We start from the raw sequence: 83,015 nt of genomic DNA on the forward strand, positions 1-83,015 counted from the left end.
AGAGCCCGTCGATCTGGCGCTTCATGCCGGTGAGCGTGTCGCGCGCCGATTGCGGCAGGCGGTCGAGCAATGCCTGGGGCGCCGCGCCGATCGCGTCGGAGATCTTGCTGAGCGCCGGCCGGACTGCCTGGGCGAAGGCGCTGTCGGTCTTGGCCAGCTCGACTGCCTTCATCACCGTCTCGCCCCATTTGCCGAGCTTGCCCAGCTTGGCCGCGTCGCCGAGATAGGGGATCATGCTGACCGCCGAGATGCCGGCACCGAGCCAGTCGCCGCGCAGCAGCGAGATGACGCCGTTCGCGCCGTCCGAGATCGGCGTCGGATCGAACAGCCCGGCAACGTCGAGCCCCATCTGAGTGAGGTCGAGCCCCAGCTCCTTCTGGGCATCGGTAAGGCCGGTGGGCGCGGCGTTGGCCGCGCGCTGCCGGGTCGAGATCGCATCGGGCAGCAGCCGGTCGAACTCGCCCTGCTGAACGGGCGTGAGATCCTTGCGGGCTGCCTCGATCGCATTCGCCGCGCCCTTGGGGTCGCGCAGCGACAGCTCCGCGAGGTCGCGGGTGAGCCCGCCGACATCGACGCCGCGCGACGTGCGGTTGGCGACGACCAGCGCCTCGCCCAGGCCGCCGGCATTGCTCAGGGTCCTTGCCGCGTCCGTGACGCCGTTCACACCGCCAACCATGATCGTCTCCTGCCGCTCGGGGGATCAGGCCAGCAGGAGCTGGCGCAGCACCCGGGTCGATTCGAGATTGCCGAACGACGCGCGCACTGAGGCGTCGAGACCGACCGAGGCACCGAACAGGCTGCCGAAGAACAGGAAGCTGCCGATCGCGGTGCCGGCTTCGGCCAGGCTCATCGCGTCGCTGCCCGGGCCGTAGAGCGCGCCCGGTTTGGTGATGTCGGCTTCGGCCTGAGTCACGGTCTGGCCCATTTCGGTCTGCCAGCCGCCGGCCTGCTCCAGCACGGTGAAGCCGTCGCGATGCGCCGCGTCGATCGCATAGCCGTTGTTCGACACGCTGACCGAGAGATCGCCGATCCGGTTCTGGCTTATGCCGTCGATCACCACTGCGTTGCTGCCCTTGGTCACCACCACCTGGCTGGCGAGATAGGCATTGGGGTTGGCGGCATAGGGTTCGGTGTTGATGGTGATCTTGGTGCCGTTGGCCAGTTCGAAGGTCGTCGTGCCGTAGAAATCGAACTGGTGATTGCCGTTCACATCGACATGCGGATCGCCCCAGATGCGGGTGCTTTCGCCGGTCGTCTCGTTGAAGATGGTCATCTCGCTGTTGCGCTCGTCGATCTCGAGCCGATAGCCGTCGCCGAGATCGACCCTCGCGGTGCTCTGGCCGGTGACCTGCGCGGTGAAGCCGGCGCGCTGCTGGAGCTGGCTCGGTGCCTCGCCTTGCGCCAAGGTGCCGAGGCGGATCGCGAACGCGGCGGGCAGCGTGCCAAAGGCGAGGGGGCCGGCACCGAGCGGGCGGAAGGAACCGGCGAGGATGCCCGCCGCCATCATCAGCGCGCTGCCCCGCACCGCCAGATCGGCGTTGGCGGCGAATTGGGCGGACTGGCCCGAAGCGATCGTCGTCATGCTTTTCCTCCATCGCACTGGCCCGGATCGGCCATCATGGGAGGAAGAGGTGCCATGCCGCTGGCGCGGCATCACTCAACGGATCGCTTAGAAGGCCTAAACGATTCGTCTAGCGACAGGTGGCACGGCGAATGGCACCACGCCTTCTGCATTTGCCCGCGACGAGGGACGCATGGACGCCGCCAACAGCCTTGCCCTGCGCACGCCGAGCCTCGCCCCATCGGGCGCGGTCGCCTCGAGGCTCCGTGAGGCAGCGAACAGCGAATTCCAGTCGCACCTCATCCCCGTCCGCGAGGCGCTGGTGTGGCAACAGCCCCAGCCGCCGATCCAGTTCGCCGCGCCGGCCGCCACCGCGCCGGCCGGGATCGCCGCTGCGGGCGGCCCGACGACGCGCGAACTCGCCCAGCTAGCGGGCGACGTCTATAACGATATCACCGCGCCGCCCCCGGGATACCGGGTGGCGAGCGACGCCGACCTGGCGCAGCTCGGGCTGAGCCGGCAAGACCTGACCTCGCCGCAGAGCGCCTTCCGGGCGCGGGTCTATGCGAGCGGCGAGGGCGCGAGCACGCGCTATGTCGTGAGCTTCCGCGGCACGACCGACGGCAGCGACTGGAAAGCCAATGCGCAACAGGCAGTGGGCCTGCCGTCCGATCAATATGCCCATGCGCTGCTGGTCGCGAAGGCATTGGCGCGCAACCCCGATGCGAACGTGACGCTGACCGGCCATTCGCTCGGCGGCGGGCTCGCCTCGGCGGCGGCGCTGGCGAGCGGGCGCGACGCGGCGACCTTCAACGCCGCCGGGCTGAGCGACGCGACGATCCGCCAGGCCGACGGCATACGCAATGGTGCGGGCATCGGCCGCGCGGCCGAGATCACCGCATTCTATGTCCGCGGCGAGATCCTGTCGGCGGTGCAGGATGGCGGCGACCGCGTGCTCGGCGCGATCTTCGGCGGCATACCGGGCGCCGTGTTTGCCGATGCGCCCGAAGCCTATGGCACGCGCGTGCCGCTCGATGCCGTGCGGCCCGAGGGGCAGCATTGGTACCAGGACAATCCGGTCGCGCGCCACGGCATGGACTGGGTGCTGAGCAGCATGCCGGCGCAGTGATCCGCGATTGCCGGTTCACGCCGCACTGGCCGGGCTCTAGGAACCGGTCGTGACCCGCCATCGTTTCTTCGGCATCGCGGTGATGCTGGCGATCGCGCCGACCGGGGGATGCAGCATGGCGGCCGACAAGGCCTGTTTCAGCAAGCGCAGCTCGGTCGTGCTGCCGGATCGCACGCGCGTGCTGGCCAATGTCACCAATGGCGCTTCGGGGCGGACCCTGGCCGAGGCAGTGCTCGACGGGCGGACCGGTGAGGCGCGCGCGATGCTGGCGCGCGATCCGCGGCTGATCGGCACGGTGGTAACTCACGATCCGCGGATGAGCTCGGCGCCCGACGGCCAATATGGCGACCTGCTGACCCTGGCGGTGTCGCGCTGCGACCCGGACGGCATCGCGATGCTGCTCGCGGCCGGCATGCCCGCTAATGGCGTGAGGCCCGGCAATGCGCTGACCTTGGCCCTTCTTGCCGACTCGCCCGATCTCGCCGAGGCGTTGCTGCGCGCTGGCGCCTCGCCCGATCCGCAGCGCCTGCCCGATGGCGAGGATGCGATGAAATCGGCGATCGCCTTCTCGCATGTCGGTGGTGTGATGACCCTGTTGCGGCATGGCGCCGATCCGCGCTGGGCCGACAGTTTCGGGATCGACCGGGTGCGGATGGCGCTCGATGCGGAGCAGGCCGATATCGCGGAATTGCTGGTCCAGAAGGGCGGAACATTGTGGAGCGTCGCCGGGGACGGCAGCATGGCCGTGCATGAACTGGTCGCGGAACCCGTCGCCTTTACCGGGCCGGAGATGAAGGCAGCGCGGGCGCGGCTGGTCGAGCGGGCCAAAGCGAGCGGCATCGGCTGGCCCCCGCCCGATCGCGCGACCGTGCGGCAGATGGTGGCATCGGGCGCGTGGCCGACACCGGCGATGGCCAAGGCAGGCATGACCGTTTCGGCCGAAGCGCTGGCGCAGATTCGCGCGAGGAACTAGCCCGCCGGGCCTACTGCGCTCGACCACAAGGCATCGAAGGTCAGGTCGTCGACCGGCACGCGTCGCATCGTGCCGAAGGGCGCAGCGCCCGCGCATTGCACGATGCGGACTGAATCCACCGCACTCGCCTGTTCCGGCGCGATCGACGCAATGTCGCCCAGCGTCAGGATCGCCGGCACGCCCGGGCGCGCGCCGCGGCGGCCGGGCGGCAGGACGATCAGGCTGTTGTTCGGCCCGGCCGCCAGCCCCTGGCTGGACAGCGTACAGCTATGGCCGTCTTCCGAATCCGACCGCCCGCGTGCCTGGGCCTGGCGGCCGGGGCTGGCCGAGATCATCAGCCAGGAAGGCGCGAGTTGCAGCAGCACGCGCACCACGCTCGGCCATTGCGGGTCGCTCGCCGCGGCCGGGGCGATCGTCAGGCTGTCGCTGAGGAACAGATGCTTGCCCGTCAGGCGTGCCGGTTTGCCCGGAGCGCTCACGGCCTCGGTAGCGCTCGTCGTCAGGGCGCGGGCGATCGCGGCGGCGACCGGGCCGGTGACGGAATAGTGCTTCTTCCCCTGTCGAAGGACCAGGGTGGCGGGCAGTGTCGCGCCCTCGATCTGGGTGAGGTCCTGCAGCCCCATCTCGGCACCCTCGAACCGCGCATTGTCGAGCGCTGAGCCCCAGAAGGAAAAGCCGTGGAACGACGCGCCCGAGAAATCGGCGCCTTTCGCGCTGATCCCCTGCCGATCGAACGGGCAGCCATCGGCTTCGGTCACGCCGCACTGGAAGCGGAAGCCGGAGAAATTGGCGCCGTCGATCTTCCAGCCGGCAAGGCTTGCCTTCCAGCCGCCATCGAGCTGACCGCCGCGGAAATCGGCGCCGGTCGCATCGGCGCCGGCGAGCGTCGCCGTGCGCAACAGCACGCCGGGCAGAACCGCACCAGTCAGTTGCGCTTCGCTGAGGTCGGTATCGATGAACCCGAGGCCGGGCGCGGTGACGCCGCTCCAGTTGCTCTTCGAAAGGTCGCTGCCGCGAAAGCAGATCGAGGCGAGGTCGGCCTTGCGGAAATCCTGACCGCTGAAGTCGCCGCCCTCGATCAGGATGACGCCCCCGTCCTTCGCCTTCCTGCGCAGCCTGCCGATCGCCCCGGCATTTTTGAGCGTGGCGCCGTCGACCGCTACGGGCAGGCTTGCTCCGCTTCCGTCGATCGCCCCCGCCTGCGCCGCGCAACCGATCGGGGCCGGGACGGGCGCGGCCGGGGTGGATTGAGCCAGCAGCAATGCGACAAGGATCATCTATTCTCCTCCCTTCCGTTCGTCGCACGGCGCGCCGAGCCGCGCCCTAAACGATTCGTTGAGAGACACCCGACGCCCGACATGGGATTCCGGTTGCCCAATCGATGGAGGCGAAGATGGTCGAATCGGTGACGGCGGCGCGCTCGCAGACGCTGAATGTCGATGTGGACATGCGCTACAGCGTGAAGCCCGGCGACACGCTGTCCGGCATCGCCGCGGCAAAGGGCGTCTCGCTGAGCGCTCTGATCGCGGCGAACCCGCAGATATCGAATCCCAATCTGATCCGCCCGAACGAGAGTCTGACGATTCCGAGCGGAAGCGCCGCGACGGGTGGAACCTATAGTGTGAAACCCGGCGAAACCCTGTCGGGCATCGCCGCGCGCTTCGGGCTCGACTGGCACAGCCTCGCGCTCGACAACGGGATCGTCAATCCGAACCTGATCCGGCCAAACCAGGTGCTGCAGCTCGGCGGTTCGGGCTCGCGCGGCGCCGATGCCGCGGGCGGGGCCACTGGCCCCTCGGGAAGCGGTAATGGCCGCAATCCGGCGGACATCGCGAAACACTATCTCGGGCGCAACGCGTCGGAATTGCGCGGCGACCGCAGCGACGATCTGCCGATGAACGCCAATGTGCCGGCCAATGTCTGCTGCGCGAATTTCGTGTCGGCAGTGCTGACCGAGGCCGGGCAGCTTCCCGGCAATCTTCACACGGATTCGGTAGCCCAACTCAACAGCACGCTCCGGTCGCGCGGCTGGACCGAGGTGAGCGCGGCGCAGGCGCGGCCCGGCGATGTGGTCATCATCCAGGGCGGCGGCGTGTCGCATACTGTGCTCTATGCCGGGAACGGCCAGACGATCGGATCGAACAACCGCAACGCCGATGGCACCCAGCAGGTCAGCTACGGCAGCCTGTCCTGGGCGCTGTCGCATGGCGGCAAGATCCTCCGCGCGCCGGCGAGCGCACAGGGCAGCACGCTCGCAGCGGCCAACGACACCGGGCCGGCCACCCCGGCCACGACCCGCCAGGGCCGGATCGACCAGGCCATGACCTATTTCCAGGCGCAGGGCTGGACGCGCGCGCAGGCCGCGGGGATCGTCGCCAATCTCGATGCCGAGAGCGGGATGGAGGCGTCGATCCGCCAGATCGGCGGCGGGCCGGGCTATGGCCTCGGCCAATGGGAAGGGCCGCGCCAGGCCGATTTCGCGGCCTGGGCCGGGCACGACATCCGCAGCTCGACCTTCCAGGAGCAGCTCGAATTCGTCCAGCACGAGCTGAGCACGACCGAACGGGGCGCGGCCAACCGGCTGCGCCAGGCGAGCAATGCCGGCGACGCGGCGGCGATCGTCTGCCGCTATTATGAGCGGCCGGCCGATATCGTCGGGGATTCGGCGCACCGCGCGCAGCTCGCCAACGGAATCTTCCAGCGATGATGCTCGGCCTGATGCTGGCGGGCCTGGCGGCGTCCGCCGAGCCAGCCACCTGCAGCTTCGACGATGCGGCGCCTGAGTCGTGCGAGATCAGCTTCAGCGTCGGCGCTGGCGGCGCGACCACCTTGCGCGCCAAAGGACGGAGCGGCCGACAACTGGTGTTCGTCGGGAAGCGCTCGTCCGGCTGGTGGGCCGGTACGCTCGACGGCGCACCGGCCATGGGCCACGAACTGAACCGCGGCAATGTCGTCTTCGCCACGCGGGCGCTCAATCACAGCTTCCAATATTGGACCCGCGGGAATGAGCACGGGACTTATTGACGCCCTTTATCGAAACAACCCCGCCGGCGCCCCATAGCGTGCCGCCCAGCCTTCCCACGCGACATCGGTCGGGCCCACCGCCTGGTCGACCACGCGCCAGCGCCCGCCGGACCGCTGCAGCAGTGCGACATAGTCCTTCGAGATCATCCCCTCCGCTTCGGCCGAAGCGAGCGGGGTGCCGGCATAGCTGATCGGCCGGCCCTGGGCATCCTGCATGGTCGCGACGAGGAAAGCCCAGTCGCCGTCGCGGTTAAGGGTGCGCACGAGGAACTTCACCGGCTTGCCCAATTGCCGGACGACGGGCCGGCGCGCGGTGTCGAGCATTGCGACGCGCTCGGCACTGGAAACGGGCGCAGTACTGGCGAGAATCCCCGCGACGACGGTGCCGATCATGCTGCTCTCCCGGAAGCCGCTTCTTTCCGTATTCTTCCCTAAGCGAATCGTTGAGCGCGCGAGAGGCCGGGACACGCTATTTACGACGGCATGTTCCAACCGTCCGACGAGTATTGACCGATGATCAATCCTATCAGCACGGGACGCACCGAGCGGGTCTCGCTCGGGGGAATCGATGGCGGCAATGGCGGCCCCGGCACGCTTGCCGCCGCGGCGATGACCACCCTGTCCAGCCGCGTCGCGACGACGCTGACGGGCCAGCTCGGGCTGGTCGATCCCGATGCGCGCGGCGGCCATCCCGGTGGATCGGCCAATGATGCGTACGGTGTCGGGCAGGTCGCGGCCGAGCTGTCGGCGTCGCTCGGCGGCGGCCCGGCCGATACCGGGCGGCTTACCCGCGCGCTGCACGAATTCACCAGCGAGGTCGCCGCCTTGATCGCGGCCAAACCGCACAGCAGCGTGCTTGGCATGGTCGCCGGGCTGCACTTCAATCTGGTCGACCATGACGGCCGGCCAGGCTCGACCGATGCGGACTATGCCTTCGCCGCCATCCAGGCAGGGATCTTCCGCCTGCGCGAGGATGCGCCCTGGTGACCGATCCGGTCGCCTCGTCGGCCATCGACAGCATCAGCATCACGCTCTCCGACGACGCGACCCCGATGGTCGCGAGCGTCGTGCTGCTCGATCCGATCGCCGCCCCCGCCGATGCCGCCGCGATGCTGCCCGAGACGGCCGATATCGCGCTCTATGTCGCGCCGGCCGAGGGCCTGCCCGCCATGTCCGGCCCGCCAGCGTTCGAGGTAAAGGCGGTGTCGATCGGCGGGATCATGTTCGAGCTTGGCGACGGCTATACCTTGACGATCGATGAGGCGACCTCGTCGATCTACGTCACCAATGCCGAAACCGGGGAGTCGCTGCTGGTCTGGGGTGCGGCGGAGATCGCGCTCGACGGCGCCGATGCCGCGCGCTTCTGGGGCACGACCAGCGTCGAGCTGGGCAACGGCACGAAGATCACGATGGAGACCGCGGTCGATGCCGCGATCGCCGACCTGTACCGCCTCGACAAGCTGACCGTCACTCGCGACGACCGGGCGATGGTGATCACCGGCGTGTCGGAGGAGACCCTGGGCGACCTGACGGTCGAGCAGAGCTTCGACGGCGAAGCGATCGACGCGGCGACGCGCGACGGGCTGACCATCGTCACCGACATCACCGGCCGGTGGAGCGACGAATATGGCAATGCCGTCACGCAGGCCGTGTTGAAGCAAACCGCGCCCGGCCGCCGCTACGGCCCGGGCCGGACCACGCTCAGCTTGGGCGAGATCTCCAAAGCGATCTCGAGCTTCGTTACCTATAACCAGATCGACTCGCTGATGCTGACGATCGGCCGCAACCGGGTCGACGAGCCGGGAGGGCGCGACCGGAGCGCCGAAGTCCACCGCGCCATCGCGCTTTATGCCGGGGGGAACGCCCGTCTCGATGGCGCCTGAACGCCGACGCGGCCGACGCGAATCTCGCGTCGCAACAGGCGTTCGTTCAGCTGCTCGCTCCACTGCACCGCCATCGCCGGCGGCACGGCGGTGGCGGGGATCAGCAGCACGTTGATCTGCCCGGCGAGATTGCGGCCGAGCACGGCGCCCTCGATGCGATAGGCGCCGAGCGGCAGCGAGAGCTGGACCTGCGGCTCAGCGCCGCCCTTTGTCACTTCGGCAATGGCAGCGGCGATGCGGTCGAGATGCGCGTGGAGCATCGCATCGACATCGCCTGCCGTCGCCGGCGCCTCCGCCATCGGGGCCGCGGCGAGATCGCGCGGCATGGCGAGCGCGGCGAAGACATTGTCGTCGGCAGTCTGCTTCTTCGTCTTGCCCGCATTGCGGGTCAGCGCATCGGCAAAGGCACGCTTCTGCGCGGGCTGGGGCTCGGGCTGTGGGTTATGGGCCGGGCGGGGCGACGGCGTGTAGCTCGGCCGGGGCGGTGGGGCGGCGTTCATGACATATGGCTCCGGACGGTCATCGGCATATCGGCTTCGAGCCGGTCCTCGACGCGGCGCTGCTCGACCCGGATCGCGGCGCGGCGATGGTCGGCGATGGTGTCGCTGCGCAGCTGGTGGCGGCCGACCGCGCGGAATGCCTCGCCATGGGCGTCGCGGGCGAGGTCGAGCCGCATATGCCGCTCGGCGACATAAGCTGCCGCGCCGGCCTCCAGCGCGATGCTATGGTCGAGCCATAGCCGCGCCTGGCTGCACGCCGGCGTGCGGGTGAAGGCCTGGCGCGCTTCGGCCCGGGCGGCGATTGCAGCGGCATGGTCGGCGCGGGCGCGGTCGAGCGCGGCGGCAGCCTCTTCGGCGGCGGCCAGCGCATCGGCGGCAGCGCGCGACAGGCGCAGCCCACGGACGCGGGCGATCTGCGCGAGCCTCGGCCCGCCCGGATCAACGGCCATGATCGATCTCCTCGAAAGGGCGCAGCCGCGCCACGCATTCGGCGAGCGTCGCCGATTCGTGGCGGGTCTGGCGCAGGAAAGCATTGATCGCGCCGCGTTCAGCCAGGGCGCGGTCGGCGAGCCGGTCGCGACCGGGCTCATATTCGCCCATCTGGACGAGCAGGTCGATTTCGTCGAGCTTGGCCAGCATCGCGCGCAAGCCGGTCGCCGCGCGCTGCTGCGCCGCCGGGGCAAGACGCGGGAACAGGCGCGACAGGCTGCCGAGAATGTCGATCGCCGGATAATGGCCGCGCGCGGCGAGCTTGCGCGACAGGACGATATGGCCGTCGAGCAGCGAGCGCACTTCCTCGCCCACCGGGTCGCCATCTTCGTCCTCGAGCAGCACGGTGTAGAGCGCCGTGATCGCGCCCGCCGCCGAGGTGCCGGTCCGCTCGAACAGCCGCGGCAGCTCCGCGAAGACGGAAGGAGGGAAGCCGCGGCGCACCGCCGGCTCGCCGGCCGCCAGCCCGATCTCGCGCAGAGCGCGGGCGAAGCGCGTGACACTGTCCATCAGCAGCAGCACGTGCCGGCCTTCCTCGCGCAGCCCCTCGGCGATGGCCGTGGCGACATGCGCCGCGCGCACGCGCTCCATCGCCGGCCGGTCCGAGGTCGCGACCACCACGACTGATCGCGCAAGTCCTTCCGGCCCCAGCGTCTCCTCGATGAACTCGCGTACTTCGCGCCCGCGCTCGCCGATCATCGCAATGACGATCGCGTCGCACCGCGCCTGGCGCGCGAGATTGGCGAGCAGCATGCTCTTGCCCACGCCGGCGCTGGCGAAGATACCGACGCGCTGGCCGATGCCGATGGTCAGCAGTCCGTCGATCGCGCGGATGCCGGTCTCCATCGCCGCATCGATCGGGCGGCGGTCCATCGGATTAGGCGAGGCCGCATGGATCGCGCGGTCACTGCCGCGGCGGACCGGGCCGAGCCCGTCGAGCGGCTGGAGCCGCGCATCGAGCACCCGGCCGAACATGTCGCTGCCGCACGGCGTGCGATCGTCGCCGCTGCGCAGGATCACGTCGCTGTCGAGCGACAGCCCGCGCAGATCGCCGAGCGGCGTCAGGATTGCGCCGCCATCGGCGAGGCCGATCACTTCGGCCCAGAGGGTGAAGCCGGTCTCGGGATCGACGATCTCGCAGCTTTCGCCGATGCGCGCGCGCACCCCGCTGACGCGCAGTGTCGTGCCGAGCGCGCCGACGATGCGGCCATGCTGCTCGAACATCGGCGCGGCGTCGAGCGCGCGGACCAGTGAAAGCGTGTCGGGCCGGCTGCTCACGCCTCGATTCCCCAGCGCCGGGCGAGCGCGTCGAGCTGGACCGACAGGCTGGCGATCACCTGGCCTGCGCTGGTGCGCAGCTGGCAGTCGGTGGAATAGAGTGTGGAATCCGCGATGATCGTGACATGCGTGAAGTCGGCAAGGCGCGGGGCGAGCCGGTCGGCCATGTCGGGCGCGACGGAGATGGTCACCGGGCCCTCGCCGGGCAGCCGGGCAAGCGTGCGCTCGACCATCAGCGGGACGAGCGTCTCGTCATCGATCTCACCCACGATCGCGCGAACCGCGGCATGGGCCGCCTCGGCAACCGCAGCGCGGCGGGCCTCTTCATGCCGTTCGATCGCGGCGGCGAAATCGGCGAGCTGTTCGGCGATATGCTCGCCGGCCGCTGCCGTCGCCTCGGCCAGGCCCTCGGCGCGGCCGGCGGCGCGCGCGTTCTCGGCGTCGCTGGAGGCCCGATCGCGGATCGCTGCGCTCGCCTGAAGTAGCGCGACGGCGTCGGTGAAATCCACCCGCTGGGCACGCTTGATCACGGCCGTGCCGCTGGCGAGCAACGCGCGATCGTCGGCATGGATCAGATGGAAGGTCATGCCAGCGCAGCCACGATCCTGCTGGCGCGTGCGGCGAGGTCTCGCGCCTGGGGATCATCGAGTGCGTCGGGGAAGCGCTGTGCGAAGGGCAGCGGCAGCGCGGCATGAAGCAGCGCACGGCCCTCGGCATGGAGGCGCTCCGGTTGTGGGAGCGGCAGGTTGTTGACCCGGTCGGGGGCCGGTGCTTCGCAGGCCGCGTCCAGCAGGTCCTCGCCGACAGCGGCCGCCAGCGCGGCCAGCCGGGCGCCCGACAATTCGGCATCGATCGCGCGGCGGTAGCGCAGCAACGCGGCAAGAATCGCGATGCGATGCTGCTCGCCCGGTTCGGCCGACAGCCAGTCGGGGACCTTGGCGATATCGGCGAAACGCGGGCCGGGCTTGCCCGCGCGCCGTCGCGCGAAGCGCGCACCACGCCCGTCGCCGGCTGCTTCGACAAGGATCGCGTAGCGCCGGCGCCGGGTCGCCCCTCTCACGAGCGCACCCTATCCGGCACGCCGCCCCGGACGCGTCGCATGCGCCAGAGCGCGCGGCCGGCAAAGGCGAGCAGCAATGCCGCGACGATCGCCGCGAGGGTGCGCACCAGCGTCGATACCGAGACCATGCCCTGGCTTTCCGGCACCACCGGCAGGCTCTGCGCCGGCACCATCACTACGGAGACCCGGTCATAGGTCAGTCCGTCGATCGCGTTGGTGACGAGTGACTTGATCGCGCCGGTCTGGCTGCGCAGGTCGAATCCGGTGCGGTATTTGACGAACACCGATGCCGCCGACGGCTTGGCCTCGCGCGACAGCGGGTCGGCCTCGGGCATGGTGAGATGGACGCGCGCCTGGACCACGCCGTCGATCTCGCTGATCGTCCGGCTCAGCTCCTGCGACAGGCCGTAGATCAGCCGGGCGCGTTCCTCGAGCGGGGTGGAGGTGAAGCCCTCCTTCTTGAATACCGATCCAAGCGAATCGTAATTCTCGCGCGGCAGGCCATGCGCGCGCAGCGTCTCGACCGCGCGGGCGAATTCGCCCTGGTCGACCGTGATGCTCCAATTGTCCTTCTCGCCCGCGACCTTGTGCGCCGGGATGCCGGCCTGGTTCAATACCGCCAGCATTTCGTTGGCGGCCGGCTCGGTCAGCTTGCCATAGACTTCCTGCCGGCTGCAGCCGGCCAGGGTGAGCGCGGCGAGCAGCAGCAGGGGCGCGGCGAGGCGCCCCCGCCACGACGATCCGAAGGACCCAGCCGCGCTCATTGCTGCTTGAACAATTGCTGGACGCCGTCCGAGCTGCGGTTGGCGATGTTCGAGGTGAGCTGCGCCTGGAACATGAATTCCGAGCATTTCATGGTGAGCTGGACCATCTCGCCCGGGGTCAGCTGCCCGCCGCTCGCTTCGGCATTGGCGGCGTAGCGCGAGACGGCGCGGGCCTGGATGTTGACCTGGTCGAGCGCGTTGAACATGCCCTTGAGCGCCGGGGGGATCGGGCCGGCCTGAACCGTGCCCTGGACCTCGCCCAGCTTTTCCAGCGCATGGTGGAAACGCCCTTCGACCGTCGGGCTCACGCCCGAGACGCCGGCGCTGCCGCCGCCCGGCGGGAGCAGGTCGAAGGCCCGGCCGGCGGTGGCGGAGGAGCCGCCCGCACCGGCGGCTGACGCGGCGAGCGCGCCGATCGCGTCGATGCTCATGGTCAGTTCTTTCGTGCCATGGTTTCGAGCGCCTTGGACACGCTGTCGATCGAGCTGTGCGAGCTGTTCGCCATGAAACTCATGCGCATCGATTCTGCGGTCAGCTGCGTGATGTCGGACGGTTTGTCGCCGCCTTGCGAGACCACGTCGGACTGAGCGGTGATGACATCGGCCTGGGTGTCCAACGCCTTGCCCCAGGCATTGGCAAAGGCCTCGAACCAGTTGCTCTTGCCGTCGCGGATGTCGTTGTCGCCCATGCCGCCCATCGCGGCGAGCGTGCCGAGCGAGGCACTGTTGATCGGGTTGGTCATGACTGCGCTCCTTCATTGGATCGGACGCCGGTTGCGTTGGTCTCGGTCCGGGCCGGCGGCGTTTCCGGACCCAGGATGAGTTCTTCGACCTGGCCGTCGCGCTCGAAGCTGACGCGGCCATTGCCGATGGTGATGATCTTGTGCCCGGTCGGCACCAGCGCGCCGGCGAACCAGCGCGTGCCGTCGACCGTGGTGATGTAACCGGGGTTGCCGTCGACAAAGGTCGCGAGGCCGTATTCGGAGCCCGAGAAGAAATATTGCAGGTCGCGGTCGCCGCGGCCGGCATCGGGGGCGAAGGCGACCTGAGTCACGCCCGGCACGTCGCGCTTGATCAACCCTTCGAGTTCCTTCTGGCGGTCGGCAGGCAGGAACTCGGCGGTGACGAGCAGGCTATGACCGCGCCGCGGCTTGGCCTCGCCGTCGACCCCCTGGGCGCGGAGCAAGTCGGTGGCCGAGGCAGCGAGCGCCTGCATCGTATCGACATCGACGATCGCCGATCCGATCCGATCCGAGACGAGCAGGCGCAGCCGGGCGAGTTCGGTATCGTCCTTGACGATGCCGTGGATCACCGTGCCGGACGATCCCTCGGTCAGTGCCAGGTCGCCGAACCCGGCGGCGGCAAGGACGGCGCGGTCGCTGGCGCTGCTGTGCAGCTGCTGGCCGATCCAGCGCGTCGCCGGGCCGGTCAGCGCGACGACCAGCAACAGCATCGCCGCGAGCAGGGTGTAGATCGGCCAGCGCCGGTCGAGCGACAGCGCGTCGCGCATCGGGTAGAAGCGGGTTGCGACACGCTCGCTCAGCGCGGCGCGCTCGTTGCAGGCTTCGCCCGGGACGGCGAGCATCGAGGAGAGGCGCTGAGTCTCTTCCCAGCGCTCCGAGGTCGGTTCGCCCACCGCGACGGCGAACCCGCCGAGCATCATCGGGATGAAGGCGGGTAGTGCGGTTTCCTCCCCAGGGCCGACCGGGCGGCCGAACAGCTGCGCCTCGCCCGCGACCACTCGCACCGTCGCGACGTCGTCGCCGAGATGAAGCTCGATCGACAGGCCGCGAGTCGAGGGATCGCGCAGCACGATATCGTGATCGAAGCCATGCCCGACCCGGACGAACTTGCCGCCGTGCAACCGATGCTCGGCACCCTTCAGCCGGCCGCTCAACACGCGCAGCACGGCGCCGCCGGCCATGGCGGGGGCGAAGGGGGCATTCACCGCTTGCGCTTCCCGGACTTGCCGGCATCGGCGAGCGCCTGGAGTGTTTCGAGCGGGATCGGCGTGGTGGCGGAGGCCGGCTGGAGCCCCGCCGCCGAATTTTGCGACAGGATGCGCGGGGTGATCAGGAAGATTCGCTCGACATGCTGCGCGCCCTTGCTGCGCTTGCGGAACGCCTGGCCGAGGATCGGGATGTCGCCGACGCCGGGGACCTTCGACTTGTAGTCATATTGAGTCTCGACGGTCATGCCGCCGATCAGCAGGCTCTCGCCCTGGCGGACCACCGCGCTGGTGTTGATGCTCGATTGCTTGACCGCAGGAATGCCGTCGACGATCAGCCCGGTGGGCGATCCGTCGAGGATTTCGATCGCGAGCCGTGTGCGCAGCTCGCCGCCGTCGAACAGCACCGAGGGGTTGACCCGCATCACCATGCCGGCGGTCACCGGGAACAGGTCGACCTGGCGGTCCCCGGCGACGCGCACATAATATTGCACCTGGTTGTTGAACACCGCGGGGATGTTGTTGAGCGTGCTCAACCGCGGGCGCGACACGACATGGAGCACGCCATTCTTCTCGAGCGCGGTGATGCGCAGCGAGAATCCGTTGAGCGAGCCGGTGAGATAGGTTGCCGCGAGGTTCGCCCCCGAGAAATTGCTGGTCGGATTGGACTGGGTGCCGCCGAACAAGGCCGCGAAGCCACCGTCGCGGAAGCCGAAATCGATGCCCAGGTCTTTGAGCTTGCTCGTGTCGAGCTCGAGAATCGTCGCCTCGATCTCGACCCCGCGCGGCTCGACATCGAGCGCCTTCACAATGTCCTCATAGACCGACATGGCCTCGGGGCGATCGCGGATCAGCACGGCATTGTTGGTCGGATCGACCTCGACGCGCGGGCCGTTGATGTCACGCGGCGCGGCCTCGCGTACCACGGTGGTGTCGAGCCCCGGCGTGCCCTGCTGGTCGAAGCTGCGCTGTGCCTCGTCGGGCGGCACGGCGTTCAGCCCGCGCCCGCCGAGCCGGGGCATCGACTGGCGCTCTAGGTCGAAATTGCCACTGGTCGATACGGTGTTGGACGGCCGGCCATCGCCCATCATGCCGCGCAGGATCGAGGCAACGCCCGGGATCACCACGGTACGGTCGAAGCTCTTCTGGATCGTGTCGTCGGCGCGGGCGTAGCGCATGTAGAAGATGCGCACTTCATAGGGCGATCGCGACGTCGCCGAGCTGAGCAGGCGGGATCGGACCGGCACGCTGCTCACCATTTCCATCGCCGCCGGGCCGAGCAGGGGCGAGATGATCGCTGCGTTGGACGGCGTGGTCGATGCCTGGACGATCGCCGGGTTGGCACGGGTGCTGCCGGCAAGCTGCGAGATACGGTCGAGGAAGGCGGGCACGCCGGTCGCGCTCACGGCGTTGGCCGACGCGGCGACGGTGTTGGCGCTGTCGATGATGCGCATCTTCTGCGCATCCTGCACGATGCCCGCGGGGTCCGCGGCGGCGAAGCTGCGCGACTGGATCTCGGCCCCGGTGTACACCCGGACGACGGCGCCGTCATAATAAGCGACCAGGTTGAAGGCGCGGGCGAATTGAGTCCAGATCGACTTGGGCGTGCCGACGAACACGCCGTTGATCTTGCCGTTGATCGCTGAACTCGTCTTCACCTTCAGCCCCGCCTGGCCGAACAGATCGGCGATCGCGGCGTCGACGCGCTGGTTGCGCGCGGTGACGGTGACCGTCTTGTCGGTGAACGGCGGCGCCTCGGCCGGCGCCATGGCCGGCGCAGCGATCGCGCAGGCCAGGAACAACAGGGGATGCAACGAACCTCGCGTCATTCGGCAAACTCGCGTTGCGCCTGGCTCGCCAGGCTCTCGGGGGCGGAATTGAGCTCGCCGACGATGTCCAGCGGGACGGCGGGGTTGAGCTCGTTGAAGGAAATCACCGGCACGTCGAACAGGTCGCCGGCGATGAGCAGGCGGAGCGGACGGCGCAGGTCCTGCGCGGTGAGGATCGCTCGGGCGCCGCTCGCCGCGACCTGTTCGGCCAGCAGCGTGTTGAGCGCGCGCATCTGGTGCGGGTTGATCGCAAGGCGCATCTGGCCGTCGACGGGGGTCAGCGTGTGGCGGATGATCTCTTCGAGAGTGTTGCCGACGATCAGCACGCGCAGCCGGCCCGCATCGCAGATCGGTGCGATCAGATGGCGGCGCATCGCGATGCGCACCCGCTCCGCCATCGGAACCGCTTCGCGCTCATACTGGCCGACATCGCCGATCGCTTCGATCGCGTCGCGGAAGTTGCGCAACGGCACCTTCTCCTCCGCGAGCAGGCGCAGCACTTCGCCGATGCGGCCGGTCGGCACCGCGCGCACGGCTTCCTTGACCACTTCGGGATGGCTTTCGCCGAGGCGGTTGAGCTGGTCGGTGATCTCCTGCAGCCCGAGGAACAGCACGAGATTGCGTTCGAGCAGCCGCTCGACATGCAGGCCGACGCGCATGGCAAGCTCGCTCGCCTCGACGCCGCCGCCGAGCGGCGCGTCATGTGCCGAGAGCGCCCAGCCATTGCCAGGGACGGTGCCCGCTGTGTCGGCAACGATGCGCAGGTCTGGGATGGCGACGCCGCTGCGTTCCTGAAGCGCAGCGATGCCGGTCCGGACCCGGCTCGCCAGGGCGGCGAATTCGGGCTGTTCGGCGGGCACGCCGACGGTGAGGCGCAGCGCGTCGAGCCGCGGCATTGCCTGGGCCACGATCGTCGTCTCGCCGGCCGGCACGCCATTGTCGGCGACCGCGAAGCCGAGTCGTTCGCGGATCATGCGGCCCGAGGTTGGGTGCGCCAGAGCACCGCCGCTGAGCAATGCCGCGGCAAGCGCGAAGAAGACGAGGGTCGGGAAGCCGGGGATCAGCCCAAGCAACAGGGTCAGCCCGCCCGCGATCAGCAGGACATGCGGCTTGCCCAGCAGTTGGCGCGAGATGGCGGGGCCGAGATCGCGGTCGCGATCCTCATCGGTGGTGCGGGTAACGAGCAGGCCCGCCGCCATCGCCGAGAACAGGGCGGGCACCTGCGCCACCAGCCCGTCGCCGATCGTCAGGATCGAAAAGGTGGTCGCCGCCGCGCTGGCCGACATGCCGTGATAGAGCATGCCGATCGCCAGGCCGCCGATCAGGTTGACCAGCACGATGATGATCGAGGCGATCGCATCGCCCTTCACGAACTTCATTGCACCGTCGAGGCTGCCATGGAGCTTGCTCTCCATCTCCAGCGTGCGGCGCTTCTCGCGCGCTTCGTCCTTGCTCAGGATGCCCGATCGCAGGTCGCTGTCGATCGACAGCTGCTTGCCGGGCATCGCATCCAGGCTGAACCGCGCCGCCACTTCGGCGACGCGCTCGGCGCCCTTCGAGATGACGATGAACTGGACGATGGTGATGATCAGGAACACCACCAGCCCGACGACCAGATTGCCGCCAGCGACCATCTCGCCGAATTGCTGGATGATCGCGCCGCCATCCATCTCGGTCAGGATCATGCGCGTTGTCGAGATGCTGATCGCCAGCCGGAACAGCGTCGACAGCAGCAGCACCGTCGGGAAGGTCGAGAAATCGAGCGGCTTCACGACGTACATCGCGCTCAGCAGCAACAGGATGCCGATCGTCATGTTGGTCGCGATCAGCACATCGAGCGCCAGCGGCGGCATCGGCACGATCATCAGCATGACGACCGCGACGACGACCCCGACCAGCAGGACATCGGCTGCGCGGATCGGCAGCGCCCGAAGGCGCGGGAAAGGAAGCGTCCGCGCCACGATCAGCGCCCCGCTACGGCCTGCTCGGCGACCAGCCGCTGGTAATTGGCGGTCACCTGGCGGACGTAATTCTGCGTCTCGGCATAGGGCGGGACCTGGTTGCCATATTTGCGCACCGCGCCTTCGCCGGCATTATAGGCAGCCAGAGTCAGCGAGAAATCGTTGAACCGGCCATAGAGGTGCCGGAGCAACCGCGCGCCGCCGTCGACATTGGCCTCGGCATTGGCGATCGACCCGCCCGGCACGTTGAGCATGCGCGCGGTGCCCGGCATCAGCTGCATCAGCCCGCGCGCGCCGGCCGAACTGGTCGCGTTGACCCGGTAGCGCGATTCCTGGGTGATGACGGCGTGGAGCAGCAGCGGATCGATCCGGTGGCGTGCCGCCACCCGGCCGATCACGGCGTCATAGGGGGTGGTGTAGGATGTCGGCTGCATGCCGAGGATCCGTTCGGCATCGATCGGCCCGGCCAGCGCCGCGAGCTCGACCGGCTCCTGCTTCTTCGGCGCGATCGCCGCGATACGGATAGGCGAAGGTTTGTCGTTGTCGCGGTCGGCAACCGTCATCGTCCCGGCCGCAGTGTGGTGCACCGTCGGTGCCTCGGGCGTTATCGTCCGATTGGCGGGCGCTTCATAGTCGGCGGGCGATGCGGGCGCGATGACGATGTTGGCGCATTGTGACAGCGTCTGAATGCCGGTGAGCGAGCCGGCGCCGGCGATGCGCAATGTCTCGCCGAGCGGGCAGGGCGGGGGTGGCGGCGCGCGATCCTTGGCGGCTGCTGGCTGAGTGACGCATGCCGCGCCGGCAATGAGCAAAAGGCCGGCATCGCGCGGCCAGCGGACGAGGTTTGCCATGTCGCATCGTTCTCCCGGCCATCGACCGCGAACGGCCCATGGGTTTCAGTACGATGCCCCACTGTTGCCGGGAGCCTGCTCAGTTTCCCGGCGCGATCAATAGCCTGCGAGCTAAATCTTTCATTTTCAAGTCACCTGGAAACATTTTGTTTGATTTGCATCAAGTACGACGAATCGCGCCAGTTGTGCGGCGAGTTGATGCATAGCGATGGAACTTTTTCGACGTAACGGCATCGAAACGGTAAGTGTTGATTTTCAGTTCGACGTATTACTTGCACGATTCACCGCCGTATCACTCTATACGCCCAGTACATAAGGCCGGAGTAACTGTAAAATCCTCGATTCGAATCATTGACCTGTAGCATAATATTGCTGAACGTAAGGCAACGCGGTTTTGCCCCACGAGCTGCGTGACTTTAGGCCTGCTCGGCTGACGAATGGGAATGGTCCGGCGCAATGTTGCGCCGGACGTTCCATTGTCTTGGGAGGCAGGCACTCGCATGGCCCAGAAAAATGATGGTGCCGACAAAAGTGAACTGCCGACGCCCAAGCGGTTGCGCGATGCGCGCAAGAAGGGCGATGTCGCCAAGTCCAGGGATCTCGGCGCCGGGCTGCTGACGCTTGCCTGGCTGGTCTTGTTCCTTGCCGCCTCAGGTTATGTCGGCGGGGAGCTTGCCCGTCTCGCCACTGACATCATCGCCGGCGCGACGACCGTGCCGTTCGACCAGGCCGCCTCCGCGGCCGGCTGGGATGCGGTCTCCACGCTGGTGCGCATTTCGTTCGTCACCTTGGTGCCGGTCGCGCTGATCGCGACTTTTGCCGAGTTTCTCCAGGTCGGGCCGATCCTGACCACCGAAAAGCTGAAATTCGGGCTCGAGAAGATGAACCCGATCGAGGGCCTGAAACGCATGTTCGGCAAGGACGGATTGTTCGAGCTGGCCAAGACCCTGGTCAAGGTCGCGCTGATCTGCCTGATCGCCTGGATCGTGCTGCGGAACGCCCTGTCGAGCTCGACCCAATTGATCGCGCTCGCCGGAAGCTCGCCGATCGATTCGAGCGGCCCCGCGGCGGCGATGGCATCGCTCAGCCAGACCTGGTCGCTGACCCTGCAGATGTTCGCGATGGTGGTCTGCGTCTTCCTGTTCGTCGCGGTCGCCGACCGGCTCTACGCCAAGGCGAGCTTCATCAAGAAGATGAAGATGAGCCGGCGCGACATCAAGCAGGAGCACCGGGAGGATGAGGGCGACCCGCAGGTCAAATCGATGCGGCGCGAGATGCACCAGGAATGGGCCAACCAGAATGCGATCGGCGCGACGCGCGGGTCTGCGGCGTTGCTGGTCAATCCGACGCATATCTCGATCGCGCTCGACTACGATCTGGAGAGCTGCCCGGTCCCCGTGATCGCCGCCAAGGGGGCGGGTCCGCTCGCCGCGGCGATGCGCGCCGAGGCCGAGAGCGCGGGCGTGCCGATCATCCGTAACGTGCGTACCGCGCGCAGCCTGTGGGCGCGGGGCGAGATCGGCGAGATCGTGCCCGAGGACATGTTCGACGCGATCGCCGCGGTCATCCTGTGGGCGAGCAAGGCGCGGAGCGGCGAGGCGCCGATGTGGCAGGACATGGATGGGGCGGTGCGTCGCCCCGCGCTCGCCGCGGCCGAGTGAAACAGGAAGAATCGGGAGGACCATGGGTATCGGAGCCGTCTTGTCGTCGATCGTCGCGGTCGTGGTCGCGCTGGCCATCGTGCTGGGTATGGCCTGGGGCGCGATCTGGCTGCTGAAGAAGCTGCAGGATCGCCAACTCGGCGTCGCATCGAATGGCGAGGGTGAGCCGCCGATCCGTTTCCTGCGCTCGATGCCGCTTGGCCAGCGCGAGCGCGTGGTGCTGATCGAGGCGCGGGGCGAGACGATGCTGGTCGGCGTGACGACTGCCTCGATCACTCTGCTCGCGCGCTGGCCCGACGGCACCGTGCCGCCGCCCGGCCGGCCGCTGCCGGGGACCCTCAACTGATGGCGACGGCGCTGGCGCTCGACGGCCTGACCGATCTGCCGCGGCTTGATCCTGCGCACGCCGCGCTGGGCGCCGCGCTCTGCGCGGTGATCGGCGATGCCGGGTTCGACACCGCGATCCTGTGCAACGCCCAGCCGGCTGCAGCGTGGTTCGGTTGCGCCGATGGCGTGCGCTTCCGATTCCTGCGCTGCGACGGCCGCGCCGCGCTGCTCGATCCGGCGCGGACGGGCGATGCGGTGGCCTTGCTCGACCGGGCGGATCCAGTGCTGACGCGGCTGGAGCAGGCGCTCGAGCTGATGCTAGAGCCCGAGGCGCTCGACGAGGAGCGGGTGGGCAATGCCGTCATCGTCTCGTTCCGCGATGGCGGGGCCGCAGGCCTGATCGCGGTTCCGCTCGACCATACCGGGCGCGCCGGCTGGGAGGAACGCGCCCGGGCACTCGATCCGGTGACCGCGACCTTGCCGATGGTCGTGCGGCTGCTGGTCGAGGGGCCCCGGCTTGCCATTGCCGAGGCGGGCGATCTCGCGCCGGGCGATCTCGTGCTGCTCGCCCCGCGCCCCGGCGCGACGCTCGAGGCCGATGCCGGCCCCGTGCTCGCCGGACAATGCGATCTTTCGTCCGGAAGCTTCACCCCGCACCCCCAGGGAGGCCCGATGGCCGCTGACTCATCCGCCGCGCCGCGCGACTTCGCGGTGCCGCTCACCTTGCGCCTGCCCGACCGCATGACCAGCGCCGCGAGCCTGGCCGCGCTCAGGCCGGGCATGGCGCTGCCGCTCGGCCCGCTGACTGAGGGCATGCCGGTCGAGCTGCTCGTCGCTGGGCGTCCGCTTGCCCGGGGCGAGCTGATCCAGCTCGGCGACCGGTTCGCGGTGCTGATCGAGGAGCGCGCGCCGATCGACGACGGCATCGCCGAGCCGATCGAGATCGACCCCGAGGCAGCGGAAGCGCAGGCGTGAACCTGTCGGACTTCACGCCCGGCTCGGCGCTGATCACGGTCGTCCTGATCGCGCTCGCCCCCTTCTTCGCCGTGATGGTGACCAGCTTCACCAAGATCGCGGTGGTGCTCAGCCTGGTCCGCAACGCGCTCGGGCTGCAGCAGGTGCCGCCCAATATCGTGCTCAATGGCCTCGCCCTGATCCTGTCGGTGTTCGTGATGTATCCGACCCTGCAGAAGATGCAGGAGGCCGCGGCGATCGAGCGGCCCGCCGCGCCGACCATGCCGGGCGAGCCGCAACAAGCGGACAACCCGATCGAGAGCACCGGCGACATCTTCGCCACCGCCGACCGCGCCAAGGAGCCGCTGCGCGAATTCCTGGTCAAGCACAGCGACCCGCGCGAGCGGGCCTTCTTCCTGCGCACGCAGCAGCGCATCGGCGATCCGGCCAAGGTCCAGGCGTTGAAGGACAGCGACTTCGTGATCGTGATCCCGGCCTTTGTCGTGAAGGAGCTGAAGATCGCCTTCCAGATCGGCTTCCTGATCTTCCTGCCGTTCCTGGTGATCGACATGGTGATATCGAACATCCTGCTGGCGATGGGCATGATGATGCTGTCGCCGGTGACGATATCGCTGCCGTTCAAGATCCTGCTGTTCGTGCTGGTCGATGGATGGGTGAAACTCAGCCACGGGCTGGTGCTGTCCTATGCCTGAGCGCCGGGCATGAGCGACGATGTCGTCACGCTGACCACCCAGGCGCTGTGGCTGGTGCTGTTGCTGTCGGCGCCGCCGATCATCGCTGCGTCGGTGGTCGGGCTGCTCGTCGCGATCGTCCAGGCGGCGACTCAGCTGCAGGAACAGACGCTACAATATACGCTGAAGTTCTTCGCCATCGTGGTCAGCATCTTCGTCACCGCCAGCCTGATGGCGGGCACCCTGTTCAGCTATGCCGACGGGATCTTCTCCGGGCTGGCGGGCGTCGGGCGGTGATCGAGGCAGCGCCCCATAGCATCGGCGTGCCGCTGTTCGCGGCGATACCGTGGCTCGACCAGTTGCTGACCGTGGGCATCGCGTCGACGCGCTTCGCCTTCGCGTTCGTGTTCGTGCCCGTCTTCTCGCGCGAGGTGATGCCGACGACGGTGCGCAACAGCATCATCGTCACCTTCGGCCTCGTCGCGCTCGCGCTCCAGCCGCATTTCGCGCCGGCCAGCCTGAGTGCGATGGACTGGGCGAAGATGCTGCTGAAGGAAGCCGCTGCCGGGGGCATCATCGGGCTGTTCTTCGGCACGATATTATGGGCGCTCGCCGCGGCCGGGGAGATCATCGATACCAAGGTGGGCGCGACGATCGGCCAGCTGGTCGATCCGCTGAGCGGCACCACCACTTCGCTGACCGGCATATTGCTCGGCCGCTTCGCCGAAGTCGTGTTCGTCACCGCCGGCGGGCTGACGCTGCTCGTCGGCACGGTGATGGGCAGTTATGTGCTGTGGCCGCTCGGGCCGGGCGGGCTGCTGCTCGACATGCGCGCGGTGCAATATTTCGAAGGCGAGTTCGGGCGGCTGTTCGCGCTCGCCTTCCTGTTCGCGGCGCCGGTGCTCACCGTGCTGTACGTGATCGACGCGGGACTGGGTTTTCTCAACCGCTTCGCGCAGCAGTTCAACGTCTTCGCCCTGTCGATGCCGATCAAGGCGGCGGCGGCGACCTTCGTCCTGATCCTGACCCTGCCGCTGCTCGCTCAGGCCGTGCTCGCCGATCTCGGCACGCGCGAGCGGATCGCGGACGGCGTGCTCCAGCGCGTGGCGCAGCCGCAATGAACGCCTTGCAGCCCCATGCGCGGCCGACGCCGGCGCTGGCCGGAGACGGCGTCACCGATGCCGAGGAACTGGCCCGGCTGGTCGAGCGGCTGCGCGAGGCGGAAGCGAAGCGCGAGGCGCATGCCCGCGACATCGTGATCGGCGAGTTCAGCGTCACCGGCGCGCGGGTACCGCTGCTCCATATCGCCGGGCTGCAGACCTTGACCCGCAACGAGTCCGCGGTGCTGCGCTTCCTCGGCTGGGGGCGCGCCAATGGCGATATCGCGACCCTGCTCAACATGACCGAGAACACGGTCCGCACCCATATGAACAACGCGATCCGCAAGCTGGAACTGGACGGGGTCCGCGAGCTCAACAGCCTCGCGGGCCTGCTGTTCATGCCGCTCGAATGACGGAAACTGCGGAAAAACTAAGCGAATCGTTTAGGCCACCTAAACGAATCGTCGAGCGCGCGAGGCCGCGATCCGGGGCAATTTTCTCCCCGTCGCGGCGGACAGCCGCAACCGGCCAGCTCCCCGCAGGAGCGCGACATTCTGGAAGGAACGGTCATGAGCTTCTTGAGCGGTATCGCAGGTTCGCTAATCAATCCGGTCAGCCTCGCGCAGCTGGCCATGGGCCCGGCGGGCTGGGCCTCGCTGGCGGTGCGCACGATCGGCACGGCGATCGCCAAGGAAGTGATCGGTCAGCTAGGCCAGCAGCTGGGCCTGCCGCAGGGCGTGATCAACATGGCGCAGAACGCCTTCTCGGCGGCGACCGGCACGACCGGCGGCCCGGCGACGATCGCCGAGGCAGTGCAGGATCTGGCGCAGCAGTTCGGCCTGTCGCCGGCCCAGCAGGGCGAGCTGCAGCGCTCGGCCCAGCAGGACTCGCGCGACATGTACACGCAGCTGGCGGATGCCTTCAAGAGCGGCAAGGACATGGCCGAAGCGCGCAAGTCGCGTGGCAGCAAGGGCAGCGGCAGCTGGCTGCAGGCGATCGCCGATGCGATGGCCCAGGCGCTCGACAAGAAGGTCCAGGACATGGACAAGATGGCGCAGGCGCTCGACAAGCAGGGCAGCAACAAGTCGGTCAAGGCATCGACCGACCTGCAGGTCGCCGGCCAGGAATTCTCCTATCTGATGAATGCCAGCAGCACCGTCATCAAGACGATCGGCGAAGGTCTCAGCGGTATGTCGCGCAAGCAATAAGCTTCGCGGTTTTTAGTCGGGGGAGGGCGGGGTATCACCCGCCCTCCCTTTCCGTGTTTGTGTAAAGGAGGGTCCGATGAAACGCGCACTTGCTCTGGTCCTTGGTATCGCTGTCTTATCGCCGATGGCGGCGACGGCTCAGGACATGGCGTGGGGGACGATCATTCCCTCGGTGGCGGGGACCGACCAGCTCGGCATCGTGCTGCGCGAGCAGGTGCGCCGTCCTCCGCCGGGCCGCGTGGCGCGCCCGCGGATCGAGCCGCGCGACATGGGTGACGCGGTCGCGCCGAACCCGGCCGCGCTGCGCTACAGTCCCTCCAAGGCGCGCCGCACAGCGAACCTGGCGCGCTTCGTCGAGAAGACCCGCAAGGCCGACCCAGCCGGGGCGAAGGATCTCGCAACTCTGTTCGCGTCGGGCGATTTCATCGAGAAGGTCGCGCGGGCGATCGCGCCCTATGACCTGCATGTCGATAATGTCGCCGATGCCTATACCATCTGGTGGATCAACGCGTGGCAGGCGACGCGTGGGCGCAACGACACGCCGGGCCCGGTGGTGAAGGACGCCGTGCGGGTGCAGGCGGCGCGCGCGCTCACCGCATCGCCCGAATTCGCTGGATCGGGCGATGCGGCGAAGCAGGAGCTGGCCGAATCGCTGCTGGTCCAGGCAGCGCTGATCGACACCGCGGTCGAGCAGGCAAAGGGCGATCGGCGGCGGCTCGATGCCGTGGGTGCCGCGGTCGCCCAAGGCGCGCAGGGCATGGGGCTCGACCTGTCGACGATGGAGCTGACCGATCAGGGCTTCGTGCCGGCGCAGCGCGGGGCGGCCGAGCCCGCCGGGGACGGCACGCCCAGGGCGCTTACCGGCACCGCGCCGGGCAGTGCCGGATCGCCTCCCTATGGTCTGCTCGCCGCTGCCGGCGGCGCGGGCATTGGCGGATGGCTGGTGCTGCGGGCAATGGGTAAGAGGAACGGCTGAAGCCGGCTTCAGCGCTGCTCCGCCAGGGAGAAGATGCGCGTGGCGAGCGTCCATTTGGCGCCGTCGCGCGCCCAGGGCAGGGGGCGCTGGACCTGGTCCATCTGCGCTTCCCAGGCCTGGACGGCTGCATCGGCGGCATCCGCCGCTGCCTTCCCGGCGGGGTCGAAATCCGCGCTGGTCTCCATCACCATGACCAGGCGATTGCCGGTGCGGTAGATCTCCATGGCGGTGATGCCCGCGCGCCTGATGCTGTCGCCGATCGCCGGCGGCACGGCGCCCGCGGCGTGCCATGCCTCGTACCGCGCGATCGCTGCCGCCTCGTCGACAAGGTCGATCAGCAGGATGTGGCGCATCTAGTTGATCCAGCCGCCGTCGATGACATGCACCGCACCGGTGGTGAAGCTCGCCTCGTCGCTGGCGAGGTAGAGCGCCAGCGCGGCAATCTCCTCGGCGCGGCCGAGCCGGCCCATCGGCTGGCGCCCGATGAACGCGCGGTGCGCTGCTTCATAATCGCCGGTGTCGCGCAGCCGCTGCTGGAGCGAGGGCGTGTCGACCGTGCCGGGGCAGATCGCGTTGCAGCGGATGCCCCGGCCGACGAAATCGGCGGCGACCGCCTTGGTCAGGCCGATCACGCCGGCCTTGGTCGCGCCGTACGCGAAGCGATCGGGGATGCCCTTCACCGAGCTGGCGATCGACGACATGTTGACGATCGCGCCGCCGCCCTTGTCGAGCATGTCCGGCAGGAAGGCACGGATGGTGCGGTACATCGCGGTCATGTTGAGATCGATCGAAAAGGCCCAGGCGGCTTCGTCGCAGTCGAGGATGGTGCCGCCCTGCACCACGCCGGCGACGTTGAAGAGGATGTCGACCGGCCCGATCGTTTCACGAAGCGCCAGGATCGCGCCGGGATCGGTCACGTCGAGCGCGCGGCAATCGATACCGTCCAGCCCGGCCAGGGTGGCGGGGTCGCGATCGGTCGCGATCACGGTCGCGCCTTCCGCGGCGAACAACAGCGCCGAGGCGCGCCCGATGCCCTGTCCGGCGGCGGTGATGAGGGCGGTCTTTCCGGCTAGTCGCTGAGTCATGACGCCTCTTGTCGAAGGGGAGTGTCTGTCCGGTCGAGCGCCGTCCACAGCGCCTCGGGGATCGGCGTGGCCAGCCGTGCCAGCGTGTCACGCAATTGGGGGACGCCGACAATACCCGGGATCACCGTCGCTACCTGTGGATGGCGAAGCGGGAATTGCAACGCGGCGGCGGGAAGCGGCACGCCGTGCGCCGCGCAGGCTGCGGACAGCCGTCGTGCGCGCCCCAGAATATCGGGCGAAGGCGGGGCATAATCATAGTGCAACGCCCCGATGTCATCGAGATCGTCCTGCGCCAGAATGCCGCTATTGTACGGGCCGCCGATGATGACCCGGACACCGCGTTCGGCGCAGAGCTCGAACAGCGCCTCGGCACCGCGATCGAGCAGCGAATAGCGGCCGGCGAGCAGGATCACGTCCAGCTCGATGCGCGGCAGCAGGTCGAGGCAGATCGCGACTTCGTTGACGCCGATGCCGATCGCATCGACCGCGCCGGCATCGCGCAATGTGCGCATCGCGGCGTAGCCGCTGTCGAGAAAGGCGCGTCGGTGGTGCTCGTGCCGGTCGCCGTGAGTCACCGCGCCGAGGTCATGCGCGAGCAAAATCTCGATCCGGTCGCGGCGCAGGCGTTTCAGGCTCGCCTCATGCGATCGCCGGATGCCATCGGCACTATAGTCGAACACTGGCTCGAACGGATCGGCATCGACGAAGCCGTGCCGCGTGCCGCGTAAGGTGGTCGGCTCGAGCAGACGCCCGACCTTGGTCGAGACGATCGCCTCATGCCCGGCGAGCGCCGCTCCCAGCCGGCGCTCGGCCAGGCCGAAGCCGTAATGCGGCGCGGTGTCGAAATAGCCGATGCCGGCATCGAGCGCTGCAGTGACGGTCGCCTGCGCCTCCTCATCGGAGACGGCGCGATAGAGATTGCCGATCGCGGCAGTGCCCATGCCGAGGCGGGGGAGGGCGATGCTCATGCCCGCATCCGGGGATAGAAGGCGCGCGCGCTGCGGCCGAACACGGCATCGTGATCATGGACAGGGATCGCGTCCCGGGCGAGCGCCAGCCAGCCGGCATAGTCGCCGCGCAGGTTGAGCACCGGCCAGTCGCTGCCCCAGATCAGCCGGTCGCTGCCGAACAGCGCATGGACCGCGCGGATATAGTCCAGCACGGCCTCGGGCGGCTGCTCAGGCGCCGTCTCGGTCAGCAGCCCGGAAAGCTTGCAGGCGATCAGGGGATGCCGTGCCAGCGGCGCGATCGCCTCATGCCAGCGGTCGTAGGCGCCGGCCCCGATTTCGGGCTTGGCGGCGTGATCGATGACGATGCGCAGGCGCGGATGGCGCTCCGCGAGGCGGACGAGTGCGGCGAGGTGGCGCGGCCGGATCAGGGCGTCCAAGGTCAGGTCCCGGTCGGCCAGTGCCGTCAGCCCGGGATCCATCGCCGGGTCGTCGACGGCGTCGGCAGGCAAATCCTGCACCATCGCCCGAACCCCGACCAGCGGCCCCGCCGCGATCAGCGCGTCGAGCCCGGCTTCGATGTCAGTCGAGGCAAGATCGGCCCAGCCGACGACGCCCGCGACGAACGGCGAGGCAGCCACCTGATCCACCAGCCAGTCGGTATCGCGGTCGCTCTCCTGGCTCTGGACCAGGATTGCCGCAGTGATGCCGAGCGGCACCGCCAGCTGCTCGATCTCCACCAGTTCGTGATCTCGGTGGATCGCAGCGAGGTCGGCGGTCGGCCAGGTGCAGTCGTTGCGGCCGAGGCGCCAGATATGAACGTGCGCGTCGATCAAACCCGGTCGCCCAGATGGCTCCGCGCGAACAGCGCCACCACGGCGAAGCACAGCGCCGGCACCGCCATCGCGGCGCGGATCGTGCCGGCCTGGTCCGAAGCGACGCCCATCAGCGCCGTGATCACCGCGCCGCCGATGATCGCCATCACCACCAGCGATGCGCCGGGCTTGGTCAGCGGTCCCAGATCGCGCAGCGCCAGCACGAAGATCGTGGGATACATGACCGACATGAAGAAGCTGGTGGCGACCAACGCGGCGACGCCGACAGGCCCGCCGATCATGGTCGCGAGCAGGCAGAGCAGGGCATTGATCGCCGCGAAGCCGAGCATCAGCCGCGCTCCGCTGATCCGTGCAAGCAGCGCGCTGCTGACGAAACGGCCTAGCATGAACAGGGCGAGCGACGCGGTCAGCAACCACGCGGCATTGCGCTGGCCGAAGCCGGGCAGGGCCGCGTCAACATAGCGGATCAGGTAACTCCACACCCCGACCTGCGCGCCGACATAGAAGAATTGTGCGGCCACCCCGAAGAGATAGTGCGGCCGGCCGAGCAGGGCGCGATAGCCGGCAAGGCTGCCGGGCGCCGTCTCGCGCGGGCGCAGCGCCCTTGCCGGGAAACGGGTGATCGCCAGCAAAGCCGCCCAGCCGAGCACGACTGCGGCGATAAGCATATAAGGCAGCCGCACCGCCTGGGCGTCCGCGATGGCGGATTGAGCGCTGTCGCCGGCGGGCAGGATCAGCAACGCGCCGAGCGTCACCCCAGTGATCGAGCCGAGCGGGTTGAACGCCTGGGCGAAAGTCAGCCGCCGTTCGGCGCTCTCTGGCGGTCCAAGCTCCGCCACCATCGGGTTCGCCGCAGTCTCGAGAAAGGCAAGACCGCTTGCGATCACGAACAAAGCGAGCAGGAAAAAACTATAGCTGAGCGCGGTCGAGGCCGGCCAGAACAGTAGCGCCCCCAGCCCGAACAGGCCGAGACCGAAGATCACCGCCGCCTTATAGCCGAAGCGCTGCATGAACAGGGCGGCCGGGATCGCGAAGCAGAAATAGCCGAGGTAAAAGGCCGACTGCACCAGCCCCGACTGGAAGTCGCCGAGCGAGAAGACATGGCGGAAATGCGCGATGAGAATGTCATTGAGGTTGTTCGCAACGCCCCAGAGGAAGAACAGCCCGATCACCAGGATCAGTGCGCGGCGGCTGGTGGTATCGGCGGGGTCCGAGGGGGCGGTGATCGGCGCGGCCGTTCCGTCGATGGTGGCGCCTGACAAGGGCATGCTCGTTCCTCCCCATGCCCGCTCGCCGGTCGCGGCGGCGGGCTTTGAGTCGTGATAGCCGATCGTGCCGTCATTGTGAAATGTGAAACTCGTTTTCACCAGTGATTAAATACATTGCGGAGCACAGCGCGCCTGCCCTATCAAATGCGACGCTGATCGCGCATCCAGGCGCGGCGAAGGGAGAGATGGGGATGGCCGAAATATCCCGCCGCGCCGTGCTGCAAGGCGGAGCGACACTCGCGCTGCTGCCGGGCGCCGCCGTGGGCCAGCCCTTTGCCAGGGAGGAGACAGTACCTTTGTGGCCCGGCGTGATTCCGGGCGATCGCGGCACCGTGATCCGGCCGAAGAATGACGACCAGTCCAAGGATCCGGCGCATCCCGATCGCTGGCTGACTGGAGTCGACCGCCCGGTGCTGGTGGTGTGCCGACCGGCCCGGCCCAATGGCGCGGCAGTGCTGGTCGTGCCGGGCGGGAGCTACCGCTTCCTTGCCTATGACAATGAGGGCACCTCGCAGGCGCGCTGGCTCAACGAGCGCGGCGTGACGGCCTTCATCCTGCGCTACCGCCTGCCAGTCGAGGGGTGGAATGGCCGCAGCGAGGTGCCGCTCCAGGATGCCCAGCGCGCAATGCGGATCATTCGCGCCGGGTCGCAACGCTTCGGGATCGATCCCGCACGGGTTGCGGTGCTGGGATTCTCCGCGGGCGGACACCTCGCCGGGTCGCTCGCAACGCGGCATGCCGAACCGCTCTACAAACCAGTGGATGAGGCCGACCGGCTGCCGGCGCGCCCCGATCTTGCCGCGCTGATCTATCCGGTGCTGTCGATGGCCGCTCCCTTCACGCATATCGAATCGCGTGACGATCTGCTGGGCGAGGGCGCATCGGTCGCCGAGCGGGAGCGCCATTCGATCGAGATGCGGGTCGACGCGCAGACGCCGCTCACCTTCCTCGTCCATGCATCGGACGATGGGCTGGTCCCGGTCCAGAACAGCCTGGCACTGTATTCAGCCTTGCTCGCCGTAGGGCGGCCGGCGGAGCTGCATGTGTTCGATGAAGGCGGGCATGGCTTCGGCGTGCGCGTGCCCCAGAGCTTGCCCGTGATGAGCTGGCCGCGGCTTCTTGCTACCTATGCGACGCGCAAGGGCGTGTTCCCGGCATGAAGGCGCTGGCCTGGCTGGTAGCCGCGCTGGCGATCGCGGCGCCGGTGTCGGCGCAGGACCATTATCAAAGCTCGCCCCAACGGCGGATGGTTGTGGAGAAGGACTGGGGCCCCTGGCTCGGCCCGTTTCGCGCGAAGCTCGTGCCGAGCCTGATGCAGGATTTCGGCGAGCGCTATCTCTATGCCACGGCGAACCGGGCGCTGCCGCCGCCCCGGTCGGGCGAGCATCGTGTGGTGTTCCTCGGGGATTCGATCACGGATCTTTGGGACCTGTCCAAGGCCTTTCCCGGCAAGCCCTATGTGAATCGCGGTATCGGAAGCCAGGTCACCGCGCAGATGCTGTTGCGCTTCCATCAGGACGTGATCGGGCTGCATCCGTCGGCGGTGGTAATCCTCGCCGGGGTCAACGACCTGAACGGCGTGCTGCAGCGGGAAACCGAGCAGCAGATCGAGGCCAATTACGAGGCGATGGCCGACCTCGCCGACCGGCACGGCATCGCGGTCGTGTTCGGATCGGTCATGCCGGTGAACAACTATACGGACAATGCGCGCGACATGCTGAAGGAGCGCGATCCGGCCATGATCCGCGCGCTCAACGCCTGGCTGAAGGCGTTCTGCCGGACGCGCGGCTATGGGTTCGCCGATTATCATGCCGCAATGACCGACGAGCGGGGGTTGCTGCAGCGCGAGTTGACGCGCGATGGCCTTCATCCGCTGGCGAACGGCTATGCCCGCATGGTGCCGATCGCGCAGGCGGCGATCGATCGCACCCTTGCCCGCAAGCGCCGCTGAACGGCGTCACGGCTTCCCCGCCAGCGAGCGGGCGAGGTGGCTGGTCAGGTCGCGGCGCTGCTCCGGGGTGAGCGTGCCGAACACGCCGCGCACATGCTCGGGCAGATGGCCGGCGGGATCGCCGTTCGCGTGGAAGACGAGATGATCGAACATGCCTTTCCAGATCGCGCGGCGGCCCTCGGGCAGATCGCTCATCGCGAGGATCCCGTGGAGCAGCGTGTTCAACGGTGACGTCGCTTCGCGGATGTCATTCCACCAGTAATTGATCAGCACGCTCAGCGGATCGAGCGAGCGCACCGCGTGCCACCAGAAATAAGGGATGTAGATCGCATCGCCGGGTGCGAGCTCCGCCGTCTCCGCTGCCTCAAGCGCCTGGGCAAAACGCGGATAGCGATCGAGATCGGGCGCCTCGACATCGACCATGCTGACCGGCGCGCCCGCCGGCGTCATCTCGAGCGGGCCGACATAGAGGTTGGCGATCTGATCGGGCGGGAACAGCGTGAAGCGCCGGCGCCCGCCGACGACGCAGGCGATATTGTCGTTGGAATCATAATGGGTCGCGACCTGGATGGCGTTGCCGATCCAGATCCTCGGGCGCACGTCGGGCAGAAGCGGCATCGGATTGGCGTCGGCAAAGGCAGGGAGCACCTCATCGGTCGGCGCCGACTGCATCGCGATGGCGAGCGGTTCCGCGGTGGCCGCCTGGTGAAGCAACTGACCGACGATATCGGTCACTCGGGCGTCGTGGCGCCCGAAATTGAACCCGGTCATGTCGTCGCGGTAGAAGAAGCGGGCGCCGATCGCGGGCGCCCCGACCACGCATCCCGCCGTCCTGCCGCTGTCCATCGCCGAGAGATAGCGAGCGAGCTCTGCTGCGCCGCGCCGCCCTTCGGCGACGGCTGGCCAGTCGGCGACCAGCCCGCGCAGGACGACGGGTCGCGCGTCGGCGATCACTGATTGAAACAGGGCCCGGTCGACCGGGCCGACGTCGCGGATTGCCCTGATGATCCTGCTCCCCTGCTCCGGGGGTCGCCCCGAGTCCCGTGATGCGCGATCATAGCGCCTTCACGTTGCGTTCGGCCAGAAAAGTGCACGATTTCGTAAAAAAGATACGCACATGTAAAAATAATCGCATTGTCGATCATGTTGCAGGCGCGAGCATATCGAAGGGTTGGACGCAGCGGTCCGACGATAGACACCGGTGTCCTTGCTTGTTTTCCGGCATCAGCATCGCTGCGTTGCAGCGGCCAACTCGTGTTGCGGTGCAATATGACAACGTACGTCTCATGCTTGAAAATCGTTTTTACCAGTGCTAGACAATGAGGACAGAACGAGCGCTCAAGCGCCGCATATTTGGGAGGATCGAAGGCTCAATCGAATTGCTGCTGCCAGATGCGCCGGACGGGTTCCGGCTGAAGGCGGTGCGTCGATCGCAGCGATCCAGCCGATGAGACCAATGCATGACGGGCGTCGCGAACGGCGCCGACTTGACGGGGAGGGGACCCTTTTGATGGTATTCGAGAAAATCGCTTTTGGGCCGGCGCGGTCGATGGCTGCCATCCGGCGCCGGCATCTCGGGGCGTCCTCGCTGGTGATTGCGGCGATGATGCTGCCGGTGCCGGCTTTGGCGCAGACCGCTGTGGCGGATGCCGCCGGCCAGACCGGCGCGGGCGGCGGCGCGGGCCAGGCCCCCGACACGCAGGCGTCCGAACAGGAATCGGCGCTCTCGACCGATACCAAGGGCGATATCGTCGTCACCGGCATCCGCGCGTCGTTGCAGACCGCGCAGGCGCGCAAGCAGAATGCCGAACAGATCGTCGACTCCATCACGGCGCAGGATATCGGCGCCTTGCCGGATCGCTCCGTATCCGAGGCGTTGCAGCGCATCGCCGGCATCACGCTTCAGCGCACCAACGAGAATCGCGACCCGGCCCGCCTGTCGTCCGAAGGCGGTGGCGTATTCATCCGCGGCCTTTCCTGGGTGCGCTCCGAACTCAACGGCCGCGACGTCTTCTCGGCCAACAATGGCCGCGGGTTGAGCTTCGAGGACGTTTCGTCCGACCTGCTCGCCGGCGTCGACGTCTACAAGAACCCGTCGGCCGAACTGGTCGAAGGCGGCATCGGCGGCATCGTCAATCTGCGCACGCGCAAGCCGTTCGATTCCACCGGCCTCGTCATCGCCGCGTCGGGCGATTACAATTATGCCGATCTGCGCAAGAAGGGCTTCTGGTCGGGCAACATCCTGGCCAGCAATCGCTGGTCGACGCCGCTCGGCGAGATCGGCGTGCTGCTGTCGTACAGCATCGGCAATGTCGGCAACCGCACCGACAGCATCTCGGCTGGCCGATATGATCGGGCCACTCTGACCACGGCGCAGGACGGCGTGGCCGCCGGAACGAACGTCTATATCCCGAACGGTATGGGCTTCCGCCAGATCGACTGGGAGCAGAAGCGGACGGCCTTTGTCGGATCGGTGCAGTGGAAACCGAGCGATACGCTGCTGCTGACCGGCGAGGCACTGGTCGGCCAGGCGGATCCGCACGACATCGAGCATGCTGTAGGCGATTATAGCGCGCCGGGCGCGGACAACACGACTTTCACCTTCGGCCCCAATCGAGAGCTCACTTCGGGTACGATCACCAACCGGCAGATTAACCCCGATACGCGGTTCGGGTCGCAGCACAAGAAGACGCAGGATTATTCGCTCAACCTGCGCTGGACACCCGATGAGCATTGGGCGTTCAGTGCCGATGTCCAATATGTGAAGTCGACGGCCCAGGTGGTAAGCATGACCGCCTTCACCCAGACCAACACGCTCGGCACCTTCAAGTTCGATTTCCGCGGCGACGACCCCTCGATGACGGTCACGCCCACCGCCGGGCCAGGCGCCAGCTTCGGCACCTGGACCAACCAGAGCAGCTACTGGTGGGCCGCGGCGATGGACCATATCGAGGACAATGAGGCGCATGAATGGGCCGGGCGCGCCGATGTGGAATACAGCTTCATCGACAACCCGTTCCTGAAGTCGTTCCGGCTGGGCGCGCGCGGGACCGATCGTACCGCGATCACCCGGCAGACCGGTTACAACTGGGCCCTGCTCAGCGAGCAATATTGGGGCGCGACCGGCAACCCGGTCTATCTCAACCAGACGGGCTATGCCGGCGGGCCGCAGAATCCCGGGCTTCCGGCGCAGTCGGAGCTGTTCACCTACAACAACTTCTTCCGCGGCGGGGTGCCTGCCATCGGCAGTAGTTTCTGGTTCCCGAGCAATGCGCTCGTCAGCAACGGCACCGCTAACGCCTATAATTATCTGAAGAGCACTGAATCGGGCGGCTGGGGCTGGACCCCGCTCAGCAGCGATTATTCGCAGGCCGCGCCCGGCGCCGACAATGTCAGCGGCGGCATCAACAACCAGAGCGAGAAGACCAAGGCAGGTTACGCCCTGCTTCGCTTCGGATCCGAAGGCGGCCTTCATTTCGACGGCAATATCGGCGTGCGTGTGGTCAACACCGACACCGGCGCGACCGGATCGGCGATCCGTGTGGCGGCACCCACGGCCGGCTGCACGGTGGGAACGCCGATCACATCGGGGCCGAGGGCGGGGCAGACGGTCACCCAGGCCGATTGCAACCTGCTCGCCAGCGCCTTTGCCTTTGCCGGTGGCAATATCGGCGGGCTCACTCAGGCGCATAGCGGCTCCTACACCGATGTGCTGCCCAGTTTGAATCTGCGCTTTTTCCTCCAGGACAATCTGCAACTGCGCTTGGCGGCGGCCAAGGCGATCATCCGTCCCACGTTCGCGCAGCTCAATCCCTTCACCACGCTCGGCTTTGCCTTCGACTCCGCCACTGGCATCGCCAACGGTACCGGTGTCGGGGGGCGTGTCACTGCCTTTACCGGCACTGCGGGAAATCCCGACCTGAAGCCGACACGGTCGAACCAGTTCGATGTCAGCCTTGAATGGTATTTCTCGAAATCGAACAGCCTGACGCTGGCCGCCTTCTACAAGGACATCAGCAACTATATCTTCGCCGGCGTCGCCTCGCAGACCTATACGAGCGGCGGGCAGACACACACGTTCGACGTGACTCAGCAGACCAACGGCTCGCACGGTACGATCAAGGGCTTCGAGCTGGCCTATACCCAGTTCTTCGACATGTTGCCCGGGCCACTCAGCGGCCTCGGCTTCCAGGGCAACTTCACTTATGTCGACAGCACGGGCGGAAAGAACACTGCGGTCAATGTGTTCGATTCGAACCAGACGACCAATGCGGTCAGGCCGAATCTGCCGCTCGAGGGCCTGTCGAAATACTCGTTCAACGTCGCGGGCATCTACGAGAAATACGGCATCTCTGCGCGGCTCGCCTATAACTGGCGGTCGGGATATCTGCTGACGACCTCGGCGGCGAACATCAACTTCCCGGTCTGGTCGGAGAAATACGGCCAGCTCGACGGGTCGATCCTCTATTCGATCGACAAGCATTTCAAGATTGGTGTGCAGGGCACGAACCTGCTGAACTCGCGAACTTTCCTTGATGTCGGCGATCCCGATCTCAAGCCGCGGTACAGCTGGACGGACACCGATAGACGGTTCGCATTCCTTGTGCGTGGCGTTTTCTAGCCCCTCCTGTAACCTTGCGCCCCCGGAGCGATCCGGGGGCGTTTTTTGGCTATTCTCGCCCTCCTGATTGCGTAGACCGTTTCCATGACTCAGGCGCCCGTCCGCAGGATCGTGATCGCCGGTGGCGGCACCGCGGGCTGGATGGCGGCCGCGTTGCTCGCGCGCCTGATGCCGCCGCCCTTTGTCGAGATCATACTGGTCGAATCCGACGAGATCGGCACTGTCGGCGTCGGCGAGGCGACGGTGCCGCTGATCACGCAGTTCAATGGCCTGCTTGGCATCGATGAACCCGACTTCGTCGCCCGGACCAACGGCACCTTCAAGCTGGGTATCGAGTTTCGCGACTGGGGCGAGGCGGGGAACGTCCATTTCCACGGCTTTGGCGACTATGGCGATGCCATCCAGGGCGTGGCGCCGCATCACCATTGGCTGAAGCTGCACGAGGCGGGCGAGACGGCGCCGATCGAGGATTGGTCGATGCCCTATGCCGCGGCGCGGCGCGACCGCTTCGCCCCGCCCGAGGCGATGAAGGGCGAAGCGGCGTTCTTTAAATATGCCTATCATTTCGATGCAGGGCTCTATGCACGCTATCTGCGCGGCTATGCTGAGGCGCGGGGCGTGCGGCGGCGCGAGGGGCGGATTGCCGATGTCGAGCTCGATCCGGAAAGCGGCAATGTTGCCAGCCTGACGATGCAGGATGGGGGCGAGGTCATCGCCGGGGGCTTCTTTATCGACTGCAGCGGCTTTGTCGGGCTGCTGATCTCGCGCGCACTCGGGGTTGGTTATGTCGATTGGTCGCATCTGCTGCCGTGCGACCGGGCGGTCGCGGTCGGGTGTGAACGGCGCGGGCGGATGACCCCCTTCACCCGGTCGACTGCGCGCGCTGCCGGGTGGCAGTGGCGCATCCCGCTGCAGCACCGGATCGGCAACGGGCATGTCTATGCCAGCGCCTTTATCTCCGACGACGAGGCGGTGGCGACCTTGCTCGACAATCTCGATGGCGCGCCGCTCGGCGAGCCGCGGCTGCTGCGCTTCACCACGGGGCATCGCGAGAAGTTCTGGCACCGCAACGTGGTCGCGATCGGGCTTGCCGCGGGGTTCATGGAGCCGCTCGAATCCTCGAGCATCCAGCTGATCCAGACCGGGCTTGCGCGGCTCGTGGAGATGCTGCCGGATATGACCTTCGATCCGGTGCTGATCGACGAGTATAACCGCGTCACCACGAACGAGTATGAGCGCATCCGCGATTTCCTGATCCTGCATTATTGCCGCAGCCGCCGGCCCGAGGCGATGTGGGCGCAGTGCCGCGCGGCGGAGATCCCGGAGCCGCTCGCGCGCAAGATCGCGGTGTGGGAAGCGGGCGGGCGGGTGCCGCTTTATAGCGAGGAATCCTATCAGGAGCCGAGCTGGGTTTCGATCTTCCTCGGCAATGGGATACTGCCGCGGCGCTATGACCCGATCGTCGACCAGTTGCCGATCGAGCATCTGCGCGGCGGGATGGCGCAGCGGCGCGGCGCCATCGCGCGGGCGGCGGAGACGATGCCGGATCACGCGACCTTCCTTGCCCGGTGCTGCCCGGCGCCGCTGGCCGCATGACCGAAAGCAACGCCATTCGCTCGATCGTCGTCGCGGGCGGGGGCAGTGCGGGCTGGATGGCGGCGGCGGCGCTCTCGGCCGCGCTGGTCGGGACTGGATGCCGCATCACCGTGGTTGAGTCCGAGGAGATCGGCACCGTGGGCGTGGGCGAGGCGACGATCCCGCCGATCCAGGCGTTCAACCGCATCCTCGGCATCGACGAGGCGGCGTTTGTCCGGGCGACGCAGGGGACATTCAAACTCGGGATCGAGTTCGCTGACTGGCTGCGGCCGGGACATCGCTATTTCCACCCGTTCGGGCGCTATGGCGACGATTTCGGGATGACGCCGTTCCACCAGCAATGGCTTCGCGCGAGCGCGCAGGGGGACACGACGCCGCTCTCGGCCTATTCTTTGACTGAGGCGGCGGCCTATCTCAACCGCTTCGACCGGCCGCCCGACGATCCGCGCTCGGTCTTCTCGACCTTCTCCTATGCCTATCACTTCGACGCCGGGCTCTATGCTGCGTTCCTGCGAGCCTATGCCGAGGCGCGGGGGGTGACGCGGGTCGAGGGCAAGATCGCCGAGGTGGCGCTGAAGCCGGAGAACGGGTTCGTCGAGGCGCTGGTGCTCGAGGATGGGCGGCGGCTCGAGGCGGAGCTGTTCGTCGATTGCACCGGCTTTCGCGCGCTGCTGATAGGCGGGGCACTGGGGGTCGGCTATGACGACTGGAGCCAATGGCTGCCGTGCGACCGGGCGATTGCAGTACCGAGCGCGCGCATGCCCGAGCTGCCGCCCTATACACGGTCGACCGCGCGGCCGGCGGGGTGGCAATGGCGCATCCCGCTGCAGCATCGCACCGGCAACGGCCATGTCTATTGCAGCCGTCATATGGACGATGACGAGGCCGAGCGCATCCTGCTCGCCAGCCTCGACACACCCGCGACCGGCGATCCGCGGCGGCTGCGCTTCACCACCGGGCAGCGCAAGGTCGCCTGGGAGCGCAATGTCGTCACGCTCGGGCTCGCCTCGGGGTTCCTCGAGCCGCTCGAATCGACCAGCCTTCACCTCGTCCAGAGCGGCATCACCAAATTGCTCGCCTGGTTCCCCGACCGCGATTTCGATCCGCGACTCAGGGCGGAGTATAATCGCCTGGTTGCGCGAGAATTTGAATCAGTGCGCGATTTCCTGGTGCTGCATTACCAGGCGACCGAGCGCGAGGGCCCCTTCTGGCAAGCATGCCGCACCATGGACGTGCCCGACACGCTCGCTGCCAAGATCGAGATGTTCCGCCATAGCGGCCGGCTGATCGAGCGCGACAAGGACCTGTTCCACGAAGCGAGTTGGCTTGCCGTGTTGCTCGGCCAAGGGATCAGCCCCGAACGCTATGACACGCTGGCCGAGGTCGTGCCGCTGAACGAGGCGCGCGCGGTGCTGGGCGGCATGCGCAAGGTGATCGCGACCACGGCGGCGGGCATGCCGGGGCATGCGCAGTTCATCGACCGCCATTGCCGCGCCGGATGAGGAGAGAGACATGAGACAGGCTGGATGGGCGATCGCCGTGGCGCTGGGGTGCGCCGCGCCGGTGATGGCGCAGGACGCCGCCCCCGCGGTGGTGACCGGGGACGCGACCGCCGGGCTCGTATCGAAGCAGGCGATCGGCGAAGTGCATGTGGTGGCCGATCCCGCGCTGGCGAACGGGCGGCTGGTGCTGCGCATCGTCGTGCTGAACCGCGGCAAGGCGCCGGTCGAGTTCGGGCCAGCCAGCGTCTCGGTCGCGTCGCGCGACGGTGTGGCGGTGCCGCTGGTGCCGCGCAACGCGCTGCTGGACGAGCAGGGCGGGGTGGCACCGGGCACCGTAACTGAGGATACCAGCCAGAGCCATGCCGGTGCCGCGATGCTGGTCACACCCAATGGGCAGACCGATGTGTCGGGCTTCACCGGCGGTTCGGGCACGACCTATGGCGGCGTGCCGCAAAGCACGATGGACCGGTCGCAACGACGGACCGACCCGAAGACCGCAGCGGCGGTCGCGGCGCTCGACGCGGTGCTGCTCAAGCCGATGACCCTGAAGCCGGGCGCGGCGGATGGCGGGCAGGTTGTCACGACCAGGCTGAAGCGGGGCAAGATCGTATCGCTGATCGTCAGCATCGCCTTCGCCGGCGAGACCCACCGCTTCGATGTCGCGGTGCCGAAGCGCTGAGCGACCCCGCATGACGAAACGGTTGCCGCCCGACCATCGACGGTCCTATCTGATCGTATCCCCCGATCGAGCAGTGAGGCGCGGCGTGTCATCAGACGAGACGAACATCGACGACGACGACCGCCGCTACAAGGCGCCCGCGCTGGAGAAGGGGCTCGACATCCTCGAGCTGCTGGCGACGGCGCGCGGACCGATGACCCTGACCGCGATCGTCAACGAGCTGGGGCGCTCGCATGGCGAGCTGTTCCGCATGGTCCAGGTGCTCGAGTTTCGCGGCTATATCGAGCAGGATACCGCGGCCGAGGGGTATCTGCTGACGGACCGGCTCTTCTCGCTGGGGATGCAGCAGCCGCGGATGTACAGTCTGGTCGAGCTCGCGCTGCCGGTGATGCGCCAGCTGTCGCTCGATCTCGGCCAGTCGTGCCACCTCGCGGTGCATACCCTGGGCGAGATGGTGGTGGTGGCGCGGATGGAGTCGAGCGAGCAGCTCGGCTTCTCGGTGCGCGTCGGATACCGGCGGCCACTGCACCAGGCGGCGTCGGGCGCGGTGCTCTATGCCTTCCAACCCGAGGACGTGCGCCGGCGCTGGGAGAAGCTGCTGAGTCCGCCGCTGGGCGCCGAGGAGCTGGCGAGCTTTCGCGCGCATGCCGATGAAGTGCGCAAGCGGCGCGTCGAGCTGACGCCGAGCAAGTTCGTCGCGGGCGTGACCGACATTTCCGCGCCGGTGATGCGCGGCGGGGTGGCCGCGGCGGCGCTGACCGTGCCGTTCCTGAAGAAGCTCGGGCCGCATTTGCCAAGGGCCGATGCCGGGGCGTTTGTGCGGGCGGCCGCCGACCGGATTTCGGATCAGCTGGTCGAGGGTGATAGCCGGATCTGATTTTGGGCCGGTCTGGCCGGCGCTGACGCTAGCCACATCCACTATCGTCACCCCGGACCTGTTCCGGGGTCCACCGTGCCGCACATTCCGCGGCGTGGGGCGGCACGGTGATGCCGGAATAGGTCCGGCATGACGGGTGGGGGTGTCGGCCCTCTCCAATCGACGCATTCCCACATCCCAAAACGCCGCTCTCGCCACTGCGCGCTTGCGCTCCCAGCTATTCCCACCTATGAAAATGCTCATCACCCGCGAACGAAATGGCGGGTTGGACAGGGGCGGGTACGCAGTGCCGGGGAGGGGTCGAGTGAGGTGCTGTAGTGACCGCCGTCCCGCGTATCGGGCCCGCGCATGACAACCATTACCGGCGTGCGGATCGTCGACCTGCGCTTTCCCACCGCGCTGATGCTCGACGGGTCGGACGCGATGAATCCCGACCCCGATTATTCGGCCGCTTACTGCATCCTCGACACCGACGAGCCGGGGCTGGCGGGGCATGGGCTGACCTTCACCATCGGGCGCGGCAACGAGATTTGCTGCGCGGCGATCAAGGCGCTGGCGCCGCTCGTGGTCGGGCTCGACCTCGACTGGATCCGCGAGGATGGCGCGCGCTTCTGGCGGCATGTGACGAGCGACAGCCAGTTGCGCTGGATCGGGCCGGAAAAGGGCGTGATCCATCTCGCGACCGGCGCGATCGTCAATGCGGTGTGGGACCTGCTCGCCAAACAATCGGGCAAGCCGTTGTGGCAGTTGATAAGCGATATGAGCCCGGCCGAGATCGTCGGGCTGATCGACTTCCGCTATATCTCGGACTTCATCACGCCTGAGGAAGCGGTAGCGCTGCTCGAGGAACGGTCGGCCGGCAAGGCGGCGCGGGTGGAGACGCTGAAGGCACGGGGCTACCCCTGCTACACCACCTCGGCGGGGTGGCTCGGCTATTCGGACGAGAAGCTGCGACGGCTCTGCGCCAAGGCGGTGAGCGACGGCTTCGGCCATATCAAGCTGAAGGTCGGCGCCAACCCCGAGGACGATCGCCGCCGCGTGACGATCGCGCGCGAGGTGATCGGCCCCGACGTCAAGCTGATGATCGACGCCAACCAGATCTGGGACGTCGACGAGGCGATCGAGCAAGTCAACGCGCTGGCCTTTGCGGACCCCTGGTTCATCGAGGAGCCGACCAGCCCGGACGATATCGAGGGGCACCGCCGCATCCGCGAGGCCATCGCGCCGATCGAGGTGGCGAGCGGCGAGATGTGCCAGAACCGGGTGATGTTCAAACAGTTCATCAGCCGCGGCGCGATCGACGTGGTGCAGATCGACGCGTGCCGGCTGGGCGGGGTGAACGAAGTGCTCGCGGTGCTGCTGATGGCGGCGAAGCAAGGCCTGGCGGTCTGCCCGCATGCCGGCGGCGTGGGGCTGTGCGAATATGTCCAGCATCTGTCGATGATCGACTATCTCTGCTTTTCCGGCACCACCGAAGGGCGGGTGGCGGAATATGTCGATCATCTTCACGAGCATTTCGTGACGCCCTGCGTGGTGAAGGGCGCGGCGTATATGCCGCCGACCGCGCCGGGATTTTCGATCGAGATGAAGCCGGCGACCCTGGCCGGCTTCGCGTTCAGGCCGGTCGGCACCGCTTCCGCGGCATGACCCGGGCTGGCGCCGTCCGGCGGATGCTGGCCGTGCTGGTTGCCGGGCTGTTGTCCGGCACCGCGACGGCGCAGCAGCAGGACGGCAGCGCTGCCGCGTACGAATGGCGCAACGTGAAGGTCGGCGGCGGCGGCTTCGCGCCCGGCATTGTGTTCAGTCCGGCCGAGCGGGGCCTTGCCTATCTGCGCACCGACATGGGCGGCGCCTATCGCTGGGACGAGGCGGCCGCCCGTTGGGTGCCGCTGCAGGACGGCATGACGGAGAGCAGCTATATGGGCGTCGAGAGCATCGCGCCCGATCCGGTCGATCCGGCAATCGTCTATCTCGCCGCAGGGATGGATGCCGGGTCGCCGGCCGCGATCCTGCGCTCGGCCGATCGCGGGTGGCACTGGACGATCGTGCCGGTGCTGTTCCGGATGGGCGGCAACGAGGATGGCCGGGGCCTGGGCGAGAGGCTGACGATCGACCCCAACCGGACCTCGACCCTGTTCTTCGGATCGCGCCATGACGGGCTGTGGCGCAGCGACGATTCGGGCGGGCATTGGGCGAAGGTCGCCGGTTTTCCGATGCCGGGGCTTGGCGCCCCCGCGCCGAAGCGTACGCATGGCGGGGTGAGCTTCGTGCTGGTCGATCCGTCGAGCGGCGTGGCGGGACAGGGCACAGCGGGACGGGGATCGCGCATCCTCTATGCCGGGGTGGCCGATCCCGGCGCGCAGCATCTGTTCCGCTCGACCGATGGCGGCGTCACCTGGCAGGCGGACGAGGGCGCGGCGGCGCGGTTGCTGCCGGCCAAGGCGGCGATCGATGCGCGCGGCACCCTGTTCGTCACCTATGACGACGCGATCGGCCCGAACGGCATCACCGATGGCGCCTTGTGGCGGCGCGACGGGGCGACCGGGCGGTGGAGCGACGTGTCGCCGCCCGACCGGACCAGCGGCGGTTTCATGGGGATCGGCATCGCCAAATCGGCGCCCGGCACGATCGCGGTGAGCAGCATCGATCGCTGGAACCCGGGCGACACCGTCTGGCGATCGACCGACGATGGCGCGCATTGGAGCAACCTGCGCGACCGCAGCACGCGCGACATCAGCGCGACGCCGTTCCTGCTGCACGAAGGCAAGGGCGCCGATTTCGGCCATTGGATCGCCGGGCTGGCGATCGACCCGTTCGATGCCGCGCATGCCGCCTATACGACCGGGGCGACACTCTATGCGACCAAGGGCTTCGGTGCGGAGGGGGCGCTGCGCTGGGCGCCCTGGACCGAGGGGATCGAGCAGACCGCGATCATCACCCTGGCGAGCCCGACCGGCGGCGCGAACCTCATCTCGGGCCTTGGCGACCTGGCCGGCTTCGTCCATGCGGACCTCAGCAAATCGCCGCAGCCGAGCTTCACTGACCCCTATCTCTCCAACACCAACAATCTCGATTATGCCGGGCAGGCGCCGTCGATCCTGGTGCGCAGCGGTAGCCTCTATTCGGATCATCCGCGCGACGCGACGCTCGGCTGGTCGGGCGATGGCGGGATGAGCTGGCAGCCGGTTCGTACCCCCGCGATCCGCCCGGCCGACGACAAGCCCGGGCAGCGGTACGACCTGACCGGCGATGCCGCGATCATCGTCTCGGCGGACGGCGCGACCTTCATCGTCTGCACGCCCGTCCCGCTCGTCACGCGCGACCGCGGCAGGAGCTGGGGGCTGGCACAGGGGCTGCACCTCCATGCGCGGCCGGTCGCCGACAAGGTCGATGCGCAGCGTTTCTATTCAGTCGATTTCGATGCCAACCGGCTGCTCGCCAGCAATGACGGCGCGCGGAGCTTCGTGGCCGTGGCGGGCAAGGGGCTGCCCGCCGAGCTCTGGCCGGGCAAGACCTATTGGCGCGAGCAGCAATATCGCCTGGTCGCCAGCCCCTATGGCGCGGGCGACCTGTGGTTCCATATCGGCGAGGCGCTGTGGCACAGCGACGATGGCGGGCGATCGTTCGACCAGGCGAGCGGCCGGCTGAAGGTCGAGCTGTTCGGGCTGGGCAAGCCGGCGCCCGGCGGCAAGATCGCGACGATCTATGCGATCGGCACGCTGGGCAAGCTGCGCGGCGTCTATCGCTCGCTCGACGGCGGCAAGGGCTGGGCACGGATCAACGACGACGCGCACCAATGGGGGCTGCGTTTCCGGGTGATCGGCGGCGACCCGCGTATCTTCGGCCGGGTCTATGTCGGGACCGATGGGCGCGGCGTGATGTATGGGGATCCGGTGGGGCAGTAGGAGGAGACGGCATGATGGACAGGATCGATCGCCGCGGCTTCATCGCCGGCGCGGCCGGGCTGGCGGGAGCCTCGCTTGCCGCGACCGCGCAGGCGAAGCAGGTCGAGGCCAACTGGTCCTCGATCATCCGGGAGTACGAGACGCCGCAATGGTTCGCCGATGCCAAGTTCGGCATCTGGGCACATTGGAGCGCGCAGTGCGTGCCCGAATATGGCGACTGGTACGGCCGGCTGATGTACGTGCAGGGCAACCCGTTCTACGAGCATCACCTGAAGAATTACGGCCACCCGGCCGACACCGGCTTCATCGAGATCGAGAACCGCTGGAAGGCGGCGCATTGGGACCCCGAGGCGCTGGTCGCGCTCTACAAGAAAGCCGGCGCGAAATATTTCATGGCGCTGGCGAACCACCACGACAATCTCGACAATTTCGACAGCAGCCACCATGCCTGGAACACGCTGCGGGTCGGGCCGAAGCGCGACATTATCGGGACGTGGGAGAAGATCGTCCGCCGCGAGGGGCTGCGCTTCGGGGTGAGCAACCATAGTTCGCATGCCTGGCACTGGTGGCAGACGGCCTATGGGTACGACGCGGTCGGCCCGCGCGCCGGGCAGCGTTACGACGCGTTCAAACTGCGCAAGGCCCAGGGCAAGGGCCAATGGTGGGACGGGCTCGACCCGCAGGAGCTTTATGTGGGCCCGAGCTTCGTGCCGCCCGACGGCATCCGATCGATCGCGGCGATGGATGCCTGGCACGAGGTGCATGACGGGCGCTGGATGGAAGGATCGCCGCCCGCACCGCCGGCCTTTGCCGACAGTTGGCTGCTCCGGCAGAAGGAGCTGGTCGAGAAATACCGGCCCGACATGGTCTATTTCGACGATACCGGCCTGCCCTTCGGATCGACCGGGGTCGAGGCGCTGGCGCATTATTACGCTCAGTCGCAGCGGCTGCACGGCAACATCGACGTGGTCGCGACGGGCAAATTGCTCACCCCCTATCAGCGTCGCGCGATGGTGGAGGATGTGGAGCGCGGCTTCAGCGACCGGCTGCGCCCCGAGCCGTGGCAGACCTGCACCTGCATCGGCGACTGGCATTATAATCGTGCCCGCTTCGACAACAAGTCCTACGTGCCCGCCGAGCAGGTGATCCAGCGGTTGTGCGACGTGGTGTCGAAGAACGGCAACCTCCTGCTCTCCATCCCCATGCGCGGCGATGGGACGATCGACAGCGAGGAAGAAAAGGTCGTCGCCGGCATCACTCGCTGGATGGCGCGCAATGGCGAAGCGGCGATCTACGGATCGCGGCCCTGGCGCATCTATGGCGAGGGGCCGACCCAGCTCAGCGCGGGCCATATGAACGAGGGCAAGGCCGGCGCGTTCACCGCGCAGGATGTGCGCTTCACGGTGAAGAACGGCACGCTGTTCGCCGCACTGCTGCGCTGGCCCGAGGGCCCGGTGATGCTCTCCTCGCTCGCGTCGCGCGCGATGCCGGGCGCGAGGATCGAACGGGCGACCCTGGTCGGCGGCGGGCCGGTTGCGTTCGAGCGGGATGGCTCGGGGCTGAAGCTGACCCTGCCGCGCGCGGGGGCGGGGGAGGTCGTGCCGGTCGTGGCGCTGGAAGGTGCGGGGCTGGTTTGACGCGCGGCCGGAGCGTTTCTCCAACAGGATGCGCCTTTTTCGCCGTTTTCAGCGGTACCTTTTTTTTGGGCCCGTTTTTCCGCTGTTATGTTGGATTTTCGACGCGGATCCGTGGTGCGATATCAGTGGGTTGAGTGCCACTTTCCCTGTTAACCCCATAACAGCGGTAAAAACGGCTGAAATGCAGCGGAAATACCGCTGTTCGCGCGCGCTTTGCGATGGTTTCGACGATGAGAAAGATCCAACAGGAATCGCGTGGTGCGATTCGTGTTGGCGGGCGCGACGGTATCGGGATGTGCCGAGAGTTGAATCGACAGTTGCCGGTAATAGGAGCGTCGCGCTTCGGGCAACGCGCGCCTCAACAGCTGAAGCTATAGGCCTTCGGGTCGCTTTTCTCACAACGCTTCAACGGTTTTCCGCGACCCAATGGACCGACGAGGATCTCGCTCAGCGCATTGGCCGCGATGTAGAAGCTGTCGCTTGTCGTGCCGACGCGCTCCCGGCCGCGGAAGATGGGGACGGCACCACCGCGCGACGCAACCGACAGTTTGACGAGGCTCGTCGTGGATTGGCCGAAGATCGGATCGTGATCCATCCCGCCGGCAAAATCCGGCGTGTCGAGTGTGCGTTCGAAGGCGCCAAGCTTCGCGGTATCGCGCTTGTTGGTAAACAGGGCGCCGAGCATCCCGATGCCCATGAGCGCGCCGATGATGTCTCCCGGGTGCTTCCCGTATGCAGTCGACGACAGGAAGGGTGAGATCGCGACTTCGAGCGGCGCTTCGTCGAACAGGGGGTTCTGATCGACGCATATGAGCCGGGGCGCGGCATCGGGAAGGCGGACGACGGCCGGATAATCGATCGGTTCGGCCCCTTCGCTCCGTACCCTCATTCGCACGGGCACGCCCGGAAATGGCGCGCCTGCGCCGACGACGAACCGGCGGGTTGGAACGGCCTTGCCGATGCAGCTTCCTTCGCCGATGCCGTCGACCACCACGGCCTCGGTTGCAGGGCAGGCATTCGGGGCCTTCCGGCCGCAATCGGCCAGGCTCACCAGGCCGGTCTTCTCCCTGGCAAAGGCCTCGATACGGAGCCGGCCGCGTTTCGCTCTCGACGTGACGGGCAGCAGAGGTTGCGCCGGCGATGCGGTGCTCGTTTCCGCGGGCGGCGGCTTGACCGTCTCCGCCTCCTGACCCTGCGCCGGGAAGGCCAAGGTCAGGCCGATCAGGAGGCCGGATGACAGACGCGGGCGCCTCATTTCTCCCGCCCTCCCGCGAAGCGGCCGTCACGCCACAGATAATGGAGCGCCGCGGCGAGGCACAGTATCGAAACCTGCCCGAGCATCGCATAGCCCTGCCAGTAGAGACGGTTGCCGACCCGGTCGAAATCGAACTGGATGACGCGCAACTGCATCGCCAGATCGAACATGAAGCGCAGCCCCGAGAAAATCGACACGAAGGCGAGCGCCATCGAGACACACAGCACGATCGCGGCGCTATGGCCGAGCGACGGCTTCAGCGGCTGGCGGTAGAACCAAGCGGAGGCAAGGCCGAGCCCGACCGACATGGAGATCATGAGCTGGGCGAGGCTCCCCAACTGAGTCGCCGCCTCCGGCGACGGATGAATCTCCCGCAGGATATCGGGGAAGACGAGATTGGAAAAAGGCCCGGCGGACAGGGCGATGGCGATCACGGGCGGTAGCGTGACCGACAAGAAGCAAATCAGGACTGCGGCCCACCGACTGACGCCATTGATCATGCCTGTACCCCCCGAGGGCGTCTTTAGCATCCGGTGCGCCGTGCGGGAATGGAATCTGTCGGATCATCGCTGGGGTCAGTGGGCAGGGTGGCTGATCGGCGATCCTCTGGGGATCCTGTCATGACAGTCGCTGGCGATGAGAAAAGGGGTTGTTGCACGTCTCACCGCAATACGGACAGGCGGATGGTGATCTGGATCGCGTGGTGAGCTGCAGTTGCGCATCGCCGAAACCGCCGGGCGCTTCGAGCACCCAGACGCTCACGCCCTGCGCCATCGCCAGCCTGGCTCGCCCTATCGCCATGTGCGCGTTCTCGGCGCGGGTGGGCGGGAAGGGAAGGCGAAACGCGCCGGTTTTCGGCGGCGCGCAATATGGGGGATAGGTGCAATAACCCCACAATACGCGCTTCTGACCGCGCGAGAAAAGGGGTTGTTGCACGTGTCACCGTAACGAGCTGGATTGATGGCATCCCGTAGCCCGTGGCAGTGCAATTATTTCGAGAGAATCGGGCCGTCATTTGCCTAATAAAATGCACTGTCAGCGATATTTCCGTAATTCTGTCACGGTAATTCGGAAACGCAGCATGTCGTAGGGGGTTGCGCTTGATACGTTACCTCGGTCAGAGTGCGAACACAGGAGAAGATCTATGAGCGCGCTTCATTCTTGGGACGGTCAATATCGTGGCTTCATTCACAATGACCGAATCTTCGATGCAGCAGGTAGCTACGTCGGATGGCTGGAGGGCGGGACTGCGTGGAGATCCGACGGTAGGTATATGGGTGAATTGACAGATGGAGCCTATATTCTTCGTAACTCAATGAAGATTGAACCTATCCCTCGCATCCCGAAAATACCGCCTATTCCACCGATCCCTAAGATACCTGCCATTCCCAAAATCGCAAAAATCCCAAAGATCGGACACTCGGACGCGCTTGCTTAATCGCATGTCATAACCGTGAGCGCGAAGGCACTGCTTTACAATTGCGAGGCAGTATAAGCTGCGCGAGTTTCGTTATCTGCGGTTCCTAAAGCCCCGGTTCTCACGCGGATGTCGGCATCCGGTGCGGCCGTTTCCGAAGCCGGATTACGGTCGTTCGTCGGCTTGATTCAACTCTTCGCCGACGGGCCGCATACCCCAGCTGCGGCCCGTTCAGTGGACGAGCCTTCGGCCAGGGGATGCGAGGACGGCGCAACCCCGTCGGGCCGCTCCAGGACGCGCTCCACATTGTCCGCTGGTAATGTGCGAAGCGGCACGATAGCGAGTGGAGACAAAGGTATGGGAGGCGTTGGATTAGGCATGGAAGGTCGGCGCGAATATACCGCACCACCGATCACGGACGCGATCATCGAGATACGCTTCGCCGAAGAGCTATCCGCTGGCAATCAACGTAAGCTGCGGAAGCGTCTCGCTCGAAATTATGAGACGGCCCTTGATCAGAAAGAGGTCAATGTGCACGTTAATTTTCAAGCCGCCCAAGCGGATTTCTCTGACTCGAAGAGCCTCGTACAGCTTGCCAGTCTCGACCAAGCGGACCGCCTAGTACTAAGAACGCAAGGCTTGGCTTGGCAGAGGCTCGCACCCTATGAAGGCTGGGACACGTTTTTTGCGCGCGTGCAGGCGGACTTCGAAGCTCATCATGAGACGGTGGGACTCCGAAAGATTGAGCGCTTGGGGGTGCGCTACGTCAATCGGCTCGATATTCCTAGCAGCGATGGCGAGGTCACCAGATATGAGGATTACTTGACGATCAACGTCGAGGTCCCGTGGCCAACAATCGAGAACTACCAGTGGCGCGTAGAAAAACTGTTTCCGGAATCGGATCTTCTAGCTGTCTTGCAATCTTACATCGTCGCGCCGGAAGTTCCCGGCACGGGCGCGTTTATTCTCGACATCGACGTCATAAAGCAGCAGAACTTGCCTGTGAAAATGGACGATCTGTGGGCCGACCTCCACGCGATGCGCGAATTGAAAAATAACATTTTCGAGCTATGTATCACCGATCGAGCTCGCGGGATGTTTCATAAATGATCGGCACTGAGTCCACGTTCGTGATCGATTCTGATCGCCGCAAACCGTCGAGCGCCCTTCTTAGGGGCTCTTCCGCGCTCGATCTGGTCGATACGGCCTCGACGCAAAGCCGGTTTTTCAGCAATCGCGCCACTGAGCAGGCGGGTATCGCGTCTGCCGCGGTAGGCCCAAAGAAAACGCTTGAAGAGCGTTTATTTGACGCGCTCGCCGAGGCGAAGGTCTGGACATCGAGGGTGGCGATGCACCTCGATCGGACGTCGCGTAATCGCTATTTCACGCAGCTGGACCGGCTACATGATGCTGACGAGTGGTTTGGTGACGACACTCCCTTGAGGTTGGGGTCGTACAAAGGCTTCATTCGCTTCATGCTGATGATCGGGGGCTGCTCGAGGCCATCGATGGCGCTCAGCCCATCTGGCTATTTGCTTGCTGTGTGGGAGGTTGACGGCGCCCGGCTCAGCGTCGAATTTCGCGATGAGACCGAGGTGATGTGGATGATGAGTCACGTCGTAAACGGTAAACCAGAGAGAACGGGCGGTACGACGGTTTCCGAGCGCCTCCTGCTGAATTTGCGACCGTACGCACCGGAAAAATGGTTTAACATTGGCAACGGTTAAGGTTGCGGATGCCGACCATCTCATGCGCTACGTGCCATATGGTCGTCAGATTAGAGATCCTGACACCGATCAGTTTCAAGGCATTTCGCTAACAGCTTTCGAATTGCGGGACGACGATAAGGGCGGGATGTCCGTGACATGGGTCGAGCACTACGGACCCAAGCAAGGCACCACATATGACGCAGCGGCTGCGTGTTTCCGTGATAGCCTCGATAAGAAGAAGCTGGCTCCCAAGGCGGCATTCGCAATCGGGAATGCCGGGGCGACGCGCGCGGTCGCGAAAGAGCACAAAAAGCAAATCCGCTTGGTTCATGCGCCGGACGGTACGAACACCGGGCACGTAGAAATTAGAAAATTCTCCGATGAAGATTATGCTTTGTTGGAGGCCTTGGCCCGCGACGTGTTCACCGAGCATGTGCTCGTCGCGAAGATGGCGCCACCAGCGATTTCGACACCGCCTATACCAGTGAAGGTCAAAAAGGGCGGCTGAAGTAACCCCCTGCGGCCATAGCTCCGCGCCTTAACCGCTCGGACACGATGGCATCCAATAGCTCCTCTAATGGCGATCCCAACGCACTGCGGCGCCGGTGTCAATAATTGCGCACGACAGGCCTCGGCTATCGGCGAACCGGCAACGGGCGACGACCCGGGCATAGCTGCGATCGACAGCCTGACAGGTCAGCGCCCGTCGCGTCACCATGCGGCGACGATCGCGCGCGATCGATCGGCAAGGCGATCCGCTGCAGACATAGCCTACGCGCCGTCTCCGGCAGGCCCCGGTACTCGCGAGCTTCCCCAACTGGACCCCGGCCTTCGCCGGGAAGGGGTTATAAAATCACCGCTCCCGAACAGTAACCGCCTTCCCCTCATACACCACGCCCGTAGCCCCATTCTCCGCAAAGTCCGGCGCCACCGCCTTGCCCGGCCCGTAGAACCGCACCGACACCGCGCGCTTCGCCGGCATGCCCGCATACCCGCCCTCGCGCGCGCCGATGGTCAGCGTGCGCGTCGCCTGGTTCCAGGTGATCGGCACGCGGGCGTACTTGCCCTGGAGATAGGCCGGGCTCACCCCGTCGTCCTCGTAGAGCGAGAAGCTGGCATCGGCGCCGGTGAAGACATGGAGGACGAGCGGGCCGTCGGGCTGGTCCTTGGTGCTCTGCACTTCTGGGCCGGTGGGCAGGATGCTGCCGGCGCGGACGAAGAGGGGCATGCGCTCGTATGGGGCCGCCGCGGTGATATTGCGGCCGCCCGGGTGATATGCGCCGGTGTTGAAGTCGTACCAGTTGGCGCCGGCGGGCAGATAGACCTGGCGGGTGCGGGCCTTGAACTGGGTGACGGGGGCGACGAGCAGGCTGGGGCCGAACAGATATTCGTCGTCGATGCTCCACGTTTTCTTGTCGGCGGCGAAATCCATCACCAGGCCGCGCATGATCGAGCCGTCTTTCAGGTTCGTGTCGGCGCCGAGCGTGTAGATATAGGGCATCAGCCGGTAGCGGAGCTGATCGTACCAGATCATCGAGCGCTGCATTGCCGGGTCGTCGGCGGAGATCTCGTAGATCTCGCGCTTCGGCGTCTCGCCATGGCTGCGGAACAGCGGGCTGAACGCGCCGAACTGGAACCAGCGCAAATTGAGCTCGCGCCATTCGGCCCGGGCCTCGGGCAGCTGGTTGGTGTAGCGATCCTCCACCGCGAAGCCGCCGATATCGTGCGTCCAGTTGGGCAGGCCCGACATCGACGCGTTGACGCCGGCCGAGATCTGGTCGCGCAGATCGTCCCATCGCGCGGCGATGTCGCCCGACCATACCGCCGAGCTGGTGCGCTGCAGCCCGCCGAACCCCGAGCGGGTGAGGATGAAGGGGCGCACGTCCGGCCGCGCCTCGCGCAGGCCATCCGCCACGCCCTGGGCGTGGACCAGCGGGAAGCTGTTGAACAGGGCGGCGCCGGGGCCCCTGGCGGTCGGGCCCATCGCGTCGATGCGTTCCTCGATCGACAGGTTGGAGTGGATGTCGGGCTCGGTCGCATCGAGCCACCAGGCGTCGAAGCCGAGCGTCACCAGCCGTTCGCGGACCTGGCGGAAATAGATTGTCCGCGCTTCGGCCGCATAGGGGTCGTAATCGGTGTTGAGATAGCCGGGGCCGACCCAGTCCTTGCGCTTCGCGTCGAGATTGCCGTGGTAGAGGAAGCCCTTGGCGTCGAGCTCCTTCGCGTTCGCCGTGTTCGGGTAGAATTTCGGCCAGACCGAGATCATCACATTGGCGTCGAGCGCATGCACCTCGTCGACCATGGCCTTGGGGTCGGGGAAGCGCTTCTTGTCGAACTCGTGGCTGCCCCATTGGTCCTCGGGCCAGTAGAACCAGTCCTGCACGATGTTGTCGAGCGGGATGCGGCGCTTGCGATATTCGCGCACGACGCCGAGCAATTGCTCCTGCGTCTCGTAGCGCTGGCGGCTCTGCCAGAAGCCGTACGCCCATTTGGGCAGCATCGCCGCCTTGCCGGTGAGGGTGCGGTAGCCGGCGACGACAGTGTCCATGCTGGTGCCGCCGACATAATAATAGTCGGTCGCCTTGCCGACATCCGACGACATCCACAGCGAGTGGCGATCGGGGGCGGGCAGGGGATCGTTGTGGTAGAAGGCGATGTAGCCCGCGTTGGGTTCCCATTCGATGCGGATGTCGACCGGCTTGCCCTTGACCATGGGCAAAGTGAAATTGTGGAACCAGGGGTTCCAGTTCTGGCGCCAGCGCTCCAGCACCAGCTTGCCGTCGGCAAAGACCTTCACATAGCTGGAGGAATAGAGCCGGAATTTATGCTCGCCGGTTGAATCCGGGGTGACGGCGCCGGTCCACACCACATGCTGGGTCTGCACGGTCTTGCCCGCAGTGTTCTGGCCGCTGTCGGCTGAGGCGACGGTCTGCGCCTTGGCGGCGGCGGGCCATTTGTCCTGGTCGCGGATGTACTCGTAATTGATCACCGGCTCCTGCTGAGTCACCGCGAGTTTGGTGCCGAGATAATATTCAGCCTTCCAGCCGGGGGTGCCGCCGCTCGTCACCTTCAGCTTCGTGCCGACAAAGGCATAGGGCGTGGGGTTGCCGAAGCGGGTGATCGAATTGTTGTCCCACAGCAGCCCGTAATTGCGGGTGGAGACGAGGAACGGGACGGCGATGTCCATATTGTGCTGGGCGAGCTCGACGTCCTCGCCATTGTAATTCATCTGGCGGTTCTGGTGCTGGCCGAGGCCGTAGAAACCTTCGTCGGTGCCGCGGTTGAACTGTTGCTGCGTGGCGAGCCAGGGCTTGCCGTCGAGCGTGACGGGGTTGAACGCGCCGCGGGCGGCTTCGTCCAGGGTGAGCTTGCCGGTGGCGTCGCGGAAGGCGATGTGGCCGTCGCTGAGGCGGATTTCGGCGGTGGCTTTGGCGGTCTTTAGGGTGACGAGGCCGTTGGCTTCGGTGATGGCGAGATCGCCGTGCGGTTTCGCGGTGACCATCAGGCTGTCGGGCAGGTCGAGCGACGTGCCGGGGACGGCGGTGACGCGGAAGCTGTCCTCGCCATAGACGAGCACGCGGACACGCTTCGCCGGGCCGCTGTCCGGGGTGACGACCACGCCGTGATCGACGCGCTGGACATCGGCGGCGAGCGCGGTGGTGGAGGTGGTGGCGAGCAGGATTGCTGCGGCGAAGAGGGCGGGGCCTTTGGGGCGAGTGAAACTGCTTCTCTCCCTCTCCCACCGGGAGAGGGAAGGGGCCCGCCGCGAAGCGGTGGGAAGGGTGAGGGTGACGGGCACGAGCGTCTCGTACTCAACCTCACCCCGCGCCGCTGCGCAGCTTGCCCCTCTCCTGAGAGGAGAGGGGAAGAAGTCGCGATTCTTGCTCGTGCGATTCTGACTCACGTCGTCTCTCCTATTGCCAGGTCGCAAGCTTCACGCGGAGCAGTTGCGGCTCCGCGGTGAAGTTGAGGCCGTAATCGGTCTGGTCGCCGTTCCACAGGCGATCGAACACCCAGGCGCCATCGACATAATGGCCTTCCTCGACGCGTTCGAGCATCAGGTGGCGCTTGCCGGGGTCGGTCAGGGCGAAGTCCACGCGGGCATGGAAGCCGGTGACGAGATATTCGGACGGGCCCAGCCGCGCGATGGCGACGCCGCCCGAGGGAGTCTCGTTGCCGGTCGGGGCGGGCGTGCCGAATTGCGGGATGCCGAAGCTGATGGTCGCCTTGTGGACGCCGAGATCGAGCGATTGCGCGTGCTTCGCGGCCGGATCGGTCGGCTCGGCGGCGCCCCAGACCTGGCCTTCATAGGCGAGCTTCGCCCAGACGCGTTCGAGCGGGCGGAACAGGCGGTAATTGCGGGCAAAGGCTTCGATCGTTTCCGGATCGAGTGCCTTGGCGCCGAGCGGGAAGTTGGAATATTTCGTGGCGTCCATGCCGAACGGCGCCCAGCCGATCGCGCCGCGGCCGATCGCGGGGAAGAAATAGCGGGCATAGGGACGGGCATTGCCGGTCTCTGGCACGAACAGCGGATTGTCCGGCCGGGCATAGCGATCGAGATAGCCGAGATACTGCGCGTGATCGGGATTGTAGATGTCGGGGCCGACCACATCGAGATGCGGGGCGGCGGCCTTGTAGACGTCGATCACCGGATGCGAGGGGCCGCCCGAGGCGAAGGTGTTCGGGTCCTGCCAGACGAACGGATTGCTGGTGAGCGCGGCATTCGAATACATGGGGAGCGGCTTCACTGCCTTGCCGGCGGCGGCGATCGCATCGATGTAACTGGCGACGTACCAGCTGTGGAAGAACAACTCGGCGTCGCGGCCGTAGAGCTGGGACCAGCTGCCGGGTTTCTTGCCGGTCTGTTTCACCAGAGCGGCGGGGACGGGGCCGGCGAACAGGCGGTTGGCCTCGGGCGAATGATCGCGGGCGCTGCCATAGCTGCCGGGTTCGTTCTCGACCTGCACCATGATGACGGTGTTGGCCTGATCCTTGTCCTTCAGGTGGCGCATCAGCGCGACGAAGGCCTTTTTGTCCGCTTCGAGGGTGGTCGCGCCGTGCGGGGTGAGCGCGTAATGCGTTGCGCCCTTGCCGTCGATCATGCGGGGGAAGCGCTTGTTGTCGAGCTTGACCCAGGACGGGGCGTAATTGGGGCCGGTGTTTTTCCAGGTGCCGAACCAGAGCAGCACGAGGCGGACCTTATGCTCGCGCGCTTCGTCGAGCAGGGTGTCGAGGAAGGAGAAGTCGAACTTCCCCTCTAGCGGCTCGATCTGTTCCCAGGCGATCGGCACCTCGACCGTGTTGGCGTGGAGCTGGTCGATCACCGGCCAGATTTTGGGCAGCATGGCGGGCCAGGCGCTGCTGTTGTTGACCTGCGCACCGAGCATCAGGAACGGGCTGCCGTCGACGATCAGCGCGTGGCGGCCGTCGCGGCTTTCGATGCGGGGCAGCGGGCCGGGGGCGGCGAGCGCGGTGCTGGCGAGCGCAACCGAAGCCATTGCCCAGCATAAGAGGCCCTTGAGCGCCATTTTCCCCCTCTCCATTGTCCGATTCCGGCTGGGCGTACTATCTCAGTGAAAACGTACTTTGCCAATGAAAATCGTTGGCGGGTCAGGCGGAGCGTAGCGCTTTCGCGTGCGGGCGCCTGCGCGGTGCGGCGTCGGACTGGCGGCGGACCAGGGTGAAGTCGAGCTGGAGGTGGCGCGGCGGCTCGCGGTGGCCGTCGCGGCGGCTGTGGATTTCCTTGACCAGCAGCTCGACCGCGGCGAGCGCCATGTCAGTGATCGGCTGGTGGATCGTGGTCAGCTCGGGCCAGATGGTGGTGGCGAGCGCGGTGTCGTCGAAGCCGCACACCGCAAGATCGTTGGGCACGTCGAGCCCGTGGCGGTGCGCGACGGCGACGGTGGCGGCGGCCATGTCGTCGTTGCTGGCGAAGATCGCGGTGGGCGGGCTGGCGGTGCCGAGGAGTTGCTCGGCGGCGTCGAGGCCGGAGCGGTAGGTGAAGAGGCCCTGGACGACGAGGGTCTCATCACAAGCCAGGCCGACCGCTTCCAGCGCATCGCGGTAGCCGGCGAGGCGACGTTCGCTTGCGGTCTGGTCGGGGTTGCCGATGATGAAACCGATGCGCTGATGGCCGAGCGCGGCGATGTGGCGCGTCATCTCGAACGCGGCGCGGTGATCGTCGATGCTGACGGCGGAGAAACCCGGCGCGGGATCGCCGCTGGCGACAGTGACCGCCAGGCCGTCCGCCTGGCGCAATATCTCGAGCAATGGCTGGGAATCGCACAGGGGCGGGGGCAGCACGATGCCCTCGATGCCGCCGCTCAGCAGCCGGGTGGCGGCTTCCCTGGCCTGTTCGAGGCCGTCGCATTTCTCGACGATGATCTGGACATTGGCGCGGCTGGCATAATCGAGGCTGCCGACCAGGAATTCGCTGAGATAGGCGGCGCTGGGGTTGCTGTAGAGCAGGCCGATCCGCACCGGCGCCGCGCCGGACAGGCTGCGCGCCGCGGGGTTGGGGGTGTAGCTGAGCGCCTTGATCGCGGCGTCGACCAGCTCGCGGGTCGACCAATGCACATTGTCGCCGCCGTTGAGCACGCGCGACACCGTCATCGGCGATACCCCGGCCTTGCGCGCGACATCCTTGATGGTGGCGGCGTTGCGCTGCCGTCGGGACCGTTGCTGCTTCATCTATCAGCCTCCCGGGTCATGCCGTCGCTCAGCCCTTCCGGGGCGGCGCGGTCGAGCTGCGCAGTTCGAGCGTTGCCGGCACCACGACCGGCGCGTCGGGCACGGTGCGGCCGGAACGATCGGCGATGATCAGCTCGACCGCCCGGGCGACCACGCCGGCGATCGGCTGTACCACCGCTGTCAATGGCGGGTGCGTGAAGCGGACGATCGGCGTGTCGTCGAAGCTGATCAGCGACAGGTCGCGCGGCACGTCGATGCCGCGCTCCCGACCGGTCTCGAGCGTGGCCAGCGCCATCTGGTCGTTGCTGGCGATGATCGCGGTCGGCGGCGCGGCGCGGTCGAACAGCTCGGTCGCGGCCCTTCGGCCCGAGGCGTAGCTGAAATCGCCCTCGGCGAGCAGGTCCGTTTCCAGGCCCGCCTCCGCCATCGCCGCGCGCCAGCCCAGGACGCGCCAGGTGCTGAGTTCATATTCGGGGGAGCCCGCAATGAGGCCGATCCGGCGATGACCGAGCCCGATGAGATGCTCGGTCGCCATGCGCGCGGCATGCTCGTCGTCCATCGTGAGCGCGAAGCCTGGCCCTTCGGTGAGCGAGCCGATGCGGGCGAAGCTGATCTTCTGTGCTTCGAGCAGCTCGGTGATGAGCGGGTTCTGCGAATGCGGCGGGGTGAGGATCACGCCGTCGGGCTGGAGTGCGGCGATCGCGCCGAGCAGCTCGCGCTCGATATGGTCGCTATGCGTGTCGACCAGCTCGACGATCATGCGATAGCCATGCTCGGCGCAGGTCAGCATGCCGCCGAGCAGCATCTGGTCGATCCAGTCGGCGCCCTCGCGCTTGCGCCAGTCGGCGATGGTGCGCTCGCGGTCGTTGAGCGCGAGGATGAGATAGGAGCGTGAGCCGCTCATGCGCTGCGCGGCAATCGAGGGCACATAGCCGAGCTTGTCGATCGACGCCTGGACCCGGAGCGTCATTTCGGGCCGGACGTTCGGCTCCTTGTTGATCACGCGGCTGACCGTCTGGAGCGACACGCCGGCATCGGCGGCGACATGCTTGATCGTGACGGCCTGCCGTCGCCTTGCCATGCCTCAGGCCCGCGCGGCTGGGGTCGACGCGCCGCAATAGCGGGCGACATAGGCGCCGTGCTCGGGCAGCGAGGCGACGGTGCGGGTGACGTTGTCGCGGATCGTGCCGAGCAGCTTGTCGAGCTCCGCATCGGGCAGCTTCTCGGCGATCGGGTGATAGGAACGGGGCGTGATGCCCTGGCCCATCATCACCTGGACCCAGCTGTTTTCGGCGAACAGCTCCTCGTTCTTGCGAAAGACGCGGCCGGTTTCGCGGAACAGCTCGATCTTCTGGGCGAGCGTGTCGGGGATCGGCATTGCCGCGCATTGCCGCCAGAACGGGCTGTCGCGGCGTTCGGTCGCCTTGTAGTGGAGGATCAGGAAGTCGCGGATCTGGCGCGCATCCTCGTCCTGCTGGTCGTTGAACTCGGCCACGTCGCGCGCGCTGATCTCGCCCAGCGGCATCATCCGGATCAGCCGCAGCACGGCGCGCTGGATCAGGTGGATGCTGGTGGATTCGAGCGGCTCCATGAAACCGCCGGACAGGCCGATCGCGATGCAGTTGCGATACCATTGGCGCCGCCGCGAGCCGGTGGTGAAGCGGAGCATATTGGGTTCGGTCAGGACCTCGCCCTCGACATTGCCGAGCAGCCGTTCGAGCGCGGCGTCGCGCGACAGATAGCGGCTGCAATAGACCAGGCCGTTGCCGCTGCGATGCTGCAGCGGGATGCGCCATTGCCAGCCGGCATCGTGCGCCATGGCGCGGGTATAGGGGACGGGCGGGCGGACATTCTCGGTCTGAAGCGCGATGGCGCTGTCGCACGGCAGGTAATGAGTCCAGTCGTCGAAGCCGGCGTGCAGCGCCTGCTCGATCAGCACCGCGCGAAAGCCGGTGCAATCGAGGAACAGGTCGCCCTCGATGCGCGTGCCCGATTCGAGCACCAGCGCGGCGATGTCGCCGCTCTCGCCGTCGAGATCGACCTGGGCGATCTTGCCCTCGATGCGCTTCGTGCCGTCGCCCTCGGCCATGGTGCGCAGGAACTTGGCGTAGAGCGTGGAATCGAGCTGATAGGCGTAGTTCATCCCGTCGTCCGGGAGATGTGCGAACTTGCCCTGCAGCGCGGCGATCAGCTCGAGGCAATAATCGTCATAGGATTGCTCATAGCCCTTGCTGCGGGCGTAGAGCCAGAAATGCTGGAAGCCGGCCGACCAGTGATCCTTGCCGGTCAGGCCGAAGCTGTGGAAATAGCGGTCGCCGATAGTCTTCCAGTCGTCGAACAATATGCCCAGCTTGAAGGTCGCCTGGGTGGCGCGCATGAAATCGGCCTCGTTGATGCCGAGCAGCCGGTTATAGGTGACGAGCGGAGGGATGGTGGATTCGCCCACGCCGATCGTGCCGATCGCGTCGGATTCGACCAGGGTCACCTCGACCGTCCGGCCCATCGTCCGCGCAATCGCCGCCGCGGCCATCCATCCGGCCGTGCCGCCACCGGCGATGACGATGCGTCGTGGGTTCGGAAGGCCGTCAGTCATAGGCTCAATTGCCTCAGCAGGAACGCGCGGATTCGGCCGGCGCTTTCGGGGGTCAGGGGGGCGAGGATGCTGCGGCCTTCCTCGGGGATATGCGCGGTCACGTCGTCGGCGTTGCCGAAGACATAATAGTCGAACAGGTCGCGCCAATAGGCCTTCTGGTCGTCGGGCAGCTCGCGGATCGAGAGCAGCGCATGGTTGAGCGCGTCCTGCGGCTGGCCGAGCCAGCGCGGGGTTTCGCGCCACCAGTAATTGACCAGGATGTTGAACGGCTCGAGCCCCTCGACATGGTGCCACCAGAGCGCCGGGATATAGAGCGCGTCGCCTGCCTCGAGCTCGACGGTCTGGGCATGGGCCAGCGCCTCGCGGAAGCGCGGGTGCGCTTCGAAATCGGGCGCGTGGAAATCGACCATGCTGATCGCGCGGCCGGCCGGCGTGTTGTCGATCGGGCCAAGATAGAGGTTGCGGAACTGCTCGCGCGGGAAGAGCGTGAAGCGGCGGCGGCCGACCGCGACGCAGGCGAGATTGTTGGGCACGTCGTTATGCGCGGCGATCCGCGTGCGCGTGCCCATCCAGATGCTGGCGAGGCTGGTGCGGTCGCCGAGGTCGACATGGTTGGCTTCGTGCAGGCCGTCGAAATATTCGTGCATGTCGATCGAGGCGAGATAGATGGGCGGCGCGTCCGCCCGGCCTTCGTTCGCGTCGATCTTCGCGAAGATCTCGGGCAGTTTGGCGCGCAGCATGTGGAAGTTCATGCCCATGGCGTCGTTGTAGAACAGCCGTCCGCCCGATGCCGGCGACCCCACCGATACCGCGAAGGGAACGTCGCGGTGCCGCTCCAGCAGATAGCTGCGGGCCTCCTGGTTCGAGCGCCTGCCCGCCTGCACCAGCGGCCAGTCGGCGACCAGCCCGCGCACCACAAAAGGACGATCTGTTTCGCGCAGCAGCGCGTCGAGCGCCGCCGCGTCGGTGATCGTGACTTCGGGCACCAGCGCGAGCGCCTTGAAGATCGTTGGATCGGCTTCAGCCATGTCCGATCCGGCGGTTCTTGCGCGCAATCAGCTCGCGCAGCCGGCCGAGCGAGGCAAGCGCCATGAAGATCGGCATCAGATGGTCGTCGGCGTGGAGCTTGCCCAGGGTCGCGGCGTCGAGTTCGCGCAGCCGATCCTCGTCGATCCCGTGGAAGCCGACCAGGCGGTTGGTCGATCCGTCGTCGAGCTTGATCTCCAGGGTCAGCGGCTCAAGCAGCTTGTAGCGATCGAGCGCGGCGAAAAAGGCCTCGGACTCGCGATAGCCCAGGTCGAGTTCGCCCAATTTGTCCGTGATCGATTCCAGATAGGGCGTCGGCCGCCCGTCCTCGTCGAACAGCCGCACGCCGTCCCCGGCCCCATTCCCGTCGATGCGCGGGCTGGCAAGGTCGATATGCACCTGCTTGTCGCCGCTTTCCGACGGCGACCCGCCGATCAGGAAGGGCTGGATGTCGATCGCCAGCGGCAGGTAGCGCGCATCCCATTTGCCGTCGTCGAGGAACAGATTCTCTCCCGTTTCGAACCCGAACATGGCCAGCGCGGTGAAGCGGTCGCGCTCGGCATTGAGGCGGAACAGGATCGGATATTCGTCCTGCACGCGGCGGAACTCGCTCGGCACCGCAATGGCGCACATCACTGCGTCGCCCAGGCCGATACCGCGTTCAGTGCTCACGCGGAGCGCGCGATGGTCTTCGATAGTGAGAAGCGCGTGTTCGGGCATATCAGCGCATATTTTCCATGGAGGGGACCGCGCCGTGATGCGCACGCAACGCATCGAGATAGGCGCGATTGGTCGGCAGGCTGGCGGCGAGCACGCGCGCCCGCTGGTCGACCTGGCTTAGCTGGCGGGCCACGCCGTCGCCAGGCGCGCCCAGGATCGTGCCGGCGGACGGCGCGGGGAAGCCCATGCCGTAGAGCACATATTGATAGCTTGCCGCCGGAAATATCTCCTCCGCCGCCGGCAGGTCGGCACGCGAGGGCGGCTGGTCGCGCCAGAGGCGCAGCAGATCGGCCAGCCGCGGCGGGATCGACGCCGGATCGCGATGGTCGCGCCAATAGGGCTCGTTGCGTTCGCTCAGCACATAATGGAGCTTGAGGAATTCGACGATCCGGTCCCAGCGATAACGGAACACCTCATTGAAGCGGCGCGCGTGGATATCCATCACGCCGCGGGTCGCCGGGAAATTGTCGAGCAGCGCCTCCAGCGACAACTCGGCCAGCACGATCGCCGATGCCTCGAGCGGTTCGAGGAAGCCCGCCGACAGTCCGATCGCGAGGCAGTTGCGCTCCCAGAAGCGCTCGCGATGGCCCGAGCGGAAAGTGAGGCGGCGGAACGGCAGGCGATCGGCATCGGCTCCCGGCAGGGACTGGCGCAGATAGGCGGCGAGGATGGCCTCGGCCTCCTCGTCGCTCGCATGCTGCGACGAATAGACGCAGCCGATGCCGCGCCGGGTCGGCAGGCCGATATCCCAGATCCAGCCGGCGCCGTGCGCGGTGGCATTGGTCAGCGACGCGATCGCGCTGTCGGGCGCGACCGGCACCTGCACCGCGAGCGCGCGGTCGTTGAACAGCTCATGGCTGCGATCGAGGAAATCGACGCCATATTGCCCGCCGATCAGCAGGGCAGCATGGCCGGTGCAATCGATGAACAGGTCGCCCGCGACATCGCCCGACGCCCGGGTGCGGACTGCCGCAATGTCGCCGCCTTCGCTCCGCTCGACCGTGACGACATGGTCGCGGACATGGTGCACGCCAAGCCGCTCGGTCGCGTGCCGGCTGAGCAGCGCCGCCAGCTTGGTGGCGTCGAGGTGGTAGGCATAGTTCAGCGCGCCGGCATAATCCGGCATCGCGCGCTGGCGCGGCGCGAGGTCGAGCGCGCACGGACGCGCCTGGGGCGTGACCGTATCGGCGAAGCGGCGGTCGGGAGCGGAATCGCGCCACGCCGCCACCACGTCGCGTGGATCGCCGTCGATCGGTGCGACGAACGGGTGGAGATAGTCGTCGCCATCGACGCCGGTGCGCCAGCCGACGAAGCGCGACCCCTGTTTGAACGAGGCGTCGCACGCGACCAGGAATTCGGTTTCGCTGATGCCGATCCGCTCGAGCGTCCGCCGCATCGTCGGCCAGGTGCCTTCGCCGACGCCGATGGTGGGGATATCGGGCGATTCAATCAGCGTTACCGTAATAGGCGCCGGGGCTGCCGGATTGGCGCGAGCGGCGATGAGGCAAGCCGCGAGCCAGCCGGCGGTGCCGCCGCCGACGATCACGACCCTGGAGACTGCCTTGTCCACCTCGCTACGCGCCTTCATCCACGATCGGCAACTTGCCGCGCCAGGAGAGGAAAAGCCACCCTCGTTGGAGGGTGGCTTTCCTGTCACCGGCAATTTCCCGACGGGTTCGGATCAGAACGCTGCTCGAACACCGAACGAGTAACGCGCGAACCCCGGTGCGACGACAGTCACGTTGCGATCGGACCGCAGATGCTGGCGCCGGCCCGAGCCGGTCAGGTTGATACCCTCGGCGAAGACGCTGATGCCCTTCATGAACTCGTAGCTCGCGCTCGCGTCTATCTGGCCATAGGCTTCGGTGTAGGTCGGGTTGATGCCCGTCGAGTTCAGGAACTCGTCGCGCCAGTTGTACGCGACGCGGGCCTGGATGCCGTATTTGTCGAAGAACGCCACCGCGTTCGCGCTATTGCTGAGACCGGTCAGCGCGAACTGCGTGACGGTCGACGGCTTGCTGTTGTCGTATACCGCGCTGCCATCGACGATCGTGTAGTTCAGGATAGCGCCGAAGCCCGTATCCCAGAAGCTGTGCTGGATAGCGAATTCCCAGCCATGGAGCGTCGCGGTCTGATCGCTGTTCACCGGCGTGGTGATCTTGAAGTTGAGCGCCGGATCTTCAGGCAGCGAGTAGATCAGGCCCAGCGCCGCGTTCGACGATTGCGGGTAATGGGCGAAGATATACTGGCGAATCTGCGTGGCCGTCGCATTCGGCCCGATTGCCGCGACCGCCGCATTGTAGCGCGGACCGCCCTGGGGGGTGGTCAGGCCGAAGGCGTTGGTGTCGAAGCGCGTGGACGCGATGAAGTTCGCGACGCTCTTGCGGAAATAGCCAACCGACACATAGCTGTCGCGCCCATAATACCATTCGGCCGACAGATCGATGTTCTTCGACTTGTAGGGTATCAGCCCCGGATTGCCCTGCGCGCCGGTGCCGCCGCCGACACGGAACAGCCCGTCCAGCGTCCGCCCGCCCTGCATCAGGTCATAGCTCGCGCGGGTGATGGTGTGGCTGTACGACGCGCGCAGCTTGACCCTGTCGAGCGGCGAGATGTCGAAGTCGATCGACGGCAGCCAGTTGTCGTACCGGCCGTCGAACCGGGTAAAGGTGCTGTTGCCCGAAAGGACCACGTTGAACTCGTTGTCCGCCACCCACTGAGTGCTGGCCGGTACAGGCACCAGCGCCGACGAGGTGATATCGGTCGATTCGTAGCGCACGCCGGCGACGATATGCGCCGGATTGCCAAAGGCGTCGAACTTGCCGGCCACCTGCACATAAGGTGCCAGCGTCTTTTCGGTGATACGCCGATCGGTGTTGAACTGGGCAAGGCAGCTGCCCTGGATCGAGGCACCCGAACGCGGCTGGCTGCACGCGTGGAATTTCGATTCGAGCAGGTCGACCATCTCCTCGAAATTGAAGGTGTAGAATTTCTGCGCCATGCCCGACTGCGCAAGACCGGGGAACAGGTTCGGCAGTGTCGCGAGCGTGAACATGCTGTCGGGGACCGACGACGCCGGGCCGATACCGCCCCAGCTGTCGTTCTGGATGGTGCCGAAGGCCGAGCGAACCTTGTTCTCCACATAGGAGACGCCGAAATCGAGGCCGTCGAGCAAACCACCCTCATGGTCGTAATGAATAGCCAGCTGGGCCTGGTTGATCGTGTCCTTGAAATAGGCGTTGCGGAACGCGTTTCCGGTCGGCGTGATCAGCGCCGCGTTGAGCGGATCGATGCCGGGGGCCATGTTGTACGAGATGACCGGCAGATCATGGTCGAAGTTGATCGTCTGGTTCTGGACGCCGAAGATCGCCGTGCCGACCGACATGCTCGAGCCGAACCGGTTGGTCGGCTTCACTTCCGCGGTCGAGTGGTGCCCATCGAGCGTCACCGTCACCCCGCCCGGCGCTTTCCACACCAGGTTGCCGCCGAGCGACTTGTTCTCGGCACGGTTGGCGGTGAGCGACCCGCTATAGGAAAGGTCCTTGCCGACGTTGCAGACCGTCGACGGCGCCACGCAACCCACGTCCGGCACCGCGAAGCGCTCGGTATAGAAGATCGGGCCGGCGACCGGACCGTCGGTCCAGGCGCTCGACGTATCGCCATGGTTGAACCAGACGCCGACGTTGCTGTTGCGGATTTCGACAGTGTTGCGCGAATAGGTATAGTCGATCGTCGCAGTCAGCTCATCGGTCGGGCGGAATTGCAGGACGGCCTGGCCGTTGATGCGCTCACGATCGATATCGTTGAACTCGTAGGACGCGTTCTGCGGGACCTGATAGACGTCGGTCGGATCCGGCCGGTTGGTGATGTTCGCGGCGCCCGCGCTGCCGGGCTGCGCCAGCGAGCCCCAGTTGTTCTCGTTGCCGAGATACCCGTCGCGCCAGCCGACGACGCCCTGGTTCGTGCTCGCCTTGCGCTTCTGGTAGGAGCCGATGATCGCGATGCCGATACGGTCGTCCGCGAAGGTGCTGCTGAAGATGCCCGACACTTCCGGCGTGATGTCGTTCTTGCCGTTTTGCGAGCTGTCGATCACGCCCTTGACGGTAAGGCTGCCGCGCATGCCCGGCCGGTCGAGCGGGCGCGGGGTGCGGATGTTGATGGTCGAGCCGATGCCGCCCGATTCGATCGAGGCGCGGCCGCTCTTGTAGACCTCGACCGCGGCGATGCCTTCGGAAGCGAGGTTGGCGAAGTCGAACGACCGCGAGGACGGCGCGCTGCCGCCGTCGCCGATCAGCGCGGTCGGCATCTGGCGGCCATTGAGCGTCACCAGGTTGAATTCGGGACCGAAGCCGCGGACGGTAACGAGCGAGCCTTCACCGTTCGAACGGTCGATCGACACGCCGGTGATGCGCTGGAGCGATTCGGCGAGGTTGGTGTCGGGGAACTTGCCGATGTCTTCGGCCGAGATCGCATCGACCACGCCTTGCGAATCGCGCTTGATATCGAGCGCCTGCCGCAAGCTGGCGCGGATGCCGGTGACGACGATGTCGGTTTCATCAGCGGCGGCCGGCTGATCCTGGGTGAGGCCGCCTGCAGTCGCATTCGCGTCCTGCGCATAGGCTGTACCGGAGACGGTGGCTATCGCCAGAACCGACGCCCCAACCACCAATCGCGAAAGCACGCGAGTCGAACGAAGCCGCATATATCCTCCCCTTTTTATCCAGTGCAGCTTGATCCGCACTTTATTGATAACGTTCACTTGCGAAATTTGTCGTGCGTTGTCAAGGTGATTCGCGGAACGGTCACAAAAGGCACCGAATCGGCCTGAGTTATTGTGAACGTTAGCAATTTGTGTGTTTTCGGGCGACTGCGGGTCTCGCCACCCGTGCAAATCATCACCGGGCTGGTGCAAATCGGCAACGGATTCGGAAGGGAAAGAGGATGTCGAGAAGGTTGCAGGCCGCATTGGCCGCGGTGTCGGTTCTCGCACTGACGGGGACAGCGGCGTGCTTCGCCCGCCAGCCAGAGGGCGCTGCCGTCGAGAACGGCGCCACCCAGAAGGACGCCCGGGCGCGGGCCGCCGCGATCGTCGCGAAGATGACGCTCGATGAGAAGATCGCTCTGGTCCATGGGTTGTTCCCGCCCTTCGCCAAGGGCAAGACGGCTAATGAGCTGATCCCCTCGGCGGGCCATATCGACGGCGTGCCCCGGCTGGGCGTGCCGCTGCTGCGCGAGAGCGATGCGTCGCTCGGCGTCGCCAACCAGGTCGAGCAGCGCAAGGGCGATGTCGCCACCGCGCTGCCGTCGAGCCTGGCGACGGCGGCGAGTTTCGACCCCGAGATCGCGCATGCCGGCGGGGTGATGATCGGCGCCGAAGCGCGCGCCAAGCGCTTCAACGTGCTGCTCGCGGGCGGCGTCAATTTGACGCGCGATCCGTGGAACGGGCGCAATTTCGAATATCTCGGCGAGGACCCATTGTTAGCGGGCACATTGGCCGGCGCGCATATCGCCGGCGTCCAGTCGAACCGCATCGTCTCCACGGTCAAGCATTTCGCGCTCAACGCGCAGGAGACCGGGCGGATGGTGGCCGATGCGCGGATCGACGAGGCGAGCCTGCGCGAGAGCGACCTGCTCGCTTTCCAGATCGCGATCGAGCGCGGCAAGCCGGGATCGGTCATGTGCTCGTACAACAAGGTCAATGGCGACTGGGCGTGCGAGAATGATTTCCTGCTCAACCATGTGCTGAAGCGCGACTGGGGCTATCGCGGCTGGGTGATGAGCGACTGGGGCGGGGTGCATTCGACCGCCAAGGCCGCCAATGCGGGCCTCGACCAGGAATCGGGCCAGGAGCTGGACAGCGAGATCTTCTTCGACAAGCTGAAGGCCGATGTCGAGGCGGGCAAGGTGCCGATAGCGCGGCTCGACGACATGGTCGTCCGCTATCTGACCGGGCTGATCGAGACGGGGCTGTTCGACGCGCCGGTGCCCGATACGGTGCAGACCATTCCCTATGCGCAGCATGCCGAGGTGGCGCAGCGCGCGGCCGAGGCCGGCATCGTCCTGCTGAAGAATGACGGCGGCGTGCTGCCGCTGGCGGCGACGGCGAAGCGAATCGTGGTGATCGGCGGGAATGCCGATGTCGGCGTCCTGTCCGGCGGCGGATCGAGCCAGGTGCGGTCGGTCGGCGGTGCGCCGATCGAGATTCCGTTGACCACCGGGGCGGCGATGTCCTTCGCGCGCGTCACTTATCATGCGTCCGCGCCGCTCAAGGCGTTGCGCGCGGCGATGCCGCAGGCCGAGATCAGCTTCGTCGACGGCAAGGACGTCGCCGCCGCTGCCGCGGCGGCGCGCGCCGCCGATATCGCGATTGTGTTTGCGACGCAGTGGACGACCGAAGCGCAGGACGTGCCCGACCTGTCGCTGCCCGATGGCCAGGATGCGCTGATCGCGGCGGTTGCCGCAGCGCAGCCGAAGACGGTTGCCGTGCTCGAGACCGGCGGCCCGGTGCTGATGCCGTGGATCAAGGCAGTGCCCGCAGTGGTGCAGGCCTGGTATCCCGGCCAGCGCGGGGGCGAGGCGATCGCCAATATCCTGACCGGCAGGGTCAATCCGTCGGGTCGCCTGCCGATCACCTTCCTCGCCGCGGCGGCCCAGGCGCCGCGGCCGGCGCCGGTCGGGCTCGATACGATGACCTCGCTCGAAGCGCAGGCGGCAGCCGACCCGGCCAATGCGAGCAAGTTCAAGCTGACCAGCTTCCCGATCGACTATGTCGAAGGCGCCGATGTCGGTTATCGCTGGTACGAGAAGCAGGGGCGGCAGCCGCTCTTCGCCTTCGGGCATGGGCTCAGCTACACCAGCTTCACCTATCGGCGCCCGGTCGTGACCGGGGGCAAGGCGCTGAGCATCTCGTTCGAGGTGGTGAACAGCGGCAGCCGCGCTGGTGCCGATGTGCCGCAGATGTATGTCGCTCGGGACGGATCGAAGGCGCCGATGCGCCTTGCGGCGTTCACGCGCGTCACGCTGAAGCCGGGCGAAGTGCGGCGTGTGACCCTGACCGCGGAGCCGCGCATCCTGGCCGATTACGACGTGAAGCTGCCGGGCTGGCGGGTCGCGGGCGGCACATACCGAGTCGCGCTGGGTCGCGATGCGACCGATCGCTCGATCGTCTCGACCGCGACGGTGGCGGCGACGACGATGAAGCCTTGATCACCTTCCGTCATGCCGGACTCGTTCCGACATCCATTCCGCGGCGGGGCGCAGCGTGTATCATGAAGCGCTGCGCTCGGACCGCGATGGACCCTGGAACAAGTCCGGGGTGACGGTTGAGGGGTGATGCCCCGACACCAAGGAAGGCTCTCCAAACCCCGGCAGTTGCCGATTGCCGCGGGGGGGAGCAAGGTCCGGCAACCGCCGATGCCATCCCTTGCTCCTGTGCTCGCGGCCGGACCGCGCAACGGCCACCGGCCGATCGGCTTCCTGCTGATCTATGCGATCGCGCATGCGGGCGGGGTGATGGCGTATCTGCCGTTGCTCAGCATGTTGCTGCCGATGAAGATCGAGGGCGTGTCGGGCGACGCGCGGCTCGACGTCTTCACTGCGACGGTGGTCGCCGGCGCGATCGCGGCGAGCCTGTGCAGCATCCTGTTCGGCTGGCTCAGCGATCGGTCGGTCGCGGCCGGCGGAGGACGCCGGCGCTGGGTGGCCGGCGGCATGATCGTGACCGCCTTGTCCTATGCGCTGGTCGGGGCGGCCTCGACACCGGCCGCGATCATCATGGCGACGATCGTCTTCCAGGTCGCGCTCAACGCGATGCTCGGTCCGCTTGCTGCGATCATGGCCGACGAGGTTCCCGATGCGCAGAAGGGCTTTACCGGCGGTTTGCTGGCGCTGGCCAATCCGTCGGCATCGGCGGTGCTCGCGATCGTGGTGGGCATGCACCGGTTCGGTGAAGTGACTCAGTTCGCCATGGTGGTGCTGGCCTTCACTGCCTGCGTCACGCCGCTGCTGCTGTCCCGGTCACGCCCCGTTCCAGTCTCGAGCGAGCCGCCCAGAGTCTTCGCCTCGCCCCGCCGCGACCTTGCCGTGGCCTGGGCTGCCCGGCTGTTCGTCCAGGTCGCGGGCGCCGTGCTGTCGCTCTACCTGCTCTATTATTTCGAGAGCATCACGAACGAGGATCCGCGCGACCTCGCGCTGCGCGTCGGTCATCTGTTGACCCTATCCTTCATCGTACCGCTGCCGATCGCGGTGCTGATCGGCCGGCTGTCCGACCGGCTCGATCGGCGCAAGCCGTTCCTGGTCGCCGCGGCGATGGTCGCGGCGATGGGGCTGTTCGGCATGGCGCTGGCGCGGGACTGGACGATGGGGGCGGCCGCGTTCGCGCTCTACGCGATCGGATCGGGCGTGTTCCTGCCGCTGCATGCGGCCTTTGCGATGCAGCTGCTGCCCGATCCGCTGCACCGCGGGCGCGACCTCGGGCTGATCAATTTGACCAACACCTTGCCGTCATTCCTCGGGCCGCTGCTCGCCTGGTTGCTGGCGACGCCGCGCGATTTCGGCACGCTGATGCTGGCGCTGGTGGGGCTGACCCTGTGCGGCGGGCTCAGCGTGCTCGGGGTGCGCGGGCGGCGTTAGATGGGCCTTTATTCCGCCGTTCGGGCTGAGCTTGTCGACGCCTTGCTCTTCTCTTCCACGGAAGAAACAACAGCCGTTGAGCTTCGCCCGCCTTCGGCCCGACAAGCTCAGGGTGAACGGGAATAGGGTTTTCTCAGGGATAGCTGACCAGCGTCTGCTTGATCGCCCCGGGTTTCGCCGCGGCGCCGGCCTGATTGACGAGATGGGCGATCGTGCCCTTGCCGCCGCCGAGCGAAATCGTCGTGACGTTGCTGAACCGGACGCCCGGCTTGTGCGGTGCCTCGATCGCCCTTTCGACGACGATGCTGGGGTCGGCGGTGAAGTTGGCGTAGATGCCGAGTGCCGCGGCCTGGTGGTCCTCGACTGTGTCGGCGACCTTGTAGGCGGCCCAGCCGCGCGTGGCGCCGGCCATATAGGCGGCCTGGTTGGGCGGGTCGTAGGGCAGTTCGTTCTGGTAGAACCAGGTCCGGCCGCGCTCGCCGTTCCACAGCGTGTTGTAGCGGCGGAAATGCTCGACGAAGAGCGCGCACATCGTCACATCGTCGCCGTTCACGACCAGCCCCTGATTGCCGATGCTTTCGTCCCAGCCGACATGGATTCGGCCGCCTGCCCGATCGCCATGATCGGCGCGCCAGATCCACATATGGTCGCCGATGACGTGGTGGCTGTTGATCTCGAGGCAGGTCTCCGCCTTGCCGATCGTCGCGCCGCCGACGCGGAAGAACAGGTCGGAAAGGAGGGTGGGGTTGGCGCGGTGGTCGCGACTGGATCCCCTGGGGCCGATCTCCACCAGGACCGGGGAGAGGGCCGGGCCGGCGTCGATCATCAGCCCGGCGATGGTGACGCCGGCCACATCCGCCACGGTGATCGCCTTGCTGCCCTTCTCCGCCAACAGGGTCGCCAGGCCGAGGCCGAGCACGATGGTGTTTGCCCGGGTGATACGGAGCGGGGCATCGAGGCGATAGATTCCAGGCGTCAGCAGCAGGTGCAGCCCGCGGGCCAGCGCGGCGTTGATCTGGCTGGCCGACATGCCTTCGCGGGCGATGAAGAAGCGCGACAGCGGGATCGAGGTGCCGTGCGCTTTGGCGCCTTCCCAGCTTGTGCCGCGGGTATCGCGGCGCAGGGCTGGCACGAAGACCTTCCATGATCCCGCCGCGTCGATGTGGAGGAAGGGTTTTTCCCGCATGATCGGGACGGTCGGGATGTTGGTGTAGGGCGGATCGGGGAAGCTGGTTGCCGGAGCGCCCTCGACGCCCATGAACATCATGTTCCAGTTCGAGCCCTGCCAGCCGCGCAGCGTGCTGTTGCGGGTATACCATTGCTGCTGGGAGCCCGAGCGGATCACGCCGTCGATGCGGCAGTCGGCGATGAAGCCGCCGCTCGACCAGCCGCCATCGTCGAGCGTGAGGTCGCCGCTCAGATGGACGCGGCGATAGGGCGCTGCCTGCGACACCGCCCAGCGGTCGGCGCCGTCGGGCGGGCGGACCGCAAGATTCTCGACGCCGCGCCAGAAATTGACCAGCGCCATGCCCTTCGCCCAATCGGCTTCGGCATGGACATGGCCGTTGATCGTCACGTCGCCGGGGAACGTGCCGAGCCCGGCGACCTGCGTGAAGAAGCCGACATTGACATCGAGATCGTAGCGGCCGGGCTTGAACAGGACCGCGTGGCGCGCGTCCGTGAAATGCGCGCGTTCCATCGACTGGAAGATGGTGTCGAGGCGTTGCTGCAGCTGGGCGTGCGGCATCGACGGATCGGCGATCAGGACATTCGGGCCCAGATCGGGGTCGGGCGCGCGGGCGGCGGCGGGGCCGGCTGCCGTGGCGACGGCGGTTCCGGCCAGACCGGCGACCACCGACCGGCGGGTTGGGTTCGTCTCCATCATATTTTCTCCACCGACAGGAAGGCAGTGACCGTCAGGCGGCCTGTCGCCGGGTCAGGCGACAGCTTGGCGTCCGGGGTGATCGCGCCGCTGTGCAGGACATAGCTGCGGTAGATCAGCGCGCGGTTGAAGCGGGCCTCGGCGAGCAGGGTGCGTTCGAACAAAGGCGTGTCGCCGGCGACATAAGCGCGGGGCGGTTCGCTGCCATAACGGAGCTCGGCATCGAGCTGGCCGAGATAGATCGGGGCGCGGCTCTGGTCGACCGTCTCGAAGCCGGTCGAGCGGTGGCGGAAAAAGGCGGTGCCGTCGCCTTCGGAGAGGTAGTGGATCAGCGCGATGCGCTCGACCGCGAAGGCGTCGCAATGCGGCAGGCGCTGATGGATCGACAGGGCCGCGGGGTCGGACGTGACCATCGAGTAGCTCGCGTCGATCAGGTCGATGGGCCCTGGCTGGCCGAAGACATCGGTCAGCACCTCGGCGATGACCGGTTGCTGTGTCGGCATGTAACTGGTCGGGAGCGGCGCGCGGATACCGGGATAATGGTGCAGGGCGGGGCCGAATTCGGCAGCGATCGCGGCGGCGCGGAGCACGTCGGGGTAGGGCGCAAAATTGTCGATGATGACGAGCGGCTGTGCCTCGCGGCCGATGCGGTGGACGGTGATGCCGCTCATCGCTTTTCCCAATAGCGCACATAATCGACCGTCATGCGTTGCGGCAGCGCCGCGTCGTCGATGCCTTTCGCGCCGCCCCAGTCGCCACCGATCGCGAGGTTGAGGATGAGGTTATAGGGGCGGGTGAAGGGCCAGGCGGGTTTGCCGCCGGGCTGGTCGTTGTTCACGCGCATATAAGCGCGGCCGTCGACCCCGATGGTGATGGAGTCGGCGCGCCAGTCGAGCTGGTAGAGGTGGAAGTCGGCGCAGCTTGTCGGCACCAGCTTCTCGGCACCGCGCTGCGTGCCGCGGCTGTGGTTGAAAGCGCCGGTGTGCAGTGTCGCATGGACGATCCGCGGTTGCCAGCCGACCATCTCCATCAGGTCGATCTCGCCTTCGTCAGGCCATTTCCCGTCGGGCGGCAGCAGCCAGATGGCGGGCCAGGTGCCGCGGGCGCAGGGGAGTTTCGCGCGGACTTCGTAGAAGCCATAGCCATAGGTTTTGCGGGTAACGAGCTTGGCCGACGTATAGGCCTGTCCGCCCCAGTCGCGTTTCGAGGGCAGCTTTTCGCGGCGGGCTTCGATGACCAGCGCGCCCTGCTCGATCCGGGCATTTTCCGGGGCATAATATTGCAGCTCGTGGTTGAACCAGCCCTGGGCGTTACGTTCGGTGTCGAAGCGCCAGATAGCGGTGTTGATCCGCTTGCCGCTGAATTCATCGGCCCAGTCCGGCGCAGCGGAGGGCGCCTCCATCGGCACATCGACCGAGTAGTTGGTCGCGGCCAGGTTTGCCGCCTGGACGGTCATCAGGATGAGCAGGCTCATCGGGCGGCGATCCTCTTCCGGTCAAGGCTGGCCTGGGGTAACCCTCTTGTAAAGCCAGTGTTGTGAACGTTATCATCGCCGGCAACAGGGGAGAAGCTGAAATGCAGCGACGCAGCGCATTGGCGACGATCGTGCTTGGTCTTGCCGCACCGAGAATGGCGTGGGCAGGAGCATCCGACAAGATAGCCGGCTTTACCCTCGACCGTGCCCGGATCGACGCCGCGCTCAGCCAGATGGTCAGCGGCGGGCGCGCGGCGGGCGCATCGGCGCTGATCTGGGAGAAGGGCGCGGAGCGCTATTTCGGGGCGGCGGGCGAGGCTGATCGCGAGGCGCGCCGGCCGATGCGCCGCGACACGCTGGTACAGATCTTCTCGATGACCAAGCCAGTCACCGGCGTCGCGCTGATGCAGCTCTGGGAGCAGGGCAAGTTTGGCCTCGACGATCCGCTCTCGCGTTATCTGCCGGCCTTCGGACAAGCGAAGGTGATCGACGGCACGGGTGCGGACGGAAAACCGGTGCTCCGCGCGCCGACACGGCCGATCAGCATTCGCGACATCATGCGGCATACAGCGGGCTTCTCCTACGGGATGCGCGACACCCCGGCCGATGTCGTCTTCCACCAGATCGATCCGCTCGCCCTGACCAACAGCCTGGAGGAGATGGGCGCGAAGCTGGCGCAGGTGCCGTTGCTGTTCGATCCGGGTGTCGAGTGGAATTACAGCACGGGGGTCGATGTACAGGCGCTGCTCGTCGAGAAGCTGACGGGCGAGCCGTTCGAGCAGCATGTCCGGCGTACCATCCTCGATCCGCTCGGCATGCGCGACACCGGTTGGACTCAGCCGCAGGACCGGCTGCCGCGCTTCGCCGCGAGTTATGTGAAGCAGGCCGACGGCAAGCTCCTGCGTCAGGCCGACGAGAAGACGCGCGCGCTCAATTTTCTGCCGCGCCGGCTGACGATGGGCGGGGCCGGGCTCGCTTCGACGCTCGACGATTATATGCGGTTCGCGCGCATGCTGCTGGGGCGCGGCACCCTGGAGGGGGTGCGCATTCTCGCGCCGTCGACCGTCAGGCTGATGTCGACCGACCAGCTCGATCCGCGCATCACCCGGCGCTTCTTCCTGCCGGGCAAGGGCGCGGTCGGGTTCGGCTTCGACTTCGCGGTGCGGACGGCACAGCCGCGCGACGCACAGGAAAATCGCGGGTCGGTCGGCGAGTTCTTCTGGGACGGGGCCGAGACGACGTTGTTCTGGGTCGATCCGGCCAATGAGATGGCGGTGGTGTTCTTCGTGCAGGTCACGCCGTTCGATGGGACTTTGCACCATGATATCCGGGCTGCCGTCTACGGGGCGGATTATGTCGGACCGCCGGGGGACTAGTCTCTCGCGAGGATAGTCGGCGTCAGCAGGCGGTGGCGCTCGAGGCTCTTCTGCATGTGGCGGCGCGCGGCGCGGCGGGCGCGGGCGGGTTCCTGCGCGGCGATGGCGGCGTAGATCGCTTCATGGTCGCGGTGGATGTTGCGGGCATAGTCGGTCCGCGCCGTATCGGCCTGGCTGCGCAGGAAGAGCGATCGGCGCGGGACCAGACGCACGCCGAGGAACTCCATGAAGCGCGAATAATATTCATTGTGCGTCGCGCGGGCGATCGCGGCGTGGAAGGCGACATCGGCGTCGACTGCCTGCTCGACATCGTCGCAGGCGCCCAGCCGGGACAGGCACTGGCCGAGCTGGGCAAGGTCGTCCTCCGTCCGGCGCTGGGCCGCGAGGCCGGCCATTTCGGTTTCGAGCGCCATGCGCATTTCGAGCAGCTTCACGACGTCCTCGACCTCGCACATGTCGCCGGGCTCGACCTGGAAGGCGCGGTACAGGGCGTTCTCCGCGACGAACGCGCCCGAGCCGCGGCGCGACACGAGCAGGCCGCGGGCGGACAGGCGAGCGAAGGCCTCGCGCACCACGGTGCGGCTGACGCCGGCAGTAGTGGTGATCGCCTTTTCGGTCGGAAAGCGCGCACCGGGCGGCAGCTCGCCTGAATCGATGCGCTGTTCGAAGGTGCGGACCAGTTCGTCCGCGAGCGAGGCCGCCTTGGTCATTGGAAGAAGCTGATCCACGCGGTCGGCTTGCGCCGGCTGTTCGCCGCCAGCGTGCTGCCCAGCTCCGCGAAGCGGGGATCGAGCAGGCCGGCGATCCGGTAGGTGTCGATCGCGTTTTCCGGCTGCCAGGCGTGCGGCGCATATTCGGCTTGGCCTGAGGCGGCGCGGTCGCGGTCGAACTGGATCTGCGAGTTGGCGAACTCGATATGCGTGCGCGTGCCGCGGGCGAACTCGGCGAGCCAGTCGAGCGAGCGGGGCAGGCTGGCCCCGCCGGGTGCGCTCCAATTGAACCAGTCCTCGCCATGAACCTTGGCAGTGAGCGCGGCCATCATCAGCGGGTCGAGATTGTAGGTGACGTAATGGAGCGCATCGCGCTCCTCGAAGTCGAAGGTCGAGCCGTCGGAGCGGAGATTGACCATGACCTGCTTGCGATAGGCGGCGCGGGCGCGATCGATCAGCCGGCGGTCGCCGATCTGGAACGCGGCCATGGTCGCCAGCTTGATCCTATGGCTCTGCCAGTTGGTGTTGGCGTGGCCGGGGTTCCCGTCCATCGCGTCGAGATAGCCGGTCGCCATGCGACGCCAGAACCCGTCCATCCGCGCCCGGGTCGCGCGCGGCAGATCGGCTTCGGTCAGGTCATAGGCCATGGCCAGCAAGTCGAACCCGGTTTCGTCGATTGGGTTGAACGACATCCGGTAGATGCTCGACCAGGCGTCGAGATAGCGGCCGGCCTGATCGAGAAAGGCACGCTCCCCGGTCAGCCGCCACGCCATCGCCAGATCGAGCACGATCGGCTGATCGCGCTTGGCGACGAGGCTGATCTCGCGGATGCCCTTGCCCGGCAGGGTGCCTTCGGTGTGCAGGCGCGGGATCGCGCCCGGTGGCCGGGTGAGCGCAGCGCGTGCGCGGGCGATCACCGCCGCGGCGGCTTCGCTGTCGGCGCTGCGGCGCGCGAAGGCCGGGCCGAGCAGGGCGTAATCGGACGGAGCGGCCAGCTGGGCGAGAGCGATCACCGGCGCGAGCAGGGTCAGGAGCATGTGGGGCAATCCTTGCCGCGGACAGAATGCCCGACCGGCAGGGAATCTGCCGGTCGGGCGAGGGGACGAGAGAGTGTCACGTGTCAGAAGGAGGCGCGGAGCGTGCCCTGGAAGGTACGGCCGTCATAGTCGATGCGACGGGGCAGCGCCGGATCGGCCTCATATTCCGCGCGTGTCGCGTTGGTCAGGTTGAAGGCATCGACCGAGAGCGAGATGTTCTTGGTGATGTTGATCGAGGCCGAAGCGTCGAGCTGGCTGCGTGCCTTCACGGTGCGGGCGTCGCCGACGAAGCTGTTGCCTGCCGCCAGATCATATTTGCCGCGCCAGTTATAGACAACGCGCAAGCCGAACAGCTTAGTTTCGTAATAGGCGATCAGGTTCACATTGTCCTTCGACACGCTGGGCAGGGTGATCGCATTGCCGGCGGCATCCTTCCCCGAGATCGTGGTGTAGGTGTAGTTGGCCGCGCCGCCGAAATTCTTGAGGAAGCCGGGCAGGAAATCGAGATTCTGCTGCACCGCGACCTCGACGCCGCGCACGCGGAGCGGGTTCTGGTTGGTCTGGCCGCTGATCAGGACACGGGCGTTGACCGGGGTGCCGGCCGCACCGTTGAACTTGTTCGAGCTGATGCAGCTTGGGCCGACGATCGACAGGGTGCCCAGGCCATAATCGAGCCCGTTGATCTTGCCGTCGGCCGGACACAGCACATTCTGGTCGGTGATCGGGCCGATATAGCCCTTCACATTCTTCTGGTAGACCGCGACGGCGAACAGGCCACCCGGGCGGTTGTACCATTCCAGCGTCATGTCGAACGAGTCGGCGGTATAGGGCTGGATGTTCGTCGCGCCGATCGTGACATTGTAGACCGGATCGACCGCCGGGATCAGCGCCTCGGGCAGCAGCACCGAGGTGATCGGCACGGTATCGCGCGGCTGCGGGCGAACATAGGTCTTGTAATAGGCGCCGCGCAGCAGGAGCTTCGAGCTCAGGTCGGCCGCGATCATGAACGACGGCAACAGATGGCCATAGTCGTTCCGGTAGGTGCGCTCGGCGACCACGTGATTGACCGGCCCGGCGGCGACCGACAAGGCGCTGGAGCAGTTGCGGCAATCAAGCGCGACGATCTTGTTCTTGGTATATTCGTAGCGCAGGCCGGCATTGCCGCGGACCCGGATACCCGCAATGTCGCCGTCGAACTTGGCCATGCCATAGACCGAGAAGATGTCGTTCTGGTTGGTGAAGTTGTTGTTCCAGTAATTCGGGTCCCAGTAATTGTTGACCAGGCCATAGGGCGTCAGGAAGACGCCGGAGCCCGGCGCGATGACGAACTGACCGGGCAGGCCGTTGGGATTGGCGGTGGTGCGCGGTTGCGTATTGACCGGCGTGATCGCGCCGAGAACCTGATCGACGTTCAGCGAGCGCCAGACACTGGTATAGCCCGCGGCGGTGCCCCCGAAGAAATCGCCGACATAAGGATTCACCAGAGACATGGCCGGCGTGACGTTGCCGGTATTCGCGCCAAGCGAGGTGTTGCGGGAACCGCTTGACGTGAATTTGTTGTTCTCGAAGCGCAAGCCCGCCTGGATCCCGGTCAGGAACGAGCCCTCGATAGTGCGTTCGATATCCAGTTGCGCGGCGTTGAGGTCGTTTAGGCCAAGGCCGTTGGTGCCGGTGACGCCGAACCTGTCGCCCTGAATATTGGCGGCCTGGCCGGGCATCGGTGCGCCGGCCTGAGTCGCCTGGTTGGCCGCCGACGGCAGCGTATAGCCCCCGTTGGGAATGTGCGACGCGTTCGGGGTGTTCAGCCTGATATTGAAGTTGGAGAGATCCGAGCCGCCGGTGAAGACGCTGGCGGTGATGCCGTTGAGGCCCGCCGGGCCGAGGTTGCGATAGGGGTTCTGGATGACGTCGAGTTCGATCTGATTGGCCAGCACCTGCGCCCGGGAAATCGTTCCCTGCAGGTCGATCTGCCACTGGTCGTTCTTGAACTGGACGCTCGGCGTGATTGCCCAGGTCTTCTGCTTGGCCGGCTCGGACCGGATCGAGTCGAAGGTCTGCAGATTCTCGGCGGAGAACTGGTTGATATAGGCCCTAGGTCCGCTCGCGGTGTTGACCACATAGGGTGTGCCGAGGCTGGTGAAATGCGCCACCGCCGACGTCGCGCTGAGCGCGGCGTTGTTGACGTTGAGGGGATTGTTGCCCGCCGACGTGTCGACATAGAGGAGGTGGTTCGTCCCCTGCGACAGGTTGCGTTCGGTGTAGAAGCCGGTCACGCCGAGCTTGAACTCGTCGGTCGCCTGCCATTCGGCACCGCCGGTGCCGGTCAGTAGATGCCCCTTGTTGAGCCTGACGAACTGACGCATCTGGCTCGGATAATAGACCCCGCCTGGATACTTGGCGAGGAGCGCGTCATAGACGGGGTTGCTGCCGGGCAGCGCCTGGTTGCCGACCTGGATCGAGCCAAGCCGGCTGTTCCAGGTGTTGACCGAGATGGAGTCGCGGCGGAACTTCTCCTGCTTGTAGGCGAGTACGCCGAACACCGCGAAATTGTCCGTGATGTGCGCGTTGTAGCCGCCCGAGAATTGCGGGCTGCCGAGCCCGCCCAGATCATTATATTCGTACGACGCCTTGATGAAGCCGCCCTTCTTGCGGGAGAGGGCCGAGGCGATGCGCAGGTCGATATTGCCCGAGAGGCCGCCGGCGAGATCGGATGCGTCAGGCGACTTGATCACGGTGATCGCCGAGAAGATGTCCGAATTGAACGCGCCGAGCGGAGTCGAGGCAGTGTTGGTGGCGCTCGACAGGATCGGATCGGCAAAGCCCACGCCGTTGAGCGTGGTGCGGGCGAACGTCCCGGGCAGGCCGCGCAGCGAGATCGTCGCGTTGCGCGAATCCGCCTCGCGGTTGATCTGCACGCCGGGCAGGCGCTGGATTGCCTCGCCGACGTTCAGGTCGGGAAAGCGGCCAAGGCCGTCGGAGGAAATGGAATCGGTGACCTGGACTGAATCCCGCTTGGTCCTGAGCGCATCGGCATAGGATTGGCGGAAGCCTGTAACGACGATGTCCTTTTCGGGCTTCGCCGCGTCATCCTGCGTGTCGACCGAGCTCGACTGGGCTGGGGCAGGCGTTTCCTGCGCCCAGGTCGGTGTCGTCACAAGAAGAGCGCAAACAGCTGCGCCGGTGCGCAAGGCAAGTTTCTTCATGGCATCCCCCTTCTACTGTCCGGCGTGCTTTGCTCGACTCGCGCGAGCTTGATGCCACCGGTGTCAATCCTTAGTCATCGCTAAACGGGGGCGGTGTCAACAGGAATCGGCAAATTTGTATGACAAGTTTGAAAATTTGTATGACAAGCACGATGAAACGTGCGGCCTCGGCCGTTTGCGGCCGGGTAAGAATGAAAGTGCTAGCGCCCCGCGTCGTCACCCCGGAATTGAGCGACACTAAGCCTTCAGTCCGGAGCCTGTCCGGCCTGGACCTGGCGATGCCGCTCAAGGCTCTTCTTCATGTGGCGCCGGGCCGCGAGGCGGGCGCGGGCGGCGTCCTGCGCGGTGATGGCGAGCAGGATCGATTCATGGTCGCGGTAGATCTCGCGGGCATAAGCGCGGTGCTCGGTATCGGCGCGATCCCGCAGAAAGAGTCGCCGGGGCGGCACCAGGCGAATGCCGAGGAAATCCATGAAGCGGAGATAATAGTCGTTGCGCGTGGCCGCGGCGATCGCGCGGTGGAACGCCATGTCGGCGGCGACGGCCTCGTCGATGTCGGCGCTGGCGCGCATCGTCTCGAGCCACTGACGCATCTCGGCGAGGTTCTCGTCGGTGCGGCGGACCGCGGCGAGGCCGGCGATCTCGGTCTCGAGCGCCATGCGCATCTCGAGCAACTTGATGACGTCCCCCATGCCGCCCATTTCCTCGGGCGTGACCTGGAATGCCTGATAACGTGCGCCCTCGGCGACATAGGCGCCGGACCCGCGCCGGGATTCGAGCAGGCCCCTGGCGGCGAGCCGGGCGAATGCCTCTCGCACGACGGTGCGGCTGACGCCGAAGCTGTCAGTGATCGCCTTTTCGGTGGGGAAGCGCGAGCCGGGCGGCATGTCGCCCGCTTCGATGCGGCGTTCGAATTGTTTTACCAGATCGTCGGCAAGCGATGCGGCTTTGGTCGTCATACGGCGATCCTAGCAGAGACCGGCGCGCAGATCATCTGTCGCAGCATCGCTCTTTCGGACCATGAGTATTGGCGGGTCAGGGGGAAGAAACGACGTCCGTTCCCGTGCTCCGATTTCAGCGATGCGATGGGTCGAAGTCCGGTTTCTGCTCGGCGACGTAGCGATCCCATTCGGCCCGATCGTGGAAATCCAGCCCCTTGTCCCACGCGCCGCCCATATAATAGACGAACGGCACGCCCGGCTGGACACGCACCAGCACCAGGTAATTGTCATAGTCTTCGGTCACGTCGACCAACGCCATGGGATCGACCATCAGCGCGACCGCCATGGTGCCGTCGGCCGGATCGGTCGGGCCCCACCAGGACACCCGGCCAGTCGTCTTGTCGGCGGTGAAGGTACCGAGCTTCGTCTCGCTCGTCGGGCGCTTGCTGATGCCGATGCCGACGATCAGCGCTTCAGGTTTATCCGACCGGATCGTCGAGACCATGCGCGTGAAGTTGGTGCCTGCCGGAAGCGTGAAGCGGCGCGTCTCCCACACCTTGCGCGCGACATCGACCGGCCAGGGATCATAGTCGACCTCGAACGCGGCAATGGTCGGCCCGTCCTGCAGGATCTTCGAGCGGGCATAGTTGCGCGAGGTCCATAATTTATTGTCGAACCAGATGCCCAGCCCGCCCGCGCCGCGGGCGCCGTTGACGTTGTAGAAATCGAGGCCTTCGCCCTGATAATCATGCTGGTGCCCGGTGCGGAGCTGGCGGTCCATATAAGGCCAGCGGACATTCTTGCCCCAGATGTCGATGCCCGAGCTCGACGGCGGCTGGGCCGCTTCGAGCGCGCGGCCATAGATGCGATGCGCGATGCGGTCATTTTCCCAGAGGATGTCGTCATAGCGATAGGGGGCGGGGGTGACGGCGGCGCGGCGCTCGCGGTCTGCTGCGGAGGGTGGGGGCAGGGTCGTTTTCGCGACGAGGGGGTGGGCGTTGTTTGGCGTATGCTGTGCGGCAAGTGTGGTCGTGGATGTCAGGGCCAGCAGCGCTGCCAGGGTTGGTATGGTCCGCATCACGCTCTCCGATGTTTCTTGTTCGGGATGGTCGCTTCTTCTCCCCTCCCGCAAGCGGGAGGGGAGGATTATTGAAGCTGGCAGATATCGAGCACGTTCATGTCGGTATAATCCTGGTTCTCGCCGGCCATGGCCCAGATAAAGGCATAGGCTTTGGTGCCCGATCCCATATGGATCGACCAGGGCGGGCTGATCACTGATT

Annotated in this window: 73 protein-coding genes and 1 pseudogene (1 of these 74 only partly in view); 32 read left to right on the forward strand and 42 right to left on the reverse strand. The window is 66.6% G+C overall.

All coding sequences use genetic code 11. The annotated features are described in order from the left end of the window. Both WC729_RS28785 and WC729_RS28790 read right to left on the reverse strand, forming a co-directional pair. On the reverse strand, positions 1 to 676 hold the 5' portion of the coding sequence (locus WC729_RS28785; protein ID WP_372858197.1) for a DNA/RNA non-specific endonuclease. It extends 542 nt beyond the left edge of the window; the window shows 676 of its 1,218 coding nt (coding positions 1-676); its start codon is at positions 674 to 676; its stop codon lies beyond the left edge, outside the window. Between the two features lie 24 nt (positions 677 to 700). Then, a complete protein-coding gene (locus WC729_RS28790) occupies positions 701 to 1,582 on the reverse strand; it encodes a DUF1521 domain-containing protein (RefSeq protein WP_372858198.1) in 882 nt (293 codons plus the stop codon). 172 nt (positions 1,583 to 1,754) lie between these two features. On the opposite strand from WC729_RS28790, the gene WC729_RS28795 reads away from it, so the two are divergent. Next, a complete protein-coding gene (locus tag WC729_RS28795) occupies positions 1,755 to 2,690 on the forward strand; it encodes an Mbeg1-like protein (protein WP_372858200.1) in 936 nt (311 codons plus the stop codon). 49 nt (positions 2,691 to 2,739) lie between these two features. Next, positions 2,740 to 3,663 (forward strand): ankyrin repeat domain-containing protein, encoded by a 924-nt coding sequence (locus WC729_RS28800; RefSeq protein WP_372858201.1) that lies wholly within the window; start codon positions 2,740 to 2,742, stop codon positions 3,661 to 3,663. Here WC729_RS28800 and WC729_RS28805 read toward each other — a convergent pair. Next, complete coding sequence (locus tag WC729_RS28805; protein WP_372858203.1) at positions 3,660 to 4,940, reverse strand: pentapeptide repeat-containing protein; 1,281 nt, start codon at positions 4,938 to 4,940, stop codon at positions 3,660 to 3,662. The genes WC729_RS28800 and WC729_RS28805 overlap by 4 nt on opposite strands. 104 nt (positions 4,941 to 5,044) lie before the next feature. Here WC729_RS28805 and WC729_RS28810 point away from each other — a divergent pair, with 104 nt between their 5' ends. Both WC729_RS28810 and WC729_RS28815 read left to right on the forward strand, forming a co-directional pair. Continuing rightward, positions 5,045 to 6,370, forward strand: a complete 1,326-nt coding sequence (locus WC729_RS28810) for a phage tail tip lysozyme (RefSeq protein WP_372858204.1) — start codon at positions 5,045 to 5,047, stop codon at positions 6,368 to 6,370. Then, complete coding sequence (locus WC729_RS28815) at positions 6,370 to 6,687, forward strand: hypothetical protein (protein ID WP_372858206.1); 318 nt, start codon at positions 6,370 to 6,372, stop codon at positions 6,685 to 6,687. Before WC729_RS28810 ends, WC729_RS28815 begins: the two co-directional genes overlap by 1 nt. Positions 6,688 to 6,693: 6 nt before the next feature. On the opposite strand, the gene WC729_RS28820 is transcribed toward WC729_RS28815, so the two are convergent. Continuing rightward, the gene (locus WC729_RS28820) at positions 6,694 to 7,080 is read right to left on the reverse strand and encodes a hypothetical protein (protein WP_372858207.1); all 387 of its coding nucleotides are present in this window, start codon (positions 7,078 to 7,080) and stop codon (positions 6,694 to 6,696) included. 120 nt (positions 7,081 to 7,200) lie between these two features. Between WC729_RS28820 and WC729_RS28825 the strand changes: the two genes are divergently transcribed. Then, complete coding sequence (locus tag WC729_RS28825) at positions 7,201 to 7,674, forward strand: hypothetical protein (protein ID WP_372858209.1); 474 nt, start codon at positions 7,201 to 7,203, stop codon at positions 7,672 to 7,674. Continuing rightward, positions 7,671 to 8,570 carry a DUF1521 domain-containing protein gene (locus WC729_RS28830; protein WP_372858211.1) on the forward strand — a complete coding sequence of 300 codons (900 nt, stop codon included), beginning with the start codon at positions 7,671 to 7,673 and terminating at the stop codon, positions 8,568 to 8,570. The genes WC729_RS28825 and WC729_RS28830 overlap by 4 nt, the downstream gene beginning before the upstream one ends. On the opposite strand, the gene WC729_RS28835 is transcribed toward WC729_RS28830, so the two are convergent. The 12 genes from WC729_RS28835 to WC729_RS28890 are packed head-to-tail and all read right to left on the reverse strand — an operon-like array spanning position 8,534 to position 19,249. Next, positions 8,534 to 9,070, reverse strand: coding sequence for a hypothetical protein (locus WC729_RS28835; protein WP_372858212.1), 537 nt, complete (start codon positions 9,068 to 9,070; stop codon positions 8,534 to 8,536). The two genes, WC729_RS28830 and WC729_RS28835, sit on opposite strands and share 37 nt — an antisense overlap. Next, the gene (locus tag WC729_RS28840; protein ID WP_372858214.1) at positions 9,067 to 9,519 is read right to left on the reverse strand and encodes a hypothetical protein; all 453 of its coding nucleotides are present in this window, start codon (positions 9,517 to 9,519) and stop codon (positions 9,067 to 9,069) included. The genes WC729_RS28835 and WC729_RS28840 overlap by 4 nt, the downstream gene beginning before the upstream one ends. After that, the gene (locus WC729_RS28845; protein ID WP_372858216.1) at positions 9,509 to 10,837 is read right to left on the reverse strand and encodes a FliI/YscN family ATPase; all 1,329 of its coding nucleotides are present in this window, start codon (positions 10,835 to 10,837) and stop codon (positions 9,509 to 9,511) included. Before WC729_RS28845 ends, WC729_RS28840 begins: the two co-directional genes overlap by 11 nt. Then, on the reverse strand, positions 10,834 to 11,424 hold the full coding sequence (locus tag WC729_RS28850; RefSeq protein WP_372858217.1) for a FliH/SctL family protein: 591 nt from the start codon (positions 11,422 to 11,424) through the stop codon (positions 10,834 to 10,836). The genes WC729_RS28845 and WC729_RS28850 overlap by 4 nt, the downstream gene beginning before the upstream one ends. After that, positions 11,421 to 11,897, reverse strand: coding sequence for a hypothetical protein (locus tag WC729_RS28855; protein ID WP_372858219.1), 477 nt, complete (start codon positions 11,895 to 11,897; stop codon positions 11,421 to 11,423). The genes WC729_RS28850 and WC729_RS28855 overlap by 4 nt, the downstream gene beginning before the upstream one ends. Further along, positions 11,894 to 12,661, reverse strand: coding sequence for a type III secretion system inner membrane ring lipoprotein SctJ (gene sctJ, locus WC729_RS28860; protein ID WP_372858220.1), 768 nt, complete (start codon positions 12,659 to 12,661; stop codon positions 11,894 to 11,896). The genes WC729_RS28855 and sctJ overlap by 4 nt, the downstream gene beginning before the upstream one ends. After that, on the reverse strand, positions 12,658 to 13,092 hold the full coding sequence (locus WC729_RS28865) for a hypothetical protein (RefSeq protein ID WP_372858221.1): 435 nt from the start codon (positions 13,090 to 13,092) through the stop codon (positions 12,658 to 12,660). The genes sctJ and WC729_RS28865 overlap by 4 nt, the downstream gene beginning before the upstream one ends. A 2-nt stretch (positions 13,093 to 13,094) precedes the next feature. Next, the gene (locus tag WC729_RS28870; protein ID WP_372858222.1) at positions 13,095 to 13,403 is read right to left on the reverse strand and encodes a hypothetical protein; all 309 of its coding nucleotides are present in this window, start codon (positions 13,401 to 13,403) and stop codon (positions 13,095 to 13,097) included. Continuing rightward, the gene (locus WC729_RS28875; RefSeq protein ID WP_372858223.1) at positions 13,400 to 14,584 is read right to left on the reverse strand and encodes a hypothetical protein; all 1,185 of its coding nucleotides are present in this window, start codon (positions 14,582 to 14,584) and stop codon (positions 13,400 to 13,402) included. Before WC729_RS28875 ends, WC729_RS28870 begins: the two co-directional genes overlap by 4 nt. Before the next feature lie 20 nt (positions 14,585 to 14,604). Next, positions 14,605 to 16,437 (reverse strand): type III secretion system outer membrane ring subunit SctC, encoded by a 1,833-nt coding sequence (gene sctC / locus WC729_RS28880; protein ID WP_372858224.1) that lies wholly within the window; start codon positions 16,435 to 16,437, stop codon positions 14,605 to 14,607. After that, positions 16,434 to 18,398 carry an FHIPEP family type III secretion protein gene (locus WC729_RS28885; protein WP_372858225.1) on the reverse strand — a complete coding sequence of 655 codons (1,965 nt, stop codon included), beginning with the start codon at positions 18,396 to 18,398 and terminating at the stop codon, positions 16,434 to 16,436. Before WC729_RS28885 ends, sctC begins: the two co-directional genes overlap by 4 nt. Before the next feature lie 2 nt (positions 18,399 to 18,400). Then, entirely contained in the window at positions 18,401 to 19,249 is an 849-nt protein-coding gene (locus tag WC729_RS28890) for a lytic transglycosylase domain-containing protein (protein ID WP_372858226.1), read from the reverse strand. A gap of 500 nt (positions 19,250 to 19,749) precedes the next feature. Between WC729_RS28890 and WC729_RS28895 the strand changes: the two genes are divergently transcribed. The 9 genes from WC729_RS28895 to WC729_RS28935 all read left to right on the forward strand — a co-directional run bounded on the left by WC729_RS28895 (position 19,750) and on the right by WC729_RS28935 (position 26,167). Further along, positions 19,750 to 20,910: a flagellar biosynthesis protein FlhB gene (locus tag WC729_RS28895; RefSeq protein ID WP_372858227.1), complete on the forward strand. Its 1,161-nt coding sequence runs from the start codon at positions 19,750 to 19,752 to the stop codon at positions 20,908 to 20,910. 22 nt (positions 20,911 to 20,932) lie between these two features. Further along, entirely contained in the window at positions 20,933 to 21,256 is a 324-nt protein-coding gene (fliO, locus tag WC729_RS28900; RefSeq protein WP_372858229.1) for a flagellar biosynthetic protein FliO, read from the forward strand. Further along, positions 21,256 to 22,212, forward strand: a complete 957-nt coding sequence (locus WC729_RS28905; protein WP_372858230.1) for a FliM/FliN family flagellar motor C-terminal domain-containing protein — start codon at positions 21,256 to 21,258, stop codon at positions 22,210 to 22,212. Before fliO ends, WC729_RS28905 begins: the two co-directional genes overlap by 1 nt. Next, positions 22,209 to 22,904: a type III secretion system export apparatus subunit SctR gene (gene sctR, locus WC729_RS28910; protein ID WP_372858231.1), complete on the forward strand. Its 696-nt coding sequence runs from the start codon at positions 22,209 to 22,211 to the stop codon at positions 22,902 to 22,904. Before WC729_RS28905 ends, sctR begins: the two co-directional genes overlap by 4 nt. Before the next feature lie 9 nt (positions 22,905 to 22,913). Beyond that, positions 22,914 to 23,180 carry a type III secretion system export apparatus subunit SctS gene (gene sctS, locus WC729_RS28915; protein WP_372858233.1) on the forward strand — a complete coding sequence of 89 codons (267 nt, stop codon included), beginning with the start codon at positions 22,914 to 22,916 and terminating at the stop codon, positions 23,178 to 23,180. Continuing rightward, positions 23,177 to 24,004, forward strand: a complete 828-nt coding sequence (sctT, locus tag WC729_RS28920; protein ID WP_372858234.1) for a type III secretion system export apparatus subunit SctT — start codon at positions 23,177 to 23,179, stop codon at positions 24,002 to 24,004. Before sctS ends, sctT begins: the two co-directional genes overlap by 4 nt. Further along, positions 24,001 to 24,396, forward strand: a complete 396-nt coding sequence (locus WC729_RS28925; protein ID WP_372858236.1) for a helix-turn-helix transcriptional regulator — start codon at positions 24,001 to 24,003, stop codon at positions 24,394 to 24,396. The genes sctT and WC729_RS28925 overlap by 4 nt, the downstream gene beginning before the upstream one ends. 156 nt (positions 24,397 to 24,552) lie before the next feature. Continuing rightward, positions 24,553 to 25,191, forward strand: coding sequence for a hypothetical protein (locus tag WC729_RS28930; RefSeq protein ID WP_372858237.1), 639 nt, complete (start codon positions 24,553 to 24,555; stop codon positions 25,189 to 25,191). A gap of 124 nt (positions 25,192 to 25,315) precedes the next feature. Continuing rightward, on the forward strand, positions 25,316 to 26,167 hold the full coding sequence (locus tag WC729_RS28935) for a DUF6683 family protein (RefSeq protein ID WP_372858239.1): 852 nt from the start codon (positions 25,316 to 25,318) through the stop codon (positions 26,165 to 26,167). An 8-nt stretch (positions 26,168 to 26,175) separates the two neighbouring features. On the opposite strand, the gene WC729_RS28940 is transcribed toward WC729_RS28935, so the two are convergent. Genes WC729_RS28940 through fucP form a run of 5 tightly spaced genes read right to left on the reverse strand, consistent with a single transcriptional unit; the run spans position 26,176 to position 30,402 of the window. Continuing rightward, on the reverse strand, positions 26,176 to 26,520 hold the full coding sequence (locus WC729_RS28940; protein WP_372858240.1) for an L-rhamnose mutarotase: 345 nt from the start codon (positions 26,518 to 26,520) through the stop codon (positions 26,176 to 26,178). Then, the gene (locus WC729_RS28945; RefSeq protein WP_372858241.1) at positions 26,521 to 27,252 is read right to left on the reverse strand and encodes an SDR family oxidoreductase; all 732 of its coding nucleotides are present in this window, start codon (positions 27,250 to 27,252) and stop codon (positions 26,521 to 26,523) included. After that, the gene (locus tag WC729_RS28950; protein ID WP_372858243.1) at positions 27,249 to 28,220 is read right to left on the reverse strand and encodes an aldo/keto reductase; all 972 of its coding nucleotides are present in this window, start codon (positions 28,218 to 28,220) and stop codon (positions 27,249 to 27,251) included. The genes WC729_RS28945 and WC729_RS28950 overlap by 4 nt, the downstream gene beginning before the upstream one ends. Further along, on the reverse strand, positions 28,217 to 29,035 hold the full coding sequence (locus WC729_RS28955) for an amidohydrolase (protein WP_372858244.1): 819 nt from the start codon (positions 29,033 to 29,035) through the stop codon (positions 28,217 to 28,219). Before WC729_RS28955 ends, WC729_RS28950 begins: the two co-directional genes overlap by 4 nt. After that, positions 29,032 to 30,402, reverse strand: a complete 1,371-nt coding sequence (fucP, locus tag WC729_RS28960; RefSeq protein ID WP_372858246.1) for an L-fucose:H+ symporter permease — start codon at positions 30,400 to 30,402, stop codon at positions 29,032 to 29,034. Before fucP ends, WC729_RS28955 begins: the two co-directional genes overlap by 4 nt. A gap of 92 nt (positions 30,403 to 30,494) precedes the next feature. Here fucP and WC729_RS28965 point away from each other — a divergent pair, with 92 nt between their 5' ends. Together WC729_RS28965 and WC729_RS28970 are read left to right on the forward strand one after the other, a co-directional pair. Continuing rightward, positions 30,495 to 31,463: an alpha/beta hydrolase gene (locus WC729_RS28965; RefSeq protein ID WP_372858247.1), complete on the forward strand. Its 969-nt coding sequence runs from the start codon at positions 30,495 to 30,497 to the stop codon at positions 31,461 to 31,463. Next, positions 31,460 to 32,254 carry a GDSL-type esterase/lipase family protein gene (locus WC729_RS28970; RefSeq protein ID WP_372858248.1) on the forward strand — a complete coding sequence of 265 codons (795 nt, stop codon included), beginning with the start codon at positions 31,460 to 31,462 and terminating at the stop codon, positions 32,252 to 32,254. The genes WC729_RS28965 and WC729_RS28970 overlap by 4 nt, the downstream gene beginning before the upstream one ends. A gap of 6 nt (positions 32,255 to 32,260) precedes the next feature. Here WC729_RS28970 and WC729_RS28975 read toward each other — a convergent pair whose 3' ends face one another. Beyond that, the gene (locus WC729_RS28975) at positions 32,261 to 33,208 is read right to left on the reverse strand and encodes a cupin-like domain-containing protein (RefSeq protein WP_372858250.1); all 948 of its coding nucleotides are present in this window, start codon (positions 33,206 to 33,208) and stop codon (positions 32,261 to 32,263) included. A 595-nt stretch (positions 33,209 to 33,803) separates the two neighbouring features. On the opposite strand from WC729_RS28975, the gene WC729_RS28980 reads away from it, so the two are divergent. The 8 genes from WC729_RS28980 to WC729_RS29015 all read left to right on the forward strand — a co-directional run bounded on the left by WC729_RS28980 (position 33,804) and on the right by WC729_RS29015 (position 47,071). Continuing rightward, on the forward strand, positions 33,804 to 36,875 hold the full coding sequence (locus WC729_RS28980; RefSeq protein WP_372858251.1) for a TonB-dependent receptor: 3,072 nt from the start codon (positions 33,804 to 33,806) through the stop codon (positions 36,873 to 36,875). Positions 36,876 to 36,959: 84 nt separating this feature from the next. Continuing rightward, complete coding sequence (locus WC729_RS28985) at positions 36,960 to 38,471, forward strand: tryptophan halogenase family protein (protein WP_372858253.1); 1,512 nt, start codon at positions 36,960 to 36,962, stop codon at positions 38,469 to 38,471. Continuing rightward, complete coding sequence (locus WC729_RS28990; RefSeq protein WP_372858254.1) at positions 38,468 to 39,973, forward strand: tryptophan halogenase family protein; 1,506 nt, start codon at positions 38,468 to 38,470, stop codon at positions 39,971 to 39,973. The genes WC729_RS28985 and WC729_RS28990 overlap by 4 nt, the downstream gene beginning before the upstream one ends. A 10-nt stretch (positions 39,974 to 39,983) precedes the next feature. Continuing rightward, positions 39,984 to 40,652: a hypothetical protein gene (locus tag WC729_RS28995; protein WP_372858256.1), complete on the forward strand. Its 669-nt coding sequence runs from the start codon at positions 39,984 to 39,986 to the stop codon at positions 40,650 to 40,652. Between the two features lie 10 nt (positions 40,653 to 40,662). Beyond that, positions 40,663 to 41,529, forward strand: a complete 867-nt coding sequence (locus WC729_RS29000) for an IclR family transcriptional regulator (RefSeq protein WP_372858258.1) — start codon at positions 40,663 to 40,665, stop codon at positions 41,527 to 41,529. Positions 41,530 to 41,877: 348 nt separating this feature from the next. Next, complete coding sequence (locus WC729_RS29005) at positions 41,878 to 43,176, forward strand: L-fuconate dehydratase (RefSeq protein ID WP_372858259.1); 1,299 nt, start codon at positions 41,878 to 41,880, stop codon at positions 43,174 to 43,176. Continuing rightward, the gene (locus WC729_RS29010; RefSeq protein ID WP_372858260.1) at positions 43,173 to 45,434 is read left to right on the forward strand and encodes a hypothetical protein; all 2,262 of its coding nucleotides are present in this window, start codon (positions 43,173 to 43,175) and stop codon (positions 45,432 to 45,434) included. The genes WC729_RS29005 and WC729_RS29010 overlap by 4 nt, the downstream gene beginning before the upstream one ends. Positions 45,435 to 45,448: 14 nt before the next feature. Continuing rightward, a complete protein-coding gene (locus WC729_RS29015) occupies positions 45,449 to 47,071 on the forward strand; it encodes an alpha-L-fucosidase (RefSeq protein WP_372858294.1) in 1,623 nt (540 codons plus the stop codon). Between the two features lie 358 nt (positions 47,072 to 47,429). Here WC729_RS29015 and WC729_RS29020 read toward each other — a convergent pair whose 3' ends face one another. Continuing rightward, positions 47,430 to 48,062, reverse strand: a complete 633-nt coding sequence (locus WC729_RS29020) for a hypothetical protein (RefSeq protein WP_372858261.1) — start codon at positions 48,060 to 48,062, stop codon at positions 47,430 to 47,432. A 260-nt stretch (positions 48,063 to 48,322) separates the two neighbouring features. Continuing rightward, positions 48,323 to 48,760, reverse strand: a complete 438-nt coding sequence (locus tag WC729_RS29025; RefSeq protein ID WP_372858262.1) for a hypothetical protein — start codon at positions 48,758 to 48,760, stop codon at positions 48,323 to 48,325. A 710-nt stretch (positions 48,761 to 49,470) separates the two neighbouring features. Here WC729_RS29025 and WC729_RS29030 point away from each other — a divergent pair. The 4 genes from WC729_RS29030 to WC729_RS29045 all read left to right on the forward strand — a co-directional run bounded on the left by WC729_RS29030 (position 49,471) and on the right by WC729_RS29045 (position 51,960). After that, the gene (locus tag WC729_RS29030; protein WP_372858264.1) at positions 49,471 to 49,764 is read left to right on the forward strand and encodes a 4-fold beta flower protein; all 294 of its coding nucleotides are present in this window, start codon (positions 49,471 to 49,473) and stop codon (positions 49,762 to 49,764) included. Between the two features lie 108 nt (positions 49,765 to 49,872). Beyond that, positions 49,873 to 50,853 carry a TIGR04255 family protein gene (locus WC729_RS29035; RefSeq protein ID WP_372858265.1) on the forward strand — a complete coding sequence of 327 codons (981 nt, stop codon included), beginning with the start codon at positions 49,873 to 49,875 and terminating at the stop codon, positions 50,851 to 50,853. Then, positions 50,850 to 51,470, forward strand: coding sequence for a hypothetical protein (locus WC729_RS29040; RefSeq protein WP_372858266.1), 621 nt, complete (start codon positions 50,850 to 50,852; stop codon positions 51,468 to 51,470). Before WC729_RS29035 ends, WC729_RS29040 begins: the two co-directional genes overlap by 4 nt. 22 nt (positions 51,471 to 51,492) lie before the next feature. Further along, positions 51,493 to 51,960, forward strand: coding sequence for a hypothetical protein (locus tag WC729_RS29045; RefSeq protein ID WP_372858267.1), 468 nt, complete (start codon positions 51,493 to 51,495; stop codon positions 51,958 to 51,960). Between the two features lie 345 nt (positions 51,961 to 52,305). Here WC729_RS29045 and WC729_RS29050 read toward each other — a convergent pair whose 3' ends face one another. The 9 genes from WC729_RS29050 to WC729_RS29090 form a co-directional block, all read right to left on the reverse strand. After that, the gene (locus WC729_RS29050) at positions 52,306 to 55,356 is read right to left on the reverse strand and encodes a TIM-barrel domain-containing protein (RefSeq protein ID WP_372858268.1); all 3,051 of its coding nucleotides are present in this window, start codon (positions 55,354 to 55,356) and stop codon (positions 52,306 to 52,308) included. A 10-nt stretch (positions 55,357 to 55,366) separates the two neighbouring features. Further along, positions 55,367 to 56,950, reverse strand: coding sequence for a DUF5597 domain-containing protein (locus tag WC729_RS29055; protein WP_372858269.1), 1,584 nt, complete (start codon positions 56,948 to 56,950; stop codon positions 55,367 to 55,369). Positions 56,951 to 57,062: 112 nt separating this feature from the next. After that, positions 57,063 to 58,142, reverse strand: a complete 1,080-nt coding sequence (locus tag WC729_RS29060; RefSeq protein WP_372858270.1) for a LacI family DNA-binding transcriptional regulator — start codon at positions 58,140 to 58,142, stop codon at positions 57,063 to 57,065. Between the two features lie 28 nt (positions 58,143 to 58,170). Next, complete coding sequence (locus WC729_RS29065) at positions 58,171 to 59,223, reverse strand: LacI family DNA-binding transcriptional regulator (RefSeq protein ID WP_372858271.1); 1,053 nt, start codon at positions 59,221 to 59,223, stop codon at positions 58,171 to 58,173. Between the two features lie 3 nt (positions 59,224 to 59,226). Next, positions 59,227 to 60,735 (reverse strand): tryptophan halogenase family protein, encoded by a 1,509-nt coding sequence (locus WC729_RS29070; protein WP_372858274.1) that lies wholly within the window; start codon positions 60,733 to 60,735, stop codon positions 59,227 to 59,229. Then, positions 60,732 to 61,763, reverse strand: a complete 1,032-nt coding sequence (locus WC729_RS29075; RefSeq protein ID WP_372858275.1) for a cupin-like domain-containing protein — start codon at positions 61,761 to 61,763, stop codon at positions 60,732 to 60,734. The genes WC729_RS29070 and WC729_RS29075 overlap by 4 nt, the downstream gene beginning before the upstream one ends. After that, a complete protein-coding gene (locus WC729_RS29080; RefSeq protein WP_372858276.1) occupies positions 61,756 to 62,535 on the reverse strand; it encodes a SapC family protein in 780 nt (259 codons plus the stop codon). Before WC729_RS29080 ends, WC729_RS29075 begins: the two co-directional genes overlap by 8 nt. Beyond that, positions 62,483 to 64,069: a tryptophan halogenase family protein gene (locus tag WC729_RS29085; RefSeq protein ID WP_372858278.1), complete on the reverse strand. Its 1,587-nt coding sequence runs from the start codon at positions 64,067 to 64,069 to the stop codon at positions 62,483 to 62,485. The genes WC729_RS29080 and WC729_RS29085 overlap by 53 nt, the downstream gene beginning before the upstream one ends. A 93-nt stretch (positions 64,070 to 64,162) precedes the next feature. Continuing rightward, positions 64,163 to 67,183 (reverse strand): TonB-dependent receptor, encoded by a 3,021-nt coding sequence (locus WC729_RS29090; RefSeq protein ID WP_372858279.1) that lies wholly within the window; start codon positions 67,181 to 67,183, stop codon positions 64,163 to 64,165. Between the two features lie 239 nt (positions 67,184 to 67,422). Between WC729_RS29090 and WC729_RS29095 the strand changes: the two genes are divergently transcribed. Both WC729_RS29095 and WC729_RS29100 read left to right on the forward strand, forming a co-directional pair. Further along, on the forward strand, positions 67,423 to 69,687 hold the full coding sequence (locus tag WC729_RS29095) for a beta-glucosidase (RefSeq protein WP_372858281.1): 2,265 nt from the start codon (positions 67,423 to 67,425) through the stop codon (positions 69,685 to 69,687). Between the two features lie 207 nt (positions 69,688 to 69,894). Beyond that, positions 69,895 to 71,112 carry an MFS transporter gene (locus WC729_RS29100; RefSeq protein WP_372858282.1) on the forward strand — a complete coding sequence of 406 codons (1,218 nt, stop codon included), beginning with the start codon at positions 69,895 to 69,897 and terminating at the stop codon, positions 71,110 to 71,112. Positions 71,113 to 71,245: 133 nt separating this feature from the next. Here WC729_RS29100 and WC729_RS29105 read toward each other — a convergent pair whose 3' ends face one another. From WC729_RS29105 to WC729_RS29115, 3 genes are read right to left on the reverse strand one after another with little or no spacing between them, the layout of a single operon-like run. Further along, positions 71,246 to 72,994 (reverse strand): adenylyl cyclase, encoded by a 1,749-nt coding sequence (locus tag WC729_RS29105; RefSeq protein ID WP_372858283.1) that lies wholly within the window; start codon positions 72,992 to 72,994, stop codon positions 71,246 to 71,248. Continuing rightward, positions 72,994 to 73,665 (reverse strand): DUF6445 family protein, encoded by a 672-nt coding sequence (locus WC729_RS29110; protein WP_372858284.1) that lies wholly within the window; start codon positions 73,663 to 73,665, stop codon positions 72,994 to 72,996. Before WC729_RS29110 ends, WC729_RS29105 begins: the two co-directional genes overlap by 1 nt. Next, a complete protein-coding gene (locus tag WC729_RS29115; protein WP_372858285.1) occupies positions 73,662 to 74,468 on the reverse strand; it encodes a family 16 glycosylhydrolase in 807 nt (268 codons plus the stop codon). Before WC729_RS29115 ends, WC729_RS29110 begins: the two co-directional genes overlap by 4 nt. A gap of 101 nt (positions 74,469 to 74,569) precedes the next feature. On the opposite strand from WC729_RS29115, the gene WC729_RS29120 reads away from it, so the two are divergent. After that, complete coding sequence (locus WC729_RS29120; protein ID WP_372858286.1) at positions 74,570 to 75,844, forward strand: serine hydrolase domain-containing protein; 1,275 nt, start codon at positions 74,570 to 74,572, stop codon at positions 75,842 to 75,844. Here the strand turns inward: WC729_RS29120 and WC729_RS29125 are convergent. The 6 genes and pseudogenes from WC729_RS29125 to WC729_RS29150 all read right to left on the reverse strand — a co-directional run. Further along, positions 75,841 to 76,554, reverse strand: a complete 714-nt coding sequence (locus tag WC729_RS29125) for a FadR/GntR family transcriptional regulator (protein ID WP_372858287.1) — start codon at positions 76,552 to 76,554, stop codon at positions 75,841 to 75,843. The two genes, WC729_RS29120 and WC729_RS29125, sit on opposite strands and share 4 nt — an antisense overlap. Beyond that, positions 76,551 to 77,591, reverse strand: a complete 1,041-nt coding sequence (locus WC729_RS29130) for an alginate lyase family protein (RefSeq protein WP_372858288.1) — start codon at positions 77,589 to 77,591, stop codon at positions 76,551 to 76,553. The genes WC729_RS29125 and WC729_RS29130 overlap by 4 nt, the downstream gene beginning before the upstream one ends. A gap of 83 nt (positions 77,592 to 77,674) precedes the next feature. Continuing rightward, on the reverse strand, positions 77,675 to 80,794 hold the full coding sequence (locus WC729_RS29135; RefSeq protein ID WP_372858289.1) for a TonB-dependent receptor: 3,120 nt from the start codon (positions 80,792 to 80,794) through the stop codon (positions 77,675 to 77,677). A gap of 245 nt (positions 80,795 to 81,039) precedes the next feature. Next, on the reverse strand, positions 81,040 to 81,753 hold the full coding sequence (locus WC729_RS29140) for a FadR/GntR family transcriptional regulator (RefSeq protein WP_372858290.1): 714 nt from the start codon (positions 81,751 to 81,753) through the stop codon (positions 81,040 to 81,042). Between the two features lie 115 nt (positions 81,754 to 81,868). Further along, positions 81,869 to 82,813 carry a DUF4861 family protein gene (locus tag WC729_RS29145; RefSeq protein WP_372858291.1) on the reverse strand — a complete coding sequence of 315 codons (945 nt, stop codon included), beginning with the start codon at positions 82,811 to 82,813 and terminating at the stop codon, positions 81,869 to 81,871. A gap of 68 nt (positions 82,814 to 82,881) precedes the next feature. Continuing rightward, positions 82,882 to 83,015 (reverse strand): annotated as a pseudogene (locus WC729_RS29150) (5-dehydro-4-deoxy-D-glucuronate isomerase); the annotation flags it as partial.

This window comes from Sphingomonas sp. (assembly GCF_041661825.1).
GTDB lineage: Bacteria > Pseudomonadota > Alphaproteobacteria > Sphingomonadales > Sphingomonadaceae > Sphingomonas.

Excerpts from the sequence above, each read along its gene's own strand:
- WC729_RS28840 (WP_372858214.1), bottom strand. The coding sequence starts at position 9,519 with ATGGCCGTTGATCCGGGCGGGCCGAGGCTCGCGCAGATCGCCCGCGTC.
- WC729_RS29070 (WP_372858274.1), bottom strand. The coding sequence starts at position 60,735 with ATGACTGACGGCCTTCCGAACCCACGACGCATCGTCATCGCCGGTGGC.
- WC729_RS28870 (WP_372858222.1), bottom strand. The coding sequence starts at position 13,403 with ATGACCAACCCGATCAACAGTGCCTCGCTCGGCACGCTCGCCGCGATG.
- WC729_RS29015 (WP_372858294.1), top strand. The coding sequence starts at position 45,449 with ATGGACAGGATCGATCGCCGCGGCTTCATCGCCGGCGCGGCCGGGCTG.
- WC729_RS29125 (WP_372858287.1), bottom strand. The coding sequence starts at position 76,554 with ATGACCAAGGCGGCCTCGCTCGCGGACGAACTGGTCCGCACCTTCGAA.
- WC729_RS28935 (WP_372858239.1), top strand. The coding sequence starts at position 25,316 with ATGGCGGCGACGGCTCAGGACATGGCGTGGGGGACGATCATTCCCTCG.
- WC729_RS28925 (WP_372858236.1), top strand. The coding sequence starts at position 24,001 with ATGAACGCCTTGCAGCCCCATGCGCGGCCGACGCCGGCGCTGGCCGGA.
- WC729_RS29090 (WP_372858279.1), bottom strand. The coding sequence starts at position 67,183 with ATGCGGCTTCGTTCGACTCGCGTGCTTTCGCGATTGGTGGTTGGGGCG.
- WC729_RS29140 (WP_372858290.1), bottom strand. The coding sequence starts at position 81,753 with ATGACGACCAAAGCCGCATCGCTTGCCGACGATCTGGTAAAACAATTC.
- WC729_RS28990 (WP_372858254.1), top strand. The coding sequence starts at position 38,468 with ATGACCGAAAGCAACGCCATTCGCTCGATCGTCGTCGCGGGCGGGGGC.
- WC729_RS28875 (WP_372858223.1), bottom strand. The coding sequence starts at position 14,584 with ATGGCCGGCGGCGCCGTGCTGCGCGTGTTGAGCGGCCGGCTGAAGGGT.
- WC729_RS29080 (WP_372858276.1), bottom strand. The coding sequence starts at position 62,535 with ATGCGTTGCGTGCGCATCACGGCGCGGTCCCCTCCATGGAAAATATGC.
- WC729_RS28895 (WP_372858227.1), top strand. The coding sequence starts at position 19,750 with ATGGCCCAGAAAAATGATGGTGCCGACAAAAGTGAACTGCCGACGCCC.
- sctS (WP_372858233.1), top strand. The coding sequence starts at position 22,914 with ATGAGCGACGATGTCGTCACGCTGACCACCCAGGCGCTGTGGCTGGTG.
- sctC (WP_372858224.1), bottom strand. The coding sequence starts at position 16,437 with ATGACGCGAGGTTCGTTGCATCCCCTGTTGTTCCTGGCCTGCGCGATC.
- WC729_RS28965 (WP_372858247.1), top strand. The coding sequence starts at position 30,495 with ATGGCCGAAATATCCCGCCGCGCCGTGCTGCAAGGCGGAGCGACACTC.
- WC729_RS29120 (WP_372858286.1), top strand. The coding sequence starts at position 74,570 with ATGCAGCGACGCAGCGCATTGGCGACGATCGTGCTTGGTCTTGCCGCA.
- fliO (WP_372858229.1), top strand. The coding sequence starts at position 20,933 with ATGGGTATCGGAGCCGTCTTGTCGTCGATCGTCGCGGTCGTGGTCGCG.
- WC729_RS29060 (WP_372858270.1), bottom strand. The coding sequence starts at position 58,142 with ATGAAGCAGCAACGGTCCCGACGGCAGCGCAACGCCGCCACCATCAAG.
- WC729_RS28980 (WP_372858251.1), top strand. The coding sequence starts at position 33,804 with ATGGCTGCCATCCGGCGCCGGCATCTCGGGGCGTCCTCGCTGGTGATT.
- WC729_RS28815 (WP_372858206.1), top strand. The coding sequence starts at position 6,370 with ATGCTCGGCCTGATGCTGGCGGGCCTGGCGGCGTCCGCCGAGCCAGCC.
- WC729_RS28820 (WP_372858207.1), bottom strand. The coding sequence starts at position 7,080 with ATGATCGGCACCGTCGTCGCGGGGATTCTCGCCAGTACTGCGCCCGTT.
- WC729_RS29130 (WP_372858288.1), bottom strand. The coding sequence starts at position 77,591 with ATGCTCCTGACCCTGCTCGCGCCGGTGATCGCTCTCGCCCAGCTGGCC.
- WC729_RS29145 (WP_372858291.1), bottom strand. The coding sequence starts at position 82,813 with ATGCGGACCATACCAACCCTGGCAGCGCTGCTGGCCCTGACATCCACG.
- WC729_RS29000 (WP_372858258.1), top strand. The coding sequence starts at position 40,663 with ATGACGAAACGGTTGCCGCCCGACCATCGACGGTCCTATCTGATCGTA.
- WC729_RS28810 (WP_372858204.1), top strand. The coding sequence starts at position 5,045 with ATGGAGGCGAAGATGGTCGAATCGGTGACGGCGGCGCGCTCGCAGACG.
- WC729_RS29110 (WP_372858284.1), bottom strand. The coding sequence starts at position 73,665 with ATGAGCGGCATCACCGTCCACCGCATCGGCCGCGAGGCACAGCCGCTC.
- WC729_RS29115 (WP_372858285.1), bottom strand. The coding sequence starts at position 74,468 with ATGAGCCTGCTCATCCTGATGACCGTCCAGGCGGCAAACCTGGCCGCG.
- WC729_RS28985 (WP_372858253.1), top strand. The coding sequence starts at position 36,960 with ATGACTCAGGCGCCCGTCCGCAGGATCGTGATCGCCGGTGGCGGCACC.
- WC729_RS28850 (WP_372858217.1), bottom strand. The coding sequence starts at position 11,424 with ATGACCTTCCATCTGATCCATGCCGACGATCGCGCGTTGCTCGCCAGC.
- WC729_RS28795 (WP_372858200.1), top strand. The coding sequence starts at position 1,755 with ATGGACGCCGCCAACAGCCTTGCCCTGCGCACGCCGAGCCTCGCCCCA.
- WC729_RS28865 (WP_372858221.1), bottom strand. The coding sequence starts at position 13,092 with ATGAGCATCGACGCGATCGGCGCGCTCGCCGCGTCAGCCGCCGGTGCG.
- WC729_RS29095 (WP_372858281.1), top strand. The coding sequence starts at position 67,423 with ATGTCGAGAAGGTTGCAGGCCGCATTGGCCGCGGTGTCGGTTCTCGCA.
- WC729_RS29055 (WP_372858269.1), bottom strand. The coding sequence starts at position 56,950 with ATGGCTTCGGTTGCGCTCGCCAGCACCGCGCTCGCCGCCCCCGGCCCG.
- WC729_RS29030 (WP_372858264.1), top strand. The coding sequence starts at position 49,471 with ATGAGCGCGCTTCATTCTTGGGACGGTCAATATCGTGGCTTCATTCAC.
- WC729_RS28825 (WP_372858209.1), top strand. The coding sequence starts at position 7,201 with ATGATCAATCCTATCAGCACGGGACGCACCGAGCGGGTCTCGCTCGGG.
- WC729_RS28940 (WP_372858240.1), bottom strand. The coding sequence starts at position 26,520 with ATGCGCCACATCCTGCTGATCGACCTTGTCGACGAGGCGGCAGCGATC.
- WC729_RS29135 (WP_372858289.1), bottom strand. The coding sequence starts at position 80,794 with ATGAAGAAACTTGCCTTGCGCACCGGCGCAGCTGTTTGCGCTCTTCTT.
- sctJ (WP_372858220.1), bottom strand. The coding sequence starts at position 12,661 with ATGAGCGCGGCTGGGTCCTTCGGATCGTCGTGGCGGGGGCGCCTCGCC.
- WC729_RS29105 (WP_372858283.1), bottom strand. The coding sequence starts at position 72,994 with ATGGAGACGAACCCAACCCGCCGGTCGGTGGTCGCCGGTCTGGCCGGA.
- WC729_RS29085 (WP_372858278.1), bottom strand. The coding sequence starts at position 64,069 with ATGAAGGCGCGTAGCGAGGTGGACAAGGCAGTCTCCAGGGTCGTGATC.
- WC729_RS28890 (WP_372858226.1), bottom strand. The coding sequence starts at position 19,249 with ATGGCAAACCTCGTCCGCTGGCCGCGCGATGCCGGCCTTTTGCTCATT.
- WC729_RS28905 (WP_372858230.1), top strand. The coding sequence starts at position 21,256 with ATGGCGACGGCGCTGGCGCTCGACGGCCTGACCGATCTGCCGCGGCTT.
- WC729_RS28945 (WP_372858241.1), bottom strand. The coding sequence starts at position 27,252 with ATGACTCAGCGACTAGCCGGAAAGACCGCCCTCATCACCGCCGCCGGA.
- WC729_RS29005 (WP_372858259.1), top strand. The coding sequence starts at position 41,878 with ATGACAACCATTACCGGCGTGCGGATCGTCGACCTGCGCTTTCCCACC.
- WC729_RS29010 (WP_372858260.1), top strand. The coding sequence starts at position 43,173 with ATGACCCGGGCTGGCGCCGTCCGGCGGATGCTGGCCGTGCTGGTTGCC.
- WC729_RS29100 (WP_372858282.1), top strand. The coding sequence starts at position 69,895 with ATGCCATCCCTTGCTCCTGTGCTCGCGGCCGGACCGCGCAACGGCCAC.
- WC729_RS28930 (WP_372858237.1), top strand. The coding sequence starts at position 24,553 with ATGAGCTTCTTGAGCGGTATCGCAGGTTCGCTAATCAATCCGGTCAGC.
- WC729_RS29040 (WP_372858266.1), top strand. The coding sequence starts at position 50,850 with ATGATCGGCACTGAGTCCACGTTCGTGATCGATTCTGATCGCCGCAAA.
- WC729_RS29075 (WP_372858275.1), bottom strand. The coding sequence starts at position 61,763 with ATGGCTGAAGCCGATCCAACGATCTTCAAGGCGCTCGCGCTGGTGCCC.
- WC729_RS29035 (WP_372858265.1), top strand. The coding sequence starts at position 49,873 with ATGTCGGCATCCGGTGCGGCCGTTTCCGAAGCCGGATTACGGTCGTTC.
- WC729_RS28970 (WP_372858248.1), top strand. The coding sequence starts at position 31,460 with ATGAAGGCGCTGGCCTGGCTGGTAGCCGCGCTGGCGATCGCGGCGCCG.
- WC729_RS28835 (WP_372858212.1), bottom strand. The coding sequence starts at position 9,070 with ATGAACGCCGCCCCACCGCCCCGGCCGAGCTACACGCCGTCGCCCCGC.
- WC729_RS28790 (WP_372858198.1), bottom strand. The coding sequence starts at position 1,582 with ATGACGACGATCGCTTCGGGCCAGTCCGCCCAATTCGCCGCCAACGCC.
- WC729_RS29045 (WP_372858267.1), top strand. The coding sequence starts at position 51,493 with ATGCGCTACGTGCCATATGGTCGTCAGATTAGAGATCCTGACACCGAT.
- WC729_RS29065 (WP_372858271.1), bottom strand. The coding sequence starts at position 59,223 with ATGGCAAGGCGACGGCAGGCCGTCACGATCAAGCATGTCGCCGCCGAT.
- WC729_RS28805 (WP_372858203.1), bottom strand. The coding sequence starts at position 4,940 with ATGATCCTTGTCGCATTGCTGCTGGCTCAATCCACCCCGGCCGCGCCC.
- WC729_RS28995 (WP_372858256.1), top strand. The coding sequence starts at position 39,984 with ATGAGACAGGCTGGATGGGCGATCGCCGTGGCGCTGGGGTGCGCCGCG.
- WC729_RS28950 (WP_372858243.1), bottom strand. The coding sequence starts at position 28,220 with ATGAGCATCGCCCTCCCCCGCCTCGGCATGGGCACTGCCGCGATCGGC.